82 protein-coding genes, 3 tRNA genes and 1 pseudogene are annotated in these 82,829 nt (G+C 43.9%); 42 read left to right on the top strand and 44 right to left on the bottom strand.

The features are described from left to right. The first annotated feature begins 166 nt into the window (after positions 1 to 166). From OKC24_RS13445 to OKC24_RS13455, 3 genes are all read left to right on the top strand, one after another. Positions 167 to 1,111: an NYN domain-containing protein gene (locus OKC24_RS13445; protein WP_265465625.1), complete on the top strand. Its 945-nt coding sequence runs from the start codon at positions 167 to 169 to the stop codon at positions 1,109 to 1,111. A 254-nt stretch (positions 1,112 to 1,365) separates the two neighbouring features. Beyond that, entirely contained in the window at positions 1,366 to 1,845 is a 480-nt protein-coding gene (locus OKC24_RS13450; protein WP_265465627.1) for a YaiI/YqxD family protein, read from the top strand. Between the two features lie 18 nt (positions 1,846 to 1,863). Further along, positions 1,864 to 2,772, top strand: coding sequence for a DMT family transporter (locus tag OKC24_RS13455; RefSeq protein ID WP_265465630.1), 909 nt, complete (start codon positions 1,864 to 1,866; stop codon positions 2,770 to 2,772). Positions 2,773 to 2,776: 4 nt separating this feature from the next. Here OKC24_RS13455 and OKC24_RS13460 read toward each other — a convergent pair whose 3' ends face one another. Further along, complete coding sequence (locus OKC24_RS13460) at positions 2,777 to 3,346, bottom strand: PilZ domain-containing protein (protein WP_005008630.1); 570 nt, start codon at positions 3,344 to 3,346, stop codon at positions 2,777 to 2,779. A 25-nt stretch (positions 3,347 to 3,371) separates the two neighbouring features. Between OKC24_RS13460 and OKC24_RS13465 the strand changes: the two genes are divergently transcribed. The 3 genes from OKC24_RS13465 (at position 3,372) to OKC24_RS13475 (ending at position 7,825) form a co-directional block, all read left to right on the top strand. Continuing rightward, positions 3,372 to 4,607 (top strand): lipoprotein-releasing ABC transporter permease subunit, encoded by a 1,236-nt coding sequence (locus OKC24_RS13465; protein WP_130147036.1) that lies wholly within the window; start codon positions 3,372 to 3,374, stop codon positions 4,605 to 4,607. Then, positions 4,600 to 5,286: a lipoprotein-releasing ABC transporter ATP-binding protein LolD gene (gene lolD, locus OKC24_RS13470; RefSeq protein WP_265465634.1), complete on the top strand. Its 687-nt coding sequence runs from the start codon at positions 4,600 to 4,602 to the stop codon at positions 5,284 to 5,286. Before OKC24_RS13465 ends, lolD begins: the two co-directional genes overlap by 8 nt. A gap of 85 nt (positions 5,287 to 5,371) precedes the next feature. After that, the gene (locus tag OKC24_RS13475; protein ID WP_265465636.1) at positions 5,372 to 7,825 is read left to right on the top strand and encodes a DNA internalization-related competence protein ComEC/Rec2; all 2,454 of its coding nucleotides are present in this window, start codon (positions 5,372 to 5,374) and stop codon (positions 7,823 to 7,825) included. Here OKC24_RS13475 and OKC24_RS13480 read toward each other — a convergent pair. Further along, complete coding sequence (locus tag OKC24_RS13480) at positions 7,822 to 8,823, bottom strand: lysophospholipid acyltransferase family protein (protein WP_131275781.1); 1,002 nt, start codon at positions 8,821 to 8,823, stop codon at positions 7,822 to 7,824. The two genes, OKC24_RS13475 and OKC24_RS13480, sit on opposite strands and share 4 nt — an antisense overlap. Positions 8,824 to 8,950: 127 nt before the next feature. Here OKC24_RS13480 and sppA point away from each other — a divergent pair, with 127 nt between their 5' ends. Then, entirely contained in the window at positions 8,951 to 9,979 is a 1,029-nt protein-coding gene (sppA, locus tag OKC24_RS13485) for a signal peptide peptidase SppA (RefSeq protein ID WP_130147044.1), read from the top strand. After that, positions 9,976 to 10,779: an alpha/beta fold hydrolase gene (locus OKC24_RS13490; protein ID WP_265465639.1), complete on the top strand. Its 804-nt coding sequence runs from the start codon at positions 9,976 to 9,978 to the stop codon at positions 10,777 to 10,779. The genes sppA and OKC24_RS13490 overlap by 4 nt, the downstream gene beginning before the upstream one ends. 445 nt (positions 10,780 to 11,224) lie before the next feature. Here OKC24_RS13490 and purN read toward each other — a convergent pair whose 3' ends face one another. Both purN and purM read right to left on the bottom strand, forming a co-directional pair. After that, positions 11,225 to 11,854: a phosphoribosylglycinamide formyltransferase gene (gene purN, locus OKC24_RS13495; RefSeq protein WP_130147048.1), complete on the bottom strand. Its 630-nt coding sequence runs from the start codon at positions 11,852 to 11,854 to the stop codon at positions 11,225 to 11,227. Positions 11,855 to 11,863: 9 nt separating this feature from the next. Beyond that, positions 11,864 to 12,934 (bottom strand): phosphoribosylformylglycinamidine cyclo-ligase, encoded by a 1,071-nt coding sequence (gene purM, locus OKC24_RS13500; RefSeq protein WP_130147050.1) that lies wholly within the window; start codon positions 12,932 to 12,934, stop codon positions 11,864 to 11,866. Between the two features lie 136 nt (positions 12,935 to 13,070). Here purM and cxpE point away from each other — a divergent pair, with 136 nt between their 5' ends. From cxpE to OKC24_RS13520, 4 genes are all read left to right on the top strand, one after another. Continuing rightward, entirely contained in the window at positions 13,071 to 14,291 is a 1,221-nt protein-coding gene (cxpE, locus tag OKC24_RS13505) for a chloramphenicol efflux transporter CxpE (protein WP_130147052.1), read from the top strand. A gap of 15 nt (positions 14,292 to 14,306) precedes the next feature. Beyond that, positions 14,307 to 15,011, top strand: coding sequence for a DnaA regulatory inactivator Hda (hda, locus tag OKC24_RS13510; RefSeq protein ID WP_130147054.1), 705 nt, complete (start codon positions 14,307 to 14,309; stop codon positions 15,009 to 15,011). Positions 15,012 to 15,130: 119 nt separating this feature from the next. Continuing rightward, complete coding sequence (rbtA, locus tag OKC24_RS13515) at positions 15,131 to 16,960, top strand: rhombotarget A (protein WP_130147056.1); 1,830 nt, start codon at positions 15,131 to 15,133, stop codon at positions 16,958 to 16,960. Positions 16,961 to 16,972: 12 nt separating this feature from the next. Further along, complete coding sequence (locus tag OKC24_RS13520) at positions 16,973 to 19,378, top strand: CSLREA domain-containing protein (protein WP_131275779.1); 2,406 nt, start codon at positions 16,973 to 16,975, stop codon at positions 19,376 to 19,378. 152 nt (positions 19,379 to 19,530) lie between these two features. Here the strand turns inward: OKC24_RS13520 and OKC24_RS13525 are convergent, their stop codons facing one another. The 5 genes from OKC24_RS13525 to OKC24_RS13545 all read right to left on the bottom strand — a co-directional run bounded on the left by OKC24_RS13525 (position 19,531) and on the right by OKC24_RS13545 (position 22,814). Further along, complete coding sequence (locus tag OKC24_RS13525) at positions 19,531 to 19,935, bottom strand: DUF3106 domain-containing protein (RefSeq protein ID WP_005008660.1); 405 nt, start codon at positions 19,933 to 19,935, stop codon at positions 19,531 to 19,533. Next, positions 19,925 to 20,248 carry a hypothetical protein gene (locus tag OKC24_RS13530; protein ID WP_005008661.1) on the bottom strand — a complete coding sequence of 108 codons (324 nt, stop codon included), beginning with the start codon at positions 20,246 to 20,248 and terminating at the stop codon, positions 19,925 to 19,927. The genes OKC24_RS13525 and OKC24_RS13530 overlap by 11 nt, the downstream gene beginning before the upstream one ends. Then, entirely contained in the window at positions 20,245 to 20,859 is a 615-nt protein-coding gene (locus OKC24_RS13535; RefSeq protein WP_005008662.1) for an RNA polymerase sigma factor, read from the bottom strand. Before OKC24_RS13535 ends, OKC24_RS13530 begins: the two co-directional genes overlap by 4 nt. Positions 20,860 to 21,015: 156 nt before the next feature. Further along, positions 21,016 to 21,792, bottom strand: coding sequence for a TrmH family RNA methyltransferase (locus OKC24_RS13540; protein ID WP_130147060.1), 777 nt, complete (start codon positions 21,790 to 21,792; stop codon positions 21,016 to 21,018). A 47-nt stretch (positions 21,793 to 21,839) separates the two neighbouring features. Then, positions 21,840 to 22,814 (bottom strand): class 1 fructose-bisphosphatase, encoded by a 975-nt coding sequence (locus OKC24_RS13545; protein WP_131275778.1) that lies wholly within the window; start codon positions 22,812 to 22,814, stop codon positions 21,840 to 21,842. A gap of 184 nt (positions 22,815 to 22,998) precedes the next feature. Between OKC24_RS13545 and OKC24_RS13550 the strand changes: the two genes are divergently transcribed. Then, on the top strand, positions 22,999 to 23,199 hold the full coding sequence (locus OKC24_RS13550; RefSeq protein WP_130147063.1) for an NF038105 family protein: 201 nt from the start codon (positions 22,999 to 23,001) through the stop codon (positions 23,197 to 23,199). A 106-nt stretch (positions 23,200 to 23,305) separates the two neighbouring features. Here OKC24_RS13550 and pal read toward each other — a convergent pair whose 3' ends face one another. From pal to OKC24_RS13590, 8 genes and pseudogenes are all read right to left on the bottom strand, one after another. Further along, complete coding sequence (gene pal, locus OKC24_RS13555; RefSeq protein ID WP_265465650.1) at positions 23,306 to 23,875, bottom strand: peptidoglycan-associated lipoprotein Pal; 570 nt, start codon at positions 23,873 to 23,875, stop codon at positions 23,306 to 23,308. 36 nt (positions 23,876 to 23,911) lie between these two features. Next, a complete protein-coding gene (gene tolB, locus OKC24_RS13560; protein WP_171458858.1) occupies positions 23,912 to 25,195 on the bottom strand; it encodes a Tol-Pal system beta propeller repeat protein TolB in 1,284 nt (427 codons plus the stop codon). A gap of 190 nt (positions 25,196 to 25,385) precedes the next feature. Next, on the bottom strand, positions 25,386 to 25,769 hold the full coding sequence (gene tolA, locus OKC24_RS13565; RefSeq protein WP_252151855.1) for a cell envelope integrity protein TolA: 384 nt from the start codon (positions 25,767 to 25,769) through the stop codon (positions 25,386 to 25,388). A 192-nt stretch (positions 25,770 to 25,961) separates the two neighbouring features. After that, a complete protein-coding gene (tolA, locus tag OKC24_RS13570; RefSeq protein WP_265465652.1) occupies positions 25,962 to 27,374 on the bottom strand; it encodes a cell envelope integrity protein TolA in 1,413 nt (470 codons plus the stop codon). A gap of 3 nt (positions 27,375 to 27,377) precedes the next feature. Beyond that, complete coding sequence (gene tolR / locus OKC24_RS13575; RefSeq protein WP_131275774.1) at positions 27,378 to 27,827, bottom strand: protein TolR; 450 nt, start codon at positions 27,825 to 27,827, stop codon at positions 27,378 to 27,380. Further along, positions 27,827 to 28,525, bottom strand: coding sequence for a protein TolQ (tolQ, locus tag OKC24_RS13580; protein ID WP_130147075.1), 699 nt, complete (start codon positions 28,523 to 28,525; stop codon positions 27,827 to 27,829). Before tolQ ends, tolR begins: the two co-directional genes overlap by 1 nt. 25 nt (positions 28,526 to 28,550) lie before the next feature. Further along, positions 28,551 to 28,961 (bottom strand): tol-pal system-associated acyl-CoA thioesterase, encoded by a 411-nt coding sequence (ybgC, locus tag OKC24_RS13585; RefSeq protein ID WP_005008678.1) that lies wholly within the window; start codon positions 28,959 to 28,961, stop codon positions 28,551 to 28,553. Between the two features lie 311 nt (positions 28,962 to 29,272). Beyond that, a pseudogene (locus tag OKC24_RS13590) lies at positions 29,273 to 30,333 on the bottom strand (amidohydrolase). Between the two features lie 294 nt (positions 30,334 to 30,627). On the opposite strand from OKC24_RS13590, the gene OKC24_RS13595 reads away from it, so the two are divergent. Together OKC24_RS13595 and OKC24_RS13600 are read left to right on the top strand one after the other, a co-directional pair. Then, entirely contained in the window at positions 30,628 to 31,209 is a 582-nt protein-coding gene (locus OKC24_RS13595) for a hypothetical protein (protein WP_130147079.1), read from the top strand. 349 nt (positions 31,210 to 31,558) lie between these two features. Continuing rightward, positions 31,559 to 32,467: a hypothetical protein gene (locus tag OKC24_RS13600; RefSeq protein WP_416346076.1), complete on the top strand. Its 909-nt coding sequence runs from the start codon at positions 31,559 to 31,561 to the stop codon at positions 32,465 to 32,467. A 47-nt stretch (positions 32,468 to 32,514) separates the two neighbouring features. On the opposite strand, the gene ruvB is transcribed toward OKC24_RS13600, so the two are convergent. The 4 genes from ruvB to OKC24_RS13620 form a co-directional block, all read right to left on the bottom strand. Beyond that, complete coding sequence (gene ruvB / locus OKC24_RS13605) at positions 32,515 to 33,516, bottom strand: Holliday junction branch migration DNA helicase RuvB (RefSeq protein WP_130147081.1); 1,002 nt, start codon at positions 33,514 to 33,516, stop codon at positions 32,515 to 32,517. A 247-nt stretch (positions 33,517 to 33,763) separates the two neighbouring features. Then, on the bottom strand, positions 33,764 to 34,366 hold the full coding sequence (gene ruvA / locus OKC24_RS13610; protein ID WP_004693861.1) for a Holliday junction branch migration protein RuvA: 603 nt from the start codon (positions 34,364 to 34,366) through the stop codon (positions 33,764 to 33,766). Between the two features lie 82 nt (positions 34,367 to 34,448). Continuing rightward, positions 34,449 to 35,267 carry a hypothetical protein gene (locus tag OKC24_RS13615; protein ID WP_130147083.1) on the bottom strand — a complete coding sequence of 273 codons (819 nt, stop codon included), beginning with the start codon at positions 35,265 to 35,267 and terminating at the stop codon, positions 34,449 to 34,451. Between the two features lie 44 nt (positions 35,268 to 35,311). After that, positions 35,312 to 36,652, bottom strand: a complete 1,341-nt coding sequence (locus tag OKC24_RS13620) for a deoxyguanosinetriphosphate triphosphohydrolase (protein WP_131275773.1) — start codon at positions 36,650 to 36,652, stop codon at positions 35,312 to 35,314. A 210-nt stretch (positions 36,653 to 36,862) separates the two neighbouring features. Here OKC24_RS13620 and OKC24_RS13625 point away from each other — a divergent pair, with 210 nt between their 5' ends. From OKC24_RS13625 to OKC24_RS13645, 5 genes are all read left to right on the top strand, one after another. Continuing rightward, positions 36,863 to 38,491 carry an arylsulfatase gene (locus OKC24_RS13625; RefSeq protein WP_131275772.1) on the top strand — a complete coding sequence of 543 codons (1,629 nt, stop codon included), beginning with the start codon at positions 36,863 to 36,865 and terminating at the stop codon, positions 38,489 to 38,491. Between the two features lie 564 nt (positions 38,492 to 39,055). Beyond that, the gene (gene purL / locus OKC24_RS13630) at positions 39,056 to 42,892 is read left to right on the top strand and encodes a phosphoribosylformylglycinamidine synthase (RefSeq protein WP_265465662.1); all 3,837 of its coding nucleotides are present in this window, start codon (positions 39,056 to 39,058) and stop codon (positions 42,890 to 42,892) included. 223 nt (positions 42,893 to 43,115) lie between these two features. Then, positions 43,116 to 43,244, top strand: coding sequence for a KGW motif small protein (locus OKC24_RS13635; protein WP_252151854.1), 129 nt, complete (start codon positions 43,116 to 43,118; stop codon positions 43,242 to 43,244). A 79-nt stretch (positions 43,245 to 43,323) separates the two neighbouring features. Continuing rightward, on the top strand, positions 43,324 to 44,076 hold the full coding sequence (locus OKC24_RS13640; protein WP_130147091.1) for a hypothetical protein: 753 nt from the start codon (positions 43,324 to 43,326) through the stop codon (positions 44,074 to 44,076). Position 44,077: 1 nt separating this feature from the next. Further along, positions 44,078 to 44,395, top strand: a complete 318-nt coding sequence (locus tag OKC24_RS13645; RefSeq protein WP_130147093.1) for a YqfO family protein — start codon at positions 44,078 to 44,080, stop codon at positions 44,393 to 44,395. A 114-nt stretch (positions 44,396 to 44,509) separates the two neighbouring features. On the opposite strand, the gene OKC24_RS13650 is transcribed toward OKC24_RS13645, so the two are convergent. Continuing rightward, positions 44,510 to 45,265 (bottom strand): nitroreductase family protein, encoded by a 756-nt coding sequence (locus tag OKC24_RS13650; protein WP_131275770.1) that lies wholly within the window; start codon positions 45,263 to 45,265, stop codon positions 44,510 to 44,512. A gap of 102 nt (positions 45,266 to 45,367) precedes the next feature. Further along, a complete protein-coding gene (locus OKC24_RS13655) occupies positions 45,368 to 46,168 on the bottom strand; it encodes an enoyl-CoA hydratase-related protein (RefSeq protein WP_130147097.1) in 801 nt (266 codons plus the stop codon). Between the two features lie 106 nt (positions 46,169 to 46,274). On the opposite strand from OKC24_RS13655, the gene OKC24_RS13660 reads away from it, so the two are divergent. Both OKC24_RS13660 and OKC24_RS13665 read left to right on the top strand, forming a co-directional pair. Next, positions 46,275 to 46,844 (top strand): nicotinate-nicotinamide nucleotide adenylyltransferase, encoded by a 570-nt coding sequence (locus OKC24_RS13660; protein WP_130147099.1) that lies wholly within the window; start codon positions 46,275 to 46,277, stop codon positions 46,842 to 46,844. Between the two features lie 79 nt (positions 46,845 to 46,923). Next, positions 46,924 to 47,490 carry a YceI family protein gene (locus OKC24_RS13665; RefSeq protein WP_130147101.1) on the top strand — a complete coding sequence of 189 codons (567 nt, stop codon included), beginning with the start codon at positions 46,924 to 46,926 and terminating at the stop codon, positions 47,488 to 47,490. A gap of 46 nt (positions 47,491 to 47,536) precedes the next feature. On the opposite strand, the gene OKC24_RS13670 is transcribed toward OKC24_RS13665, so the two are convergent. Further along, positions 47,537 to 48,433, bottom strand: coding sequence for a LysR family transcriptional regulator ArgP (locus OKC24_RS13670; RefSeq protein WP_130147103.1), 897 nt, complete (start codon positions 48,431 to 48,433; stop codon positions 47,537 to 47,539). A 114-nt stretch (positions 48,434 to 48,547) separates the two neighbouring features. Here OKC24_RS13670 and OKC24_RS13675 point away from each other — a divergent pair, with 114 nt between their 5' ends. Next, entirely contained in the window at positions 48,548 to 49,150 is a 603-nt protein-coding gene (locus OKC24_RS13675) for a LysE/ArgO family amino acid transporter (RefSeq protein WP_130147105.1), read from the top strand. Positions 49,151 to 49,186: 36 nt separating this feature from the next. Here OKC24_RS13675 and OKC24_RS13680 read toward each other — a convergent pair whose 3' ends face one another. From OKC24_RS13680 to dapD, 6 genes are all read right to left on the bottom strand, one after another. Next, positions 49,187 to 49,642, bottom strand: a complete 456-nt coding sequence (locus OKC24_RS13680; RefSeq protein ID WP_130147107.1) for a peroxiredoxin — start codon at positions 49,640 to 49,642, stop codon at positions 49,187 to 49,189. A gap of 10 nt (positions 49,643 to 49,652) precedes the next feature. Further along, on the bottom strand, positions 49,653 to 50,348 hold the full coding sequence (locus OKC24_RS13685) for a Dph6-related ATP pyrophosphatase (protein ID WP_265465671.1): 696 nt from the start codon (positions 50,346 to 50,348) through the stop codon (positions 49,653 to 49,655). A 66-nt stretch (positions 50,349 to 50,414) separates the two neighbouring features. After that, complete coding sequence (locus OKC24_RS13690) at positions 50,415 to 50,822, bottom strand: hypothetical protein (protein WP_130147111.1); 408 nt, start codon at positions 50,820 to 50,822, stop codon at positions 50,415 to 50,417. A 13-nt stretch (positions 50,823 to 50,835) separates the two neighbouring features. Next, on the bottom strand, positions 50,836 to 51,507 hold the full coding sequence (gene queC, locus OKC24_RS13695; protein WP_265465673.1) for a 7-cyano-7-deazaguanine synthase QueC: 672 nt from the start codon (positions 51,505 to 51,507) through the stop codon (positions 50,836 to 50,838). Positions 51,508 to 51,533: 26 nt separating this feature from the next. Then, positions 51,534 to 52,244 carry a 7-carboxy-7-deazaguanine synthase QueE gene (queE, locus tag OKC24_RS13700; protein ID WP_130147113.1) on the bottom strand — a complete coding sequence of 237 codons (711 nt, stop codon included), beginning with the start codon at positions 52,242 to 52,244 and terminating at the stop codon, positions 51,534 to 51,536. A gap of 96 nt (positions 52,245 to 52,340) precedes the next feature. Beyond that, positions 52,341 to 53,162, bottom strand: a complete 822-nt coding sequence (dapD, locus tag OKC24_RS13705) for a 2,3,4,5-tetrahydropyridine-2,6-dicarboxylate N-succinyltransferase (RefSeq protein WP_130147115.1) — start codon at positions 53,160 to 53,162, stop codon at positions 52,341 to 52,343. A 312-nt stretch (positions 53,163 to 53,474) separates the two neighbouring features. Here dapD and carO point away from each other — a divergent pair, with 312 nt between their 5' ends. Continuing rightward, positions 53,475 to 54,227 carry an ornithine uptake porin CarO type 1 gene (gene carO / locus OKC24_RS13710; RefSeq protein WP_130147117.1) on the top strand — a complete coding sequence of 251 codons (753 nt, stop codon included), beginning with the start codon at positions 53,475 to 53,477 and terminating at the stop codon, positions 54,225 to 54,227. A 63-nt stretch (positions 54,228 to 54,290) separates the two neighbouring features. On the opposite strand, the gene OKC24_RS13715 is transcribed toward carO, so the two are convergent. The 8 genes from OKC24_RS13715 to OKC24_RS13750 form a co-directional block, all read right to left on the bottom strand. Next, positions 54,291 to 55,487 (bottom strand): OmpP1/FadL family transporter, encoded by a 1,197-nt coding sequence (locus OKC24_RS13715; protein ID WP_130147119.1) that lies wholly within the window; start codon positions 55,485 to 55,487, stop codon positions 54,291 to 54,293. A gap of 111 nt (positions 55,488 to 55,598) precedes the next feature. Continuing rightward, positions 55,599 to 56,522 carry a CysB family HTH-type transcriptional regulator gene (locus OKC24_RS13720; protein ID WP_005008730.1) on the bottom strand — a complete coding sequence of 308 codons (924 nt, stop codon included), beginning with the start codon at positions 56,520 to 56,522 and terminating at the stop codon, positions 55,599 to 55,601. A 50-nt stretch (positions 56,523 to 56,572) separates the two neighbouring features. Next, positions 56,573 to 57,634: a sulfate/molybdate ABC transporter ATP-binding protein gene (locus tag OKC24_RS13725; protein WP_005008732.1), complete on the bottom strand. Its 1,062-nt coding sequence runs from the start codon at positions 57,632 to 57,634 to the stop codon at positions 56,573 to 56,575. An 11-nt stretch (positions 57,635 to 57,645) separates the two neighbouring features. Next, positions 57,646 to 58,533 carry a sulfate ABC transporter permease subunit CysW gene (gene cysW, locus OKC24_RS13730; RefSeq protein WP_005008735.1) on the bottom strand — a complete coding sequence of 296 codons (888 nt, stop codon included), beginning with the start codon at positions 58,531 to 58,533 and terminating at the stop codon, positions 57,646 to 57,648. Beyond that, complete coding sequence (cysT, locus tag OKC24_RS13735) at positions 58,530 to 59,363, bottom strand: sulfate ABC transporter permease subunit CysT (protein WP_005008737.1); 834 nt, start codon at positions 59,361 to 59,363, stop codon at positions 58,530 to 58,532. Before cysT ends, cysW begins: the two co-directional genes overlap by 4 nt. Positions 59,364 to 59,450: 87 nt before the next feature. Beyond that, the gene (locus OKC24_RS13740) at positions 59,451 to 60,056 is read right to left on the bottom strand and encodes an RBBP9/YdeN family alpha/beta hydrolase (protein WP_130147121.1); all 606 of its coding nucleotides are present in this window, start codon (positions 60,054 to 60,056) and stop codon (positions 59,451 to 59,453) included. 31 nt (positions 60,057 to 60,087) lie between these two features. Beyond that, positions 60,088 to 61,101: a sulfate ABC transporter substrate-binding protein gene (locus tag OKC24_RS13745; RefSeq protein WP_130147123.1), complete on the bottom strand. Its 1,014-nt coding sequence runs from the start codon at positions 61,099 to 61,101 to the stop codon at positions 60,088 to 60,090. 186 nt (positions 61,102 to 61,287) lie between these two features. Beyond that, positions 61,288 to 62,289, bottom strand: coding sequence for a sulfate ABC transporter substrate-binding protein (locus OKC24_RS13750; protein WP_131275769.1), 1,002 nt, complete (start codon positions 62,287 to 62,289; stop codon positions 61,288 to 61,290). Positions 62,290 to 62,458: 169 nt separating this feature from the next. Between OKC24_RS13750 and pabC the strand changes: the two genes are divergently transcribed. From pabC to OKC24_RS13780, 6 genes are all read left to right on the top strand, one after another. Then, positions 62,459 to 63,271 carry an aminodeoxychorismate lyase gene (gene pabC, locus OKC24_RS13755; RefSeq protein WP_131275768.1) on the top strand — a complete coding sequence of 271 codons (813 nt, stop codon included), beginning with the start codon at positions 62,459 to 62,461 and terminating at the stop codon, positions 63,269 to 63,271. A 4-nt stretch (positions 63,272 to 63,275) separates the two neighbouring features. After that, complete coding sequence (gene mltG, locus OKC24_RS13760) at positions 63,276 to 64,325, top strand: endolytic transglycosylase MltG (RefSeq protein WP_130147129.1); 1,050 nt, start codon at positions 63,276 to 63,278, stop codon at positions 64,323 to 64,325. A 9-nt stretch (positions 64,326 to 64,334) separates the two neighbouring features. Continuing rightward, positions 64,335 to 64,931, top strand: coding sequence for a dTMP kinase (gene tmk / locus OKC24_RS13765; protein WP_130147131.1), 597 nt, complete (start codon positions 64,335 to 64,337; stop codon positions 64,929 to 64,931). Positions 64,932 to 65,051: 120 nt separating this feature from the next. Next, a complete protein-coding gene (locus OKC24_RS13770; RefSeq protein ID WP_130147133.1) occupies positions 65,052 to 65,516 on the top strand; it encodes a PaaI family thioesterase in 465 nt (154 codons plus the stop codon). 171 nt (positions 65,517 to 65,687) lie between these two features. After that, the gene (locus OKC24_RS13775) at positions 65,688 to 66,656 is read left to right on the top strand and encodes a hypothetical protein (RefSeq protein ID WP_130147135.1); all 969 of its coding nucleotides are present in this window, start codon (positions 65,688 to 65,690) and stop codon (positions 66,654 to 66,656) included. A 5-nt stretch (positions 66,657 to 66,661) separates the two neighbouring features. After that, positions 66,662 to 67,546 (top strand): arginase family protein, encoded by an 885-nt coding sequence (locus OKC24_RS13780; RefSeq protein ID WP_130147137.1) that lies wholly within the window; start codon positions 66,662 to 66,664, stop codon positions 67,544 to 67,546. 63 nt (positions 67,547 to 67,609) lie between these two features. Here the strand turns inward: OKC24_RS13780 and nadB are convergent, their stop codons facing one another. Then, the gene (gene nadB, locus OKC24_RS13785; RefSeq protein WP_130147139.1) at positions 67,610 to 69,259 is read right to left on the bottom strand and encodes an L-aspartate oxidase; all 1,650 of its coding nucleotides are present in this window, start codon (positions 69,257 to 69,259) and stop codon (positions 67,610 to 67,612) included. Between the two features lie 228 nt (positions 69,260 to 69,487). Between nadB and OKC24_RS13790 the strand changes: the two genes are divergently transcribed. From OKC24_RS13790 to OKC24_RS13845, 12 genes are all read left to right on the top strand, one after another. Next, positions 69,488 to 70,873, top strand: coding sequence for a Do family serine endopeptidase (locus tag OKC24_RS13790; protein WP_131275767.1), 1,386 nt, complete (start codon positions 69,488 to 69,490; stop codon positions 70,871 to 70,873). A gap of 126 nt (positions 70,874 to 70,999) precedes the next feature. Then, on the top strand, positions 71,000 to 71,449 hold the full coding sequence (locus OKC24_RS13795) for an acyl-CoA thioesterase (RefSeq protein ID WP_131275766.1): 450 nt from the start codon (positions 71,000 to 71,002) through the stop codon (positions 71,447 to 71,449). Positions 71,450 to 71,633: 184 nt separating this feature from the next. Then, positions 71,634 to 73,451: a translation elongation factor 4 gene (gene lepA / locus OKC24_RS13800; protein ID WP_130147145.1), complete on the top strand. Its 1,818-nt coding sequence runs from the start codon at positions 71,634 to 71,636 to the stop codon at positions 73,449 to 73,451. 21 nt (positions 73,452 to 73,472) lie between these two features. Next, positions 73,473 to 74,300: a signal peptidase I gene (gene lepB / locus OKC24_RS13805; RefSeq protein WP_130147147.1), complete on the top strand. Its 828-nt coding sequence runs from the start codon at positions 73,473 to 73,475 to the stop codon at positions 74,298 to 74,300. Between the two features lie 22 nt (positions 74,301 to 74,322). Continuing rightward, complete coding sequence (locus OKC24_RS13810) at positions 74,323 to 74,694, top strand: DUF4845 domain-containing protein (RefSeq protein ID WP_131276527.1); 372 nt, start codon at positions 74,323 to 74,325, stop codon at positions 74,692 to 74,694. Continuing rightward, positions 74,666 to 75,364, top strand: a complete 699-nt coding sequence (gene rnc / locus OKC24_RS13815) for a ribonuclease III (RefSeq protein WP_131276525.1) — start codon at positions 74,666 to 74,668, stop codon at positions 75,362 to 75,364. The genes OKC24_RS13810 and rnc overlap by 29 nt, the downstream gene beginning before the upstream one ends. Continuing rightward, complete coding sequence (era, locus tag OKC24_RS13820) at positions 75,364 to 76,392, top strand: GTPase Era (protein WP_131276523.1); 1,029 nt, start codon at positions 75,364 to 75,366, stop codon at positions 76,390 to 76,392. Before rnc ends, era begins: the two co-directional genes overlap by 1 nt. A 32-nt stretch (positions 76,393 to 76,424) precedes the next feature. Beyond that, positions 76,425 to 76,616 carry an NF038104 family lipoprotein gene (locus OKC24_RS13825; RefSeq protein ID WP_130147156.1) on the top strand — a complete coding sequence of 64 codons (192 nt, stop codon included), beginning with the start codon at positions 76,425 to 76,427 and terminating at the stop codon, positions 76,614 to 76,616. 8 nt (positions 76,617 to 76,624) lie between these two features. Then, positions 76,625 to 77,338 carry a DNA repair protein RecO gene (gene recO / locus OKC24_RS13830; RefSeq protein ID WP_171457744.1) on the top strand — a complete coding sequence of 238 codons (714 nt, stop codon included), beginning with the start codon at positions 76,625 to 76,627 and terminating at the stop codon, positions 77,336 to 77,338. Between the two features lie 14 nt (positions 77,339 to 77,352). Continuing rightward, positions 77,353 to 78,078 carry a pyridoxine 5'-phosphate synthase gene (gene pdxJ, locus OKC24_RS13835; RefSeq protein WP_130147160.1) on the top strand — a complete coding sequence of 242 codons (726 nt, stop codon included), beginning with the start codon at positions 77,353 to 77,355 and terminating at the stop codon, positions 78,076 to 78,078. Positions 78,079 to 78,097: 19 nt separating this feature from the next. Then, the gene (locus OKC24_RS13840) at positions 78,098 to 78,751 is read left to right on the top strand and encodes a MiaE family protein (protein WP_130147162.1); all 654 of its coding nucleotides are present in this window, start codon (positions 78,098 to 78,100) and stop codon (positions 78,749 to 78,751) included. A 126-nt stretch (positions 78,752 to 78,877) separates the two neighbouring features. After that, the gene (locus OKC24_RS13845; protein WP_131276521.1) at positions 78,878 to 79,693 is read left to right on the top strand and encodes a DUF4198 domain-containing protein; all 816 of its coding nucleotides are present in this window, start codon (positions 78,878 to 78,880) and stop codon (positions 79,691 to 79,693) included. 53 nt (positions 79,694 to 79,746) lie between these two features. On the opposite strand, the gene OKC24_RS13850 is transcribed toward OKC24_RS13845, so the two are convergent. The 5 genes from OKC24_RS13850 to OKC24_RS13870 all read right to left on the bottom strand — a co-directional run. Then, positions 79,747 to 80,817, bottom strand: a complete 1,071-nt coding sequence (locus OKC24_RS13850; RefSeq protein WP_130147166.1) for a hypothetical protein — start codon at positions 80,815 to 80,817, stop codon at positions 79,747 to 79,749. 94 nt (positions 80,818 to 80,911) lie between these two features. Then, positions 80,912 to 80,987: transfer RNA gene (locus OKC24_RS13855), tRNA-Asn, on the bottom strand. A 163-nt stretch (positions 80,988 to 81,150) separates the two neighbouring features. Then, a tRNA-Asn gene (locus OKC24_RS13860) sits at positions 81,151 to 81,226 on the bottom strand. A gap of 5 nt (positions 81,227 to 81,231) precedes the next feature. Further along, a tRNA-Asn gene (locus OKC24_RS13865) sits at positions 81,232 to 81,307 on the bottom strand. Positions 81,308 to 81,606: 299 nt separating this feature from the next. After that, a partial coding sequence (locus tag OKC24_RS13870; RefSeq protein ID WP_265465693.1) for an ISNCY family transposase occupies positions 81,607 to 82,829 on the bottom strand: 1,223 nt, incomplete at its 5' end.

Below are 82,829 nucleotides of genomic sequence, written 5' to 3' on the forward strand. Positions count from 1 at the left end.
ATTTTTATTGGTGAGAATATAGACACTTTAAATGGGTTCTAACATAAGAATTTCGTATAAAGTGTATTATGTTAATTGTAGAAAATATTGAAAATACTTTGACTTAACATATATTAGCGAACAGTATAAAAAGAACATTCACTTAATTTTTTTAACAACTTAAAACATGCAAAAACTAGCCGTCTTGATTGATGCAGATAATTCATCAATATCATCTATTGGTCCAATTCTCGAAGAAATAGCAAAATATGGAATCGCTAGTGTAAAAAGAGTTTATGGAGATTGGAGCAACGATAGCTTAAAGAACTGGAGAGACATTCTTTTATTAAATGCAATCACGCCTGTTCAACAGTTTGCATATACTGTTGGAAAAGATGCGACTGATATGATTCTAATTATTGATGCCATGGATCTTTTATATAGCGGTTCATTAGATGGCTTTTGTATTGTATCAAGTGATAGTGACTTCACTCCATTAGCATCTAGAATTAGAGAAAGCGGATTAAATGTTTATGGTTTTGGCAAAAAATCTACACCAGATGCTTTTAAGAAAGCATGTGATAAATTTATTTTTATAGAAAATTTAATTACCGATAATTTAGCATCTGACAAAAAAATAGAAGCAACTTCAACCACCAATAAAAACCAAAATGATATTAATGATTTAGATAAACCAACATTAAATTTAATTTATAAAGCTGTCAAAGACAATGCTGATGATAGTGGATGGGCTTATTTAGGAAATGTAGGTACTTATATTTCAACTGTGAAACCAGACTTTGATACAAGAAATTACGGATATGCAAAATTGTCTGGTCTAATCCAAGCATCAAGCTTATTTGAAACAAAATTAAGAGGTAGCCAACTCTTCTTAAGAAAACTTAGTTTTGGAACCTTTGTAAAGTTAGTTCATAAAGCAATAGCTAATTCTAGTAGTAATGAGTGGGCTGAGATTGATACAGTTATAGAATTTATAATGACTAAAGAACCAGACCTAAGCATAAAAAATTATGGATTTAATAATCTTAAAGAAGCCATACTCGGTATTACTCATGGATGGATTGAGATTAATAAAACAAAAATTAAAATTGGAAGACCAATGCCAAACTAACATCTAAATAATCCATTATGTAACATAATGGCGATTATATAAATTCGCTTTGATAGAGCCTAATTAAAGTGTCTAAGTTCGATAGGAATTTCTGTACATTTATGTGTGGGACTAAGTGCTCATTAAAATAAGAATACGCAGCTGATGCATTGAGCTTTCTCAATTTTTGAGAAAGCTGTACACAAAATAGAGCAATTTCACGTATTTCTGTCACGTAGATTTGTTAAAATGAAGTTCATACTTTTGCACTGGAAATGATTGTGCTGCCATTTAAACTTTGGGTCGATGCGGATGCACTGCCTAAAATTTTGCGTGAAGTAATTATTCGTGCTTCAGACCGCTATCAGCTTGAAGTGACCTTTGTCGCGAACCAAAATGTCGGCATTACGCCATCTGTGCGCATCAATTCAATTCAGGTCATGAGCGGTGCAGATGCGGCCGATCAAGAAATTATCGACCGTATGAAAGAACATGACATCGTCATGACGCAAGATATTCCGCTGGCGGCGCAAGTGATTGAAAAGGGCGGTATTGCAATTCATCCGCGCGGTGAGGTGTATACCACTGCCAATGTTAAAGCGCGCCTGCATTTACGCGATTTTATGGACAGCCTGCGCGGCGCAGGAGTGCAGACGGGCGGGCCGCCGCCAATTTCAGAGCGGGATAAGCGTGAGTTTTCAAGCAGCCTCGATCAAACCATTCAGAAGCAAAAGCGTAAAACAGCTCAGCATTAAGGAACAAACAAGGCCATTATGCCCTCAAAACTCAACTTAATGTCGACCTATGCCTTGCTGGTCTTTATCTGGTCAACGACGCCACTCGCTATTGTTTGGAGTGTGGCTGACCTGCACAGCTTATGGGCCCTCGCATTGCGCTTTTTTATTGCTCTGCCTTTAGCCGTAATGCTGATGCTGATCCTGCGCACGAAACTGCCTTTGAATGCGCTGTCAATTCACAGCTATGTGGCGGGCGCATGCAGTTTCATCGGCTCGCAAATTTTCACCTATTTGGCGACGGCCTATCTCAGTTCAGGCATTATTGCTTTAATGTTCGGCCTTGCGCCGATTATTACCGGATTGATCGGTTTTTTTGTGTTCAAAATCCGCCTCCGGCGCATGCAATGGCTGGGTATGCTAATTGCTGTTGGCGGGCTGGGGATTATTTGCATTGGCGGCAGTGAGCATCATGTACAGCCCATCGGAATTGCGTTGATGCTGCTGAGCGTATTCATTTATTGCGCTTCAATTTTTTGGGTGAAAAAGGTGAATGCGCCGCTTGATCCGATGGCGCAGGCGACAGGTTCAATACTGGTATCGGCGCTATTTGCACTATGCCTGCTGCCGTTTATCTGGTCTTATGCGCCAACAGAAATGCCGGGCGCCAGATCGCTATTTGGATTGGCGTATGCGGTAGTCATGGCGTCGCTGGTGGCGATGTTTTGCTATTTTAAATTGGTGAAAAATGTTCAGGCGACCACACTGTCTTTAACTACAGTCCTGACGCCGATGATTGCGATGCTGGTTGGCGCGCTGCTGAATGATGAAAAAATCACCATGATGGTATTTGTGGGAGCCGCTGTGCTGCTGACTGGCCTGTTTATTTATTTTTATCAGGATTTTAAGGCGAGCAGAGCACTCGCCCAAAAAATTAAGGCTGAATAAAGCTTCAGTCCTTATGCTGGGTTAAAGAGACGCATTCTGAGAGCTTGACGCGGTCTTGCGGATGCAGGGTAATAAAATAAGCCCCTGTGCGGTATTTGCCGTTTTCTTCATGGCGGCTGTAAACCACTTGCGCAGTCGCAGCGATATGAAAGAAATTTTCGGGATGGCTGAGCGTGAGGTGCAGGTAAGTGCCTTCTTGTATGGGATGCTCACTGAAAAAGCTTAAGCCGGTCTCTGAAAAATTCACATGTTCTGGAATAGGTAACATGCTTTGTACAATTGCATCATACAAAGACCCCGTAATCAGGTTTAACTTTTGATTAAATAAGGATAAGATTCGAGCAATTTGTTGATCTTTCTCAGCTAATTGTTCTAATTCGTAGTTAAGCGCGTGATCAAATTGATCTAATTCTGCAAGTAGTAGAAAATAGCGCGGCAAGACAAAATTAGGATCGTAAGGATCATTCAGCGCTACATCATCAGAAATGATCTGATAATTGATCCTCAAGGCAGCATCGATGCGTGACATAACGCGGCGTTCCGTGTTTCCGCTTTGATGCTGTAAATTTTCCATAATTATTACCTCGGACTAGATGGTTATGTTTAAACCAATCTCGCTGTATATAGGGTTGAGATACACTCGCGCACGGCGCAGTAACCACTTTATTTCTTTTATTGCTCTGGTTTCGATGATCGGCCTTACCCTAGGTGTAGCTGTACTCATTACCGTGTTATCCGTGATGAATGGTTTTGACCGAGAACTGAAAAACCGCGTCTTGGGAATGATACCTCAAGCCACTGTTTCTTCAACACAAATTTTAACAAATTGGCCGGAACTTGCAAAGAAAATTGAGCATCATGAGCATGTGCAAGGCGTAGCGCCGTTTACGCAGCTTCAGGGCATGCTGACAGCGCAAGGCCAGGTCTCTGGGGTAATGGTCACGGGGATAGAACCGGAGTACGAAAAAAAGGTTTCGATTATTCAAGACCATATGGTTGAAGGCAGTATTGATAATCTGAAAAAAGGCGAATTCGGCATTGTGCTGGGCAAGCAATTGACGGATGCATTAGGCCTAGGCTTGAATGACAGCATCACTTTGGTTTTACCAGAAGCGACACCGTCACCTGCGGGTGTTGTGCCGCGCTTTAAGCGCTTTAAAATTGTCGGCATTTTCAGTATTGGCGCCGAAGTGGATTCAATGATGGGCTATATTGCCCTGAATGATGCTTCGACCTTGCTTCGCTTGCCGGATGGCGCGCAAGGCATCCGCATGAAGCTGGATGATATTTTTGCGGCGCCGCAGGTGTCTCAGGAAATTGTCCGCGACTTGCCCGCCAATTTTTATGCATCTGACTGGACCTATACGCACGGCAATCTGTTCAGCGCGATTCAGATGGAAAAAGCGATGGTCAGCCTATTGCTGTTCCTGATTGTTTTGGTGGCGGCATTTAATATTGTGTCTTCGCTGGTGATGGTGGTGACTGATAAAAAATCGGATATTGCAATTTTACGGACATTGGGCGCATCGCCTGCAACCATTACCCGAATCTTTATGGTGCAGGGAACGGTGATTGGCGTGATTGGCACGGTCTCTGGCGCTATCTTAGGCATTATCGCCGCATCCAGCATCAGCAGCGTGGTGGGCTGGCTCAACACGAGCCTAGGCTTGAATATGTTTGATGCTTATTTTATTAACTATTTGCCCTCTTATTTGCGCTGGCAGGATGTGCTGATTATTGTGACCTTGTCACTCGGCTTAAGTTTTATTGCAACGATTTATCCTGCTTTCCGCGCAGCGAAAATTCAGCCAGCGGAGGCATTGCGTTATGAGTAATGTAATTTTAGATGCGCAAAATATTACTAAATCCTTTACCGATGGCAAATCTTCTGTTGATGTGATCCGCGGTTTATCACTGCAGGTCAAGGCGGGCGAATTTGTCTCGATCGTCGGTTCCAGCGGCTCAGGCAAAAGCACCTTGCTGCATGTTCTCGGCGGTTTAGACCGTCCCACGTCTGGTCAGGTGATGATTAACGGCCAGCGTTTTGATACTTTGGGTGAAGCAGAACGCGGCTATATTCGTAATGAACATCTCGGCTTTGTGTATCAATTTCACCATTTATTGCCAGAATTCAGCGCGCTGGAAAATGTGGCCATGCCGCTGATGCTGCGCAAAGGCGCGGCGTATAAAGACGTGAAGAAGCAGGCTGAATATTTGCTTGAACGCGTAGGCTTATCTCACCGTTTAACGCATAAGCCAGGTGAGCTTTCCGGCGGCGAGCGCCAGCGCGTGGCTCTAGCCCGCGCATTGGTGACAAAACCAAAGTTAATGATGGCGGATGAACCGACAGGCAATTTAGACCGCAAAACAGCGGTGAAAATTTTTGAGCTGCTGACCGAGCTGCGTAAAGAATTCAACATGGCGATGCTGATTGTTACCCATGATGAATACTTAGCGCAGTCGGCAGATGCTGTTCTGCATATGCAGGATGGCCTCTGGGTTGAAAAAGCCTAATTCATTTGAACTTTACGCTATAGATTGAAGCCCGCCTCGGCGGGCTTTATTATTGCGCGCACTAAAGCAAAAAATAGAACAAAAAATGCTGCAATGGTTTTGCCTGGGCTGGATTTTGGGCGTTTCCTGTATGGGCGCAATGTGGCTCAATTCTCAGGTGAGTTTTTGGACTGCGGTCAGTGCTGCGGCTATTTGGCTGATCGTGCAGCGCATGATGCATTCGTTCATTCAGATTCAAAGCCTATTACTCAAAATTTTGAATATCAGCCTGAGTGTACTGCTGGCTGCATACTTAGGATTTGGCTATGCCAATAGCCAATTAGATCAGCGCCTTATGCAAGTGGAGCATAAGCCGGAATCCAGAGAGTTGCTTGTTTATATAGAACGTTTAAACGAGCTGAGTGATCGAAGCGTCCAGCAAAAAGTTTCTGTGCTGCACTCGAATGGCTCAGTAAACGCTAAGCCGCTGCTGCAATATTTGGCCTATATTCCATTGGCGAATCTGCATTCAGCGCAGCAGGAGCTGCAATTAGGGCATTATTACCGATTGCGCGGTGAACTGAGGCCAGCGCAAAGTTATGCCAGCACCGGGGCATTTGATCAGGAAAAATGGTATCTGCAGCAAAATATTGCTTCAGGATTCCGCGTTAAGCATATTGAGCCGCTGACCGAGCAGCAGATGTATGCCTTGGGTTATGCAGGCCATATCAGACAGCATCAGCACTGGGTTCATCAATTTCCGTTTTGGATAGAGAAACAGCGCTTAAATTTCAGGGTGTTTATTCAGCATCAGCCTTTGGGGCATAAAGGCTTGATGCTGGCTTTACTTACCGGCGATGAAAGCCTGCTCAGCAAAGAAACAAAAATGCAGTTTCAGCGTTTTGGCATGAGTCACTTGCTGGCGATTTCAGGCCCGCATGTGGTAATTTTTGCCATGATGGTCAGCTGGCTGCTGCAGCGCCTAATTGCGCGCTATAGGCCGCAGCTGTATTTAATGATGCCCAGACAGTATCTGCTGATTTTACCATTTTTAAGCTGCGTCTTTATGTATTGTCTGTTTGCCGGGTTTGAAATTCCAGCAGTGCGGACACTCATGATGTGCTGTTTAGGCAGCATGCTTTTGCTGCTGAAGCAAAAAATACAGCCGCTGAAATTAATGCTGCTGAGTGGTTCTTTGCTATTGCTGATGGATCCATTCAGCATTTTATCTGCAGCGTTTTGGCTGTCCTATGGCGCATGTTTTATCTTATTGCGCATTTATCAGACGCTGCAGCAACAGCAGTCCCAGCTTCAGCGGCAAACTGGCTGGAGGGCGAGGGCAATTTTATCATTGCGGTTATTGGCCGAATCGCAATGGAAAATCTTTCTAGCATTATTCCCGCTGATGGTTCTATTTTTTAAGCAGGTTTCATGGATTACTCCGCTCAGCAACATCGCGGCGATTCCTTGGCTTGGATTGATCGTTGTGCCTTTAGATATCGCGGCGGCGCTGAGCTATTATATTTCCGAGCGCATGGCGTCGCTGCTGTTTTTGCTGAACGATCAATGCCTGGCCGTGCTGCTGGCTTTTTTAGACGGGCTGGACGCTTTATTTCAGCCAGCGCTGATGCCAGTGGCTATGAGCGGAAATATGGTCTGGCTTTTGGTGCTGAGCCTGCTGATTCTGTTTCTGCCCAGAGGGGTTTTGCCAAAGAGCTGGGCAGTTTTAGGCCTGCTGGCTTTGGTATTGAAAAGTCTGATGCCGCATCCTTTCGAGCTGAATGTTTTAGATGTCGGGCAAGGGCAGGCGATTTTTATCAGAGATCAGCATCATACGATGATGGTCGATATGGGAGGCAATCCTGATGAGGAAAAATTCAGTATCGGCAAGCAAATTATCTTACCATTTCTTTCAGTGAATGCAGTCAGTGAATTGGATCAGCTGGTATTAACCCATCTGGATCAGGATCATAGCGGCGGCTACTTTTCAATTCAGCATGATTTGCCGATCCATCAGCTGACGTCCAGTGAGCGTCCAGAGATGCCGGCTCAAATCTCATTTGATTATTGCTACCAAGGACAGCGCTGGCAGTGGAATGAGCAAGTCAGCATAGAAGTGCTTTCTCCAGCAAAGCCTCAGCTGGGTATGGCCGGGCGGAGTAAAAATGAAAACTCTTGTGTATTGTATGTGCAGCTGAAGAATGCAGCGCCGTACCGGAGCTTTTTATTAATGGGGGATGCCGGCTGGGAAACTGAATTTCAGCTGATGCAGCAGTACCCAGATTTAAAAGCAGATGTGCTGATCTTAGGCCATCATGGCAGCCGCAACAGTTCAGCTTATGGATTTTTAAAAGCGCTGCAGCCGAAATTGGCGATTGCATCGGCAGGAAAATTTAACCGTTATGGGCATCCAAGCGCATTAACGCAAGCGCGGCTGTCACAGCTGAATATTCCGCTGCTGACGACGAGCCAGCAGGGAAACATTCAATTTCTGCAGCAGGATGGAAAAATTCATCTTCATTTTGCAAGGGATCAATGGAAGTGGCTGCGGAGGGATTAGTTGGCAACAGGGGCAGAAGTGTTTCCTGTGAAATCGGCCGCCGCTATACTTTTTTCTGCGGCTGTTTCATTTCGGATTTTTTGCGCCAGTGCTACAGCCTCATGCATGGGCAGATGGTAAATGGAATCCGTGGCAGGACTGGCTTTAAAGCGCTTATAGCTCCAGTGATAATGTTCTGGATATTTGCGGATCAAGTCCTCTAAAGCTGTAAAAATAACCCGTGAGCCATCGTTCGCTGTGCCTTGATAGATTGCTTCATCGATGGGTTCGATATACATGTCAAAGCCATCGTTTGCATTGCGCAGGGCATATAGAAAAAGCGCTTTGGCTTTGGTTTTCTGAATCAGCTTGGCGCTTAAGTTGCTGGTGGCTAATGGCAAGCCAAAATAAGGAATCATTTCACCGCCTGCATTCGGCGTATGGTCTGGCAAAATAACCGTAGTGCCGCCTTGCTTGAGCGCCTTAAAAATCTGCCGAACACCTGATTCATCCGTTGGCACTAAATGGGCCTGCTCGCGGCTGCGCGCATCGCGGACAAAGGCATCAGCGGTTGGGTTTTTCACAGGCTTATACATGATGGTCATTTGAGTGTACTGGGCAAACCATGCATTCATGATTTCCCAAGTGCCAAAGTGAGGCACAATCAAGACTAGGCCTTTATTTTCAGCTAAAGCGTCATGAAAATACTGTTCACCGTAAACCTGGTGAATACGTGAAAGATTTTTTTGATTGCTGGATCCCCAAATGCTGAAAAACTCAAAATAGGAAAGTAATTCATTGCGGATAGCCTGGGCCGTAATTTGTTCGCGCTGCTGCTCACTGAGTTCTGGCAATGCCAGCTGCAGATTCAATCGAATGGTTTCTGATGTTTTTGAAATGTTTAAAGCATTGACTAAACCTGCAAGCGCTTTTGCAATAAAACGAGAAAATTGAATAGGTTGACGGCTGATAAATTTCAATAGTCGATACGTTGTATTCTGCGGATTCTGTTCGGTCATTGCGTGTAATCAATAATGCAAAAAGAAAATAGTGAATTTATTATAGGATAAAATACTATGTTTAGACAGTTTAGGTACTTTCAGTGTATATAATGAGGTACTTCTTAACTGTTTTATTGGATTTTTTATGTCCGATTGGCCACCAAAACCTGAAAACGAAACACAAAATACGCAACAGAATAGTCAACAGCAGCCAACCGGCAATGAGTGGAAACTGCTTGAAAAAGTGGTTTTAGCTTCGGTTGTAGAGCAGCGCCGCGCCCGCCGCTGGGGAATTTTCTTTAAGTTTTTAACTTTTGCCTACATTTTATTTATCTTGGTTGCTTTAGGAAAAAGCTGCAGTACAGCATCGACAGATGATGTGGGGTCAATTGGCTCGCACATTGCTGTGGTCGATATAGTAGGGACAATCGCTGCTGATAAGCAAAGCGTCAACAGCACCAATACCATCCGTTCTTTGAAAAAAGCATTTGAAAATAAGCAAAGCAAAGCGGTGGTGCTGAATATTAATTCACCAGGCGGTTCACCTGTTCAGTCCGATGAAATCTGGCAGGAAATTCAGTATCTGAAAAAACAGCATACGGATAAAAAAATCTATGCGGTGATTGGTGATACAGGCGCTTCGGGTGCATATTACATTGCATCTGCAGCAGATGAAATCATTGTAAATCCATCAAGCTTAGTGGGTTCAATTGGCGTGATCATGCCGAATTACGGCGTGAATGGCTTAATGCAAAAATTAGGCGTTGAAGACCGCACCATGACGTCGGGGGAGAACAAAGCGATTTTATCCATGACGCAGCCAGTAGATCCTGCGCAAAAAGCGCATGTTCAGGGCGTACTGGATAATGTGCATGATCATTTTATCAATGCTGTAAAACAAGGCCGCGGCAAAAAGCTGAAATCCAATGATCCGGCGATTTTCTCCGGTTTGTTCTGGACTGGCGAGCAAGCAGTAAAATTAGGCATTGCAGACCGTGTCGGCAGTTTAAATACCTTAAAGCGTGAACTGAAAACTGATAAAGCAGTGAACTACACAATTGAATACAGCCCATTTGATTCAGTTCTTGGCCGTATGGGGTCTTCAATCGGTCAAGGCTTTGCTTCATCACTTTCACAGCAAGTTCAGTCTGAAAATCAAACAAAATTGCAATGAAGCCATTAATTCACTTTGCGCACGCCAATGGCGTGCCATCAAAAGTCTATCAAAAGCTGTTTGATCTGCTGAGCAATGAATACGATGTTATTTATGTGACTTTGCTCGGGCCAGACAAGCGCTATCCGATTGATAATCACTGGGCCAGCCTGACGCAGCAGGTGATTGAGAGTATTGTGCGGCAAGCCAATGGCAGAAAAGTCATCGGCCTTGGGCATTCGCTAGGCGCAGTACTGAGTTTTCAGGCGGCTTTAGCGCGTCCTGAATTGTTTGAGCAGGTGATTATGCTGGACCCGCCATTGATTATGGGGAAAGAGTCTTTGGCATTGCATATTGCGAAGACGCTTAAACTGAAAGCAGTGGATCAGATGTCTCCAGCATCTTTGTCATTGCGGCGCCGTGATCATTGGGAAAGCCGTGAACAGGCGGCAGAATTGCTGCGTGCAAAAGGTTTTTATCAGTATTTTGATGCGGACTGTTTCCAAGCCTATATTGATCATGCATTAATGGATGATCGAGTGCGCGGCGGGGTAGAGCTGACGATTTCTAAAATGGATGAAGTCAAGATCTTTAGAACCAATCCCTCATTGTGGTGGCTGCCACAGCCTAAACCTGCGGTGCCTGCGCATTATGTGGCGGCGGAAAAAGGCCCATTTATTAGGCATGGCTTTCCGCAAATGGTGAAAAAGAAATTTGGCATTCCTTATACCGTTGCAAAGGGCAGTCACATGTTTCCGCTGGAACAGCCAGAAGAGACGGTGAAAACAATCAAGGAATTGATTTTAAATCAAAAAAAATAAGCATCCTTTCTGCGGAAATAGCTGAAAATTTACAATGACATGGCGGTTAAAGCAATTTGACCGCCATTTTATTGCTCATGCAAAAAAGATTAAAACTGAAAAAACTTAGAACAGCTGTATGAAATAATCGCTTATGAATAAAATTCTTTTCGTTCTCAACATGTTATTTTGTGTAAAGCAGGATTTACAGTAAATTCAGGGAAGCGGTTTCTAATCGCAGCGTCTTTGAGAAGCCATGCAGGTGTTTTGTTAATTTTCTATGAAGAGCAAGGTCATAATATTGCAAAAGCGTTGGCAGAATTTAAAGTGCTCACAGAATCGATTTCTTTAAGTCCGCCAGATCAGGTTTTTTTATTTTCATCAGATGAATTGCATTCTTAAGCGATGTTTGAATGATAAAAAAACGCCCCCAAAGAGGCGTTTTTAATAGAATCTTCGAAAGCGCTTAAAGCCTGCAGAATTGCAAAGGTTCTTTCATAGCCTGACCACGGTACAGTACACCTTGTTCAGTATGCTGGATAGTGCCGTTGCATATCCATTCAGCGACTTGCGGATAAATCACATGCTCAAGTACATGCACACGATTTGCCAGGGTATGTACATTATCATGTTCATTCACTTTCAGCACGCCTTGCGCCAGCGCTTGGCCTGCATCCAGCTCTGCAGTAACATAATGCACCGTACAGCCATGCAGTGTGTCGCCGGTATTCAGGACACGCTGATGCGTATGCATGCCTTTATAATTTGGCAATAAGGAAGGGTGGATGTTAATCATTTTCCCTTCCCATGCTTTGACAAACTGCGCACTTAAAATGCGCATGAAGCCAGCTAAAATCACCAAATCAGCATTCCATTCCAGCAATTGCTGATGCATGACATCATCAAAGGCTTCGCGGTTTGGATATTGCTTGTGTTCAATTACTGCAGTTGGAATATCTGCATCTTGAGCGCGCTTTAAAGCATAAGCTTCAGGCTTATTGGAAATCACTCCGACAATTTTCCCTGAAAGATTGGCATCAATCAGGGCTTGCAGGTTGCTTCCGCTGCCTGAAACAAGAACAGCAATTTTAGTCATGGAAAGTGCTTATGCAAAAATCACACGGATTTTTTCGTCAGCGCCTTCTACTGATGCCGCATTGTCTTGGATTTTACCCATTTTCCAAGCTTTTTCGCCTTGAGAAGTCAAAACTTCAATCGTCTTATCAGCATCAGCTGCATCAACAACAAGCACCATGCCTACGCCGCAGTTAAATGTGCGGTACATTTCGAATTGTTCAACACCGCCTTCTTTTTGCAGCAGTTTGAACAGTTCTGGCCATTCCCAAGAAGACTCATTGACAACAGCTTGAGCGCCATTTGGCAGAACGCGTGGAAGGTTGCCTGGTAAACCGCCGCCAGTGATGTGCGCCATAGCGTGAACATCAACTTGCTTAAGCAACTCAAGAATTGGCTTGACATAAATGCGTGTCGGTTCCATTGCTGTATCAGCAAGCGGGCGGCCGTCAACGATTTGTGTTAAATCAACGTTTTTCACGTCTAAAATTTTACGAAGAAGAGAGTAGCCATTAGAGTGTGCGCCGCTTGATGCAACACCAATTAAAACGTCATCCGCTTTAACCTTAGTGCCGTCAATAATTTTACTTTGCTCCACAACACCTACGCAGAAACCTGCAAGGTCATAGTCGTTACCTTCATACATGCCTGGCATTTCAGCAGTTTCACCGCCAACCAATGCACAGCCTGAAAGCTCACAGCCTTTGCCAATGCCAGTGACAACATTTGCCGCAACATCTACGTTTAAGTGGCCAGTCGCATAATAGTCAAGGAAGAATAATGGTTCTGCACCGCAGACAAGAAGATCGTTTACACACATTGCAACCAAATCTTGACCAATAGTGTCATGACGGTTTAAGTTCAATGCTAAACGTAATTTTGTACCAACACCGTCTGTGCCAGATACGAGAACAGGTTCTTCATAACCTTTAGGAATTTTACAAAGAGCGCCGAAGCCGCCTAATCCGCCCATTACTTCAGGGCGTGCAGTACGTTTCGCGACAGATTTGATGCGATCGACTAACGCGTCGCCCGCTTCAATATCGACACCTGCATCTTTATAGCTTAAACCAGTGTTTGGGGTAGAAGTTGAGTTGCTCATAATGAAGTCTCCGCATTCGCGGGGCGATTATACCTGAATATACGAAACACATATGTTATTTATGCGCTAAAATGCTATCTTTACTGAAATATTTTTTATCTCTATAACGATTAAACTGAAAAAAGGGCGAATTTTTATGGTTGATAAAACCTTACGTCGCATTTTTATTATTGCAGGCATAGTGCTGATCTTTTGGGTGCTGTACCTTTTGAAGCCGGTTGTGCTTCCTTTTATTGTTGCTTTTTTAGTTGCCTATTTATTCAGTCCGCTTGTGAATAAGCTGCATGGCATCGGTTTGCCGCGCTGGCTGTCTATCAGTATTGTATTTGTTGGCATCGGGCTTGTGCTGACATGGGCGATGTGGTACTTAGTGCCGCTTGTCTGGCAGCAGCTGATGTACGCCAAGACCAGTATTCCGGCGGGTATTCACTGGGTGAATTACACCTTTTTGCCTTGGCTATCCCATACCTTTAATTTAATGCCGATGGAAATAGACACTGAACAAATGTCTAAAGCCATTATGGATTATATTCAAACCAATTACAGCGCTGACAGCATACAGGCAGTGTTGCTGAAGGTTGCGCAATCAGGCCTGAACTTTATCCAGATTGGCGGTACGGTTGTTCTTATTCCCATCATTGCTTTCTATTTTCTGCTGGATTGGGAGCGCATGCTTGAAAGCTTCCGTAGATTAATTCCTCGCCCTTATGAAAAAAGCACCTTGAAAATTGTGAGTGAATGCCACAGCGTTCTGGGCGCCTTTGTCAAAGGCCAATTTCTGGTGATGTTTTTACTGGGCGTGGTTTATGCCGTCGGCTTGCAGATCATCGGCATCGAAGTCGGGCTGATTATTGGCATGATTGCAGGCCTTGCCAGCATTATTCCTTACCTTGGCTTTGCCGTCGGCATTATTGCTGCCGTCATTGCGACACTGTTCCAGTTTGGACTGGATTGGATGCAGCTGTTTTTAGTGCTGGTTGTATTTATGATTGGCCAGGCTGTGGAAGGCTATATTTTGCAGCCCTTCCTGCTGGGCGATAAAATTGGACTTTCACCTGTGGCTGTAGTTTTTGCTGTTTTGGCGGGCGCGCAGCTGGCAGGATTTTTAGGCATGCTGATCGCATTACCGGTTGCCGCCATCATTGTCGTGCTGCTTCGCCATGTGCGTGAATACTATGAACGCAGTCAGCTGTATGGCTCAGATGCTGTTGTGGCGCATGCCGCAAATGCAGGTTCAATTTTGATTGAAACCGAGCAGGCCAGCGTTGATATTGAGTTAAAAGAAACTGCAGCAAAAACTCTGCAAGATCCTGAAAAATCGAGTAAGATCGATATATCTGAAAATAAAGATTTATAAGGCCCGTATAGATATATGCGTCAATTGCAGTTAGATATTGAACCTCAGCTGGATGCCCGGATCAGTGATTTTTCTGGGCCAGGCTGGGGGCATGTCATTGATGGCGTGCGTCAGCTGCATGCGGGCTTAATGAACCGTTTTTATATCTATGGCGGTGCGGGAAGCGGTAAAAGCCATTTGCTTTCTGCAATTTGTGATTCGTATTTAGAAATCGGCAAATCGGCAATTAAAGTTTCTTTATTAGAGCTGTTGGATGCGCCAACAGAAGCCATTACCTCGCTCGATCAATACGATTTGGTCGCTTTAGATGATATTGAAGCAATCAGCGGCGTGCCGCACTGGCAAAAAGCAGTTTTTCATTTAATTAATTACAATAATGAAGGCGGCGGGCAACTGGTCTTTTCATCCCGTTTTGCGCCAATCGAACTGAAATTGGAACTTCCGGATTTGCAGTCCCGCTTGACTCAGGCAGTCAGCGTTAAAGTGCCGAATGGCAGCTTGTATGCAGACAGGCAGGCTTTGGTTTTATCTGTGCTTTCGCGCAGAGGCATCCATATCGATCAGCAAATTGTTGACTATTTATTATTGCACGGCCCGCATCAGGCCTCGATTTTGCTGCAGACTTTAGAGCAGCTGATTCAGCTGCTGAAAGGGGAGAAAACCAAGCTCAGCAATGCTGCTTTACGGCAGATTTATGCGCTGATTGATGAATATCGATAAACTGTAAAAAATCTTGAGTAATTACTCAAGCTATGACAAAGTACACAAAATAATTCGATGCCGCAGGGAATTTGCGGCTAAAGAATAAAAAAGAAATAAAAAGATACAAGGAGAAGGTTATGCTCAAACGGAGCATAGGCATAGGTATGCTGTGTGTTGCAGGGCATGCTTACAGTGCTGATATTAATATTACAACGACAGAAGATGTTGTAAAGGATGACACAGAGTGTTCACTTCGCGAAGCCATTGAGTATTTAAATATTCCTGCAGACGACCGGCCAGAAGCAGGCTATATGGGGTGCGGCGGCACAGGCGCATCGACAAATATTTTGCTGGAAGCAAAGAAAGAATATAAAGTTAAGTCCCCGCTTTATATCAAAACTGCGTTGCTCATCCGTACGGATTACTCAACCAATGTCACAGATGAAGTGGCGGAAGGGATGAATAATGCAACGCTGAAAATGACTGGCGCATCAAACATCTTTGTCATTGATGATGCGAACAATCAATCCAGCGCATTAGTTACCTTTAAAGAACTGACTTTGGCGGGATGCGGTGTTCAAAAATGCGCTGATAAAGGCGGCTTAATCTATAATAACGAACGCCTGCAGTTAAATACCGTAAAATTATCAGGTGGCTGGGCGGATCAGGGCGGTGCAATTTATAATGTAGGCGTCAATAGTGATTACCCTGCTTATGCCAGTACAGTGGAAGTATTAAATAGCCTTTTTGAAAAAAATAAGGCTGCAGAAGGCGGAATCATTTACACGCAAGCGCCCGCTTTGTTTATTACGCGATCAGTTTTCCGCGATAACGAAACCGCTACTGCGGCTTCAGCCAATATTTATGCGGCTCAGGGGCTGAGCGATGAAAAATTGGTGTCATTTCCTTTAAGCATGTACAAAATCTCAAACAGTACTTTTTTCAGCAACAAAGGTGCTGTTGCAAATGTCACTGATGGAATGGGCTTGAATAATTTAACCATGGTCGCCAATGGTTCAGGCTTGATTTTGAATGCGCCGAAAGCCAAAGCATATATCAGCAATAGTATTTTGATTGGCAACCCTTATCCTGTAATAACAGGCGGGAGTGACTGCCGCTTTGAATCGGGCGATCAAAGTGTTTTATGGAATAATTTAGTTTCTCCGGTTTGCGGTACTGGAAATGTATCTTATCCAAATGGTATTTGGAATGGAACACAGCTATTTGCTGGATCAAATGTAGAAGGTGAATGCGCATCTTTAAAAGATGATACAACGGCATTGCTTTGCCCTTACCGCACAATCGAAAAAGCTTTTACAGGCTATTTCCGCCCGCGTATTTTATTGTCTTATGCCAGTATTGCAGATTCATTGATTGTCAATAAGGGGCTTAAGTCAAATGGAAAGGATGCCTTTGTTACGTGTGAAGCATCTGATCAGCGGAGTGTAAACCGTGATACCGATCCGGCCGCTTGTGACCGTGGCGCCATAGAAATTGTCGTGCCTACAGCTACAAGTTTAGCAGGTCAGGATATTTTAGTCGGGGAAGTCGCTAAAATTTCGATCGCTGATTATCTTGGGGACAGCGATTTAATGCCTAAGGAAGAATGTGAAAGCTTATTAGGTAAAAATCCAACTGGAGCAGCGTGGAAGGATGGATGTATTCAAATTGTTCAGCGTGAGACGCCATCTAAGGGCTCATTGACCATCGATCTGCAGGGCAACTTGGTTTATACACCTAATGGTGCATGGCGCGGTGCGGATATGTTTACGATCCGGGTAGTAACCTCTTCTACACGTTTTAATACAAGCAATAAACCGTATATGGAAATTAATATTAACGTGGTTCAAGAAACTGAAAATACAATGGAAAGTAAGACAGTTGAAACATCTGGAGGTTCATTTGGATTCTTGAGCGTATTTGCACTTTTAGGTTTAGCAGGATTGCGACGCTATAAAAAATCATAGGGATAGGTATCCATGAAAAATTATAAAAAAGGTTTGCTAGCGCTTATGGTGATAGCGGCAATGCCGTTGATGGCTTCGCAGAGTGACATTATTTATGTCAATACTTTTGATGATGAAAATGGTGAAAATCCAAGTAAGTGTTCTTTAAGGGAAGCCATCGAAACAGCAGCCAAAAATAAAGGCATTGGCGGTTGTACGGCAGGCAATACATTAGTTGGACAAAAAGACTATATTCAGCTGGAAGCAGGAATATATAAGCTGAATCAAGAGCTTAAGCCGACTTCGCAAGTGTTTATTTTGGGTAAAACGGCTGCCGATTGGGAAAAGAAAAGCCCGCTGACCAATGATTATCCATTAATAGGAGCGCTCAAAACGAAAATTGACGGTCAAAACAAGACGCGTCTCTTTAATACCGTTGAAAGCGAAGCTACATTGGTTTTGAGTAATGTTGAATTAACCAATGGCTATTCAGCAAATGACGGCGGAGCGCTTTTTATTGGCGGCGCCTTAACGCTAGACGCAAGTGCAATTACCTCGTCTGTGTCAGATAAAAGCGGCGGTGCAATATATCTGGTTCCTGATAAAGGCGAAAAGACGGTTACGATTAATCAGACGCTATTGCAAGGGAATGATGCTAAACAGGGCAGTGTTTTTGCCATGGACTGTGAAGCGAATTTGCTGAATACTAAAGCCGCTATTACTGTGTCTGGCAGCAGTATTGTGCAAAATGGCTTAGTTAAGAGTAGTTCCAGTACAATTGATGTATGTGGAAATTCAAGTGTCACCTTAAATACAAATACAATTGCCAAAAACCGTGCAAATACTGCCATCATCCATACGGCATCTTTTGTGAAACATCCATTAAGCGATAGCTCTATTTTAAGCTTTGTCAGTAATACCATTGTAGAAAATCAGGCGCCAACGGCTTGGCTGTATGATGAAAATGGATCTAAATCATTGAACTACAATGTTTTAGCATTTAATAGCGGCAATGCCTGTAACTACAGCAGCAGTAACAATGTGCTTATAGAAAAGGCATCAGTATGGGCTCAAAATAATGCCTTGGCGCTGACCGGCGCAAATGCGTGTATTTTACCGCCAGAGTCAGCGACTGCAGATTTAAACGTCAAAAACAATATTGATGTTGCAAGTGTGAGCTTATCCAGCGTGCTTTCAAATTATCAGGAAGCATCACAATATAATCTGTTCTTACCGCTGTACTATCCAAAACAAAATAATTCAGCAAACGATCTGATTGACCTTGAAAGAACAGGCTGTTCAAGTACAGACCAGCGCGGCTTAGCGAGAGTAGAAGACGGGACACTGACACTTGACCCGGCCAAGCGTAACTCTTGTGATATCGGTTCTGTTGAACGGATACGTTTAACGGCTGCCGATATTGTTAACTTAAGCAATATTTCTGCAGTGACATTAGTCGATGGCTTAAAAACAGAAAAAGACCGCCTCAAAGCGTTGCTGGATAATTCCAGCACCAATAAAGACTATTTGGCAATGTATCAAGATGATTACAATACTGCATCTGATCTATTGAAATACACTCAGCAATATCTAGGCTATAGAACAGTATTTGTTGATCCGCTGAGTATGACATTGCGTGAGGAAGAAACTGTTCCGAACAGTAGCGCTCAATTCATCAAGCCGCTCAATGAAGAAAACTATGAGATTACGGTTGAATCGCTTGGTGTAGGCGTTCAAACAGGTGAAAATGCAACTATTGATTTGACTAAAATTGTGAAAGACTCAAATTTAATATGTGAGTGGAAGTCGGATCTTAAACGCGCCATTATGTACCGTACCGATGGCAAGATAACGAATTCATCTGAAGCGGAATACTGTTCTTACGGCATTAAAGACAGAAACAGCGGTGTAGTCACCAAAGGCATAATGCAAGCCCGTTTTGTAAATATCGCGCCAATTGCTAAAGATGATACTTATGCAATTAGTTCTGATACCAATTTAGAAGTGACAGTAAACCCATTAGAAAATGACTCAGATGACGGAGATGGTCCAAATTCAGTTTTTCCTGCAGGTAAATCTATTTGGCATCAGAATGCAGACGGTAAAAATACCCCAATTTATTTTAAAAGTATTCCTGCTGGATTGAATTTTACAGCTGAATACAGAGGCCCATGCCCGGGCGGTAATGCGCAGAATATCTGCTATGGCGGCAATATTAAATTTTCGGTTAAGAATGCATTCAGTCAATTCAGCTATCCAATTACCTATAAGGTTTATGATTCGGAAGGTGCTGAGTCTAATGAGGCCATTATTTATTTGCAAAACCAAGCGAAAAATACAAATGAAAGCTCCAGCGGCGGCGGTTCATCAAATGTCTTTGGCTTGATTGTTCTGGCTGGCCTTGCGGTATTCAGAATGCGTAAATTTACAAGACGCTGATTTTAAAAAGTAAAAAGGCCTCTATTGATAGAGGCCCTTTTTATTGCTGAATTTTGATCATTAGGAGGTTGAAATAGCGGTCAGAAGAGTAGGCTAAATACAAAAATAGAGCGTTTTTCCGCGCTTTCTTGTGTGATATCTAATGTTCAAAATCAGTGATGTGTCACTTCCGGTGTCAGATATTTATTAATATACTCTTCGCGGATGGCGGAACGTTCATCGGGTGATGCTTTTTGCAAGCGAGACGCTAATTCCCGGCGTTCCTGGCTGCTCATTTTTTGCCATGTTTCGCGCATTTTCTGCTTTTCAGTTTCTGGAAGCTGATTAAACCAATCCATCCGCTGCTGTAAGCTGACACTCTGTTCAGCGGGGATCTCTTTAAGAGACTGATAACGCTTGATCAGTGCAGCTTGTTCAGTATCAGACAATGAATCCCAAGTTTCATTCACTTGAGTATCTGCATCTTTGGAAAAAATCCAAAAACGTTCAAAGCCTGCAAAGCTGGTTTGCAGGAACCCGAATGCGCAAAAAGCGATTGCTAACTTTCTAGCTGCCATGGGGAGCCTTGTCCTCGCCTAAAACCATTAACATTTCTAAGTCTTCAACCATTTGAGGTGAAAGCTTAGGTGCTGAAACAACTTGATTCTGCGGTTTTTCATTCAGTGTTGTCACTGAATTCGGCAGCACAATAAAGCCTGCAATCGCAGCTGCTAAAGCAAAGCCTGACATTTTCCACAAGCCATAGTGCGATGTTTCACGTTCTTGAATTTCATCAAGAACATTATTCATTACAGCGGGTTTGTGCGCATGTTGCTGTGCGAGTCCATCAAGTTTGGAAGTTACTTGCTTTAAGAAATCATCTTGTTTCATTCGGATGACCCTCCCAGATGTGGATTCAAGTGTGCTAATGAAGCGCGTAAGCCTTGTATAGCACGGTGATAATGGGTTTTTACACTGCCGTCAGTGCAATTCATAATCTGTGCTGTTGTATGTGTATCAAAGCCTTCCCATGCACGCAACATAAATGCCTGCTGCTGCCGGACTGGCAGCTGTGCGATGGCTTCCTGAATCTCTTCGGCCGTTACAGCACGGTCAATAAATTCAAGCGGATTAGGCGTTGATTCATCTACAACATCATTCAGCTCGATTTCATCATCGTCTAAGCTGACTTTTCTAAAAAAAGAAAAGGGCTGAGCGCGGCGGGCTTCTTTACGTCGCCAATCTTGCAGTTTGTTATTCAGGATGGTGTAGAACAGGGGATACCATTCTTCAGTGGATTTCTCTGCATATGACTTATGCAGTGAGATGAAGGCTTCCTGAACCAAATCCATGGCAATGCCATGCTGGTTTTGGGTTGCGCTTTCCATCATGACCAGAGCGCGGCCAGTGACTTCATTCATGAAGTTTTTCAGGCGAGATTCTACCGTGCTCTTAAGAACACTCGAATCTGCTGTATCTGACTGTTTAGGCGCTAAATCCATAGAGATGGAAAATCCTGTCATTGGATACCCACCATCGCTTTTAAGTTCATGTACATATAACGTTAAAAGCGATGGCTTGGTTGACAAATAAATTGTTATTTTTCTAGTTTAATCTATTTTTAAACTGGGTGGAGCCCATTCAAATAGAATAACGTATTACAGGCGCTGGCGGACCATTTCAAAGAAGCAGATTGAACCAGCAATGGCAACATTCAACGACTCTTGACCGCCTGGCTGCGGAATAACCACAGCTTCAGCATTTGCCAGAGCGTATTCACTGACGCCTTGACCCTCATTGCCCAGTATCCATGCACATGCTTTGCTTAAATCTTTCGAATATAAGCTGGCCGAGCGGTGTGAACTGGTGACATATACAGGAATTTCAAAACGGGGCAAGATGTCTTCGAGCGCGATATTTTCAAAAGTATGCAATGAAAAATGCGCACCCATGCCTGCACGGAGCACACGCGGTGACCAAAGTGATGCTGAACCTTTGGTGCAAACCACTTGCTTAATGCCGGCCGCCGCTGCAGAGCGCAGCAATGTCCCGACGTTGCCTGGATCTTGGACATTTTCTAGAATTAAAGTGTCGGCATCAAATTTCAGCGCTTGGCTGGAGCTTGGCAAGTCAATCACCGCCAAGCAGGCCAGTGTAGTGCCTAAGGTGCTTAAGTCTTTGTACAGCGACTCGCCAATGACAAAGATATGGCCTGTATAGGTTTTTAGAATTTCTTCAAAGTCTGGATGCGCCAGTGCATGTTCTGTGGTGAAAATAGAATTGATTCTTCTGTTTTCCTGCAGCCATGCAAGGCATAAATGCGTTCCTTCCAGAACGGTTTGACCTTGTTTTTTGCGGTATGAGTTCTGTTCAATCAGCCCGCGCAAATGTTTGATTTTCGGGTTGTCTTTAGACTCAAGAAAAATTGTAGACATGGGAGATAAGTCCACGGTGATCAGGTAGGCTGATCACCGCTGTTAAATTAGTTATGGTAGCCGGTAACCAGATCGACTTCGTTTTTAGAACCGATGATGACTGGCACGCGCTGATGCAATTCAGTCGGCTGGATGTCAAGGATGCGGACACGGCCAGTAGTAGATGAGCCGCCAGCCTGTTCCATCAGCATGCTCATTGGGTTTGCTTCATACATTAAACGCAGACGTCCCGCTTTTTTCGGATCTTTAAAATCGTACGGATACATGAAGATGCCGCTGCGGCATAGAATACGGTGAATATCGCCAACCATGCATGCTACCCAGCGCATGTTAAAGTCTTTTTCGCGCGGGCCGGTTTTGCCTGCAAGCAGTTCATCTATATAGCGCTTCACGGGTTCTTCCCAGTGGCGCTGATTGGACGCATTGATGGCATATTCCTTAGTATCCGCAGCGACAGTAATCGCATCTTTCGTCAGCAGGAACTCTTGGCTGTCTGGGTCAAAAGTAAAGAATACTACGCCAGCGCCAACAGTCAGCGCCATCATGGTTGAAGGGCCATACAGCACATAGCCTGCGGCAGCTTGGTGAACGCCTGCCTGCATGAAATCTTCTGCTTGAGTTATGGCATTTTTAGCTGGAAGAATAGAGAAAATTGTGCCTACGCACATATTGATGTCAATGTTGCTTGAGCCGTCTAGCGGGTCAAACAGGACAAGATAATCGCCATTTTCTTGCGCTGGGGTAAATTCATCAAGCTCTTCTGATGCTAAACCGCCAACATGCGGATGAACTTTTAATGCGTCAATTAAATAATCATTTGAAATCACATCAAGTTTCTTTTGCTCTTCACCTTGCACATTTTCATGCTGCGCGCTGCCCAATACGCCCGCTAAAGCGCCTTTTTGAAGCAAAAGGTCGATGTTTTTGCATGTATCTCCAATTGTTTCAATAACTTGTGCAAGGGCAGGTGTTAAATTTCCGCTTTGTTGTTGTAGAAATTGGGATAAGCTTAAACGTGACATAACCGGAATGCTCCAAAAGAAAAGCGGTCAAAAATGATCGGAATAGAATAACCCTTCATTTTAGATGAGAATGAGGGAAAAGAAAAATTAAACTGTGTTATTTGACGCGATTTTGCCCTTGCAAGTCTGCCAGAACATGCTATGTTGAAAGCAGAAAACAGAGGGAATGACAAGGAGCACAACAATGACCACTCAAAAATTTGATGCGACTCCAACTCCGAGTGAAGGTTTAAATTTGGATGACATTTCCAAAGACAACGTGAAAGAAGCTTGGAGCGGTTATGAGTCTAAGCCTGAATACAAAAAGTTCAATAAGCATGACTTGATTGAATCTATGCAAAGCGCTCATGAAGACGCTGCGGAGCAAAAGCCTGAACAGGCTTAATTCTCGCAAATAAAAAAGCACTCATTTGAGTGCTTTTTTATGCCGATTTTTCGTATAGACATCCGTTTTGAAGGACGTTCTATAAGGTTGAATCAGCACCATTAAATTATTTCAATAGAGGAGGCACTGCTTCATAGTTGATTTCTACACGGCGGTTTTCTTTCCAGGCATTTTCATCATGGCCCGCATTGATTGGCATTTCTTTGCCATAGCTGACTGCTTCAAGCTGATTTGCGCTGACACCGCTGGTCACTAAAAAGCTTTCTACCGCTTTGGCACGGCGCTCGCCCAAAGCCATATTGTATTCACGCGTACCGCGCTCATCGGTATGGCCGGTTAAAGCAACGCGAGAGTTTGCGTTAGCAACAAGGAACTGCGCATGCGCTTGAAGGGTTTGCAGGTCTTCATTGCTTAATTCAGTGCTGTCATAGTCAAAGTGCACAACACGCTTAGCTAAAAAAGCTTTATTGGCAGCAGTTACGCCTTTTGATGATGCGCCAGCAAGATTTTGCGCATTCAGCGCTGCATCTTCGCTTAAGCCGTCTGTATTTACAGTCGATGCGCTTGATGGGTTTTGAGTGGCATCAACATTGGCAACCGGTTTGCGGTTTGCGCAGCCTGTCATCATCATGGCAGTTGCTAAAACAGGCAATACAAATAATTTTACAGCGTTCATGATTCTCTCCATGATCTTTCATTATGATTTAAAACGTTATTTTGGCGCCCAAGCCGGTTCACGCACTTCGCCTTGCTCGCTTGGCAAGTTCATGCGGAAACGGCCATCCAGCGACATAATCGCAAGCAAGCCGCGGCTGCCTTCGCGTGTCGCGTATACCACCATTTGTCCATTTGGCGAGAAGCTTGGCGATTCGTCCAAACTGGTTGGCGTTAAGATGTTGGTCACGCCAGAATCAATATTCTGTACGGCAACTTTGTAATTGCTGCCGCTAGGCCGGTGAACCAGCGCGAGCTTTTTACCGTCTGCGCTCAATGTCCCGCGTGCGTTGAATGCGCCGCGGAAGGTTAAGCGTTTGCTGGTGCCATCGGTAAAACTGTATTTGTAAATTTGCGGAGAACCGCCTCGGTCAGAGGTATAGATAAACGATTTTCCGTCTGGCGCATAGCGCGCTTCTGTATCAATCGCACTGTCATTGGTCAGGCGCTGCAGCTGGCGGCTGTCCAAATCCATTTGATAGATTTCTGGATTGCCGTGCATGGAAGCAGTAAACAGCATGCTTTTACCGTCCGGCGAGAAGCTTGGCGCGCCATTTAAGCCGCGGAAGCTGGCCAGTTTTTCACGGCCGCCAGTCGCCAAATCCTGTACATATATAGCTGGACGCTTAGTTTCAAAAGACACATAGGCAATCTTTTTGGCATCCGGTGTCCATGCCGGAGATAAGATCGGATCGCGGGATGTCAAAATAGTGCGAGGCTGTTCGCCGTCAGTATCGGCAATTTGCAGCGTGTAGCGCTGTTCAGGCGTTGCAGGATTGCGCAGCACATAAGCAATGCGTCCGCTGAAATCGCCTTGAATGCCTGTCAGCGCTTCATAAATTGCATCACTGATCATATGTGCCGCTTGACGGGTGCGAGAAGCCGGTATGGTCAGCAATTCATTGAGCAGATAAGTCTTCTTCTGCACATCATAGAGCTGATAGTGGACTTCGAATGAACCGTCAGCTGCAGGCTTCATCGAGCCGGTTACGACATAAGGCACGCCAGCGGCTTGCCATGCTTCAGCATTCGGCGTGTTCATTGCCGCTGTCGCAGGCAGATTTTTAGACGAACTGGTGAATTTTCCAGAACGGTTTAAATCGTTTTCAATAATTGGGTACAGGTTTTGATCATTGCTGAACGGCACAATGGCAATTTTGGGCGCTTCTTCAGGCGCTTTGGTGATTTCCAAATGCAGCTGCGCATGTGATTGTGTGATTAAAACCGGACTAAGTGCTGTTAAAACGGCTAAGCAGAGCAGATGTTTTCGCGTCATTTCCATCATTCGCTGAATACTCTAAATCTAGAATTTCTTGTTACTGTGAATGTGTCACATAATGGCATGTTTTTGAAATATTGAAAGAACAACATTATGATTAAACTGTTATTCGTCTGTGAATTCGTGTCTAAATATTTGCAGTTTATAATGACGCTTACTTTAAAAAATAAAATGCTTTGAACAATTGAAGCGTTTATTTGGATTTAAAGGACATATAAATGAACCGAGATTCACGTTGGGCATCCGGATTTTCAGGCAATTCAAAAGGCGCAGCACTGTGAATGGCTTTTTCAATACTGCCTTTAAAAGCCTGATTTGGTGCGTCGCTAATGACTATAGACTGAATTGAACCTGATGATGTCAGTGTGATTCTAACATTGGCTTTTTGCTCATTTGAATCCGCTGGTACTTCCCAATGGCTAAAGATTAAATGCTTAATTTCGGCTTTGGCCGCAGATGCAAGCCTTTTGGCTTCTGATTTACGAGAAGCCTCAGCGGTTGCTGCGCGTTTAGCTGTTGCTGTTTTTCGTTCAAGTTCATGTTTATATTGCTCAGAATATGCCTTTGCTGCAGCCATGGGTGCATTCGCAGAACTCACCGCTATTTTTTCGGGCTGAATCTGAGTGGCTATTGGATTGTCAGCAGGGCTGGCAAATGTTAGCGCTGAACAACCTGTCATCACAGGAAATAGAAGCAAGAATTTAAAGATATGCATTCTTGGGGGGGTAGTCCTATAAAAAATTCCCCTGACGAATCAGGGGGATTTACATCAATTTGAAGATCTAAAGGTAGATGTTAGATTCTGCGCTTCACGGCGCGCATCTGGATCTGAAGGCATAGGATACGGCGCTGCCGCTCGTACAGCTGCTTCAATACTGGCCTTCATGTCTGGATCGCTGGATGAGATAATCACTGAACGCACCGCACCGCTTTCAGTTAAAGTAATGCGGGCTGTGGCCGTTTTGCCAGCGGAATCGGTTGGAGTATCCCAAACGCGTTTGATTTTGTTTTCAAAATCTTTCTTGGCCGTTGATGCAATCTTTTTCGCTTCAGCTTTTTTCTGCGCCGCTTCTTCAGCTGCTTTTTTAGCAGATGAGGCTTTGGCTTCTTCGGCTGCCCGTTCACGTGCTTCTGCATCTGCTTTGGCTTTCGCATCGGCTGCGGCTTTATTTTTTGCGTCTGCATCCGCTTTACGCTTAGCGGCGTCTGCATTGGCTTTGGCCTGAGCGTCGGCTTTTGCTTTTGCATCAGCTGCGGCTTTATTTTTTGCGTCTGCATCCGCTTTGCGTTTAGCGGCGTCTGCATTGGCCTTGGCCTGAGCGTCAGCTTTGGCTTTTGCATCTGCATCCGCTTTGCGTTTAGCGGTGTCTGCATTGGCTTTGGCCTGAGCAGCAACCTTCGCTTTTGCATCGGCATTCGCTTTTGCATCGGCATACGCTTTCGCAGCTGCCGCTGCTTTAGCTTCAGCGTCTGCTTTGCGTTTTTCTGCATCTAAAGCGGCTTTGGCTTTAGCATCTTGCTGCGCTTTTAATCTGGCATTATCGGCTAGACGTTTCGCTTCTAAATCTGCTTTGCGCTTTGTCTCAGCTGCACTGGCTTTGGCCTGAGCTGCTTTAGCTTCAGCTGCGGCTTTGCGTTGGGCTGCTTCGGCATTCGCTTTAGCATCTGCATCTGCATCTGCATCTGCTTTACGCTGCGCAGCCTCAGCTTTAGATTTAGCATCCGCCTGAGCTTTAGCTTCTGTTAGGGCTTTCAGCTTAGCGGCTTCATCAGCTTGGCGTTTTTGTTCAGCGCGCAATGCTTCGGCTGCGGCTAGGCGTTCAGCTTTTTCAGCAGCTTGAGCTTGAAGCGCTGCTTTTGCCGCGTCAGGTTTTGGCAATGCTGCCGGCGCAGGCGGCGGTGCCGCAGGAATGACGGGTGCCGGTTCTACACTGGGCTCTGCGGTTTGAGTGATCTCAGCGGCGACATTTTCATGCGCTGTTTCAGTAAACTCTGTTTCTTCTCGGGTCACCGGCTTTAAATCTTCTGGCTTCACCAGCACCGTTTTAATTTGCTTAGGCAGCTCAGGCGGTTTGCTCATGCCCAGATAAAGCAAGCCCACAACTGCAATCACATGGATACCGATGGTGAATCCAGCTGCAGTTGCTTTTTGTTTAAAAGGTGGCTTTTTAAAATCTTTCATAAATTACTTTAGCGGCTCTGTCAGCAATCCAACTTGTGATAATCCGGCATCCTGCAGTGCAGACATCAATTTGATGACTTCACCATAAGGACGGGATTCACTGCCATTAATCAGGACGCTGAGTTGTTTATTATTGGCCTGAGCCTGTGTCTGCGCATCTGTCAGCGCTGTTTTCAGTTCTTCTAAAGTCAGCACTTCATTCCTATGGGTGCTGTCTTCCAGCCTAATGGCGCCATCCGCTTCTAAGGTCACAATAGCAGGGCGGTCTTCAGACTGAATCGGGCTGCTGTTGGCTTGCGGCAAGTCCACTTTAACGCCAGTCGTAATCATGGGGGCGGTGACCATGAAGATGACTAAAAGCACCAGCATGACATCAATATAAGGCACGACATTCATATCGCTTTTCAGCGGTTTTTTGATGCGCTCGAAGCGTCCTGAACGTTGAATAGCCATCAGTGCTGTTCCTGATCAGAACCCAATGACTGACGCTGCAGCAAGGCCACCATTTCTTCAGCAAAAAGCGCACGGTCTGAATAGACGGCTTCACCTTTGGCTGTGTAATGGTTGAATGCCAAAACGGCAGGAATAGCGGCGAATAGGCCAATCGCAGTGGCAATCAATGCTTCGGCAATACCCGGGGCAACGGTTGCCAAAGTGACTTGCTCAACTTGCGCTAAACCAATGAATGCATTCATGATGCCCCAAACGGTGCCAAATAAGCCGACGTACGGCGCAACAGAACCAATACTGGCCAAAGCGCCCAAGCCTTGCTCTAAACCGCCTTGGTCACGGCTCAGGCCGACGCGTAAAATACGCTCTGTGCCTTCAATGCTTTGTGCCGCAGGCGCATTGCGTTTTTTCAGCTTTAAAAATTCACCGAGGCCTTGATAGAAAATATCTTCCAGGCCAACCCGCTTCGAGTTGAGCTGCGCATTGTTGTAAAGGGTATTCAGTTCGGCACCAGACCAGAAGATTTTTTGAAAATGATCATCATCGGCCTGCGCCTTTTTGTAGCTCATATGCAACTTGGCAATCAGATACCAGCTGTACAGCGAGGCTAATAAGAGCAGAAGCATTACCAGCTGTACAACAGGACTTGCCTGTAAAATTAAATCTGATACGTGAAGGGTAGATTCTAGTTGAGTTGCCATAGTTACATTGAGCCAATTAATTTTTTTAATCTTGTTCCAATTCTTTTAGAATCAGTTTGCGGATTTCCTCAGGAAGCCGTGTTGGACGCATGCCGTCTACGCTGATGCAGGCCAATTCGACTTCGCCGGAAGCAAGCATGATTTCACCACGATAAATATTTTGTTGCAATACAAATGACGTTGATTTACATGAAACTACACTTGCTGTAACAGTAATCAGGTCATCCATGAGTATAGGGCGTGAATATTTCACATTTATTTTATGCACAACAAAGTTGTAGTCTTTTTGATGCCAATAGTGGCTAATGCCTGATGCGCGAAGCCATTCAGTACGTGCGCGCTCCATGAAGCGGATGTGGTTGGCGTGGTAAACAATGCCGCCTGCATCTGTATCTTCAATATAGACACGAATATTGAACTCGAATTTATTCGCCATGAGAGGATTCCGTCTGTTTCTAAATCTGATGAGTTTTTAGCTGCACTGAGAATATGAAATCGGCATGTTTTAAACATGACTTCAAATCAATAAATCGTCAAGTGCGTCAATGACGGGCAGTTTAGCACTCTGAAAATTCACTCCAATGGCACAAGATTTCAAATCCTAGGCGCTTGTGTGCTTTATGTTTCGCATAATACTGCTGTGAATTGATATTTATTTGTGCGGTTTTGCAGAAGATTGCAGATGAAATGGCGGTCACAGCCATTAAAAAGGTGAACGGGAACAATTCACCTTTTTTTCTTTATATTTTATTTTGCAGGGCTTTGCTGCCGCTGCCATGCATTTTGCACTTGTGCGGCTGCTTTAGGATATTCCATCACAAAGCGCATATAGCTTTCTATGCCTGTTTTCAAGGCGGCATCATCGACCGTAAACAGCGGGCTGTGATTGGGCGCAGCCTTTGACATATCTTGATCTAACTGAGTTGCGCCAATAAAGATAAACAAGGAAGGCATGAGTTGCCCATAATAGGCAAAGTCCTCACTGGCGCTGGCATTGCTGTCGAGCACATGCAATTTCCCTTCGCCATTGACTTGCGCCAAAGCAGGCTGCATCAGTTTGGTCAGTGTTTTATCGTTGCTGGTGACAGGTGCATAAGGCGCAATTTCAACTTTCGCGGTCACATCATTGGCTTGTGCATTATGTTCGATCAGCGTGGGTAAATCTTTTAAAATGCTTTGACGGATATCTTCATTGTTGGAACGAATGGTGCCGATCATATTCACCAGTTCTGGAATAACATTGCCTGTAGTGCCGCCTTGAATGCTGCCTATGCTGACCACGCCCATGCCTTTGGTTAAATCTGCTCTGCGGCTGACTAAGCTTTGCATATTGCTGATCATCTGCGATGAGGCATAAATCGGGTCGCGGCCCAGCCATGGCATAGAGCCATGCACTTGTTTGCCATTCACCTGAATACGAAGATGGTCAGCGCTGTTTAAAATGGCGCCGTCTTTGTAGAAAATATTGCCGCTGGGCATACCTGCCATAACGTGCATGCCAAAAATGACTTCAGGTTTCAGGTTGTTCAATGCGCCATCGGCAATCATTTTTCGGGAACCGATTTGGTCGCCTTGGGTGAAGTTGTCGATATCAGCTCCGCCTTCTTCTGCAGGCTGAAACACAAAAACAATGGTTCCGGCAACTTTATCTTTATATTGCCCAATTCTGGATGCTGGTGAATATGCTGCCGTAATTTAATGGCATGGCTTTCGGTATTTTTGGCGGCGTCATCAATCCAGTCAGCAAGGGTAAATTGGCTGCAAAAAATCAGCAGCAGGCAAAGAGAAATCTGCTTGTACATGTTCATATCTTGGGATAATCCTGAAGAGTTTGAAATGATTAAAGTGATTCTCTAGCATCGCATACTGAATGAAATCTAGATAAAACTCTTTAAGTATTAGGTAGACACTTTTAAGGTATATCCTGTTTTAGTGATTGAAATACTAAAATTATATTTTGTACTCAGGTATTGTAGATTTATGTGTTTTATATGAAATTAAGTTTTATGCGTTTAGGTTTACACTTTTTCGCTTTGAGATGCAGCGGTTTAATTCAATTTATGATGGGGCCATTACAGCTTTATTCAGTATTAGAGTACTAAATGAGTCATTTCTTTAAATTTGTCATCATGATTGCCATGGCTTTTATGCTTTGGTCATATTGGCTGAAACCGGATCAAGGGGTTTCAGATGCAGCTGATTATCAATCATCTGAAGGCGTTCATCGGTTTGATGGCTATAGCATGACAAATTTGGAGCCTTATGCGGGAGAGTTCCGTGTTTTATCACGTGAAAACTATAATTTTGGGCGAGAGGCAGAAATTAGTCCGGTTGATTTTGCCTTAGGGTGGGGAAGCATGACTGATCCTGCTGTTTATAAACAGTTATCTATCAGTCAGAGCAACCGTTGGTATTATTGGCGTTATGAAAATAATCCGCCTATACCTGTCAATGAAATATCAACACACAGCGCGAATACGCATTTAATTCCTGCAACTAAAGTGATTGCCAAACAACTGGCTCAAATTGATCAAGATAATGTGATTTATTTAAAAGGGCAGTTGGTTGAAGTGAAGGCTCAAGACGGGTGGACATGGCGCAGTTCCCTTAGCCGTGAAGATACGGGAAATGGGGCATGCGAGTTGATGCTGGTGGAAGAGGTGAGGGTGATTTCTAAGTCTTAGATCTTTTATTTGTTGAATTAAGCAAGAATATTATTTTGTAGAGAGGGTGAGCTAATTGAACTTAGTTCCAGATACTCTTTCTAATGTTGTATGTGATTAGTTTTCTATATGGTTTGGTCTATTTGCTTTTGACGGGACAAAAGTATCAAAATTCCTCTGTTGGATTGAGAGGATGTCCTGAGCAAGCTTTAAGCATTGCTTTAAAGCGTAGTGCAAGTCAATCCAACGGGCGACATCCATGTCGTCTGTCATGTGATTTTTTAATGTGATGAATTCTTGAGAATAACTTATAAGTATATAATTTATAATAAAATATATTTATAAGTTATTTCGATTTTAGGAGATAATATTGGCACAACAAGAAAATACGCAAGAAGTTATGATTCAACTGCCTTGGACTGTACCGCAGCAGCCAAATGTACAAATGATAGTCGTTCAACAGCCTGCTAAAACGCACATGGAGTTGAATGCTTCTACGGATAAAACCGCAATTTCATCTTTTGCGCTTTCTGTAATTTTTGCACTTATTTTAGGTGGATTTGCTACATGGTTGGCGTATTGGTATGGGCGGAAAAGTTTTGATTTAACTAAACAGTCTTTTGATGCTGTTATTCATCAAATTAATGCGAGTATGCAGGAAGCACAAAATATTAAAGATGCAACAATCAAGCAAATCGAAGAAAGCGCTCTGGATGCTAACCGTAATAAGGATATTTTAATTGAACAAATTAAATTAGCGGCCAGTACGACTGTAGAATCCAATCAGCATCTTGCAACAGTTCACTATGAGCTCAAAATGAGTGAGATACGGGCGCAAAGACGCATGAATTTAATAGATAATTTGCGTGATCATTTTGGTGTTTTTTTTGGTGCGTTAGAACATCAAGTGCATAAAAGTTTGGGTTTTGCGCAAAAGTTTTATGAGGAAAACGGTTCAAATACTCTGCCTGATGAATATGATGAACATACATGGGTGGCTAAAGAGTTAAAAGAGTTAAGCTATGACCGTTATTTAATTAGGGCGGCTTTGGAGAAGGCACTATTATACCTTGATTTGACTGATGATTTTCAACAGGAGATAAATTTCTTAGCTTTGGAAATCATGAAAAAATTTGATGAGATTGGATATTTTGTTAGACAGAATAAAGAAGTTACTACAGAAAAATATTCAGAATTTGAAAAAGATTTCGATGTATTAAGGGAGAAGCTGGCTAAAATTTTAGCCTTAGAATCTGAAAAAGCAGTGAAAGGAGAGTAATTCCTTTCACTGGATTGTAGTTATGTTGTAGGGGGGGATTTACGGATTTATTTAGATTCCGGCGGCGTCATGCCAAACTGCAAATAGGCCATATTGGTGGCAATACGGCCGCGCGCTGTGCGCATGGCATAACCTTGCTGAATCAAATACGGTTCAATGACATCTTCAAGCGTACCTGAGTCTTCCGCCATGGCGGCTGCCAAAGCTTCTACACCGGCAGGCCCGCCGTCAAAACGTTCCAGCAGCATGCTTAAATAACGGCGGTCGAGTGTGTCTAAACCATCTTTATCGACATTGAGCATATCTAAAGCGCGCTGAGCCATGTCTTGCGTTACTTCGCCCGTGCCTTTGACTTGTGCATAGTCACGTACGCGGCGCAGCAGGCGGTTAGCAATACGCGGCGTTCCGCGCGCGCGGCGTGCAACTTCTTGAGCGCCGTCTTGGGAAATAGGCACATCCATCAAATTGGCTGAACGCGACACAATATGAGTCAGGTCTGCAACGCTGTAAAACTCTAAGCGCTGCACAATGCCGAAACGGTCGCGCAGCGGAGAGGTCAGAAGGCCGGCACGGGTTGTAGCTGCCACTAAGGTAAATGGTGGCAAATCCAGTTTGATCGAACGGGCCGCAGGCCCTTCACCAATCATGATATCCAGCTGGTAGTCTTCCATGGCTGGATAAAGAATTTCTTCAATCACGGGGGAAAGGCGGTGAATTTCGTCAATAAACAGCACATCGCCTTCTTCAAGATTGGTCAGCATCGCCGCTAAATCGCCGGCGCGTTCTAAAACTGGGCCGGAAGTTGACTTGAGATTGCCGCCCATCTCACGGGCAATGATGTTGGCCAGTGTGGTTTTGCCTAAACCTGGCGGGCCGAAAATCAGGGTATGATCCAGCGCTTCTTCACGGCCGCGGGCGGCGCCGATAAAGATTTCCATTTGTTCACGGACCACAGGCTGACCGATGTAGTCATCAAGTGAGGTTGGGCGGATGGCGCGGTCGAAGTGGTCTTCGGGTTTTTCGGAACCACCGATGAGACGGTCTTGCATATAGTTAAATCAATCTCTGGCTGAACTTTCGAGGCACAGCCTCAAATTATGATTTGTGTTTAGGTACCATTGTGTAGGCACTGCCTTACTTTTGAAAGATCAAAATGAAGACTTTAAAATATATTTTAGAGTCTGCAAGTAAATCTTTCATTGGATTGAGGATATGTCCTTATATCTCAATCCAACATGGCGACATGGATGTCGCCTTCGTGTATCCAATTTAGGTGTATTGGTGTGTCTATTTGAATTATTTATTCATTGACTTGAGTGCAGCACGGATGATGTCGCTCGCCTCAGTAAAATCACCTTTTGCAGCATTGACCAATTTCTGTGCTTCTAAAGGTTTGTAACCTAAAGACTGTAATGCCGCTTCGGCCTCTGCAACGGCGGAGTTGCCTGTGAACTGGATTTGTTCAACGGTTGAGTTGCTTGGCGCTGTGCCTGAAGACATAGCTTTAAAGCGATCACGTAATTCGATCATGAGGCGTTCAGCGGTTTTTTTACCCACGCCCGGTACTTTGACCAGTGTGTTGATATCTTCATGTTCAACAGTATGAATCAGCATATCGACACTGAGTGTGGAAAGAATACCTAAAGCCATTTTAGGGCCGACACCGTTGACCTTTAACAGGGTGCGGAAAATGATTTTTTCTTGTTGATGCAGGAAGCCGTAAAGCAGTTGAGCATCCTCACGTACGGCAAGGTGCGTCCATAAGGTAATTTTCTGGCCTTTTTGTAGTTGGCAAAATGTGGTGAGTGGTGTATCAATTTCATAACCGACACCATTTACATTTAAAAGTACGGTGGGTGCTTCTAGTGCGAAGACTTCACCAATAAGACATCCGATCATTGTGCTTTTCACATATTTGTTAAGGGGTGAATAGTAGTACTATTTTTTTTAATGGCAAAGCTTAAAAGTCATAGCTGCTTAACTATAAAGAATGAAATGTATTTATTTTGACATTAAAATATTCATCCCAGTCATAAGACTCATCGATTATCAATTGATGATTTGCATAAGCTTTAAGTTTAAATTGATTGTGCATAGATAGCGTCGAGACAACGATAAAATTAGAAGGTTCACCGACATCCACAATTTTAATCTCCCCATTTACAGGGTAATGAGTATTCATTTGAAATGGCTGTTCTATATTGTTAAAGCCAACTTTAAATTGACCAATGAGGGGATCGGTGTATTCAAGTATGCCTGAAGTTGCTAGCCATTCTTTTCGGTCTCCGGGTTCGCCAGATAAAGACCCTGCATTTTGAAGATTATAAATTGTCTTTTTAAAGGTATGTTTTACATCTTTTTCATCTAGTGAATTGGAACTATGAACCAGTTCTTTGCTTGTAGTGATGAGTGCTATCGGTTCTTTCATAGTTTTTATAGTGTATGTACCTTGATAGTATTCTTCAGTTTTCCCTGCATAATCAATAAATAAATCTGATTTGACTGTTTGTGTGAGTTTATCTTCACTCGCTAATACGGAAAAACTTCCATCAAGTAAAATATCAACATCGCCAAGAAATTCGGGTATTTCAAAATCATTGAAGATGTATTGTTGCCCGTGTTCAATATTTTTAATATTTGATTCGATTTTATGGTCTTTCAAGTACTGGTGAATGCCATTAATAACCATTTGTACATTGGAAAGGTTGCTAGAGTGATCTCGGTTTAATATGGTGTTAGTTGCGATCAAGGCGATCTTTTTTACAACAGCTTTATCATTCCAGCTTGCAACGTTTGTCATGGTGTTTCCTAAAGGTTTTAGTTATTTAGTTTTTAAAATAGTTTTTAGAAGAAACCAATTTTATTGCCTTGTAATTCTTGAGACAAGTTATACGCTTGGTGGTCTGAAAACTTAGAAATAATATCTAAGACCTGCATAATGTTTTCATAATGGTTGCTTCCAAAGTGTGCACCAGAGCGGCATAAAATAGCCATTAAGCGCTGCTCTTTAAAGCTCAATGTTTTATGTGGTGTAGTGAGCGGAATAAAGGCATCTAAAATGTTCTGCAAACTTTGATGGGCAATAATTTCCAAACCGGCTTTTTGCGGATGCTCAAATATTTTATCGCGCGCTAAATCTTTCGCACGGTTAATGCCTAGCTCAATATCAGCAGCGCAGTATTGCAGTAAGCTGCCAGCCAGTTGCCCGCTTAAAATTTCAAAATGATGCTTGGCAAAAGCCGATGTGACTTCTTCAACCAAACGCTTCATCACCCGTCCGCGCAGGGCTGCAATTTTTTGCTGCCAGGTGGTGTCTGGCATCGACAGTTCAGTTGGCGCGCTGTATTCACCCAGCAAGCTTAAAAAAATCGGCTCAACTTCTTCATAAGACAGCATGTTTAAAATAATGCCATCTTCAAGATCAATCAGGGCATAGCAAATGTCATCTGCAGCTTCAAGTAAATAAGTCAGCGGATGGCGGCAATAGTGATAATCGCCCAGTTGAATCAGTCCGAGCTGTTCTGCGATTTGCTGCAGGATTTCTTTTTCCGCCTGATAGCAGCCAAATTTGGCGCGTTGACTGGCAGGCGTGTTGCCTTGCGACTCGATGGTTTTCGACAGCCACGGATATTTTAAATAAGCCCCTAAGGTTGCATAGGTCAGACGCATGCCGCCGTCATTCGGATGGTAGTCAATTTTCGTCAGCAGGCGCAGGCCTTGGGCATTGCCTTCAAACTGGCGCACATCGGCTTGTTCTTCTGCAGAAAGCTTTTCTAAAAAGTTGCCATGGGATGCATCGTCAAACCATTCACGAATGGCGTATTCACCTGCATGGCCAAACGGCGGGTTGCCAATATCATGCGCTAAACAGGCCGCCTGAATAATGGCTCCGACATCGGCAGGGGAAATCCAAATCGGCAGTTCATCTTTGATTTTTTCCGCTGCGAGCATGCCGAGAGAGCGTCCAATGCACGACACTTCAAGTGAATGGGTTAAACGGGTATGAATGCCGTCGTGCTGAGTCAGCGGATGAACTTGGGTTTTTCGGTTCAGCTGGCGGAAGCTTTGCGAAAAAATAATTCGGTCATAATCTTTGTGGAATGGGCTGCGCGCCAATTCGGTATTTTGTTTTTTACTTCCAATACGGATTGTTGAGAGCAGTTCTAGCCAACGCATTTGCATCATTTATCGTTATTCAGTTATTTACTAAAAAACATCATGCCAAATTTGCAGAAAAAGAACTAGGGTAAGGCGTCATATACTGTCACTTAAATAGGGTGAAACTGTAATTAACTTTGCGAAAATTGAGCTAGAGAATGTCAAGCTTTTGACAGGCTGAACGTGCCGATTTCAGGCAGATTAAGCACCTGTTCTTATATAAATGATGAAAATAGCATGTCAGCAAAACAGCCGAATATTTTACTTATTGTTGCCGATGACCTTGGCTTTTCTGACCTTGGCGCATTTGGCGGCGAAATTAATACCCCAAATTTAGACGCCATTGCGTTGGAAGGGCTAAGGCTTACCAATTTTCATACGGCGTCTACGTGTTCACCCACGCGTTCTATGCTGCTGTCTGGCACAGATCATCATCTGGCGGGTTTAGGCGCAATGGCTGAAGCCATTCATCCTGAGCAAAAAGGCCAGACAGGCTATGAAGGTTATTTAAATGATCAAGTGGCCGCATTGCCTGAGCTGTTAAAGGATGCAGGCTATTACACCATTATGTCCGGGAAATGGCATTTGGGTTTAACGCCAGAACGCTTTCCTGCACGCCGCGGCTTTGAAAAATCATTTACTTTACTGCCGGGCGCAGCCAATCATTATGCGTTTGAAGCTGATATTCCTGAAAAGGAAATTCCAGGCCTATTGAAAGTGACCCGTGGCCTATATGCAGAAAATGATGAATATGTTACGTCATTGCCTGAAGATTTTTATTCTTCTGACTATTTTACAGACCGTTTATTAGATTATTTACAAGATGACGGCAGCCGCCAAACACGCCCATTTTTTGCCTATTTGCCTTTTTCTGCACCGCATTGGCCATTACAGGCGCATCCGGAAGATATTCAAAAATATCAGGGTGTTTATGATGCAGGGCCAGAGGTATTGCGTCAAAAGCGTTTAGCGCAATTAAAAAAATTAGGCCTGGTCAGCTCAAATGCCACTATTCATCCTGTATTGGCGCAAACTAAGTTTTGGGAACATTTAACGGAAGCTGAAAAACAGTTTTCTGCACGGACAATGGAAGTCTACGCAGCCATGGTCGATCGCCTGGATCAGAATGTCGGCCGTGTCATTGAATATTTAAAACAGACCCAGCAATATGACAATACCATTATCATTTTTTTATCAGATAATGGCGCAGAAGGCGCGCAGCTGGAGGCATTGCCGGTATTTGGCCCTGACATTTCTGCCGTAATTGATAAATATTATGACAATGCTCTAGAAAATGTCGGTCATGGCAATTCATATGTTTGGTATGGTGAACATTGGGCGCAAGCAGCTACTGCGCCATCACGGCTTTATAAAGCGCATGCCAGTGAGGGTGGAATCCGTACGCCAGCTTTTATTAAGCATCAAGCCTTTGCGCGGCAGCAGGATATTAGCCATGAGTTTTTAACGGTGATGGATGTCTTGCCCACTTTATTGGAAACCCTGCAGATTCAGCATCCGGGGGGGCGTTACAAAGGCCGCCAATTGGTACCCTTGCGTGGACAAAGCATTTTGCCGTATTTGAATAAGCAGCAAGATTATATTCATGAGAAAGATCACATCACCGGTTGGGAGCTGTTTGGGCAAAAAGCGTTGCGCAAAGGGGATTGGAAGGCCTTATTTATTCCAGCGCCGAATGGCCCAAACCAGTGGCAGCTATACAATTTGGCTGAAGATGCGGGGGAAACAGAGGATCTAGCCGAGCGTTATCCTGAAAAATTACAAGAATTATTGGCAGATTGGAAAGTGTATGTCAAAGACAATGGCGTCATTGAATTTGACCAGCAGGCACAGGTGAAAATCGCATAGCCGAATCCGTCTATAAAGATAATCGTTACTGACTTTTTTAGCTTCTCTTTGATGCTGCTTAAGCAAAGAATATCAAGGTTAAATAAAATGGATCAACTTTAATGGCAGCGGCACTGCGCGGCTTTTCGCTAAGGCGCCGTAACATTTTGGTCACGGTGTTGCATCTGATTTTGCTGAATCAGCAAATGAACGGTGATGCATCAGCGTTTGCGCTGTGCTATCACCAAGATTGTCATAGCCTTGATCAGATTGGCCCAAATTTTTAGCGGGCGATTAAACAAAATGGAATGCCGCCGCACCCTTAATCACTTTTAAACGGTCAGGCCGCTCAAAGGCGGCTTCACTTTTTGATACAGATTAAAAATTAATTTTTTTGCTGAGTTTTCAAGTTGATAATTTTTTTAGATTGATAAATAAGGGTTTGAACTAATTTTTGTGGTGATAAAGCCCAATATTGGTGATTTTCTATCTAGCTGATTCTGCCAATACACAGTAGAATATGCGCTCTCTTCAAGTCACATTGCGGCATGGTTCAAAAGACCTGCCCGTGGAGCCAAAAACAGCATGTTTATCGTTGCCGGTGCACCTGCACACTCTTCTTTTAAGCAAACACAACTATTAACACGCCTTGCGTCAATCAGTTCTGTTCAATCAATAGAAAGCCAATGGGTTTACCTTTTCGACCAAGCGCTCGACGAGCAACAACAGCAATCTGCTTTGCAGCTTTTGAACGATGGTGCAACCTTTCAAGTTCGCCAAGCGGCAAGTGATGAAGTTCAAGTCCTTGTGACACCGCGTGTAGGCACAATCTCGCCGTGGTCATCAAAGGCAACGGATATTTTTGCCAACTGCAATACCCCGATACACCGCTTAGAACGCGGTGTTTTGTTTACTTTAAAAGGTATTTCTGAAGTATCGGATGCAGTGAAACAAGTTTTGCATGACCGCATGACTGAAAGTGCGTTCAATCAAATTGAAGATGCTGCGGTATTGTTCTCTGAAACTGAACCAAAGCCTTTAAACACAATTGACATATTAGGTCAGGGTAAAGATGCTTTAGTGAAAGCCAACTCTGAGTTTGGTTTTGCGCTCTCTGATGAAGAAATTGATTATTTAGTCGCTGCTTTTAACAAGCTCGGCCGTAATCCGCACGATATCGAACTGATGATGTTTGCTCAGGCCAACTCTGAGCACTGCCGTCATAAAATCTTTGGTTCTGAATGGACAATTGATGGTGAAAAACAGCCATTGTCATTGTTCCAAATGATTAAAAATACCTATAAAGAATCACCGACAGATGTGTTGTCAGCCTATAAAGACAATGCTTCGGTGATTGTTGGTTTTGATACTCAGCGTTTCTATCCGAAGAAAGATGAAGCGACTGGTCACCACGTTTATAAATACAAGAGCCAAGCCGCTCACATCCTGATGAAAGTGGAAACGCATAACCACCCAACAGCGATTGCGCCATTTGCCGGCGCTGCGACCGGTTCGGGCGGTGAAATCCGTGATGAAGGCGCAACAGGCCGCGGCGGTAAGCCAAAAGCAGGTTTAACAGGCTTTACTGTGTCTAATTTGAACATTCCAGGCTTTGAACAGCCTTGGGAAGAGAATTACGGCAAACCATCGCGTATGGCATCGCCGCTTCAAATCATGATTGAAGGACCTTTGGGCGGCGCTGCGTTCAACAATGAGTTTGGCCGTCCTGCTTTAAATGGCTACTTCCGTACTTTTGAACAAAACGTGAATGGCGATGTGAAAGGTTTCCATAAGCCAATTATGATTGCCGGCGGTTACGGCAACATCCGTCCAGACCACGTGGAAAAAGATGCGATTCAACCGGGTGACTTGCTGATCGTTCTTGGCGGCCCTGCAATGCTGATCGGCCTTGGCGGCGGCGCGGCATCGTCTGTAGACAGCGGTAAACTCGGTGAAAACCTAGACTTTGCTTCTGTACAGCGTGAAAACCCTGAAATGGAACGCCGCTGCCAAGAAGTGATTGATGCATGCTGGCGCATGGAAGACTTCAACCCAATCGTGTCCGTGCATGACGTGGGTGCAGGCGGTATTTCCAATGCAATGCCTGAGTTGGTAAATGACCACGAACTGGGTGCGATTCTTGATTTGCGTAAGATTCCATCACTTGAGCCGGGCATGTCTCCAATGGAGATCTGGTCAAATGAAGCACAAGAGCGTTATGTATTAGCGATTCGTCCAAGTTCTTTAGAGTTATTTGAATCATTATGTGCGCGTGAACGCTGTCCGTTTGCCGTTTTAGGTGAAGCAACAGAAGCGCGTCAATTGACGGTGAACGATCCATTGTTTGATAACAAAGCCGTGGATATGCCAATGCAAGTCATGCTGGGCGGCACACCGCGCATGAGCCGTTCGTATGAAACGATTGAGCGTCAAGGCGACGACTTTGATGCATCTAAAGTCACAGATTTGAAAGATGCAATTTACCGTGTACTGAAAAACCCAACGGTTGCATCAAAATCATTCCTGATCACCATTGGTGACCGTTCAATTACAGGTATGGTTGCGCGTGACCAGTTTGTAGGCCGTTGGCAGGTTCCTGTTGCAGATGCAGCAGTGACTACAACCAGCTTGCAAGGCTTTACAGGTGAAGCAATGGCGATGGGTGAGCGTCCACCTGTTGCCTTGTTAAATCCTGCGGCATCTGCGCGTTTATCGGTTGCAGAGTCGATCTCGAATATTATGTCTGCAAAAATCGACCAGATCAGTGACATTAAATTGTCTGCAAACTGGATGGCGGCAGCAGGACAGAAAGGTGAAGACCAAGCTTTATTCGAAGGTGTAAAAGCTATCGGTATGGAAATGTGTCCTGCACTTGGTATTGCAATTCCAGTGGGTAAAGACTCATTGTCAATGCGTACTACTTGGAATGATGAAGGCGAAGACAAATCGGTGACTTCACCGATGTCAGGTGTAATCACAGCCTTTGCTCCTGTGACTGATGTACGTAAAACCTTAACGCCTGAATTGAAAAATGAAGAATCAGTACTTGTCCGTATTGATCTTTCGAAAGGTCAGTTCCGTTTAGGTGGCTCAATCCTTGCTCAGGTTTATAAAGCGATTGGTTCAGTGACACCTGATGTGGATAGTTTTGACGACTTCAAAGCATTCTTTGCCTTGGTTCAAGACTGGAACAACCGCGGCTTAATCAAGGCTTACCACGACATCGGTGATGGTGGTTTACTTGCAACTGTTGCGGAAATGATGTTTGCAGCACGTCTCGGTGTGGCTTTGGAAGACCAATCAACTGAAAGTCTATTTGCAGAAGAAATTGGTGCAGTGCTTCAAATCAGCGCGTCTGATTGGGCAACACTTGCGGAAGAAGTTGCGGCATCTACATTACGCGATGCAATTGCGGTTATTGGTACGGTAAACAATACAGATCAATTGACTGTAAATGGCTTGGTGCTTGAACGTGCAGATTTGCAAGTAGCTTGGACTGAAGTGTCACATCAGATCCAACGTTTACGTGACAACGTAGAAACAGCGGATCAAGAATTTGCATTGATCACGGACAAATCACATGCAGGTATTATTGCAAAACCTACATTTGATTTAAATGAGCCAATCGAAGCGCCGTATATCAACGAACGTCGTCCAAACATGGTGATCTTACGTGAACAAGGCGTAAATGGTCATGTTGAAATGGCTGCGGCATTCGACAAAGTTGGTTTCAACACTGTAGACGTGCACATGAGCGACTTGCTTGCAGGTCGTATCAGCCTAGATGACTTTGAAGGTCTTGTGGCATGTGGTGGTTTCTCTTACGGTGACGTCATGGGTGCTGGTGGTGGCTGGGCGAAATCAGTTTTGTTCAACCCAAAACTTCGTGACCAATTTGAAAAATTCTTCAACCGTGACGAAACGTTCTCTCTCGGTATTTGCAACGGCTGTCAAATGTTGTCGCAATTGGCTCCACTGATTCCGGGTGCTGAAGCTTGGCCGCGTTTCCACCGCAACACTTCTGAGATGTTTGAAGCGCGTGCAGTAAACGTTCGTGTTGAAAAATCGAACTCTGTATTGTTAGAAGGTATGGAAGGTTCAATCCTGCCGATCGCAGTTGCACATGGTGAAGGCCGTGTGGTGACAAGCGCGGATAACTTGGCTGCATTAAATGCAGGTCATCAAGTAATCTTGCGTTATGTTGATAGTCAAGGGAATCCAACTCAGCACTATCCAATGAACCCGAATGGTTCGCCGGAAGCGATTTCAGGTGTTACATCGAAAGATGGTCGTGCAACGATTATGATGCCGCACCCTGAACGTAACTTCCGTGCTGTACAGCATTCTTGGAAGCCTGAAGATTGGACAGAAGACGGTGCATGGTTACGTATGTTCCGCAATGCGCGTAAATTCATTGGTTAATCTGAAGTCAGTGTTTTGAAAGCCACCTTAGGGTGGCTTTTTTATTGAATCATCTTTTTTGTTTTTTAATTTTTTATTTCTCCCGCTGATGTTGGTTTAGATTTTGCTTTTATATTTATGTGAAAGTGATATTGTGTAATAAATGCACAAATATCATGCACAATAGAAGAAAGATGGATCACTAAACAATTTCAGTATCAACACTCATGTATGAGGTGATGACATGATTAAAACAGTTACATACGAAGCAGTCGATAAGTCTGCGTTGCGTAAAAAAGGATGGAAGTTGTTTGCTGTGATTTTGAGCTTGCAATTGATCTTTTTGATTTTGGGTTATATGTTGCAGGTGTGATTTTGATAATTAAAAAAACCGCTGTGAGGCGGTTTTTTATTGATATCATTAAGGAGAATAAGTCTTTGGGATCTTTATAATGGAGCATATATATAAGTTTAGTTACGATAGTAGAAATGATGCAATAAGTTCATTGGCTAAGTATTATTCGGTTACATATAATAATTTGGAGTCTAAACTTACCGAAGTTTTTCAATATATTGATCAGCTTAAAGATGAAAACCTTTTTGAGGATTATGCATCCAATGGATTAATGTTATATCAAATTAGTTGCATGCTAAATTCTAATTTAAGTGATATAGAGGGAGCTAAAATTAGAATAAGTTTTTATCATCGGTGTTCAACAAATGGAACTCTTGAATGGTTCAAAGAAGGGCTTTTAAATAATGTAGATGGAATCGAGGCTTTTATAAGAAAAATTGAAAAACTAGAACCTGAAATAAAGAAAATTAATCTAAATTTAGAATCTATAAAAGCTATGTCCAGAAAGAAAGAATGGGATACGGAGAAATCTGAACTGGTTGGAATACATGGTTTTTATAGGTTAAGAGATGCGAAAGATAAAACGAATTCAGGTTTTGATATTCCAGAAATTTTAGATGATTATAAAATTTATCACCAAATAAAAGAAAAGCTTGAATCTACGTTGAAAAGTTCCGTTGTTAAATTTTATGTTGATAGAGAGCTGAGTGAGGTTCATGGAATTCTTAGAGAATATTGGGAATTCCTTTGGAATGATGAGTCTATTGGTTATGCAGGGATTGATGTAGGTAAGGGGAAAACTATTCCATTTGAAAATATAGAACGTTTAGATGACATAGAGAGTTTATAATATGCTTAAACTCATCTATTACGTTCCCGAATCTCATCTTGAAACGAGCAAACTTGCGATTTTTGAAGCGGGGGCAGGTGGTATAGGAAACTATGCACACTGTGCATGGCAAGTTCTAGGCACAGGCCAGTTTAAACCTGTAAAAGACGCAAATCCGTTTATAGGTGAGCTGGATACTTTGGAACAAGTCCCAGAGTGGCGGGTGGAAACCATTGTGCCTGAAGAGAAAGCTAGTGCTGTCGCGAGAGCATTAAAAGCTAGTCATCCTTATGAAGAGCCTGCATTTGAGTTTATACAGATGGTGGATGTTAAATATTAAAAAGCTCCTTCTCCCTGTGGGATGAGGAATATATTCCGCAAGAGGATGAGGGGGAAAAAATTTATTACCTCACCCTAACCCTCTCCTTAAAGGAGAGGGAATTACCGGTTAATTTTAAACCTTCTGAATAAATAACTCGCGATCAAAACGATACTGCGGGAAAAACACCCCGTCGGTCGCACGCTCACCTGCACCAATCACCATTACAGGGTATTGCTGATCATTCAGATTTAACAGTTTACGGACCAAAGGCTCATCAAAACCTTCCATCATACAACTATCAAAACCATAAGCACGTAAAGCTAAAACTAGGTTCTCACAAGCTAAAGCTGTGGTTTTACTGGCCCAAAGTTTGGCATCGGCTTGATTAAATGCAGTCACAGGCAGTTGCTTATCTAAGCTGCGTGCAATTTTGAAAGCAACTTTCTTAAAGTTACCCAATGTATTTAAGTAACCTGTCTTATAGTTATAAGGAATGAACTTATAATATTTCTGTACAGCCGCAGGCGCTTCAGGAAAAGGGAACTCGGTAATGTTGCGTTTTGCCATTTCATCATTGCGGTCTGTACGTGCGACACACACGATCAGTTCGGACGCAGTTTTTGCCGCAAGCTGATTTAGGCAAGCTTTGACCAGCTGTTTTTTCTTGGTCGGGTTCTGTACCACATAAAAAGTCCACGGCTGTAGATTGGATGAGTTTGGCGCAAGCAGTGCCAAATCTAAACAGTCATCCAGCACTTCAGCTGGAATTTCTTTCTTGGTAAATTTGCGCACTGAACGGCGGCTCTGGATGACTTTCTTAAAATTTTCAACATCAATGTCTTGTGGCGCAGGCTCAAAGTAACGCTTTTTTTCTGTAGTATTTGACATAAGAAGTTTTCCGAATGGGTTTTTAAATATGTTGGGACGGAAAATTAAAAAACCACTGTGTAATGTGAAACACAGTGGTTTTAGTCATTCAACGATCAAAGATCAGTTGAACTGGGTGAAATCAGGTTTACGCTTTTGCATAAACGCAGCCACGGCTTCCATCATTTCTGGAGAGCCTACACGATTCATGAAAATTTCAGCTTCATGATCAATCCAAGCCACAATGTCATTCACATTGTGCTTCATCAACGCTTTAGACTGCACCAAGGAGGCTAAAGGCAAAGCAGACAGTTGCGCTGCTTTTTTGGCTGCGGCTGCATACACATCATCTTCAATACTGTTGACAAGGTTTGCAGCAACCGCCGTTGCACTGTCAAATTTCTGAGCGGTCAGCAGTAATTCAGCAGCTTTGTGGTAGCCTGCTTGTTCGACTAATAATTTGCTTGAAGCGCCTTCTGGAGACAGGCCAAGGCTGACAAATGGAATCTGGAACAGGGCTGTATTGTCGCTATAAACTAAGTCGCAATGTAATAGAACCGTTACCCCAATACCAATCGCCACACCGCGTACGGCGGCAATCAGCGGCTTAGAGAATTTTGCCGCAGACTTCAGCAAAATAAACGGAGCGCCTTGAGATGCTGGAGCTTGGCCTTTTTGCGCTGCAGATTTCATGAAATCCTGCATGTCATTGCCTGCAGTAAAGTCTGCATTTTCACCACGCAATATGACAGCACGAACGCGATTGTCCAAATCTGCTTCATCTAAAGCCTGTGCAATTTTTAAATACAGCTCTGTATACAAAGCATTCTTTGCTTCAGGGCGGTTAATGGCCAATGTCAGCACACCATTTTCTAAATTCGCATTCAAATGTTCATGAGGTTGTTGAATACAGCTCAGTGTCATCGTACTATCCTTGCTTTCAATTTAATTCAAGTTTTATGGGCTCATTATGTCGCATTTTCAGCTTGCCGGCGCAACTCATGAGTTCATAAAAAACGATGATCTTGCTATGAACTATAAATTTGATTATTTGGTATTCATTGGCCGTTTTCAGCCTTTTCATTTAGCGCATATGCAAACGATTCATATTGCGCTGCAGCAGAGCCATTACGTTATTTTGGCGCTGGGCTCTGCGCAGAATGAGCGCAATATCAAAAATCCGTTCACGGCAGAAGAGCGGATACAAATGATCTTATCCAACTTTTCTGAAGCGGATCAGCAGCGAATTAAATTTGTGCCTGTGATTGATGTTTATAATGATGAAAAGTGGCAAAAACTGGTCAAATCATTGGTTGCTGAAATTACCCAGCCAGAAGACCGCATTGGCTTAATTGGGCATTTTAAAGATCATACTTCATATTATTTAAAGTTCTTTCCAGAATGGGAAATGGTTGAGCTGGACAGCCTGCAAGGGTCAATGTCCGCAACGCCTGTGCGTGAAGCCTATTACCGGGGTGATATTATGGAAGCGGCCTTTCCTTTGGGCACCAGCGAGTTTTTACACAAATTTAAAGAAACAGGGACTTATCTACAATTACAACACAAATTTTTGACTCACGATAAAAGCAATTTAAGCTAATTTTCGGTATTTTAGATTGGAGTAGATGAGTGAAGCATTATAGGGCTAACAGGTTGAAGACTGTTAGACGGAGCATGAAATGGAAGTCATAACACTGATGCGGCGGCTAATGGCAGGGATAGCTGCGGCCAGTCTGTTAACGCAGCTGCATGCACAAAATTGGATATTGACGGATTCGAGCAGTATCAGCTTTGATATTAAAGCAATGGGGCTTTCGGCAGTAAAAGGCGTTTCCAATCAGTCACAAAATCGGCTGTATTTTGATATTCATACACCGCAAAATGCTTCTGTTATTGTGATTTTGCCCGCCAATAGTTTAAGGTTCAACCATCCTGCACTAAAACCCATGATCATGGGAGAAGATTTTTTCAATTCAGCTCAATATAAAACTGTAACATTTAAGAGCACGGAATTTGTACCGCAGGATTCAGACCGCTTTAACGTGCAAGGGGAATTGACTTTACGCGGCATTACCAAGCCTGTGACTTTTGATGCAGTGCTTAAACCCAATGCTTCTAATTCTAAATTGCTGGATGTTTATGCGATTGGCTATATCAACCGCAGTGATTTCGGCATGAAAAAATCCTATGGCGGCGTCGGGGAAAAGGTCGATATTAAGCTGACTGGCCAATGGCAGTTAAAGTAGTATTGGCTTTCAATGCCGCTGGCAATTCATCTCAGCTGTCCGCAATTTAATACAGCGGATTATTCATGATCAGGCCCGCCTCAGCCAGAAGCAAGCCGCTTAATTGTTCCAGCATTTCAGGCTGCTGCTTCCAGTGATGCCAAAAAAGCGGAAGCTCTATACGCAGTTCAGGTGCAACCTCGACTAATTTATGCTCTTTTAAATACGGCCCAGCTTGATAATCCGGCAGCCATCCGTAGCCTAGGCCCATTGTGACCGCATCGAAAAATGCGCTTGAAGATGGAATAAAATAATGCGGATATTGCGATGGATTGAGTCCAAACCGCTGCTGAATAGTGGTTGTATGCATCTGGTCTTTCTCATTGAAAATCAGCGCCGGCGCATGGCGGAGCGCATCGCGGCTCACCCCCTTAGCAAACCATTGCTGCGCAAATTCCGGCGCAGCAACAAAGCGGTAGTTCATGCTGCCTAGGTGCTCAGCAATGCAGCCTTTCATTGCCTGAGATTCTTGTGTGACACAGGCATTGACTAGGCCTGCTTCCAGCAAATGATGAGTTTTAGATTGATCATCTACGTGAAAATGCACGGTAATTTTGTGTTCGATCAAAGCTGGCCTGAGTAAGGGCAAGAGCCAGGTCGCCAGCGAATCTGCATTGGCGGCGATATTGACCTGATGAAATGAATCAGTTTGTCCAGTGAGTGTTTGAATGAAATTTTGCTCAAGCAAACGGCTGTGCTGTAAATAGTGGAGCAGTGACAGGCCGGCTTGCGTTGTTCTGCAGGGGCGTTCACGCAGAATCAGAACTTGGCCCAGCGTTTTTTCTAGGCTTTGTATTCGCAGCGTGACCGCAGAAGCAGTAATGCAGAGGCTTTCTGCGGCTAGGTCAAAACTTCCTGCTTCTGCAACCGCAAGAAATGCGTCGCACTGTTTATGATTGAGCATGATGTATCTCGCAGTAAACTTAATAAAATTTAGCTAAGTTGATATTTATTAAATAATACTTAATTTTGTTCATAAGAATAGATAATGCATCAATTTTTTTGATGCGGTAGCGCAATGCTGAATACATATTTGCAAGGGCTGGCTGTGGGTTTCAGCTTAATTATTGCCATTGGCGCGCAGAATGCCTTTATTTTGAAGCAAGGGCTGAAGCGGCAGCACGTATTTTGGGTGTGTTTTACATGCGCGCTTTCAGATGCGCTGCTTATTCTGTTGGGCGTGGCAGGCTTTTCAGCGGTATTGCTGCACTATCCGCAAATTATTCAATTTGCTAAATGGGGTGGGGCGCTTTTTTTGTTTTGGTATGGTTTTCAGCATGCTGCACAAGTGCTTCAATCTGCATCTGTCATGCAGCTGAGTGCAAACAGTGCAAGCAGTTTGACTCAAACTTTGCTGATGTGCCTGGCGTTGACGTGGCTGAATCCGCATGTGTATTTGGATACAGTGATTCTGCTGGGTTCAATTTCGACGCAGTTTGCTGATCAAGCCTATTTCGCGCTCGGTGCAATCTCTGCATCATGGCTGTTTTTCTTTGCATTGGGCTATGGGGCGCGGGTTTTGATCCCTGTATTTGAAAACCCGAAAGCATGGCAGTTTTTGGATGGCATCATTGCCTTAGTGATGTGGGGGATTGCAGTTTCATTGCTGTTCAATACATAAAAAAGCCCGAAGATCGGGCTCTAATCTGTGAAGATATTAAGCCTGCAGCGCTTTAATATCTTCTAAAACTTGCTCTGCATGGCCTGCCGCTTTGACTTTGCGGTATTCTTTTACCAGTTTGCCATTGTGGAAAATGAACGTTGAGCGTTCAATGCCCATGACTTTTTTGCCATACATGTTTTTTTCTTTAATCACATCAAAATGATTGCACAGCACTTCTTCTTTATCACTGATTAAATTAATAGTCAGGTTCTGCTTTTCTGTAAAGTTCTGATGCGCTTTTACAGAGTCGCGTGAAATGCCAATAATCGTGGTATTCAACGCATCAAATTGATCTTTTAAACATGAAAAGCCAATAGCCTGTGTGGTACAGCCTGGGGTTGAGTCTTTGGGATAAAAATACACAATCAGCCATTCCGCTGGGTGTTCAGCAAGGTTAATTTCGCCTGTTGTAGCAGGAAATGCTTGATTTGGTAAAGTAATGTCTGACATACAGATTCCTTCAAAAAATTGACTGATGTTCTAATTCAAGCGTTAAGAATGCATAATCATCATGATACAGAATTTCCCCTTGGCGTACAGCGATCGGGTTTTTAAATAGAGGGCCATCCAGTACGGTGGTATGAAATTCACCGCCTTCACCGCAAGGATCAATGCCTCTGCGCTGCAAAGCCTGGATATAGTCTAAGCTTAGCGTTTGCCCGAGATCATCTGCTGTCATTCCAAGGGTTAAATTGACTGTTGTCACGATGGTGCGGAATCCATGTTTGATAAATTCCTGGACAACCTCTAAATGCGGCCGCTGCCAAAGCGGCATATACAGTTCCAGCCCAGCCTGCATGGCAACTTTTTCATGCCAGCACCCATGTTCAGGCAGGTCTAAATCGCCGGTCACTAAGGCTTGGGCGCCCATATCTTGCGCTTTGCCAAGCAGTTTTAAAAATTCAGCTTCATAATCTTGCCAGTTGGCGCTTGCAGTGAAAATTGGCAGGCCTATCGATTGCGCCTGTGCATAGATAATATCTAAGGGCATTGCATGTGAGCGGGAGCGCAAGCCTTGCTCTTCAAGCATAATGATCAGCCCAAGCGCTTCACCAGTTTGCAGTGCGGCATACAGCGCTAATGTGCTGTCTTTGCCGCCGCTGTATGAAGCAATGAATTTTTGGCCTTTCAGGGGCGTTCGCCACGATTTTGACATAGCATTCCTTAAATTTAATTCACAAAAAAGCCTGCTCAAAGCAGGCTTTTTTACAGCAGCAGTAAATTATTTGCCAGCTTGTGCAGATTTCATCGCTTCTTCAGTTAAGTTTTTTAATTTGCCAGTTAACTGAGGGCCGAAACATGCTTGCAAATCTTTATTTTGCTTTTGTACAAAAGCTAAAGTTGCAGGGCTTTTCTTTTGGTTAATGGTACTTTGGATTTCCCATTTTTGAGCATTGGTTAAACGGCCGTCGGCTTCTACTGCGCAAGAGCAGTATTTGCTGACTTCAGCGGCAGACAATTTTTTACCTTTGCCTGTTTCTTCTTTACAAACATTAATTAACGCAGATTTTACGTTAGTGCTCTTATAGGCCTGCTGAAGCTTTTCATTGTCAGCATGAGCTGCTGAAGCAAACAGCGCTGCGGCAGAAACTGCAGCAGAAAGAATAATGTTTGATCTTAAAATTTTCATAAACCCTACCTTGTTATTTCGGTATGTAACGTGTCGGATCTTCAACGCCTACATCTGCAAAACCTTGTTTACGCAGACGGCAGCTGTCGCATGTACCGCAAGCACGACCTTGGTCATCTGCTTGATAGCAAGACACCGTTTGACTGTAGTCTACGCCATGTTCTATACCTAAGCGAATGATATTTGCTTTAGATAAATGTAACAGAGGTGTTTCAAACTTAAGGGGTTTTCCTTCCACGCCTACTTTTGTAGCAAGGCGCGCCATGTTGGCAAAGGCTTCAATAAATTCAGGGCGGCAGTCTGGATAGCCTGAATAATCAACAGCATTGATGCCAATGACGATGGCTTCTGCGCCAAAAACTTCGGCTGCAGCCAGCGCGTAAGACAGGAAAATTGTGTTACGCGCTGGAACATAAGTTACAGGAATGCCTTCCTGTTCATGATCAGGCACATCAATTGTATGATCTGTTAATGCAGAACCGCCAAGGTTGCCTAAATCAATATTGATCACACGGTGCTCTACACCCGCTTTTGCAGTTAATGCACGGGCTGCATCCAGTTCCGTGGTAGAGCGCTGGCCATACATAAAGCTCAGAGCAATGCATTCATACTGTGATTGAGCCCAAGCGAGGCAAGTGGTTGAGTCTAAGCCGCCAGATAACAGTACAATCGCGCGAGGACGCATGTTTTTCTCCAAAAAATCTATAAAACTTAACGACCAGTTTCATCGTTCCACAGCAATTTATGCAGCTGCAGCTGGAAACGAACAGGGAGATGGTCTTCTAAAATCCATTGCGCAAGATCACGCGCAAGCTGAGGCAAGCGTACAGCACCTTTTTCGACCGCAAATGCGGGAGAGAACCAAATGGTGCCGGCTTTTTCATTCAATTTAAGCTGTTTGACTTGCTGTTTAGACCATTCGTAGTCTTCACGGTTGCAAATCACAAACTTAACTTGATCGTGCTCAGTTAAATAATCAATATTTGAAAGCAAATTTCGTGCAGATTCGCCAGAGGTCGGTGTTTTTAAATCTAAAACTTTAGAGACGCGCGGGTCTACTTTAGATACATCTAAGGCGCCGCTGGTTTCTAAAGAAACTTCACAGCCTAAATCCGCCAAGCGCTGCATCAGCGGCAGGGCATTCGGCTGCGCCAGCGGCTCACCGCCAGTCACGCAAATAAAAGGCGTTTTAAAATCGAGCGCAGTTTGAATGATGTCGTCTAATGACTGGCGTTCACCGCCTTCAAAAGAATAGGTCGTGTCGCAATACGTACAGCGTAAAGGGCAACCCGTTAAGCGGATAAAAACAGTCGGCAAGCCTGCAGTATTGGCCTCACCTTGCAATGAATAGAAAATCTCCGTGATGCGCAGCCCCGCAGATGGATCAGAAACAGGAATAGCGGAAGATCGAAGAGTGCTCATAACAAAAAATAACCAGATGCAGAAAAATAAAATCTCTACGGTCATTGCTGGCCGTAGAGATGTGGAGTGTTCACTCCGAAATCAATTGGACGGAAATCAGTCGTCGCGCAATAAGTCGTTTAAGCTTGTTTTTGAACGTGTTTGCGCGTCCACTTTTTTCACGATAATTGCAGCGTATAGGCTGTAAGTGCCGCATTTAGAAGGCAGGCTGCCCGCTACAACGACAGAACCGGCAGGAACTCGGCCGTAGTGAATTTCGCCAGTTGCGCGGTCAAAAATCTTAGTGGATTGGCCAATGAATACGCCCATTGAAATCACAGAACCTTCTTCTACGATTACGCCTTCAACGATTTCAGAACGCGCGCCAATGAAGCAGTTGTCTTCAATGATTGTCGGGTTTGCTTGAAGCGGTTCAAGTACGCCGCCAATGCCTACACCGCCAGACAAGTGTACATTTTTACCGATTTGAGCGCATGAACCTACAGTCGCCCATGTATCCACCATTGTGCCTTCATCAACATAAGCGCCAATGTTCACATAAGAAGGCATTAAAATTACGCCTTTCGCCTGGAAAGAACCTTTACGCGCAACAGCTGGCGGTACAACACGTACACCGGCAGCTTTAAATTGTTCTTCAGTCCAGCCGTTGAATTTAGTGTCTACTTTGTCGTAGAAGCGAAGGTCACATGACTCGATAGGCTTGTTATCGTTAATTTTAAAAGATAACAATACTGCTTTTTTCAACCATTGATGAACAACCCAGTCGCCATCAATTTTTTCAGCAACGCGCAATGTGCCGTTATCTAAGCCAGCAATTGCTTCCTCAACTGCTTGACGCACTTCAGCAGGGCAGTCTGCTGCAGTGAAATTTGCACGATCTTCAAAAGCTTGTTCAATGATAGTTGAAAGCTGAGACATGATCTTCCTTCCAGAAAAAAATTTTCCAAGATTTTACACTAAATTGAGTTAAAAATAGATGGAAATTAAACGATAGATCGGAATTTATTATTAAAATAGGAGAAAAACAGCGTTATTCTTTTATGCGGCTGAAAAATAGAACGGATTATTTTTAATAATCAACAAGTCAGCTAGAATTGTATCAAAAAATAACAAAAAATAAGCAATTTTTGAATAAACCATGAGCGATAACTGCTTTATATTCCCCTAAGACGAAGCGAACCATGCAAATGATCAATAATTTCTAAAAGTTTGTATTTGAGGAGAAACACAATGAAAGTTCTACGTACAATTTTAGCAGCGTCACTTATGGCGGCAGCTGGCGCAGCAGCAGCAGATTCATCAGTTGTTCATGATGGCTATGCCTTTGATCAAAACCAATTAATTCCGACTGGTGCGCGTCTGGAAGCGGGTACAACAGGTTATGGCGGTGCTTTGCTTTGGACTGCAAACCCATACGTAGGTTTAGCGCTTGGCTATAATGGCGGCGATGTTTCTTGGACAGATGATGTATCTGTTAATGGAACAAAATACGACTTGGATATGGAAAACAATAACGTTTACTTAAATGCTGAAATCCGTCCTTGGGGGGCGAGCACCAACCGTTGGGCGCAAGGTGTTTATGTAGCAGCGGGTGTTGCTTATTTAGATAATGATTATGACTTGGAAAAACGTATTAATCCGGGCGAAACGCTATCAATTGATGGTAAAAATTATCAAGTCGCTAGCGTAGCAGACGGACAAGGCGGTGTACGCGGTCAAATGTCATATAAAAATGATATTGCACCGTATTTAGGTTTGGGCTGGGCGCCTAAAATTAATAAAAACTGGGGAGTATTTGGTGAAGTTGGCGCATACTACACTGGTAATCCATCTGTGAAATTAACTCAATATAACTTGGATCCTGTTACAGGAAACCCAACAAGTGCTCAAGATGCTGTTGATAACGAAGCGCGTCAAATCGCCAATGACGATAAATATCAATGGATGCCTGTGGGTAAAGTGGGTGTAAGTTACCACTGGTAATTTTTAGATTTTCGCTTTAAATAAAAAAACGGGCTTCGGTCCGTTTTTTTATTTAATAATGAGTTAGAAATAATGTCCGATTTTTATGCCGTATGCCCATGCTTCTTTGTGACGTAAAGTCGAAATTGAATTGAGTGTGATCATGTTATTATCAGCTTTAGAGGGTCTGAATCTTAAATAATAGATGCCGCCAGAAAAAAATTTTCTAGGAGTGAGCTGATATCGAAAACCAGTACCTAAACCATGGTAGCCATTGGCCGGATTGATGGTCGAAGCGGGGTTGTCAATTCCGCTGTCCCAGACTGTTTCTAAACTGGCGAAGGTGCGTTCATTAAGTTTATGCGCGACTCCAATTTTGGCAGACCATTGATCTGATTGATAATCAATTAAGTTGAGATCAGCCAATGCCGGCAGATATGCAATATAAGGCTGAATGATTTCATTAAAGCCATTTGGCTTAATTTCAAAGTCTGACCAGTTGACCCATCTTGCCGAACCGTAAATTAAGTTATACGCGCTGATTGCGCTCATAAAATCAAGATTAACGGATTGCGGTGTGGTGATTTTGGTTGTATCGGAAACAGTACTGCTGGAGAACGGTAATGATTCCTCGGCCTGGTTTTTATGATTGATTTCAGAACGGTATGTAAGATTAGCCCGAAATGCGATTTCTGGAATTCTATAGCTGATGCCTGTCAGCCAGCCAAAAGAATTATCTCTTTTCAGTTCCACGCTGTACCCGTTAAAGACATAAAAACTTTGTCCAAAAAGGTTTAAATGTCCGTCAAAACTTTGATAAGCCAGTCCGCCATAAACGTTCCAGCGTTCAGTGGGCTGATAGCCCATCAGTGCCGTGATATTTCGTGATTTAAGCTGAATGTTGATTGCTTCTAACTGCTCATGCCCAAGAATAGATTCAGGGGAATAGTCATAGTTGAGTTTAATGCCATAGGGTTGGTCAAAAAGCAGTCCTGCGGATATTTGCGGATTCAGCTGCCATTTGACAGCGCCTTGCACAAAGAAAAAATCTTGAATTAAGTTGCCGGTTGAAAAATCAGTCACATTCAGCGCTTGAGATAATTGTTCTTTATTAGAGTTTTCACCGCTAAGATTGCCTGCAACTGCGCCATAGCTGAATTCTGTGTAATTGCCAGACTCAAGAAAGGGCAAAATGCTTTGCCCTGAACGTTCTAAAGCCGCGGCATGCGTGTGCAGGGCCAGACATAGAGGCGTAAATGCAAAATATGCTGCGGGTTTCATTGAAATGGCTGGCCTGTTTATTTCTTGTTTTATGTGGCTATTATGCAGGCGTTTACAAGTAATTACGATAAAAAAAGAGACCTAAGCCTCTTTTTTTTTAAATATTCTCTGTCAATCGTCTGGATAAGCCACTTTTTTCAGTGCTTTAATATCGGCGTCTGGAGAGCACAGTGAAATAAACTCATAGCCGTAGCCGCGAAGCAGATGACCTTTGCGAACTGCAATCCAAGTTGTGTTTACGCCAAAAATATCCGTAGGGATCTGCTTTAAACGGTAGTCGCGTTCCGCGTCATAAGCGACATTGTTGACAATGCCTACCCCCATGTTCAGCTCAACGTAAGTTTTAATAACATCGGCATCTAGAGCGGACATCACGATATCCACATCAAAGCCGGCTTCTTCAAAAGCTTCATCAATTTTTGAACGGCCCGTGAAACCGCCATGATATGTAATAATTGGATAATGAGATAAATCTTCAATGGTGATGTTGCTGTTGGCGGTCAGCGGGTGGTTTTGCGGGGTGATAATGCTGTGCTGCCAAGTATAAAAGGGAACACTGGCCAAGTTATCTTCAGCAGTTAATGATTCGGTTGCAATGCCAATATCCGCCTCACCCTGAAGCAGCATTTCAGTAATTTCAACTGGGCTGGCCTGCTGCAAAATCAAATGCACTTTAGGAAATTCTTTTTTAAATTTATTGACGATCGGCGGCAAGACATAGCGCGCTTGGGTATGCGTTGTGGCAATGGTCAGTGTGCCTTCATCCACTTTATTAAAATCATCAGCGAGGCGTTTAATATTTTCGGCATCCACCAGCATGCGCTCTACAATGCCGAGCAAAGATTGCCCCGGTTCAGTTAAGCCCAATAGGCGCTTGCCTTTGCGGATAAACAGCTGAACCCCTAATTCATCTTCCAAATCTTTGATATGCTTGCTGACACCGGATTGAGAGGTGTACAGCGCAGCGGAAGCTTCAGTTAAATTAAAGTTCTGTCTAACGGTTTCTCTAATAATTCTTAATTGTTGGAAATTCATGTTTCTGCATACCTCAAAATTGATGGGGCGCCATGCCCCATCATAAAGCCTTAAGCGACTTGGTTTTCAAATAAATGCAAAGCAGATGCGCTGAGCCATACAGTTTGATTAGGGCGATATTGGTGCAATTTTGCTTCATCGGGTGTCAGTGAAATTTCAATGAGATTGCCTTGACGGTCATTCAGTTCAGCCAATACTTTGCCTGCAATCCAAATCTCACGAAGAAAAGTTGCTTGAATAGCATTTTCTTGCGGCTGCGCATGAATGCGCAATTCGTCAGGACGGGCAAAAGCAATGACTGGGCCTTGCGGCGCATTTGGCGCTTGCGGCAATTGAATGCGGTCTTCACCGATGTGGATGATGCCATTGCTGTTTTGACCTTCAAAACGGTTGGCTTGACCTAAAAAGTCAAAGACAAACGGTGTTGCTGGCTTTTCATAGACTTCACGCGGTGAACCGATTTGTTCAACATTGCCTTTGTTCATCACAATAATTTGATCCGCGACTTCAAGCGCTTCTTCCTGATCGTGTGTCACAAAAATAGAGGTAATGTGCAGCTCATCATGCAAAGTACGCAGCCAGCGGCGCAGCTCTTTACGCACTTTGGCATCGAGCGCGCCAAACGGTTCATCCAGCAGCAATACGCGAGGCTCTACAGCCAAAGCGCGTGCAAGGGCAATACGCTGGCGCTGGCCGCCGGAAAGCTGTGCAGGGTAGCGGTCTGCCAAGAAGCCAAGCTGTACCAAGTCTAGCAAACGCGTCACACGCTTTTTAATTTCAGCTTCATTCGGGCGGGTCGCGCGCGGACGTACACGCAGGCCAAATGCAATGTTGTCAAACACAGTCATGTGGCGGAACAGGGCATAATGCTGGAAGACAAAGCCCACCTCACGTTCACGCACGTGAACATTAGTCGCATCTTCGCCTTCTAAAATGACTTGACCGCCATCAGCAGATTCTAAGCCGGCAATAATGCGCAGCAGTGTCGTTTTACCGCAGCCTGATGGCCCCAGCAGAGCCACCAATTGACCGTCTGGGAAATCGAGGGAGATATTTTTCAGCGCATGGAATGCACCAAAGTGTTTTTCAATATTTTTTACTTGAATACTCATGAGGTCATTCCTTAAGAAGCTGTTGAATCTTCATTGCGTTTGTCTTGTTTCTCTTGGCGAATTTCGACCCATGTTTTCAAAATGAGGGTAACAATCGCCAGCAATGCCAAAAGGGATGAAACAGCAAAAGCAGCACTGAAGGTATATTCGTTATAAAGGATTTCGACGTGCAGCGGCAGGGTATTGGTTTCACCGCGGATGTGGCCGGAAACCACTGATACCGCACCAAATTCACCCATTGCGCGCGCATTGCACAGGATTACGCCGTAAATTAAGCCCCATTTGATATTTGGCAGGGTGACTTTCCAAAAGGTTTGCCAGCCATTGGCGCCCAGCACAATTGCAGCTTCTTCTTCTTCAGTGCCTTGCGCTTCCATTAAAGGAATCAGTTCACGCGCAACAAAAGGCACAGTAATGAAGATGGTCGCTAAAACAATGGCAGGCACCGCATACAAGATCTTAATATCATGATCCATCAGCCAGCCGCCGAACCAGCCTTGCGTGCCAAAAATCAGCACCAGCATTAAACCGGCAATAACTGGCGATACTGAAAATGGCATATCAATAATGGTGGTCAGAATAGACTTGCCACGGAAATTAAACTTGGCAACGGTCCATGCTGCAGCCACACCAAATACAACGTTCAGTGGAACAGCAATAACTGCTGTCAATAGCGTGAGTTTTACCGCAGATAATGTGTCTGGATGCACCAAAGCTTGGAAATAAACCCCTACACCTTGTTTAAATGCTTCTACAAAGACCAAGACTAAGGGCAGCATTAAGCAGCTAATGAAGAAGATCAAGGCAATGGTAATGAGCAGGCGGCGAATCCAGGTCGGTTCACGGGTTGCATCGCGCGATTGCAATTTTTCAGCTAAAGCATTGCTGTTGGTATTCATCGTGCAGTTCTCCCTGTGCGTCGGCTGGCCCAAGCTTGAATTAGGTTAATGAGAAACAGAATGGCAAATGAAATCACCAGCATGACGACAGCAATGGTGGTTGCGCCTGCGTAATCATATTCTTCCAGACGGGAAATAATCATCAAAGGCGCAATTTCAGTTTCAAAGGGCTGGTTGCCTGCAATAAAGATGACTGAACCATATTCACCTACACCCCGGGCAAATGCCAGTGCAAAGCCTGTCAGTAATGCTGGGAATAAAATAGGTAAAATAATTTTAGTCACAATTTGAAAACGGTTTGCGCCCAACGCTGATGCGGCTTCCTCAAGCTCAGTTTCTAAATCACTGAGTACAGGCTGCACGGTACGCACAACAAACGGAATGCCGATAAAAATCAAGGCAAGGGTAATGCCAATAGGGGTATAGGCCACTTTAATGCCAATCGGTTCTAAATATTGACCAATCCATCCCGTAGGCGCATATAAAGATGTTAAGGCAATACCGGCAACGGCTGTCGGCAAAGCAAAAGGCAAATCTACTAAGGCATCGACAATGCGCTTGCCTGGAAAGTTATAGCGTACCAGGCACCATGCCAGCAGAAGGCCAAAAACGACATTGACTAAAGCTGCAATAATTGCCGCGCTAAAGCTCAATTGAAGGGATTTTAAAATTCGCTCAGAACTTAAAATTTCCCATAAACCGTCCCATCCTATACCCAGCGATTTAATAAAAACTGCAGATAAAGGAATCAGCACGATTAATGACAAATACGCAAGGGTAAAGCCTAAAGACAGACCAAATCCTGGCAGCACTCGGGATCGCTGCGACATGATTACTCCTCAAAGAGAGAAAACTGACTGAATATCAGTCAGTAAAAGACAAAAACTAAATTTCGGTTTAAGCATAGATTGCAGTAATTAAATTGCAAATTTAAATAAATACTTGCGCTCATCAGGAATGCTGATATGCGGCATTACTTTTTCTGAAATTAAATAATTGAAAATTTCAGGAAATGGGCCATAACCCGACGCCACATTAATATGCCCAGCCAAGCCTGCATTGACGGGTTTAAGCTTCCATGACTTTGCCAGACGCTGCGCATCATCAAACGCCAGCCAAGGGTCATTTTCACTGATGATCATTGTGGCGGGCACTTGAATTTTAAGCTGATGGAAATAGGCCGCATAGTCATTTTGACTGTCGCGGGCAAAGCCAGCAGCGCCAAAACGGGCTGGATTGGCTGGTGCAACCAAAATCAATTTTTTGATTTTACTATTGAGTTCTGGATGCTCTGCCAGCGCAGCAACTGCGGTGAGGCAGCCAAAGCTGTGTGCCACAATTTGGATATCGTCCTGAATAGGCGACACAGTTTGGACAAATTGCGCAATCCAGTCGTTCAGTACGGGGCGGTTCCAGTCTTCTTGCTGAACGCGGGAGCATGACATGAGCTGGCGCTGCAGCCAAGACTGCCAGTGATGCTGTTCACTGCCGCCTACACCAGGAACGATTACGGTATGCGTCATGTCAATACTCCTAATTCAGAAAAAGCGGAAATTACTTCGCGCTGTTTGCCTTTACTATTTGGTCAAAGATGCCGCCATTTTCAAAGTGCGTTTTTTGCACTTTGTTCCAGCCGCCAAATTCTTGATCAATTGTCACCAGCTTCAAGGGCTTGAAAATTTTTCCATATTGCGCCAAGGTTTTCGCATCACGCGGGCGGTAGAAATTTTGCGCTGCAATTTGCTGGCCGCGCGGAGAATACAGGAAGTTTAAATAGCCTTTGGCTAAGTAAAGGTTGCCTTTCTTCTCTGCATTTTTTTCCACAATCGCCACAGGCGGTTCAGCCAAAATAGACAATGACGGGGTCACGATTTCAAACTTGCCAGGCTGTTCACGAATGGCCAAATGCGCTTCATTTTCCCAAGCCAGCAAGACGTCGCCTATGCCGCGTTCAGCAAAGGTTGTTGTTGAGCCGCGTGCGCCTGAGTCTAGCACTTTGGTGTTTTTATAGATTTTGCGCACAAACTCTTGCGCCTTTGCATCATTGCCGCCGGCTTGATGTTTGGCCCAAGCCCATGCGGCTAAGTAATTCCAGCGCGCGCCGCCCGAAGTTTTAGGATTTGGCGTAATGATGCCGACACTCGGTTTCACTAAGTCGCCCCAGTCTTTAATGCCTTTCGGATTGCCTTTGCGCACTAAAAATACAATGGTTGATGTATAAGGCGTAGAGTTATTCGGCAGTTTCTTTTGCCAGTCTGCAGGGAGCAGTTTCGCTTTTTCCGCAATCACATCAATGTCAGCGGCTAAAGCCAGCGTGACCACATCGGCATCCAAACCGTCAATCACTGAACGCGCTTGCTTGCCGGAGCCGCCATGAGACTGTTTGAAATTAATTTTTTGTCCTGTACGGCTTTCCCAGTATTTGCTGAAATTCTTGTTAACGTCTTCATATAATTCGCGAGTTGGATCATAAGATACGTTCAGGAAGTCTTTCGCTGCAGCCCCTAAAGAGATCGTGGAGACAACTGCGGCTAACACCCCAAGTTTCAATTTTGCTGAAATGCTCATAAGGACCTCAAAATTCTTAATGTTTTATAACATGAGTGCAGAATAGCGCCATTCTTTATGCATAAAAAATAATAAAAAATGAATTTTATATGAATAAATAAGATAAATTGATTCCGATATGCACTACATATATCGGCTATAGCGTAATAGCCGATATATCAATTCAGTTTTATGCTATAGATAGACTTATTTCACACTGTTGGCTTTGACGATTTGGTCAAATACGCCATTATTGTCAAAATGCTTGCTTTGAACTTTTGTCCAGCCGCCGAATTCTTTATCAATGGTGATCAATTTCAGCGGTTTGAATACAGATTTGTACTTAGCTGCGACGGCGGCATTGCGCGGACGGTAGAAGTTGTTGGCCGCTACAGTTTGGCCCGCTGGAGAATATAAATAATTCAAATAGGCTTTTGCGATGTTCTCATTGCCGTTCTTTTTGGCATTTTTTTCGACAACAGCGACTGGCGGCTCGGCTAATATAGACAGCGACGGGGTGATGATTTCAAACTTGCCCGGCTGTTCGCGCACGGCCAAGAAGGCTTCATTTTCCCAAGCCAGCAAGACGTCGCCTATGCCGCGCTCAGCAAAAGTTGTGGTTGCGCCGCGCGCGCCGGAGTCCAGCACTTTGGTTTGTTTGTAAATTTGACGGACAAAATCTTGCGCTTTGGCATCGTTGCCGCCTGCTTGATGCTTGGCCCAAGCCCAAGCAGCTAAATAGTTCCAGCGTGCGCCGCCCGACGTTTTCGGGTTCGGAGTAATAATTTCTACTCCCGGTTTCACTAAGTCGCCCCAGTCTTTAATGCCTTTGGGATTGCCTTTGCGCACCAAGAACACAATGGTCGATGTGTACGGTGTGGAGTTTTGCGGGAATTTCTTTTGCCAGTCTTTAGGCAGCAGGCCTCTTTCCGCAATTTCATCAATATCAGCAGCCAAGGCTAAAGTCACCACATCGGCATCAAGGCCGTCAATAACAGAGCGGGCTTGCTTGCCGGAGCCGCCGTGTGACTGTTTAAAATTGATGTCTTGCCCTGTACTTTTTTTCCAGTATGTGCTGAATTCTTTATTGAAGTTGTCATACAATTCGCGTGTTGGGTCGTATGAAACATTTAAGAAGTCTTTTGCCAGTGCGCTGAATGATGTCGCTGAAATAAGCGCGGCCAGTACCCCGATTTTTAATGAACGCATTTTTGATATCCTTTACTTTAATTTATGCATGATGTCTGCTCACTAAGCGAAGAATAGCGAGAAGTGTTTTGTATAAAAAATAATAAGAAACGAATTTGATATGAATAAAAAAGCTATTCATTTGTGTGCAGTATTCTTAAACTAAACCATCATTTTCGGGATGCTCGTTATGCCATATTTTAAAAATGCGCGGGAAATCAATGAAGTCTCAGTATTGGACCGCGCATTTCATTACGGCGACGGGTGTTTTACCACGGCACGCCTGCGCAATGGCGTAATCGAGCTGCATGAACTGCATATGGCGCGTTTGCAAAATGCCAATCAACGGCTGTATTTGCAGGCAGATTTGACGTTGATTGAGCAAACGCTGAATATCATGCGCCAGTCTGATCCTGCTGCATCAGGCACTTTAAAAATTATTTTAAGCCGCGGAGAGGGGCAGCGCGGCTACAGCTTACCGGATCATCCCGCCGATGTTTGGGTTTTCTATTACCCTCAAGATGTTGCAGATTTTCAATATCAGACCATTTCGAGCGGCGTATTGGATCAGGCCATTGGCCTGACGATGCCGAATTTGACTGGCTTGAAATCTTTAAACCGTATAGAGCAGGTGATGCTGAAGCATGAGGCCGATCAGAAGGGATGGGCGGAAGCGCTGGTAATGGATGTGCAAGGCCTAATTGTTGAAGGTGTGAGCAGTAATTGCTTTATTCGAATAAACGATACATGGATTACGCCTGAACTTCGCTATAATGGTGTGCATGGCGTTATGCGCGCTGAAATTTTATCACGCATGCAGGTGCATGGCATTGCCTGTGTACAGCGCAAGATTGATCTGGATGAAATCCCGGATTTTCAAAACGTATTTTTTTGCAATGCATTGAATCCTATGAAAATAGTCTTCAACTTAAATGGTGCAGCGCTGAATATTCAGGCCTGTACAGAACTGTTTCATACCCTAAAACTTAATCAAATCCGCTAAAATTATGTCCTCAGTTAAGCCTAAATCCAAAAAGAAAAAACTGCAGCCGCGGAGGCTGCCGAAAGCTACGTGGCTGACGGCGCTGTCCTTTGCCATCATTCTTTGCTTTGTTTTATGGTCCAGCCTATTTAAAGAGTATCCCATTGAAGGCAAAAAGCAGATGCTGGCCATTGGTGCAGGCGATACCTATTCGGGCTTTATTGAGCGTTTAGCCAAAGAAGACAAAGTCAGCTTTCCTATTGTGCTGAAGCTGTATCAGAAATTTATGATTCACGATACCTTAAAAGCCGGCGTGTATGAAGTGCGTGAAGGCATGAGCATACGTGAAGTCTTGGTGATGATTTCCAATGTTGAAAATGCGCAGATGAACCGGATTTTAGTCATTGAAGGCACGACATTTAAACAGCTGGTGAATGCGCTGCAGAAAGACCCGCTGGTGGCGCATGACATCAGCAATCTGCCTTATGATCAGATTTTAAAGGCTTTGGATATTCCGTATTCACATCCTGAAGGGTTATTTGCGCCGGATACTTATTTTGTTGCAAAGGGCGAGTCGGATAAGAAAATTTTAAAAGATTTATATACGCGTCAAATGAAAACCCTGGATCAGGCTTGGGAAAACCGCGCAGCTGGCTTGCCGTATAAAGACAAGTATGAAGCGCTGATTATGGCGTCAATTGTCGAAAAAGAGACCAGTTTGGACAGTGAGCTGGAGCAGGTGTCAGGTGTCTTTGTCCGCCGTTTGCAGCAAGGCATGCGCTTGCAGACCGATCCCACGGTAATTTACGGCATGGGCGATAGCTATACAGGAAATATCACCCGTCAGGATTTACGCACGCCAACGCCGTATAATACCTATACAATCAATGGTTTACCGCCAACACCAATTGCCTTGCCAGGCAAGAAAGCGATTGAAGCGGCCATGCATCCAGATAGTTCAAATAATCTTTACTTTGTTGCAACAGGCAATGGCGGGCATAAATTCACTGCAACGCTGCAGGATCACAACCGCGCTGTGCAAGAGTATCTTGCTGTTATACGTTCAAAAAATTAAGGAGTGAGCATGTTTATTAGTTTTGAAGGCACCGAAGGGGTTGGCAAAACCACGCTCATCCGTAAAATTTATGATCATTTTCTAAGTCAAGGCAAAGAGGTGGTGCTGACCCGTGAACCGGGCGGCACGCCGATGGCGGAACAAATCCGATCCCTGCTGCTGTCTGTGAATCATGAAGAGCAGATGAGTCATGATACTGAGCTGCTGCTGATGTATGCCGCCCGCGCGCAGCATTTGGAACAAGTGATTCTGCCTGCGCTGCAGGCGGATAAAATTGTACTCTGTGACCGTTTTACGGATGCCAGTTTTGCTTATCAATGCGCAGGACGCGGCTTGAGCGAGGAGAAGCTGCAGGTGCTGAATGACAGCTTTGTCAGCCGGATGCCTGATTGCACGTTTTGGCTGGATGCGCCGATTGAGCTGGGTATGGACCGTGCCCGCGCACGCGGCGCATTAGACCGTTTTGAGCAAGAGAAAGTAACCTTCTTTGAAAAAGTAAGAGCGGGATATGAAACTTTATCCAAACGTCAGCCGGAACGGATCAAGCGTCTTGATGCATCGCAGCTGCCGCATCAGGTATTTGCTCAAGCGCTGTCCTATCTTTAATTTTTATTGATGATGCTTTTAATTGCATAAAAGTCAAAAAAGTCATAGCTTTAAAATTCAAGTTGATTTAAAAATCATGCATAGCGAAAGTTATGGATGATTTTTTTATGGATGATTTTGATGCGAAGTACAAAACAAGAAATTATTGATTTTTTAAAACGCGAATTTGCACCCAGTTTAGTGAATTGTTACATAGAAGAGGTGGGGGAAAAAAGCGCTTCATTGGTCTGGCGTGTGGGGGACAAAGATTTGCGTCCCGGCAACACAATTTCAGGGCCAACCATGATGACCTTGGCCGACTTTGCCATGTATGTCGCCATCTTAGGGGAAATAGGGATTGTCGGTTTAGCAGTGACCACCAATATGAATATTAACTTCTTGCGCAAGCCGTCTGCAGGTCAAAATTTACGGGGTATCTGCAAACTGATGAAAGTAGGAAAGGCGCTGATTGTGGCTGAAGTTTGGATTTATTCGATTGATCAAATGAATGACCCGGTAGCGCATGTGACAGGGACTTATTCTGTTCCGCCAATGAAGATCATAAATCAAGAAGTTTTATTGAATAGTACGGCGAATATGGGATGAGTTGATCCTTGAGCGGTGCTGCATTTTATCTGATTTAAATGTGTACTGTTTCTGAGTTTGAGGAAAGGATTGACAGGCCATTTGCAAGAAAGCGGTTCTTATCGCAAATTGCTGATTCAGCCGAGTAAGTAAAAAAATATAATAAAGCCAAGATGCAGAGGGGGGTACTATATGGATGCAATTGATCACGAAGTTATCCGTTTATTTAAAGCGCATGTGCATCCGTTGTCGAATAAGCTCTGTGAGATGCTGAATGAGCATTATTCACATCAAAGCGAACGCCGCGGCTGCGGTTATACACAGGCTACCCGCGTACTTGCGGAGTATGTCAACACGCCGCGCCGAGCGGCGGATTTTTCTGATCTCAAGCTGTTTGACGTATCAGGCGCTAAAAAAATTAGAAAAATTATAGATATAGCTAGTATTTATGGGCTGGAGCTGAATGATTGGCATAATTTGGATCAGCAGGCGGGAGTGCAGCAGTTTTTCGCCTCATGTACAGAAACAGATTATAAGCAAACCCTTGCATCTGAATGTGCGCGCTTAACGTCACTGCGTCACTTAGGCAGTGAAGCTGTATTAGAAGAAAGCAAACTGATTTGTCATTTGCTGGAAGATGTTTTGCTGCCAAAGACCGCACAGCAAACAGGCTTTGTCGAACTGCGCAATTTGACAGAAAAGCCGAAAGTCGGTTCTTGCCCCATGGCGGAAGATTTCTTTTTGAAAATTGCGCACCGTTATTTGCTGCGTCAAGGCGAAATCAATATATTTGTCGATGATGATCATCAGCCGCTGCTGATGGAAAAAATGAATATGGGAGATAACCATTCCTGTATAAGCCTGCAGCCCCTCATTATGAATGGCATTCGCTTGCCTGCGGGATCTTTATTTTCTGCAGAGTATGACATTGGGAGCATCGAGCAGAAACGCCCGAACAAAGAGTTTAAAGGGCAGATCATGCATCATTCCGCTATTAACGGTTTTTGGTTTCTGCGTTTAACAACGCTGGCTGTTTCGCCTGAAAACCGAAAACGTGCATTCAGCACGCATTTTGAACAGCAAGTCAGCAACGGCCTGTACAGTCCTGGAACAACAGAATTGCAGCAGTTAGTGAATGTAGCGCTTTCCCAGTTAGGTTAATCAGAATGCTCGATGTCTGTTATTCACCGCATTATTTTGCGCATACGCATACCAACAGTATGGAAAAATTGAAGCTTGTTGCCGACGCTTTGCATACTTGGGGCAATATTCAATTTCATGAGCCTGAAGTTTTGGATATTGAGATTTTGAAGCAGCTGCATGAGCCTTCATATGTTGATGCTTTTTATACAGGGTTGCCTGAAAAAAAAGCGACTTTTTCAGGCTTTAAACAGTGGAATCAGCAATTGCGTGATGCGGTGCTGAGAATTAATGCGGGCCAGCTTTTGGCTGCCAAACTGGCATGGCAAAAGGGCATTGCAGCCAACATCGCACAAGGCTTTCATCATGCGCAATACGAATATGGCGGCGGCTATTGCACTTTTAATGGTTTGGCGCTGATCGCGCAGCAGTTTCCTGAGAAGAAAATTTTTGTACTGGATTGCGATCAGCATGGCGGTGACGGCACTGCAGAATTCAGCCTGCGTTTGGAAAATCTATTCAATTTCAGCATTTATGGTTTAGCCCATGGCTGTCCAGTCTATCCGCGCTCATTTACACGGCACATTCATAAAGATCATGGCTGTTTTTCGCAGTATACCTTGGCTGTTCATGAAGGCTTTCAGCAGGCGCAGGCTTGGGAGGCAGATTTAATTATTTATCAGGCGGGGATGGATTGTCATCAGGCTGATCAGTTCGGTTCGTCCTGGTTTACCGCAGAACTGATTCAAAAGCGCGAGGAAACCGTGTTTAAATTAGCGAAAAGAAGCGGAATCCCAATCATGTTTGTACTTGCTGGCGGCTATCAGAAATTAGAAGATTTAGTCCCGCTGCATTTATATACTTTTAGGGCAGCCATTGATGCCTATGCAGAACGGAAATCCTCCGCTTAAAAGCAAAACAGCCGAATGAAGGGCATTCGGCTGCTGAATATAAAAAGCAATGATGCTGCTGGATTATACGGACAGATCTTCTGAATTCACCAGCGGGCGCTGCACTTGAAAATCTGGAGGGGTCAGCACGGTTTTACGCAGCTCTGGCCCCAGTTCAGGATAGTCCAAAGTGTAATGCAGGCCGCGTGATTCTTTACGCTCCATGGCGCAGCGCACAATCATTTCAGAGACCAGCACCAAGTTGCGCAGTTCAATTAAGTTTTTGCTGACCTGATAATCTTGATAGTACTCAGTAATTTCGCGTTTCAGCATCTCAATGCGGTGCAGGGCGCGCTGCAGGCGTTTCGTGGTGCGCACAATGCCGACATAGTTCCACATTGTTTGGCGCAGTTCATCCCAGTTTTGCAGAATGACGACATCTTCATCAGGATTCATTACTTGTGAATCATCCCAAGCCGGCACTTGAGGTGAGGAGTACTTGTTTTGTAAGCCTGTTTTAATGTGATCAGCCGCTGCCATGCCGTAAACAAAACATTCTAAAAGTGAGTTACTGGCCATACGGTTGGCACCATGCAAACCTGTGTAGGAGGTTTCACCAATGGCATATAAACCTGAAATATCGGTTTGGCTGTTTTCATCAACAACGACGCCGCCGCAGGTGTAATGCGCCGCCGGTACAACAGGAATCATTTCTTTGGTAATGTCGATGCCCAGTTCCAGCAGGCGTTCATACAGTGTTGGAAAGTGCTCTTTGACAAAGCTTTCAGGCTTATGCGTAATATCCAGCCAGACATGGCGGATACCTAAGCGCTTGATCTCATAGTCGATTGCGCGCGCAACAATATCGCGCGGCGCAAGTTCAGCGCGCTCATCAAAACGCAGCATAAAGCGTTCGCCGTCTGGCAGGCGCAAATAAGCGCCTTCACCGCGCATGGCTTCGGTAATTAAAAACGAGCGCGCTTGCGGATGATACAGGCAAGTTGGGTGGAATTGATTGAACTCCATATTCGCCACACGGCAGCCGGCGCGGTACGCCATGGCAATGCCGTCACCTGTGGCAATGTCCGGATTAGAGGTATAAAGGTAGGCTTTCATTGCGCCGCCGCAGGCCAATGCAGTAAATGGCGCGAGGAAGGTGTGCACTTTTTCGTTTTTCTCATCCAGCGCATAGAGGCCTAAGGCGCGGTTTTCACCGCCAAGATTCAGCTTTTGCGAAGTAATCAGATCAATGGCAATATAATTTTCAAAAATGCTGATGTTGGATTTTTCTTGGGCGCGCTGTACCAGTGTTGTTGAAATTGCGCGTCCAGTCGCATCGGCAGCGTGAATAATGCGGCGCTGAGAATGTCCGCCTTCACGTGTAAGATGAAGCTGTTCCTGTTCATCCAGGGTAAATTGCACGCCATGTTCCAGCAGGAAGTCGACAGAAGGTTTGCCGCCTTCAACTGTTTGCTTAACGGCATCCAGTTCACACAGGTGTGCGCCGGCAATCATGGTGTCATCAATATGCTGCTGAATCGAATCTGTTTTATCTAAAACCGCAGCTACGCCGCCTTGTGCAAAATATGTACTTGCATCCGTGAGCGTTGATTTGGCTAAAACAGCAATGTTGAAATGATCGGGCAATGATAAGGCTAAACTGAGTCCCGCACCGCCGCTTCCCACAATGATCACATCAAAATGACGTGTTGTTTCTAAATTAGGCATATCCATCAGCTAATTTGAAAAAAAGTTCGGTAATGACAACGCTTTTTTGAGCAAAAGGCAAGAGCAAAAATGCTCCAGCTTGATGAATAAAATTAATAATGCTGTAAATTTTAAGGAATGATTAAGCTGCTGTTTATAAGAATGTATTCAAACATATTGTAACGATTAAGCTTCATGCTTTATGTTAAAACCAATCATATTTCAAAACATCAATAATTTGAGTGAATGCTTAAGATGAGAAATCAAACGATGCAAAAAGGATTATATGCTGCGGTATTTGCTGCCGCTGCTGTTCAGGCGCATGCTGCTGCGCCGGTGGATTTTTCCAATCTTGTCGAGCAGGTCAGTCCTGCGGTCGTAAGCGTCAATGTAGTGAAAAAGCTGAGCCAGGAAGAGCTTTTGCAGCAGCAAGTGCCAGAGATTTTAAAACGTTTTTTTGGCAATCAAGTGATTATTCCGCAGCAGCAGGTGCCGCAGGAAAAAACAGCTTATGGCAGCGCCTTTTTTATCAGTAAAGATGGCTATTTGCTGACAAATCACCATGTGGTCGAAGATGCGACTAAAGTGACGATTGTATTGAATGACCGCCGTGAAATTGACGCCAAGGTTGTCGGCAGTGATGAACGCACCGATGTCGCTTTATTAAAAGTTACAGGTTCAGGTTTTCCCGAATTGCGCACAGGGAATGTTGGCCAGCTGAAAGTGGGGGAGCCTGTATTGGCGATCGGCTCGCCTTTTGGTTTTGATTATTCAGCATCTGCCGGCATTGTCAGCGCAAAAATGCGCAATATGATGGGTGAAACTTCAGTGCCGTTTATCCAAACCGATGTGGCCCTGAACCCCGGAAACTCCGGCGGGCCATTATTTAATCAGCGCGGTGAAGTGGTTGGCGTCAATTCACGGATCTTCAGCGGGACTGGCGGCTATATGGGCTTGTCATTCTCCATTCCGATTGATGTGGCGATGGATGTTGCGGATCAGCTGAAAAAGCATGGCAAAGTGACCCGTGCTTATTTGGGGGTAAGTTTGCAGGATATTGACCGCAACTTGGCGGAGTCTTATAAATTGGCAAAGCCGGAAGGTTCTTTGATTACGCAAGTTGCGCCAAGTTCTCCAGCGGCTAAAGCCGGGTTTAAATCCGGCGATGTTATTTTGAAATTCAATGGCACGCCAATCTCGCGGACCTCAGAGCTGCTGAACTATTTAAACCGCGCCGTGCCCAATCAGAGTATTCAATTGGAAGTGCTGCGTGATGACAGCCGCCGCAATATTTCTGCAACTTTAGACACCGCGCCGGATGATACTCCTGCAAAAGCGGATGCTGAACAGCAGCAAAGCAAGGGGCCAATTTTAGGGGTCAGCATACGTGACTTGAATGCCGCTGAGCTTAAGCAGCTGGATACTAAAGGCGGTGTGCTGATTCAGGATGTGCGCCGTGGCGGCATTGCTTCTCAAGCGCGCATTCTGCCCGGGGATGTTGTTACTCAAATTAATAATAAGGCAATCGGCAATACCAGAGACTTTATAGTTGCAGTCTCGGATTTGAAAAAGAATACCGTTGCGCGAGTTACAATTATCCGTGAAGGGCAGCGCGCAATAGTCGGTATGCGTATCGAATAATCCTGTGTATTCTAGAGAAATATAAAACCGTTCTGCATGAGCGGTTTTTTTATTTTTTGCAATTTACTGCAGGCCGATTTGCCTTAGACTGTGGGGGCCAAAGATGAGCCAGTAAAGCAGGGAAAAATGAGCACAATTTTTGATATGAAAATTACAGTGCAGCCAGAACATATCGATGTGCTGGGGCATGTGAATAATGTTGTATATATGAGCTGGATGCAGGATGTCGCGACAGAGCATATTGAAGCGCTGGGTTTGGGCCTAAAACAATACCTGGAACTGAAGCATGCCATGGTGGCGGTGGAGCATCATGTGCAGTACCGCAAAGCAGCCATGGAAGGCGATGAGATTATTTTGCGCTCATGGCTGAACGATATCAATGCCTTGTATTCATACCGTCAGTATGTGTTTTATCGGCCAAAAGATAAAGCAATCCTGTTTGCCGGCAATACGCAGTGGGCTTGCGTAGAAATAGCCACGGGCCGCCCTAAGCGCATGTCACCTACTTTTACGCAAGCGTATCAGCCTCTTTCTAATACAGAAAACCCGATGGATTTCAGCGTTTATGATGCGTAAATGAAGTTTGGTTTTTTCGCTTTGAAGTTGTAATGCTTTGAACGCCGGCGCTTAAAGCGCAAAAGGAGTTCATTATTATGGATACATTGAAAAAACCATCTGCTATAATCTTTCGCAATTTCTTTTCAGCTTTTGCTGTGCATTTTAAATTGTGTGCATAGCGCGTTTTTTTTCAAGGTAACTCATGGCGCAAGCTAAAAAATCTGTTGATATTAAAAACATTCGTAACTTTTCGATTATTGCGCATATCGATCATGGCAAATCGACTCTTGCAGACCGCTTTATTCAAATGTGCGGCGGTTTACAGGACCGTGAAATGCAGGCGCAAGTTCTGGACTCAATGGAGTTAGAGCGTGAGCGCGGCATTACCATTAAAGCCGCATCGGTTACCTTGTATTATACGCATCCCAATGGTCAGGAATATCAGCTGAACTTTATTGATACTCCGGGGCATGTGGACTTTTCTTATGAAGTATCGCGTTCTTTGGCTGCCTGTGAAGGCGCTTTATTGGTTGTTGATGCTGCGCAAGGTGTAGAAGCGCAATCGGTTGCCAACTGCTATACCGCCATTGAACAGAACTTAGAAGTTCTGCCGGTGCTGAATAAAATTGATTTGCCGCAGGCGGAACCAGAGCGCGTCATTCACGAAATTGAAGAAATTATCGGGATTGAAGCAACGCATGCGCCAACATGTTCAGCTAAAACTGGACTAGGTGTTGAAGGTGTATTGGAAACACTGGTAGATGTGATTCCTGCACCACAAGGCGACCGTGAAGCGCCGCTACAAGCATTAATTATTGACTCATGGTTTGATAACTATCTTGGCGTTGTCTCTTTGGTTCGTATCAAAGAAGGCCGTGTGCGTAAAGGCGACAAGATGCTGGTTAAGTCAACCGGTCAAACGCACATCATTACGTCAGTCGGTGTGTTTAATCCTAAGCATACTGAAACGGGCATGCTTGAAGCAGGCGAAGTCGGTTTTGTGATTGCAGGCATCAAAGATATTTTTGGTGCGCCAGTCGGTGATACCATCACGCTTGCAGCTACACCAGATGTTCCGACTTTACCCGGTTTCAAAAAGGTTAAGCCGCAGGTATATGCAGGCCTGTTCCCAATTGATGCCAGCGATTTTGAACCATTCCGCGAAGCATTGCATAAATTGCAAATTAATGACTCGGCGTTGTTCTTTGAACCGGAAAGCTCAGATGCTCTAGGTTTTGGTTTCCGCTGCGGCTTCTTGGGCATGCTGCACATGGAAATTGTGCAAGAGCGTTTAGAGCGCGAGTATGATTTAGATCTGATCAGTTCTGCGCCGACGGTTATTTATGAAGCGCTGATGAAAAATGGTGAAACCAAATACATCGACAGTCCATCAAAAATGCCGGATGGTTCAACAGTTGAAGACCTGCGTGAACCGATTGCAGAATGCCATATTCTTGTGCCGCAGGAGTATTTGGGCAATGTGATGACTTTATGTATTGAGCGTCGCGGTGTGCAAAAAGACATGAAATTCCTGGGCAACCAAGTATCGATTACGTTTGAAATTCCAATGGCGGAAGTGGTTATGGATTTCTTTGATAAGCTGAAATCCTGTTCACGCGGTTTTGCATCGCTGGATTATAACTTTGTACGTTTCGAATCTTCATCTTTGGTTAAGGTAGATGTGTTAATTAATGGTGATAAAGTGGATGCTTTAGCCATGATTTGTCACCGTAATGATGCTCGCCACCGTGGTATTGCCTTGGTTGAGAAAATGAAAGATCTGATTCCCCGTCAAATGTTTGATGTGGCAATTCAGGCCGCCATTGGTGCGCAGATTATTGCCCGTTCAACGGTCAAGGCAATGCGGAAAAACGTATTGGCTAAATGTTATGGCGGCGACGTTTCACGTAAGAAGAAACTTTTGTCTAAGCAAAAAGAAGGCAAGAAACGTATGAAGCAAGTGGGCAGTGTTGAAATCCCGCAAGAAGCGTTTCTTGCTGTGTTGAAAGTAGAAAGATAATAACTCGAGGTCATTACGCTCATGGATTTTGATTTTAATTTAATCCTTGTACCTGTCACATTGGTTTTCTTTATTGTGTGGCTGCTGGATAAGCTGGTTTGGAAACAGCGGCAGACTAAAGGCAAGGGTAATGAAAATGTCATTATTACTTGGGCGTATGACTTCTGGCCAGTGCTTGCAGTTGTTCTCATTCTGCGTTCTTTTTTATATGAGCCTTTTAATATTCCATCAGATTCTATGGTGCCTACTTTAGAAACGGGTGATTTTATTTTGGTGAATAAATTTGAATACGGTATCCGCTTGCCCATCGTAAACAAAAAAATTATAGATGTGAGTGAGCCGGAGCGCGGCGATGTCATTGTATTCCGTTATCCGCCGCAGCCAAGCATCAGCTATATCAAGCGTGTGGTTGGCTTGCCGGGGGATCATATTGTTTATGATCATGGCCAATTGACCATTAATGGCCAGAAAGTTGCCAAAGTGCCGGTAGAGTTTAGCCGTGCAAAAGATGTGCAGGATACGCCAACCTCGATTTACCACAAAGAAACTTTGGGTACGCATACCTTCACCATGCGTGAGCTTGAGGGGGTAAATATTGCCCGTCAGGCGCCATTTATCAATTATGTCGATAATGGTAAATATTCGAATGAAAATGGGTTATATTGGGAAGTGAAAGTACCAGAAGGTCATTACTTCGCGATGGGGGATAACCGCGATCAAAGTGCTGACAGCCGTTTCTGGGGTTTTGTCCCTGAAGAAAATCTAACAGGCCGTGCATTCTATAAATGGATGCATAAAGAGCCTGGTTTTAAATTGCCGTCATTTAGCCGTAACGGCAAAATTGATTAATGCATTATTAGGAAAATAAAAAATGCGACATCAGAAAGGGGCTTCGTATATTGCTATATTGATTGCAATTATTGGTTTAGCTTTCATGGCCAAAATTGCAATCGCGGTTTGGGGGCCGTATTTGGATGATCATCTGATTGACCAGCAGATTGAAGCGCAATTAAAAGATGGTCCGAAAAATTTAAGCCCAGCCAGGTTTGCAGAAGAAGTGGATAAACGTTTACTGATGAATAATATCCGTGATTTAAGATTTCAGGATGTTGCGCAGGCGACTAATGTAGATGGTATCCAAGTGAAAAAGGATTATGAAATAAGAAAACCATTCTTATTGAATATAGATATTGTGTTGAAGTTCGAGAAAAGTTTTGATCAAAGCTCAGTCCAAGCTAAATGATGCACGTTTAGCCAGTCGTATCGGTTATCAGTTTAAACAGCCTGAGTTGCTGCAGCTGGCCTTGACCCACCGATCGGTGAGCCATAAAACCAATTATGAACGTCTGGAGTTTTTAGGCGATTCATTATTAGGGATGATTATTGCCAATTATCTCTATCATGCTTATCCGCATGAAAATGAAGGCCGTTTGACGCGGATGCGTGCTACGCTTGTGCGTCAAGAGGCCTTAGGAAAAATTGCCAATGACTTAAAGTTAAGCCAAAGCTTAATTTTAAGTACAGGTGAGCTGAAATCTGGCGGTCATCATCGTGAGTCTATACTTGCTGATACCGTGGAGTCGATCATTGGCGCCATTTATGTGGATTGTCAGGATTTGAAAATTCTGGAAGCCATTGTTTTGAAATGGTATGTGCCATATTTAGACATCATTGAGCCGTCAGATCAGCTTAAAGATCCGAAATCCCGTTTACAGGAATATCTGCAGGCGCGTAAAAAACCGTTGCCGGTTTATGAGGTTGTTGATATTCAGGGTGATGCGCCAAATCAGCATTTCAAAGTGGAATGCATTGTAGATGGCTTGCCTGTTAAATATGGTGAAGGATCAAGCCGCCGTTTTGCCGAACAGGCTGTAGCGGCAGATATTTTAGAAATTTTGGAGAAAAAGTCTTAATGACTACTCATTCCGATCACATCGATGCTGATCACGAGCCGCAAGACAGCGGCAATGATTTAATTAATCAATTCTTTAGTTCGCAAGGTACCACCATTCCTTCTGACTATAAGAGCGGTTTTGTTGCCATTGTGGGCCGTCCAAACGTTGGCAAATCAACGTTAATGAACCATATTTTGGGGCAGAAACTTTCTATCACTTCACGTAAACCGCAAACCACACGTCATAAAATTGTCGGTATTGATTCGCGTGAAAAGTCTCAAGCGGTATTTGTCGATACGCCGGGGATGCATAAGAAAGAAGTACGCGCCATCAATAAAATGATGAACCGCGCCGCGCATTCAGCTTTGCGTGATGTCAATCTAGTTTTATTTGTACTTGATGCAGATAAGTGGACACAAAACGATGAATTGGTTTTGGAAAAACTGAAGAATGCGGAAATGCCGGTGATTCTGGTGATCAATAAAATTGATACGCTTGAAAATAAAAACCATGCCTTGCCGTTGATTCAAGAGCGCGCAAAACTCATGAATTTTGCTGAAATTGTTCCAGTGTCAGCGCTTCGCGGCGCGAACTTGGATCATTTGCGCAGTACCATTGAAAACTATTTGCCATTCCAGCCGCCGTTGTATTCACTGGAACAATTGACAGACCGTTCAGAGCGATTCTTAGCCTCTGAAGTGATCCGTGAAAAAATCATGCGCCAATTGGGTGAAGAGCTGCCTTATGATTTAACGGTTCAAATTGAATCGTTTAAAACAGAAGAAGCGACAATTAATGAAAAAACGGGCCGTCCAAAAGCAGCCTGTACTTACATTGATGCCACAATTTTCGTTGACCGTCCGGGTCAAAAGGCCATCGTGATTGGCGAAAAGGGCGCAAAACTGAAAAAAATCGGTATGGATGCCCGTGTCGACATGGAAAAAATGTTCGAACAGAAAATCATGCTGACGCTTTGGGTTAAAGTGAAAGGCGGCTGGTCTGATGATGAGCGTGCATTAAAAAGCTTGGGTTATAGCGATATCTAATTGCTAGACAATGAAACTTTGAGGGAAGCGTAATGATGAAAGTGTTAGCGGTTGCAGTCTGTGTTATTTTTCTGCAAGGATGCATTACTAAAATCGTTACTGTTCCTGTCAAAGTTGCTTATAAAACGACAAAGGGTGTGGTGAAAGGTACCGCAGCCGTTGTCGGCGCAGTCATTCCAGATGGTGATGACGAAGATAATAAAGACAAAAAAGAACAGGATTAATTTCAGCAATCATGCGCAATGAAATTTTGCATGGTTATTTAATCCATCACCGCAAATACCGCGAAAAAAGCCATATTGTGCACTTGTTTACGCAAGAGCATGGCCGTGTTGACGGCATTTTAAGGCAAACACCACCGCCGCAATATCAGCCGATTTGCCTGCAAGCATCGGGGAAATCTGAACTTAAAAATTTTACCAAGCTGGAAATAGTCAATCAGCCGATTTTCTTTTTTGGCGATGCTTTCTTTTCCGGTTTTTATTTAAACGAAATTTTATTGCGGCTTTGCCCATTAGAAGTAGAAATGCCGCAGACTTATCTGCAATATGCTGAGACTTTGGCTTATTTGCAATTTTTATCAAGCCAAAACAATCCGAATCAATTTTTAAAGCAAATTTTACGTAAATTCGAACATGAATTACTGGAAGAATTAGGTTATTCATTAGATTTTTCGACTGATTCAAATCAGCATGAAATCCTGCCGCAGCAGCAATATATTTTTCAGTTAAATGATGGATTTTTGCCAACAGCACAGCCTTCACGTTCGACACTGGATGGACAGCACATCCTTGCCATGTGCGAATATGAAAAGGGTAGGGATTTTAGTCCAGAACAGTTACAATTACTTTCTAAGCTGTATCGGCAAATGATCAGTTCATTGCTGGGTGATCGGCCTTTAAAAAGCCGTCAGCTGTGGATACAGAATTCTCAAACACAATCGTAATTTAGGAAAATATTATGGCTGCATTATTAGGTGTAAATATTGACCATGTAGCAACTTTGCGACAAGCTCGTGGCACCGATTACCCTGATCCTGTAAAGGCTGCGCAAATTTGTGAACAAGCAGGTGCAGAAGGCATTACGCTGCATTTGCGTGAAGACCGCCGCCATATCCAAGACGATGATGTACGCCGCATGCGCCCTGTCTTAAAAACGCATATGAATTTAGAGATGGCGGTTACCGATGAAATGGTGGCATTTGCCAAAGAAATTCAGCCGCAGCATGTGTGCTTTGTCCCTGAAAAGCGCCAAGAAGTCACCACTGAAGGCGGTTTAGATGTTGTTGGTCATTTTGAAGATGTTAAAAAAGCAACGCATGAACTTAACGCGATAGGCTGTGAAGTTTCATTGTTTATCGATGCTGATATTGCACAAATTGATGCAGCTGTAGCCTGCGGTGCGCCTGTCATTGAATTGCACACAGGCGCATATGCAGATGCGGCAACGCCAGAAGCGCAGCAGCATGAGCTTGAGCGTATTGTTCGAGGTGCAGAATATGCTGCCTCTAAGGGCTTAATCGTCAATGCGGGGCACGGTTTAAACCTAGACAATGTTACGCCAATTGCGCAAATTCCTCAGATTCATGAATTAAACATTGGTCACTCAATTATTGCAGACGCAGTATTTGTAGGCTTAGAGCAAGCTGTACAGCGTATGAAAACAGCCATTAAAGCTGCACGTTAATTTTATTTAGTTTAGATCTATGTCAAATCTTGATTACGCTGAGCTGATGAAGCCAGTGATCAGCTTTTTAGGCTGTGAGACTCCCAAAGCATGGTTAGATGAAGCTGTGCAAAATTTAGATATTTTGATGCAGGACCATGCGAACTGCGAAAAGAAGGCCGCCAGTACGGCCATGAATCTCATGTTCCGCTACAGTTTTTTTTCTGATTTGCAAATTAAGCTGGCTCAACTGGTGCGTGAAGAAATGCTGCATTATGAGCAGGTGCTGGAATTGATGGCTAAACGCGGTCAGGAATGGACGGCAATTAGCGCTGGCCGTTATGCAGGTGGATTGCGTAAAGAAGTGCGTACATTTGAGCCTGAGGCTTTAATTGATATTCTTGTGGTTGGTGCCTTTGTGGAAGCGCGTTCATGTGAGCGTTTTTATGCGCTTGCACCGCTGGTAGATGATGAATTGGGGCGTTACTACCGTTACTTGCTGAAGTCTGAATCACGTCATTATGAGGACTATTTAGCATTGGCGATGGATGTAGCAACCACGTCTAAACTGAAAAATCCGAAAGAAGATATTCAAATGCGTATTGAGCGGATTCGTGAAGTTGAAAAAGACCTCATTCTGAGTCCTGATGAGAATTTCCGTTTTCATAGCGGTATACCAATTAAAGCAGCGTAAATGTTAAAAGAAAATCCTCCTATTTAGGGGGATTTTTTATACCTTTATAATTTTAGTAAATAAGAATTATTTATAATATGGCTGTATGCTCTTAAAATTCATCAAATTTTACATGAATGATGTACCATGAATTTAGTCCGAAATTTAAGCTTAATCAGCAGTAGCTTAGTGATTGCCTCTGCAGCACAAGCGCATTATCCCTATGTGGCACCGCTCAGCTATCAGACTTTTAACAATCACTCGGCGATTATATCGGGCTTCTACGACAATCCTTTTGTCGCTGAAATTGCGATTAAAAATTTTAAGTTCCACGTGCATACACCTGCTGGACAGAAGATTGAATTAAAAGACACAGACTGGGCAAAGACTCAAACACTGAGCAGTTATAGCTTGGAAAATAAGGTTGATGGTACTTATCGTATTCGCGGTGAAAAGACGGGCAGCATGAGCAGTTTTGCGCAAGTCAATAAAGAGTGGAAAGCTTTAATTGGCGGGCAGCCAGCTGCTGATAAAGCAATCAGTCCGAATGTGGTTTATCGATCGCAGTTGGCTAAAAATACAAAAATTAAAACTGTTCAAACACAAGAAATTATAGAAACTTTTGTTTCACGCCGAGTTATTTTAAGTGTTGCAGCATCGCATGTACATGATGGTTTCGATGTGCAATTTATCACTCATCCAAATGTAATTCAGGTCAATCAGCCTATTCAGTTTAAAGTGTTGGATAACCAAAAGGGTATTGAAGGTTTAAGTGCTGAAATTTTAGTGCAGACTACGGATTACAGCCGAGATACTAAGGTGCTAAAAACAGTGACCACTGATGAGCAGGGTATTTTGAATTTTTCTTTGCTGAAAATAGATTATCAGCAGCCATTTGACCATAAAGGCAATGAGCTGAAGCGATATAAATATACTTTAAGTTTTAATGTCATAGCAAAGTGACTGAAAAATGTAAAATGGCAAGCATTAAGCACTTGCCATTTTACTATTCTGCATTATTTGGAGAACAATAAAGCCAGTCCAATTAAGAGCGGCATACCGGTTTTTATGAGGAACTCCTTATTCATACCGCCATAAAACTGCAAAGAAAATCCCGCCAGCATTAAGAATCCGACGAGATAAATCAGGCGGAAATAACTGTTGGAATAAATATAAACCACGCTTGCAATGGACATGAGCAAGCAGCTGATCACTAAATAATGCAAGTCCCAAATATATGTGCTTAAAGTGAAAAAGATTAAACTGAGGATGCCTAGAGCAAGCACTTGTGTGCTTTCAAAGCCGCGGTAATGCATAAACATAATACCAGCAATAATAGGCAAAAGAAGCAGTAAAAATTTATAATATTTTGAATGATGGCTTTGAAAAAAATAGGAGGTTTGGGTGTGCAGAATAGGGTGTGTTGCTGTGCTTAAACGAATCCATTTGGATTGATAGTCTTGAGGTAAGGAAGCAACAGCGATAAAGCTGACATCCTGCATAGGCGTGCTGATCAGGTACTCTGCAGTATAGCCCTTAGCATAGTAATACCATGATTTTCCTGAAGAGCCGCTTAAGGTTTGATATTCGGTCTTATCTTTGGTGGATGCGTTTAAATAGACCCGCTCTTGCGGGTAAGCGCTATTTAAAGGGCAAATCGTTTGATGATTGCCCAAATGACATACAGCTAAAACATAAATTTCTGCATCCTTACGTGTATTTTGAATCCCTGCAAAATCCAAATGCATAAAGAGCTGACCAAAATCATTCTGTACCCGCATAATCGGAGATTCCCAATGCGGCAATGCTTTGAATTGAGCCAAAATATCACCTTGATCATCAATGTGCAGTGTTTCGCCTGAGAAAGCACTGGCTGGAATCATTAACTGCTGTGAATCTGGAATTTCTTCATTGCTGGATTGATCAAACAGTTCGGGTGCATGCGCAATTTGCTTCTCAAGTTTGGACTTGGGTGCACAGGTATAGAGAAAGAAGCAGCAGGGCAGCACAACAATCAGCAGTGCATAAGCAATAGCTTTAAGGCGCAGGAAGTCTTTGGATTTTGCTTTAGGCGGTGGAATATACATTTCTAATTGTCTAGAATTATTATTACGTTAGCACATTATAATTATTTTTATGCATAAAAAAAGCCCAAGTCATGATGCTTGGGCTTTTAGAATTTGGCTCTCCAACCTGGGCTCGAACCAGGGACCTGCGGATTAACAGTCCGTCGCTCTACCGACTGAGCTATTGGAGAATCTGGAAGAGATTTTATGCACAGCAGGCTGTTTGGTCAAGCGTGAAACTGATAAAACCGCTCCAAAATGAACTGAATGCACTAAATCTAAGCAGTTTGGGGGCATCAATTTGTCTGCGCATAAAAAAAGCCCAAGTCATGACGCTTGGGCTTTTTAGAATCTTGGCTCTTCCACCTGGGCTCGAACCAGGGACCTGCGGATTAACAGTCCGTCGCTCTACCGACTGAGCTATGGAAGAATAGATGGCTCTCCAACCTGGGCTCGAACCAGGGACCTGCGGATTAACAGTCCGTCGCTCTACCGACTGAGCTATTGGAGAATCTGATGCGCATTTTAGGGATGAAACTGCAATGGGTCAAGTAAAAATGAAAGATTAAGCGCTTAAATGTTTTTTTATTATCCAAAGAGAGGTATGTTGCTTATTTATTGATTCTTTTAGGCTTTTACAGTATTAAAAGTTGTCGGATTACTTTAGAGTTTATAGTTAGAAGGGTGAATGATAGAATTGTGGAGAAGGTCGAGTTAGATTGCTGTTCTGGTTACGAACGTGCGGAGAACATTGCGCACCATGTTATTCCCAAGTAGAAATGTCCTACCTAATAACCAAATAGAAATGTCCTATACAGACATTTCCAAGTCAAGCACAGGATTCAGATTTCGTTGTTGAATTGCTGTTTTCTGTGCTCGTCTACGTGGCATAGATTGAGAACGACTTCGTTTGTTTTGCTGTTCTAGTTCTTCATGCTGTTGCTGGATATGGGCCAAGACTGAACTCAAACGTTTATTCTCAACAATCTCTCGCTGGTTCAGCTGACTTAATTTATCGAAGATGCTGTAATTGATTTTTCTTCCCTGATATTCAATGGCGACCGTACCGTCTGGGTATTCTAGAAATTCAATATATTTACCCATGAGACTCTGGTTTTCTTCTGTATTTTCCAGCAGATAGACGCATTTATCATAAGTAATCGTCAGGCTATTCGTGACTCTGCGAGGTTCACGCCAAGTAAAAATATCATCTAACTCTTCGGCTGTTTCAGTGATAGGCCGATGTAGATTCTTAGGATTAAAAGCCATCTTGGCGAACTTCTGATTGAACTGCTCAATGAAGCAGGGTAGCCAGACATTAGCTTGCTCAATCGAACAGATGCCTTTCAGGCGCATCTCCTTGATCAGACGGTCCTGAAGGGTTCTGTTGGCCCGTTCCACACGGCCTTTGGCCTGCGGTGAATTAGCGAAGATGATATCGATATTCAGGGTGCTGAGTACGCGCCCAAACTGGGTAATCTTGGTGTCTTTCTTACTGCTTTGATTCACCCTGAAGACTGAATGTTTATCGCTGTAGAAGGCTAAAGGCTTACCATGCTGCTCAACATACAAACGTGTTGAAATCATATAGTCAAAGGTTGATTCCGACTCACAGAAGCGTAAATGCTGTAATTTGCCTGTGGCATCATCGATAAATACCAGCAGACAGCATTTAGGGGCTCGACCTTCAAACCAGTCATGGTGTGAGCCATCGATTTGGATCAGTTCACCATAACAGTCCCGGTTATAACGAGGCTGATACGGGCGTTTCAGACGTTTGGATCGAGGAATCCATAAATCGGCTGCAATCATCCAGGAACGCAGTGTTTCCACTGAAATATCAAAGCCATGAACGGTGGTGAGCTTTTCATGCGCTAAAGTGGGTCCGAAACCATGCAGTTGATCAGAAACAATATTGAGGCACTTGAGTCTGAGCTCTTCAGGAAGCCTGGAATTGCTGATTTGACCACGACCGGCATGGGCTAATGCAGCTGGGCCTTGAGCTTTGTATTTTTGCAATAAACGCCTGATCT

The organism is Acinetobacter entericus (genome assembly GCF_026168575.1).
In the GTDB taxonomy this organism is placed as follows: Bacteria; Pseudomonadota; Gammaproteobacteria; order Pseudomonadales; family Moraxellaceae; genus Acinetobacter; species Acinetobacter bouvetii.

What these genes read in the sequence shown, in the direction of transcription:
- OKC24_RS13445 (WP_265465625.1), top strand. Translation starts at nt 167, where the DNA reads ATGCAAAAACTAGCCGTCTTGATTGATGCAGATAATTCATCAATATCA.
- OKC24_RS13450 (WP_265465627.1), top strand. Translation starts at nt 1,366, where the DNA reads ATGATTGTGCTGCCATTTAAACTTTGGGTCGATGCGGATGCACTGCCT.
- OKC24_RS13455 (WP_265465630.1), top strand. Translation starts at nt 1,864, where the DNA reads ATGCCCTCAAAACTCAACTTAATGTCGACCTATGCCTTGCTGGTCTTT.
- OKC24_RS13460 (WP_005008630.1), bottom strand. Translation starts at nt 3,346, where the DNA reads ATGGAAAATTTACAGCATCAAAGCGGAAACACGGAACGCCGCGTTATG.
- OKC24_RS13465 (WP_130147036.1), top strand. Translation starts at nt 3,372, where the DNA reads ATGTTTAAACCAATCTCGCTGTATATAGGGTTGAGATACACTCGCGCA.
- lolD (WP_265465634.1), top strand. Translation starts at nt 4,600, where the DNA reads ATGAGTAATGTAATTTTAGATGCGCAAAATATTACTAAATCCTTTACC.
- OKC24_RS13475 (WP_265465636.1), top strand. Translation starts at nt 5,372, where the DNA reads ATGCTGCAATGGTTTTGCCTGGGCTGGATTTTGGGCGTTTCCTGTATG.
- OKC24_RS13480 (WP_131275781.1), bottom strand. Translation starts at nt 8,823, where the DNA reads ATGACCGAACAGAATCCGCAGAATACAACGTATCGACTATTGAAATTT.
- sppA (WP_130147044.1), top strand. Translation starts at nt 8,951, where the DNA reads ATGTCCGATTGGCCACCAAAACCTGAAAACGAAACACAAAATACGCAA.
- OKC24_RS13490 (WP_265465639.1), top strand. Translation starts at nt 9,976, where the DNA reads ATGAAGCCATTAATTCACTTTGCGCACGCCAATGGCGTGCCATCAAAA.
- purN (WP_130147048.1), bottom strand. Translation starts at nt 11,854, where the DNA reads ATGACTAAAATTGCTGTTCTTGTTTCAGGCAGCGGAAGCAACCTGCAA.
- purM (WP_130147050.1), bottom strand. Translation starts at nt 12,934, where the DNA reads ATGAGCAACTCAACTTCTACCCCAAACACTGGTTTAAGCTATAAAGAT.
- cxpE (WP_130147052.1), top strand. Translation starts at nt 13,071, where the DNA reads ATGGTTGATAAAACCTTACGTCGCATTTTTATTATTGCAGGCATAGTG.
- hda (WP_130147054.1), top strand. Translation starts at nt 14,307, where the DNA reads ATGCGTCAATTGCAGTTAGATATTGAACCTCAGCTGGATGCCCGGATC.
- rbtA (WP_130147056.1), top strand. Translation starts at nt 15,131, where the DNA reads ATGCTCAAACGGAGCATAGGCATAGGTATGCTGTGTGTTGCAGGGCAT.
- OKC24_RS13520 (WP_131275779.1), top strand. Translation starts at nt 16,973, where the DNA reads ATGAAAAATTATAAAAAAGGTTTGCTAGCGCTTATGGTGATAGCGGCA.
- OKC24_RS13525 (WP_005008660.1), bottom strand. Translation starts at nt 19,935, where the DNA reads ATGGCAGCTAGAAAGTTAGCAATCGCTTTTTGCGCATTCGGGTTCCTG.
- OKC24_RS13530 (WP_005008661.1), bottom strand. Translation starts at nt 20,248, where the DNA reads ATGAAACAAGATGATTTCTTAAAGCAAGTAACTTCCAAACTTGATGGA.
- OKC24_RS13535 (WP_005008662.1), bottom strand. Translation starts at nt 20,859, where the DNA reads ATGGATTTAGCGCCTAAACAGTCAGATACAGCAGATTCGAGTGTTCTT.
- OKC24_RS13540 (WP_130147060.1), bottom strand. Translation starts at nt 21,792, where the DNA reads ATGTCTACAATTTTTCTTGAGTCTAAAGACAACCCGAAAATCAAACAT.
- OKC24_RS13545 (WP_131275778.1), bottom strand. Translation starts at nt 22,814, where the DNA reads ATGTCACGTTTAAGCTTATCCCAATTTCTACAACAACAAAGCGGAAAT.
- OKC24_RS13550 (WP_130147063.1), top strand. Translation starts at nt 22,999, where the DNA reads ATGACCACTCAAAAATTTGATGCGACTCCAACTCCGAGTGAAGGTTTA.
- pal (WP_265465650.1), bottom strand. Translation starts at nt 23,875, where the DNA reads ATGAACGCTGTAAAATTATTTGTATTGCCTGTTTTAGCAACTGCCATG.
- tolB (WP_171458858.1), bottom strand. Translation starts at nt 25,195, where the DNA reads ATGGAAATGACGCGAAAACATCTGCTCTGCTTAGCCGTTTTAACAGCA.
- tolA (WP_252151855.1), bottom strand. Translation starts at nt 25,769, where the DNA reads ATGGCTGCAGCAAAGGCATATTCTGAGCAATATAAACATGAACTTGAA.
- tolA (WP_265465652.1), bottom strand. Translation starts at nt 27,374, where the DNA reads ATGAAAGATTTTAAAAAGCCACCTTTTAAACAAAAAGCAACTGCAGCT.
- tolR (WP_131275774.1), bottom strand. Translation starts at nt 27,827, where the DNA reads ATGGCTATTCAACGTTCAGGACGCTTCGAGCGCATCAAAAAACCGCTG.
- tolQ (WP_130147075.1), bottom strand. Translation starts at nt 28,525, where the DNA reads ATGGCAACTCAACTAGAATCTACCCTTCACGTATCAGATTTAATTTTA.
- ybgC (WP_005008678.1), bottom strand. Translation starts at nt 28,961, where the DNA reads ATGGCGAATAAATTCGAGTTCAATATTCGTGTCTATATTGAAGATACA.
- OKC24_RS13595 (WP_130147079.1), top strand. Translation starts at nt 30,628, where the DNA reads ATGAGTCATTTCTTTAAATTTGTCATCATGATTGCCATGGCTTTTATG.
- ruvB (WP_130147081.1), bottom strand. Translation starts at nt 33,516, where the DNA reads ATGCAAGACCGTCTCATCGGTGGTTCCGAAAAACCCGAAGACCACTTC.
- ruvA (WP_004693861.1), bottom strand. Translation starts at nt 34,366, where the DNA reads ATGATCGGATGTCTTATTGGTGAAGTCTTCGCACTAGAAGCACCCACC.
- OKC24_RS13615 (WP_130147083.1), bottom strand. Translation starts at nt 35,267, where the DNA reads ATGACAAACGTTGCAAGCTGGAATGATAAAGCTGTTGTAAAAAAGATC.
- OKC24_RS13620 (WP_131275773.1), bottom strand. Translation starts at nt 36,652, where the DNA reads ATGATGCAAATGCGTTGGCTAGAACTGCTCTCAACAATCCGTATTGGA.
- OKC24_RS13625 (WP_131275772.1), top strand. Translation starts at nt 36,863, where the DNA reads ATGTCAGCAAAACAGCCGAATATTTTACTTATTGTTGCCGATGACCTT.
- purL (WP_265465662.1), top strand. Translation starts at nt 39,056, where the DNA reads ATGTTTATCGTTGCCGGTGCACCTGCACACTCTTCTTTTAAGCAAACA.
- OKC24_RS13635 (WP_252151854.1), top strand. Translation starts at nt 43,116, where the DNA reads ATGATTAAAACAGTTACATACGAAGCAGTCGATAAGTCTGCGTTGCGT.
- OKC24_RS13640 (WP_130147091.1), top strand. Translation starts at nt 43,324, where the DNA reads ATGGAGCATATATATAAGTTTAGTTACGATAGTAGAAATGATGCAATA.
- OKC24_RS13645 (WP_130147093.1), top strand. Translation starts at nt 44,078, where the DNA reads ATGCTTAAACTCATCTATTACGTTCCCGAATCTCATCTTGAAACGAGC.
- OKC24_RS13650 (WP_131275770.1), bottom strand. Translation starts at nt 45,265, where the DNA reads ATGTCAAATACTACAGAAAAAAAGCGTTACTTTGAGCCTGCGCCACAA.
- OKC24_RS13655 (WP_130147097.1), bottom strand. Translation starts at nt 46,168, where the DNA reads ATGACACTGAGCTGTATTCAACAACCTCATGAACATTTGAATGCGAAT.
- OKC24_RS13660 (WP_130147099.1), top strand. Translation starts at nt 46,275, where the DNA reads ATGAACTATAAATTTGATTATTTGGTATTCATTGGCCGTTTTCAGCCT.
- OKC24_RS13665 (WP_130147101.1), top strand. Translation starts at nt 46,924, where the DNA reads ATGGAAGTCATAACACTGATGCGGCGGCTAATGGCAGGGATAGCTGCG.
- OKC24_RS13670 (WP_130147103.1), bottom strand. Translation starts at nt 48,433, where the DNA reads ATGCTCAATCATAAACAGTGCGACGCATTTCTTGCGGTTGCAGAAGCA.
- OKC24_RS13675 (WP_130147105.1), top strand. Translation starts at nt 48,548, where the DNA reads ATGCTGAATACATATTTGCAAGGGCTGGCTGTGGGTTTCAGCTTAATT.
- OKC24_RS13680 (WP_130147107.1), bottom strand. Translation starts at nt 49,642, where the DNA reads ATGTCAGACATTACTTTACCAAATCAAGCATTTCCTGCTACAACAGGC.
- OKC24_RS13685 (WP_265465671.1), bottom strand. Translation starts at nt 50,348, where the DNA reads ATGTCAAAATCGTGGCGAACGCCCCTGAAAGGCCAAAAATTCATTGCT.
- OKC24_RS13690 (WP_130147111.1), bottom strand. Translation starts at nt 50,822, where the DNA reads ATGAAAATTTTAAGATCAAACATTATTCTTTCTGCTGCAGTTTCTGCC.
- queC (WP_265465673.1), bottom strand. Translation starts at nt 51,507, where the DNA reads ATGCGTCCTCGCGCGATTGTACTGTTATCTGGCGGCTTAGACTCAACC.
- queE (WP_130147113.1), bottom strand. Translation starts at nt 52,244, where the DNA reads ATGAGCACTCTTCGATCTTCCGCTATTCCTGTTTCTGATCCATCTGCG.
- dapD (WP_130147115.1), bottom strand. Translation starts at nt 53,162, where the DNA reads ATGTCTCAGCTTTCAACTATCATTGAACAAGCTTTTGAAGATCGTGCA.
- carO (WP_130147117.1), top strand. Translation starts at nt 53,475, where the DNA reads ATGAAAGTTCTACGTACAATTTTAGCAGCGTCACTTATGGCGGCAGCT.
- OKC24_RS13715 (WP_130147119.1), bottom strand. Translation starts at nt 55,487, where the DNA reads ATGAAACCCGCAGCATATTTTGCATTTACGCCTCTATGTCTGGCCCTG.
- OKC24_RS13720 (WP_005008730.1), bottom strand. Translation starts at nt 56,522, where the DNA reads ATGAATTTCCAACAATTAAGAATTATTAGAGAAACCGTTAGACAGAAC.
- OKC24_RS13725 (WP_005008732.1), bottom strand. Translation starts at nt 57,634, where the DNA reads ATGAGTATTCAAGTAAAAAATATTGAAAAACACTTTGGTGCATTCCAT.
- cysW (WP_005008735.1), bottom strand. Translation starts at nt 58,533, where the DNA reads ATGAATACCAACAGCAATGCTTTAGCTGAAAAATTGCAATCGCGCGAT.
- cysT (WP_005008737.1), bottom strand. Translation starts at nt 59,363, where the DNA reads ATGTCGCAGCGATCCCGAGTGCTGCCAGGATTTGGTCTGTCTTTAGGC.
- OKC24_RS13740 (WP_130147121.1), bottom strand. Translation starts at nt 60,056, where the DNA reads ATGACGCATACCGTAATCGTTCCTGGTGTAGGCGGCAGTGAACAGCAT.
- OKC24_RS13745 (WP_130147123.1), bottom strand. Translation starts at nt 61,101, where the DNA reads ATGAGCATTTCAGCAAAATTGAAACTTGGGGTGTTAGCCGCAGTTGTC.
- OKC24_RS13750 (WP_131275769.1), bottom strand. Translation starts at nt 62,289, where the DNA reads ATGCGTTCATTAAAAATCGGGGTACTGGCCGCGCTTATTTCAGCGACA.
- pabC (WP_131275768.1), top strand. Translation starts at nt 62,459, where the DNA reads ATGCCATATTTTAAAAATGCGCGGGAAATCAATGAAGTCTCAGTATTG.
- mltG (WP_130147129.1), top strand. Translation starts at nt 63,276, where the DNA reads ATGTCCTCAGTTAAGCCTAAATCCAAAAAGAAAAAACTGCAGCCGCGG.
- tmk (WP_130147131.1), top strand. Translation starts at nt 64,335, where the DNA reads ATGTTTATTAGTTTTGAAGGCACCGAAGGGGTTGGCAAAACCACGCTC.
- OKC24_RS13770 (WP_130147133.1), top strand. Translation starts at nt 65,052, where the DNA reads ATGCGAAGTACAAAACAAGAAATTATTGATTTTTTAAAACGCGAATTT.
- OKC24_RS13775 (WP_130147135.1), top strand. Translation starts at nt 65,688, where the DNA reads ATGGATGCAATTGATCACGAAGTTATCCGTTTATTTAAAGCGCATGTG.
- OKC24_RS13780 (WP_130147137.1), top strand. Translation starts at nt 66,662, where the DNA reads ATGCTCGATGTCTGTTATTCACCGCATTATTTTGCGCATACGCATACC.
- nadB (WP_130147139.1), bottom strand. Translation starts at nt 69,259, where the DNA reads ATGGATATGCCTAATTTAGAAACAACACGTCATTTTGATGTGATCATT.
- OKC24_RS13790 (WP_131275767.1), top strand. Translation starts at nt 69,488, where the DNA reads ATGAGAAATCAAACGATGCAAAAAGGATTATATGCTGCGGTATTTGCT.
- OKC24_RS13795 (WP_131275766.1), top strand. Translation starts at nt 71,000, where the DNA reads ATGAGCACAATTTTTGATATGAAAATTACAGTGCAGCCAGAACATATC.
- lepA (WP_130147145.1), top strand. Translation starts at nt 71,634, where the DNA reads ATGGCGCAAGCTAAAAAATCTGTTGATATTAAAAACATTCGTAACTTT.
- lepB (WP_130147147.1), top strand. Translation starts at nt 73,473, where the DNA reads ATGGATTTTGATTTTAATTTAATCCTTGTACCTGTCACATTGGTTTTC.
- OKC24_RS13810 (WP_131276527.1), top strand. Translation starts at nt 74,323, where the DNA reads ATGCGACATCAGAAAGGGGCTTCGTATATTGCTATATTGATTGCAATT.
- era (WP_131276523.1), top strand. Translation starts at nt 75,364, where the DNA reads ATGACTACTCATTCCGATCACATCGATGCTGATCACGAGCCGCAAGAC.
- OKC24_RS13825 (WP_130147156.1), top strand. Translation starts at nt 76,425, where the DNA reads ATGATGAAAGTGTTAGCGGTTGCAGTCTGTGTTATTTTTCTGCAAGGA.
- pdxJ (WP_130147160.1), top strand. Translation starts at nt 77,353, where the DNA reads ATGGCTGCATTATTAGGTGTAAATATTGACCATGTAGCAACTTTGCGA.
- OKC24_RS13840 (WP_130147162.1), top strand. Translation starts at nt 78,098, where the DNA reads ATGTCAAATCTTGATTACGCTGAGCTGATGAAGCCAGTGATCAGCTTT.
- OKC24_RS13845 (WP_131276521.1), top strand. Translation starts at nt 78,878, where the DNA reads ATGAATTTAGTCCGAAATTTAAGCTTAATCAGCAGTAGCTTAGTGATT.
- OKC24_RS13850 (WP_130147166.1), bottom strand. Translation starts at nt 80,817, where the DNA reads ATGTATATTCCACCGCCTAAAGCAAAATCCAAAGACTTCCTGCGCCTT.